This window comes from Citrobacter sp. Cf132 (assembly GCF_030333885.1).
Classification (GTDB): Bacteria; Pseudomonadota; Gammaproteobacteria; order Enterobacterales; family Enterobacteriaceae; genus Citrobacter; species Citrobacter freundii.
Genome location: NZ_JAOWFA010000071.1, coordinates 345106 through 460448, shown reverse-complemented (window position 1 = coordinate 460448; position 115343 = coordinate 345106). Strand labels below are relative to the sequence as shown.

Genomic DNA, 115343 nt, shown 5'->3' with positions numbered 1-115343 from the left:
AAACTTTGGTATGGCTATCTCGCCGGACGGTAAAACGGTGTATGTCACCAACTCACTGGATGGCGGCCTGAGCGCGCTGAATACCGCTGACGGTAAAGTGAAAAATCGCGTATTGTTCCCGGAACGTAACCCAGAAGGGTTCCCGTACGGTGCACGTCAGGTTCTGTTGCATAACGGCTTGCTCTATATTGGCGCCGTGGCGGATCCGGCGGTGATTTGGGTGGTTGACGCTGAAACCCTGACACTGAAAACCCGCATTAAAAATACGGGTAAATGGATGACCGGACTGCATTATTCCGACGTGACGCAGCGAATTTATGCGGCTAACGGCGGCGGTGAAATTCTTGTCATCAACCCGCGTAATCAGCGTGTTGAGAAACGCTGGCAGCCGCTGGGGGAACAACCTGCGCTGCTGCTGAATATGGCAGAGGACGCGCAAACGGGTCGCTTGTTTGTTACCGACAACTCGAAAGCGAAGACCACCCTGGTGCTGGATATCCATACCGGTAAGCTGCTGAAAAAATTGGATGTGGGTGATTCGCTGGCGGTGAAATTCAACGCAAAACGCAACGAAATCTATATTACCCAGCGTGATTCAGGGAAATTACTCAGCCTGAATGCGACCGACTACAGTGTGAAGAAAAGCTGGGACTTACCGCCTAACCCCAACAGCCTGCTGCTCTCGGCAGATGGGCAAACCCTGTTTGTCACCGTGAAACAGAAATTTAATAAAGACCACTCCACCTCTGCGCCAGATAACGTGGTACGTATTGACCTGAATAAACAATAACAACTCGCCTTCTTTCTATTGTTTTTCTGCAGAGCCTCGGTGCGTTGGGCAAGGAAGCCCGGCGTATCCAATCGATTGCGCCTTGCGACAACCAGGTTGAAATGTTAAAAGAAGCCCCTTCAATAAAAACGACACAGGGGAAGGGCGTGAAAAACGCGTCAACTGCATCTGACACCAGCGTGTCTGATGCCGCGTCAACAAATGAGCCGACGCTTCAACGAGGGTTGCAAAACCGCCATATTCAGTTAATTGCACTGGGCGGTGCAATTGGTACGGGCCTGTTTTTAGGCATTGGCCCGGCTATTCAGATGGCGGGACCTGCGGTGTTACTGGGTTACGGTGTGGCCGGGATCATCGCTTTTTTGATTATGCGTCAACTGGGCGAAATGGTAGTGGAAGAACCCGTTTCCGGATCCTTTGCCCACTTTGCCTATAAATACTGGGGACCGTTCGCGGGTTTTCTGTCCGGTTGGAACTACTGGGTGATGTTTGTGCTGGTCGGTATGGCGGAACTGACAGCGGCCGGGATCTACATGCAGTACTGGCTGCCCGATGTCCCGACCTGGATTTGGGCCGCGGCATTCTTCGTGATCATCAACGCCGTCAATCTGGTCAACGTACGTCTGTATGGCGAAACGGAATTCTGGTTCGCACTGATTAAAGTGCTGGCCATTATCGGCATGATAGGTTTTGGCGTGTGGATGCTGTTTTCCGGTAACGGCGGGGAACATGCAAGCATCGATAACCTATGGCGTTACAACGGCTTTTTTGCTACCGGCTGGAACGGATTAATTCTGTCGCTGGCAGTGATTATGTTCTCCTTTGGCGGGCTGGAGCTTATCGGGATTACCGCCGCGGAAGCGCAGGATCCGCAGAAAAGCATTCCAAAGGCGGTAAACCAGGTGGTGTACCGTATTCTGCTGTTTTACATCGGTTCTCTGGTGGTGCTGTTGGCGCTATACCCGTGGGTGGAAGTGAAATCCAACAGCAGCCCGTTTGTGATGATTTTCCATAATCTTGATAGCAACGTGGTGGCTTCTGCGCTGAACTTTGTCATCCTGGTGGCTTCGCTGTCGGTGTATAACAGTGGCGTCTACTCTAACAGTCGTATGCTATTTGGTCTCTCGGTTCAGGGGAACGCACCGAAGTTCTTAACCCGCGTCAGCCGTCGCGGCGTACCGGTGAATTCACTGATCCTTTCCGGTGCTATTACGTCGCTGGTGGTACTGATCAACTATGTGCTGCCGCAAAAGGCCTTTAGCCTGCTGATGGCGCTGGTGGTGGCGACGCTGCTGCTGAACTGGATTATGATCTGCCTGGCACATCTGCGATTCCGGGCGGCGATGCGTCGCAAAGGACGTGACACACAGTTTAAAGCGCTGCTGTATCCAGCAGGGAACTACCTGTGTATTGCTTTCCTTGGCATGATCCTGGTGCTGATGTGTACGATGGATGAGATGCGCCTGTCAGCTATCCTGCTGCCAGTGTGGATCATTTTCTTGTTTGTGGCCTTTAAACTGCTGCGTCGTAAGTCCCGCTAAGTTTCTACCGATCTCATCCTGGTGATGAGATCGGTGATTTATCTATTCTGCAGATTAACGCTGAAACGCGCCAGACAGTGCGCGAATATCGTTTCCGGTAGGCGACTGATGAATGCGCAGGCCAAACTCTTCGACCACGGCAAAGATATGGTCGAAGATATCAGCCTGAATACTTTCATATTCCAGCCAGACCACCGTATTGGTAAAAGCATAAATTTCGATTGGTAATCCGTGATCGTCTGGCGCAAGCTGGCGCACCATTAACGTCATATCTTTGCGAATACGCGGGTGATGACGCAAATATTCGTTCAGATAAGCGCGGAAGGTACCAATATTGGTCATTTGGCGGTGATTCAATACCGATTCAGGCGCATCTAATTGCTGATTCCACTCGTTGATTTCCTGGTGACGCGTGGTCAAATACGGTTTCAGCAGGTGTGCTTTATGCAGTCGCTGACGCTCATCCTCATCAAGAAAATGGATACTGGTGGCATCAATGCTGATGCTGCGTTTAATTCTCCGACCACCTGAAGCCGACATTCCGCTCCAGTTTTTAAAAGAGTCTGATACCAGTGACCAGGTGGGGATCGTGGTGATGGTGTTATCCCAGTTGCGCACTTTGACGGTGGTTAAACCAATATCGATAACAGCACCGTCTGCACCGTATTTCGGCATTTCCAGCCAGTCGCCAAGCTTAAGCATGTCGTTGGCCGAGAGCTGTATTCCGGCCACCAGACCGAGAATCGGGTCTTTAAATACCAGCATTAGCACGGCTGCCATGGCACCCAGACCGCTTATCAGTATTGCCGGCGATTGACCTATCAGCAGGGAAATCATCAGGATCCCGACCAGGATGGCGGCGATCAGTTTGATACCCTGAAATATACCTTTTAAGGGTAATTGGGATGCGGCTGGGAGCTTTTGTGACAGGTTGAGAATAACGTCCAGCAGAGAAAACAGGGACAGCAGGGCGTACATCATGATCCACAGCTGTGCGCAAGTCACTAATATATCTGCCGCTTCACTGCCTTTTTGTAGCCAGAGTGTGGCCTGTATATTGACGATGATACCTTGCAGCGTAAACGCCAGGCGGTGGAATAATTTGTTCTGCGTGATAATTTGCAACCACAGACGGGAACTGGTGCTGGCGCGTTTTTCAAATGCGCGTAATACCACCCAGTGCAAAATAACGTGAACAATAATGGCGGTGATAAAAATAATGCCAAAAATCATCACCAGCGAAGTGGTGTGATTTATTTCAATGCCGAGTTCTTCTACCTGAGATATCAATTCCTGCATAACGTCTCCTTAATAAACAGCGGTCTATGATGACCGCTGTGTGGAGCTTATGCAAATGTGGGGACTAGACTTCTGTCAGCGTTGTTTCCAGCGGCAGACGGGATTTCGGCAGCGCGGCGTTGAAATCTTCTACGCTGTGATGACCCACCGGGACCACCACTACGCTGGTGAAACCTTTTTCTTTCAGACCAAACTCTGCATCCATCACCGCCGCATCAAAGCCTTCGATCGGCACTGCATCCAGACCCATTGCTGCAACGCCCAGCAGGAAGTTACCAACGTTCAGATACACCTGTTTTGCCATCCAGTGGTTGTCATCTTTCAGTTCTCTGCGATGCATATCAGCAAAGAAGGTACGACCTTTGTGGTTTGCAGCTTTAGCTTCAGGGGTGGCGAAGCGGCCATCGCTCTCTTCCTGATCCACCACGCGCTCCAGCCACGCGTCGTCCATCGCCGTTTTGGCGCAGAACACTACTACGTGGGAAGCATCCAGCATTTTACGTTCGTTGAACACAAAGCCGCCGGCTGCGGATTTGGCCACACGCGCTTTACCTTCATCAGTGCTGGCAACGATAAAATGCCATGGCTGAGAGTTGGTGCTGGATGGGCTAAACTGCAGCAGCGTTTTTAATTTTTCGGCCTGCTCAGCGGTCAGTTTTTTAGTCGGATCGAATGCCTTAGTGGAGTAACGTTTTAAGGCGACAGAAACAATATCCATAACTACTCCTGGTGGTTTTTTATACCCTGCGGGTACGTTTTGTTTCAGCAGGGTACAGGGTTAGCAGGAAAAAGATAAGACAGGAAAATGCAAAAACACTTATCGGGGTTAACGATAAATCAATCTGGACGCAGGCGTTTTTGATCCCGCTTCGGCAAGCCGTCAACGACGCGGTGCCAGGAATCATTCACCAGCTCTGCCAGTAATGACTCGGTAATGTCGTCGCCCGGATAGACCGAGATCCAGTGCTTTTTATTCATGTGATAGCCGGGTTTAATGCTGGGGTAGATCTGCTGGTTTAACAGTGATTTTTGCGGATCGGATTTCAGGTTAATAAGCGGACGTCCGCGAAGCTCCGTGACCAGCATAAAAATTTTACCGCCAACCTTGAAGACATCGTATTCCGGGCCGAATGGCCAGCAGTGTTCGGTAAAAGGCAGTTCGAGCGCAAGGCGTTTCGCACAGGTAGGCAGGGTTTGGCCGTCCATTATTGTTCCTCGCGGGTTAGAGCGCGCCACATCGCTTCAAATCCCATCGATATGTATTCCTTGGCCCGGGCAGAGTCTCGGGCAGCGAACTCCATGGTGGTTTCCGCCAAAGAGAGAAAAAGGCCATCGCCAAAGGCGCGATATTCGTCAGACATAAACTCAGGTCGTACGTAACGATGACAAAGATCGCGCAGTTCGGGGAACATATCGTCAGCCTGCTGTTCTGTTTCTTTGCTGATTTTCTCGCTAACGGCTAACTGGCGAATCGTGCGATGCCCACAGGTGTGGTTCAGGCCCCAGCTAATGTAGCTGTTCCAGATATAGTGAGTCATGGTTTTGGCATCGGTCACTGAGCGATCCAGATTTGCCATCATCGACTGACAGAGATCGTGCTTTAAAAAGAGGTAAAGCTCGTTGATCAAATCATCTTTGGTCGCGAAATAGCGAAACAACGTTCCCTCCGCAACACCTGCATTGCGGGCAATTACGGCGGTAGACGCCGCAATACCTGATTGTGCAAATGCTGTGGTTGCAGCTTCCAGTAATGCCAATTTTTTGTCTTCACTCTTCGGACGAGCCACTACACTTTACCCTTAAGTTGTAAAAAGCATGATTGAATCACGGCCTTTGCAGCACCGCAACGGTGAATGTCAAAGATTGAAAATCATCTTGACGGCGAACTTTCGATTTCTATAATGAGTGCTTACTCACTCATAATCAAGGGTCAGTCACGCAAACCAGCGGAAAGGGGGCGTGTTTAAGGTCAGGATATGAAGCGTCTCACAGTTTGTGTGGTTGTTATTATGCTCATTGGCGCAGCTGCAAGTTTACCGTTTTTACTCAATGCCGGGTTTGGTCAGGCACCGAAAGGGGCACAGCTGAGTCAGGTTGAACAGTCACCGCACTATCGTGATGGACAGTTTCATAACCAGGTGCCAACACCGGGCTATACCGGCAACAAAAGTATGCTGGCTGCCTGGTGGGAGTTTTTGGTCGCTAAGCGCGAAAATGCGCGGCCAGCACATCCGTTGCCATTGGTGGCGACCGATCTCGCCGGGTTATCTCCAGAGCAGGACACGCTTGTCTGGCTGGGTCACTCTTCGTGGTATTTGCAGCTGGCGGGTCAACGTATCCTGATCGATCCCGTGTTTAGCAACTATGCCGCACCGCTTTCATTCCTGAACAAAGCCTTTGCCGGTGATTATCCGTGGTCCGCACAGACGATGCCGGAGATCGATCTGCTTATTATCTCGCACGATCACTATGACCATCTGGATCTCGCCACGATCAAGGCGTTAATGCCGAAAATTAAGCGGGTGATTACGCCGCTTGGCGTAGGGTCACATCTGCGTTATTGGGGAATGCGCGGCGAGATAATCGACGAGATGGACTGGAATCAATCCATCAGAGTAACGGATTCGCTGATCGTTCATGCGTTGCCAGCCCGTCATTTTTCGGGGAGAGGCATCAAGCGCAATCAGACGCTATGGGCGAGTTTCATGTTTGAAACGCCGGAGCAGAACGTTTATTACAGCGGCGATTCCGGCTATGGACCGCATTTTAAAGCCATCGGCGAGCAGTTTGGCTCGGTTGATTTGGCGATTATGGAGAACGGCCAGTATGACCATGACTGGAAGTTTATTCACATGATGCCGGAAGAAACGGCACAGGCTGCGGTCGATCTGCATGCGAAAGCCGTTCTACCAGGGCATGCAGGTCGTTTCGTTCTGGCGAAACATACCTGGGATGATCCTTACAAACGACTGGCGCTTGCCAGCCGTCGTTACAATTACCGATTGCTGACGCCAATGCTGGGTGAACCGGTAATACTGTCCGAACCGGACCAACTGTTTACGGCCTGGTGGCAACAGGTGACTCAATGAATACAGGGGAGAGCATGATGACGATTTCTGCTCAGGTAATTGATACGATTGTTGAATGGATTGATGATAATTTGAATCAACCATTGCGCATTGATGATATTGCACGCCATGCGGGATATTCAAAATGGCACCTGCAGCGTCTTTTTATGCAGTATAAAGGCGAAAGCCTCGGGCGTTACATTCGGGAACGTAAGCTGCTACTGGCCGCGCGCGATCTACGCGATACCGACCAGAAAGTGTACGACATCTGTTTGAAATATGGATTCGATTCGCAGCAGACCTTTACGCGTATTTTCACCCGTACGTTCAGCCAGCCGCCGGGAGCTTATCGCAAAGAAAATCATAGCCGAACGCATTAACAGCAAAGGGTTCTCGCGGGTCTAATCCGCCAGCGAGAACCAGCGCCGCCAGATGAAGCGCAGCACCAAATATTCAATCACACCCAGCAGTAAAAACCACAGACAAAACAGCAAAGTATAAAACTGATTGAGATCCATCAGATGAAAAATGGCGACGAGTTTTTGCGCCAGCACCAGGCCAAGCGAGGGGGCGGGCAGCAGCAGGCAAGACAAAAAAGCCAGCAGCAGGATCCCTGCTACGGTCATCAGTGATTCAAGCGGGTGTTTCATAACATTGTTAAACTTGAGTTAAAAAGCCATTGTCCGGGATCTCTGCGGGCAACGCAAATTCCCACGCTCAAAGCCCGGCCCAAATCTCACAATGTTTTTTCACCAGACCACTCAGTGACCCGCCTTCGGCGACGAAGTCACGCATGTTTTGTGCTTCATCATGATCATTTTTAACCTGCAGGTGTATAGCTTCAATCGCGCTGGCCGCGCCCACTTTATCCGCAGGGACCGCAACATTCTCCAGTAGTCGCAATGTGTCATCTGACAGGCGACAACCGTCGCCGGTATTGACGTCGGTGATGATTCCCGCCATACCAAAGCGACAGGCCTGAAAACGATTGAATTTATACAACAGGTAATCACGCTCCTGGTGCTTGAACGGCCGTTTGGTGAGTAACCAGTGGGCGGTAGCCTGAATAAGCCCTGCCATATTGACCGCATGATCAAGGGTCAGTGGCGTATCCATTACCCGAACCTCTACCGTGCCAAAGTGCGGGCTGGGACGGATATCCCAGTGTAAATCTTTAATACTATCAATCATGCTGGTGTAAGCCAGTCGACGGAATAGCCCCTCGAATTCCTGCCAGTTATTCACCCATGGCATCGGGCCATTATCGGGAAATCCGGAGAATATATTCAGTCGCGCGCAGGCAAACCGCGTGTCGGACGTCTGCATATAAGGTGAAGCGGCAGAGAGCGCAATAAAATGCGGAACAAATCGCGACAGGCCGTGCAGAAGGTATATGGCATCGTCGCCGTTTGCGCAGCCGATATGCACATGCTGGCCAAATACCGTCGCCTGCTGAATAAGATAACCGAAATTTTCCAGGTTACGCCGATAGCGTTCGTCATCGCAGACTTCCTGACGTTGCCATTTTTGAAATGGATGCGTACCACCGCCACAAATGGCGAGGTGCTGCTCTGCAGCAACCCGCGTGATTATCTGCTGCATAGCGGATAATTCAGCACTCGCCTGGTCGATATTGCGACAAACTCCGGTCGCCATCTCCAGCATACTTTCCGTGATATCGTGCTTCACTTCTCCGGCGGTAAGCAGTGGCTTTACGGCGTCAATCAGCCGGGAAGAATCCTGACTCAGGTCGTAGCCCGGAGGATTGACCACCTGCATTTCCAGTTCAATGCCTAACGTGAAAGGGTCAGAAACATGAAAATCGGGAAGTGGCATAAGACTCTCTTCAGCGTTGATTTTTAATCAGTATAGAAGGGCGGCTGATTTTCTGTTCGTTGTCAGATATTCCCTGGTGACGCTTTGAAGGTGAAATAGCTGGTGTTATAACTATTTTTTACTTCGCAACAGGGGTTGAATCGTGCCGGAAATAAATCTTTATGGGCAGACCGTCGGCGATGTTGTGCCGGACTGGAATGGCGCTGCCGTACTGCCACGGGAAACGCTTGTCGGTCAATATTGTCGATTGGTTCCTCTGGATGCCGACAGCCATGCCGCCGATCTGTTTGATGCCTACGCGCAGGCACCGGACGATCGCGACTGGACCTGGCTTGCAAGCTCTCGCCCCACAAGCGTTGAGGCTGCAGCTTGTTGGGTTGAGGGGAAATCCACTGATGCCTCTCTGGTTCCCTATGCCGTCATTGATCAGCGTTTCGGACGAGCCGTCGGACTGGTGTGTTTTATGGCGATCGAACGAGAGCACGGTTCGGTCGAAATTGGTCATGTGACCTGGTCACCGCGCATGAAAAATACGGTACTTGGCACCGAAAGCATCTGGCTGCTGCTGCGCCAGGCGTTTGCGTTGGGTTATCGTCGCGTGGAGTGGAAATGCGATTCTCTGAACACCGCTTCTCGACGAGCGGCGGAGCGCCTTGGGTTTATCTTCGAAGGACGCTTTCGCCAGAAGATTGTGCGTAAGGGCCGCAATCGCGACAGCGACTGGTTATCGATGATTGACGGCGAATGGCCCCAGTGTGACGCCGTGTTACAGCGCTGGCTGGCTGCGGAGAACTTTGATGAACACGGGCGGCAACGCCGGTCAATGGCTGACTTTGTTACAAAGTCGCTTCACACAGAGTAATGATGTTTTCATCATGCTGAAACCAGCGAACATTAACTTCCTGCCCGGCGAGGTTTTGCGAAAATGACGGGGTGATTTGCACCGTTAAGTGTGTCGCTGTGAGTGCAACTATTTTGGCGCTGGCAAATCCCGGCAGCTCCGATGCCTGCGCGGAAAATGTTTTATACACGCTCTCTTTGGCGGAAAACGCCAAGGTTAAGGCGAGCGGAAAGGGAACCAAACTGAACTGTAAAAGCCGTTGTTCACAGTTATCGATAATACCGCCAGTCAGCTCAACTGCGGTTTGTGGCGTAAAAATAGCTTCTATATCCAGTCCGACGGGATGCGTCGATACCACCGCCAGCGCAGTTGACGTACTGTGGCTGATGCTGCCAAACAACTTTTGTGGCCACAGCGGTTGTCGCTGCCCGCCGATGCCAGGCACAGTTTTGATACCGTATTCACGTAATGCATGTACTGCGGCAATACGCCCCGCTAAGTGCTCAGCTTTACGCTTACGCCCACAGGATTGAAGCTGAGTATGGTGGGGGAGCCAGAACAGGTCGTGCTCTTGGAAGGTGTCGGGATCGAACTCGACAATGTGCAGCGTGTGGTCTGCGAAAGTGAGCGTTGTGTGCGTTGTGTGCATCGTCGTTATTGTTTCCCTCTCCCCGTAGCGAGGAGAGGGAGAAACGTTATCAGAAGTGCGTGTTAACGCTCATGAACCACGTCCGGCCCGGTTCGTTATAGGTGTGCGCGCCAGCGCCCGCCATATAGTTCCCGGTTACAATATCGCCCGTGGTCTGGGCATTGCCTTCACGCCACAGACGTTTGTCGAAGACGTTATCCACGCCGCCAGTCAGGCTGACATTTTTCGTCACATCCCAGGTCGCGCTCAGGCCGACGATGCTGTACGGGCTGACTTCACTCGCCGAACTACCGGTTACCGGTTTACCCTGGTAATCGTATTTCTTCGGCTGCTGTTTACCGTACCAGGTGAAGGTTGACTGCAGCGATAAATCTTCACGCGCCTGCCAGCTCAGCGTTGAGTTCAGCGTGTATTCAGGAATAATCGACAAGCGCTCGCCGGTCTCTTTATTCTTACTTTGCAGCATGTAGGTAATGTTGTTGGTCCAGTTAACGGTTTCGCTAACCGGTACGTTCAACGTACCTTCCAGACCCTCAACCACTGCTTTAGGAATGTTTTCCCACTGATAGATATCAGTGTAAGTCGTCTTCCCTTTGCTGGTGATAGACGTTCTGTCAAACGGTACCGTACCCGCTTCAATCTTGTTGCGGTAATCGTTACGGAACCAGGTTACCCCGGCCAGCCAGCCGTCACGTTTGAACTCAAGACCAATCTCTTTGTTGATACTGGTTTCGGCCTTCAGGTCATCGTTGCCCATCATGTAGCAACCAATGCCCGTCGCGGAACCGGTGGCGTAGCAACCCTGGCCTTTGCTGTACAGAATGTAGTTCGGGTTGAGCTGGTACAGGCTTGGTGCTTTATAGGCTCGCGCAATCCCCATCTTCAGCGTGAAGTCATCACCCAGACCCTGGGACAGGTTCAGAGATGGGCTCCAGTTGTCGCCAACGATGCTGTGGTGGTCGAAACGCAGACCCGGCGTCAACATAGTGCTGTCGGTCAGTTCCATGTTGTTTTCAGCAAACAGAGAGAAAATCTCTGCGTCTGAGTATGGGCTACGGTTGGTACTGCTCGAACCTGGAATATCACCGCCCATAAAGGTCTGTGAATTGGACAACATGTCCTTCATGCGTTGCTGGTTCCACTCAGTACCGAGCGTCAGATTTTGGTTGACCAGCAGATCTAACGGAATGCTGACTTCACTGTGCAGCATGACGTCACTCAGGTCGGCGTCGAGGTATTTTTGTGACGCATTCGGGTCGAAGATACCCTCAGTACCGCCCGCCAGACCTTCAGGCGTACGGGAGTTACGTGTATGTTCGTACTGCACCCAGTTGCTGGTGGTGACGCCGTTATCCCAGCCGCCATTCCAGGTCAGAGAGTAGTTCTGGCGGTAAAGACGGTTGGTCTCTTTCCCGTAGTTATCTTTCACCAGTTGGTTGGTGTTAGTGTTTTGAGTGTCGCCCGCATACAGGTTACCCTGACGGCTATAACCGGCTTCCAATTCCAGTGACTGGAGTGGGGCGAAATCCCAGCGAACCACACCGTTAATGTCTTTGTTGATCACCCCTTCACGACCGGCTGGTAAGGTATTTGAATATGTGCCGGTACGTTCTGACTGATGACCCTGGTTGATGTCCCATGCGTCGGCCTGGGTTTTATCGAGATTACCGTACAGGCGGAAGCTGAAATCCCCACCCATTGGACCATTCAGGCTAAAGTTGGTGCGCTTGGTCGATCCTTCGTCTTTGTGTTCCGGGGCGTTGAAATAGGTATCCCAGGAACCGTGCCATTCATTGCTGCCTTTTTTGGTGATGATATTCACCACGCCGCCAGCTGCGCCATTGCCATAGCGTGCCGCGGCAGGACCGCGCAGCACTTCAATACGCTCAATCATTTCCGGTGGAACCCAGGCGGTATCGCCGCGGGTATCACGCTCGCCGCGCCAGCCCTGGCGTACGGAGTTACGGCTGGTAACCGGTTTACCGTCGATCAAAATCAGGGTGTTTTCTGGCCCCATGCCGCGAATATCGATCTGGCGGTTGTTGCCGCGCTGACCGCTGGTTGAGTTACCGGTCAGGTTAACGCCAGGCATGGTACGGATGATTTCCGACACATCGCGAGCGGGAGGGTTCTTACGAATTTCATCAGCGGTAATGGTTGAAACGCCCGGCGCCTGTAGGTTCTGCTGGGCGGCGGTAACGACGATGGTGTCTTCATGAGAGACAGCTACGCTATCGGTTTGATCTTCTGCCATTGCTGGCAGGGCTACCCCGTAAATCCCTAAATTGACCAATAAGGCCAGTGAATGAATCTTGTTGTTCATTGTATGTCCTGCTGTTCTTTTAGCCACGAGTACCAATGTGCCTCGGTGCGGCATTTGGTCTGATGTCGCCCGCATCTGCGTAAACTATCCATTCCAGAAAAAGTACGCAGCGCCAGGTCGGTTTATAAGTGGTGAAAAACTGTGCGCGCTTCCCACAGCGCGACAATACGCTATTGCAAATGCAAATAGTTATCAATAATATTATCAATATATTTCACGCTAGATCATAAAATTTCACAATAAACATGGGGTTATGGCGGTGACGACGTTAAAGATGGGAAGCGAGGCGTGGTGGCAGTCAAAAAAAGGCCCGGAGTGGGAGCGTGAAGACAACGGAAATTATCGGGTAACCTTCTGGTGGCGTGACCCGCAGGGAACGGAGAAAGAGTCAGCTATTCATCGCGTGTGGGTCTATATCACTGGCGTCACCGATCATCATCAAAACGCTACCCCTCAGTCGATGCAACGCATTGATGGAACAAATGTTTGGTGCTGGCGTGTTTCTCTCAGCGCCAACTGGCGCGGCAGCTACTGTTTTATCCCGACAACACGAAACGATATCTTTTCCTCGCTGGCGGTGGGCGCAGCGCCTGACCGAAGCGAACTGCGTGAAGGCTGGCGGCAATTGCTGCCGCAGGCCATTGCCGATCCCCTTAATCCGCAGAGCTGGCAGGGCGGTCGCGGTCATGCGGTGTCTGCGCTGGAAATGCCGGAGGCGCCCGTACAGCCCGGATGGGATCGACCTGAAAACCCCGATTCACCCGCAGTTTGTCTGCAATGGCGTAGCGCCAGGCTTGGTAATACGCGTCGCGTATGGGTATTTACCACCGGTGAGGCCCAAGTGGAATCTCGTCCGCTGGCTATCCTGCTGGATGGGCAGTTTTGGGCACAGAGTATGCCGGTCTGGCCTGCGCTAACTTCACTTACGCATCGTGGACACCTTCCTCCTGCCGTTTATCTCCTGATTGATGCCATTGACACGGCTCACCGTAGCCGCGAACTGCCGTGTAACGCGGATTTTTGGTTGGCGGTACAAGAGGAGCTATTACCACTGGTGAAGACGACGACCGCGTTCAGTGACGATCCACAGCGTACTGTGGTCGCCGGACAAAGTTTTGGCGGGTTGTCATCTCTGTATGCCGGGCTGAACTGGCCCGCGCGCTTTGGCTGTGTTCTTAGCCAGTCGGGCTCTTACTGGTGGCCGCATCGTGGTGGTCATCAGGACGGAGCGATCGTCGAGCAACTGAAGACCGGGACCATCAGCGCTCAGGGGTTGCGTATTGTCCTGGAAGCGGGGATCCGCGAGCCCATTATTTATCGCGCTAATCAGGCGTTATATGCCCAGTTACCTTCTGCACCACAGTCTATTTTCTGGCGTCAGGTTGATGGTGGACACGATGCGCTTTGCTGGCGCGGCGGTCTGATGCAAGGGCTAATGACGCTCTGGCAACCGCTTACCGACACGATTTAACCGGACGACGTTCCACGACAGGAGTTGAGTATGGAATTCAGTAACCCCTTCGATAATCCGCAGGGCCAGTTTTACATTCTGCAAAATCCCCAACGTCAGTTTAGCCTTTGGCCGCAGCAGTGTTCACTTCCTGCTGGTTGGCAAATTGCTTGCGAACCCCAATCCCAGGAAGCCTGCCAGCAATGGCTGGATGCAAACTGGACCACGCTGACGCCCGCGAACTATGTCGATATGCAGGAGGCTCCATGACTCAGCGTTTACCGTTAGTGGCGGCTCAGCCGGGGATCTGGATGGCGGAAAAACTCTCCACATTGCCCTCGGCGTGGAGCGTGGCGCACTACGTAGAATTAACCGGCGAACTGGACGCGTTGTTGCTGGCGAAAGCGGTTGTGGCGGGCCTGGAGCAGGCCGATACCTTGCGAATGCAGTTTAGCGAAGATAACGGCGAGGTCTGGCAATGGGTGGATCCTGCGCTCACTTTTGCGCAACCCGAAATCATCGATCTGCGCGAAAAATCCAACCCACATGAGGCGGCGCGTGCGTTGATGCAGGCAGACCTGCAGCAGGACATACGTGCTGACGGCAATAAGCCGCTGGTTTTTCACCAGCTTATACAGGTGGGAGATAAACGTTGGTATTGGTATCAGCGTTACCATCATTTGCTGGTCGATGGCTTCAGCTTCCCGGCCATTACCCGCCAGATAGCCGCAATCTATCGCGCATGGCTACATGGCGAGTCTACGCCAGACTCGCCTTTTACGCCGTTCGCCGAGGTGGTGGAAGAGTATCAACAGTACCGTCAAAGTGATGCCTGGCAACGGGACGGCGCCTTCTGGCGCGAGCAGCGAAAGCAACTCCCACCTCCTGCTTCGCTGTCGAACAATCCGTTGCCGGGACGCTCGGCCAGCGCGGATATTATTCGCATGAAGTTAACCGCGCCTGAAGGAGCGTTTCGCCGACTTGCGGCACGCATGCCTGACGTTCAGCGTGCGGATCTGGCTCTGGCGCTGGTGGCGTTGTGGCTGGGACGTTTATGCAGCCGAATGGATTATGCCGCCGGGTTTATCTTTATGCGGCGCATGGGCTCGGCGGCGTTGACGTCCACTGGACCGGTTTTAAACGTTCTGCCATTTGGTGTGAGGCTGGATGCGGCAGAAAACTTGCCTGCGCTTGCACAACGACTGGCCGGACAGTTGAAGAAAATGCGTCGGCATCAACGTTATGATGCCGAACAAATCGTTCGCGACAGCGGGCGTGCAGCCGGTGCAGAGCCGCTGTTTGGCCCGGTGCTGAACGTGAAAATATTCGACTATCATCTGAATATTCCCGGTGTTCAGGCGCAAACTCATACGCTGGCGACAGGACCGGTGAACGATCTTGAACTGGCGTTGTTCCCGGATGAAAACGGCGGGCTGAGTATTGAAATCCTGGCCAATAAACAGCGCTACGATGCAGAAACGCTGGCGCAGCATGCCTCGCGTTTAATCGGGCTTATCGAGCAGTTTGCTGACAATCCGTCGCTATGCTGCGGCGACGCCGGGATGCTGTTGCCTACAGAACATGAGCGGCTGGCGAAGATTAACGACACGACCGTGGAGATCCCGTTCACTACGCTTAGCGCACTGGTGACACAGCAGGCCGATAAAACGCCGGATGCCCCGGCGCTGGCCGATGCCCGTTATCAGTTTAGCTATCGCGAAATGCGCCAGCAGGTCGTGGCGCTGGCGAGCCTTCTGCGCGAACGCGGCGTCCGTCCTGGCGACAGCGTAGCTGTGGCATTACCGCGTTCTGTGTTCCTGACGCTGGCGCTGCACGGTATTGTGGAAGCCGGAGCTGCCTGGCTGCCGTTGGATACCGGATACCCGGACGATCGCCTGCGGATGATGCTCGAAGACGCGAAGCCAAAATTGTTGATAGCGACTGAAGAGCAACTGGCGCGTTTTAGCGATATCCCAGGGCTGGAAAGTCTCTGCTATGACTCGCCGCTGCCAGCAGAAGATGCTGCTCCGTTGGTGCTATCTCAACCCAATCATACGGCCTATATCATTTTTACTTCCGGTTCTACCGGTAGACCAAAAGGGGTGATGGTTGGGCAAACCGCCATCGTTAACCGTCTGCTGTGGATGCAAAATCACTATCCGCTGACCGCAGATGATGTGGTGGCGCAAAAAACGCCATGCAGTTTTGACGTCTCGGTATGGGAGTTTTTCTGGCCGTTTATTGCCGGGGCAAAACTGGTCATGGCAGAACCTGAAGCGCACCGCGATCCGCTGGCGATGCAACAGTTCTTTGCCCGTTATGGGGTGACGACCACGCACTTTGTCCCCTCTATGTTGGCCGCTTTTGTCGCTTCACTGACGCCGGAAACCGCGCGGGAGAGTTGTACCTCTCTGAAACGGGTATTTTGCAGCGGCGAAGCCTTGCCAGCCGATTTATGCCGTGAGTGGGAGCAGTTGACTCATGCGCCACTGCACAATTTGTACGGACCAACGGAAGCTGCGGTCGATGTGAGCTGGTATCCGGCCTGGGGAGAAGATCTCGCTGCCGTAACCGGCAACAGCGTACCGATTGGCTATCCGGTATGGAATACCGGTTTACGCATTCTGGATGCCATGATGCGCCCGGTGCCTTTCGGCGTAGCGGGTGACCTGTATCTGACGGGGATCCAACTGGCGCAAGGCTATCTGGGGCGTCCGGATCTGACGGCGAGCCGCTTTATCGCCGATCCGTTTAACGTCGGTGAACGTATGTACCGTACCGGAGATGTGGCGCGCTGGCTGGAAAATGGCGCGGTGGAATACCTCGGGCGCAGCGATGACCAGCTTAAAATTCGTGGACAGCGCATTGAGCTCGGCGAGATTGACCGGGTGATGCAGCAGTTGCCTGATGTCGAGCATGCCGTTGCCCATGCCTGCGTATTCAACCAGGCTGCGGCGACAGGCGGCGATGCGCGTCAACTTGTGGGGTATCTGGTGTCGCAATCGGGTTTGCCGCTGGATACGGCTGTGTTGCGGGAACGTCTGCGCGAAAAACTGCCTGCGCACATGGTACCGACGGTATTGTTACAACTGGCGGAGTTGCCGCTTAGCGCGAACGGTAAACTGGATCGTAAAGCGCTACCGATGCCGCAGTTGACGTCGCGTGTTTCCGGGCGCGCACCGCGAGCAGGGACTGAGACCACCATCGCGCAGTCTTTTGCGGCCTTGCTGGATTGTGAGGTGAATGATGTAGAGGCTGATTTCTTTGCGCTTGGTGGGCATTCGCTGCTGGCGATGAAGCTGGCAGCGCAGTTGAGCCGCATTTTTGAGCGTCAGGTGACGCCCGGGCAGATTATGGTGGCTTCCACCGTGGAACAACTGAGCGCATTGCTGGAGAGCAATGATGATGAACAGTCGCAGCGTCTGGGATTCGAGACGCTATTGCCACTGCGTGAAAGTCACGGCCCAACGTTGTTCTGCTTCCATCCGGCGTCGGGTTTTGCCTGGCAGTTTAGCGTGCTGTCGCGTTATCTCAGCCCTCAGTGGTCGATTATGGGTATTCAGTCGCCACGACCGGATGGCCCGATGCAAACGGCGGAAAATCTCGACTCGGTATGCGAACATCACCTGGCAACGCTGCTCAGTCAACAACCTCACGGACCTTACTATTTATTAGGTTATTCGCTGGGTGGCACGCTGGCACAGGGGATCGCCGCGCGCTTACATGCCAGAGGAGAGTCGGTTGCATTCCTCGGTCTGTTGGATACCTGGCCGCCAGAGACGCAAAACTGGCAAGAAAAAGAGGCCAATGGGCTGGATCCAGCGGTGCTGGCGGAGATCGAGCGTGAACGCGAAGCCTTTCTGGCGGCGCAGCAGGGGAATGCGTCAGAGGCCTTATTTAACGCGATCGAAGGCAACTACGCCGATGCGGTTCGCCTGCTCACCACGGCGCACAGCGTGCCGTTTGCAGGTCACGCCACGCTGTTCGTTGCTGAGCGTACCTTAGTGCCGGGTGTCAGCCCTGAACGTAGCTGGGCCCCGTGGATATCCAGTCTGGATGTTTACCGCCACGACTGCGCGCATGTTGATATTATTTCCCCCACCGCGTTTGAGGCGATAGGACCTGTAATAAATACGCTGATTAATAAATCTGTGTAACAAGACGAATATTGCAATCGCGGTGATCGAACAGCTCTACAATGTAAAGAATATGTTGTGGAGTTGTTGTTTTTGTGCGGTGCAAGGTGATGAAAGGGGTGAATAAATTCCGAATATAATTTTTGGTAGGGCGACAAGCGCAAAGAGTGTTTCGGATAATTCTGACTAGCTGGTAGACTTCTCCCACAGGAATGTTTTTCTTTTAGGAAAGTTTTCAGGTCACGCAACATGTCATCATTAAATATTAAGCAAGATAACGTTTCGGAATTTACTGGCTATCCTCAGCCAGCGGCAAACGCAAATGAAATCGATTTAGTGAACCTAATCGAAATCTTATGGCGAGCAAGAACGAAAATTATAGCGACCGTTTTCGCCTTTGCTTGTGCGGGTATTCTGGTATCTTTCCTGCTTCCGCAAAAATGGACCAGTCAGGCAATCGTGACCCCCGCAGAACCGGTTCAGTGGCAGAGTCTCGAGAATATGTTGACCAAATTGCGCGTGCTGGATATGGATATTAGCGTTAGCCGTGGTGATGTGTTTAACCTGTTTATCAAAAAATTCCAGTCGCCTTCATTGTTAGAAGAGTATCTGCGCTCTTCACCTTACGTGATGGATCAATTGAAAGGCGCTGATATCGACGAAATGGAGTTGCATCAGGCAATTGTCAGGCTTAGTGAGAAAATGAAAGCGGTTGATACTAACCTGGGTAAGAAGAACGAAACTTCGCTGTATACCGCATGGACGCTGAGTTTTACCGCACCTCAGGCCGAAGAAGCTCAGTCTGTGCTGAAGGGATATATCCAGTATATTTCTGATATTGTAGTGAAAGAAACGCTGGAAGATATTCGCAATAAACTGTCCATCAAAACCAGCTTCGAGAAAGAAAGGCTGGAGATGGATCGCGTCAGGCTCAAGAATCAACTGGAAGCAAATATCCAACGACTGAACTACTCGCTGGAGATTGCCAATGCCGCCGGGATTAAAAAGCCGGTCTACAGTAATGGTCAGGCGGTGAAGGATGACCCCGATTTCTCTATTTCACTGGGTGCTGACGGCATCGAACGTAAATTAGAAATAGAAAAATCAGTAACGGATGTTGCTGAAATTAACGGTGAATTACGTAATCGGCAGTATCACGTTGAGCAACTGTTAGCGATGAATGTGAGCGACGTAAAATTCGCACCGTTTAAATATCAACTTACGCCTTCGCTGCCGGTGAAAAAAGATGGCCCGGCTAAGTCAATGATCGTTATTCTGGCCGCATTACTGGGTGGAATGGTGGCGTGTGGTGGCGTTCTGCTGAACTATGCCATGGTGTCGCGTAAGCAAAAAATGACGTTTATTGATCAGCAACTGGTGTGATGAATTATCGTATGGCGGCAAGCCAGCCGCCTTACGATAACGCGTGTTATTTGCTGCGTCCAAGCGGCACTACTAACGGCGTTCCGGCAACTGGATCGTCGATAATCATACAGCGCAGTCCATAGATTTTTTCAATAAGCTGCGCGGTGACGATCTCCTTCGGTGCACCCTCGGCAATAATTTTTCCATCTCGCAGCGCAATCAGATGCGTCGCATAGCGACAGGCCTGATTCAGGTCGTGCAAAACGGCGGCCAGCGTGTAGCCTTTTTCCCGGTTTAACTCACTCAGCAGTTCCAGCAGATCGATCTGATGACTGATATCCAGCCAGGTGGTGGGTTCATCAAGCAGCATAATCGACGTTTCCTGCGCCAGCACCATCGCAATCCATGCGCGTTGACGTTGTCCGCCGGAAAGGGTATCCACACTTTGTGATGCCAGGTGGGTGATACCCGTCGCCTGCATGGCGTTTGAGACCGCAATTTCATCCTCTTGCCGCCAGCGGGTAAACAGTGGCTGGTGCGGATAGCGCCCGCGGGCAACCAGCTCCTGTACCGTAATATCTCCCGGCGTGGTGGCGTTTTGCGCCAGCAAACCTATTCTTCGGGCGACTTCCTTGCTGGCATAGTGTTGAATATGTTCGCCGTCGAGCCAGACCTTGCCGTTCGCGGGCGTCATCAGGCGACTAAGCGTGCGCAGCAATGTCGATTTCCCGCAGCCATTTGGCCCGATAATCGCGGTGAAGTGACCGTCGGGAATCGACACATTGAGGTTTTCCGCCACGGTAAACTTGCCATAACCCAGCGTTAACTGGTCGCCACGCAAACGGGCTACTGATTCGGTCATTTTTTGCGGGACTCCTGAATTAACAAGACGATAAGATAAATACCGCCGAGGCTTACGGTGACAACGCCCACCGGAAGCTGATAAGGCATAAACAGCTGTTGGGCGCATAAATCCGCCATCAGCAGCAGCAACGCGCCGCACAGCGCTGACAGGGTTAATCCCCAGCGCGATGTGCCGCTTATACGTCGTGCGATATGCGGCGCGACAAGGGCAATAAACGAGATAGGACCCGCCAGCGCGGTGGCGGCAGCGGTCAGTACAACCGCAACCAGCATCATCATCAGACGCGAGCGCTCAACGCTGACACCAAGCGCACAGGCGCTGTCATCACCCATTTCCAGTAAGCGCATCCGGCGTACCAGCAATGTGGCGCATACCAGCATGATGATAATCAGCGGGGCAGACGGCCAGGTTTTGGCCCAGGTCAGGCCATTGAGCGATCCAGCGTTCCACAGTCCGGCCGTTAGCGCGGTTTCTAATGATGCTTTCAGCAGTAGCCAGGTGTTGAACGCCACCAGCATGGCGCGTATGCCGATACCAATAATAATTAGCCGGAAGGTGTCGATCCCATTGCGCCAGGCGAGCGCCCAGACCACCAGAGAAGTCAGGATCCCACCGAGCATGGCCGCCAGCGCGATCGCGGTAAGATGCTGTCCGAACAGCACCATTGCCACCAGCACACCGCTCCAGGCACCGGTATTAAAGCCCATCACATCCGGGCTACCCAGCGGGTTACGCATCAGCGACTGGAATATTGCGCCGCTCACGCCGAGCGCTGCGCCAATCAATAGCGCCATGAGCACGCGTGGCAAACGCCATTCGGTCACCACCAGGGTAATACTGCGCGGCGCATCGCCGAGCAGGGCGGCAATAATTTGCTGGGTTTCCAGCGTAACAACGCCGCTACGCAGGCTCCATAAACCAATGACGAGACAACCTGCAACCAGCAGCAGGCTGCTGATTATCAGGCGGCGGGAGAGGTGCATCATGCGCCACCCCCGCGCGATTTACGGCGTACCAGAAAGATAAGCACCGGCGCTCCGATGAAAGCGCTGACCACCGACACGCGCAGCTCGCCGGGAACAATCAGGCGACCGATGATATCGGCAATCAGTAACAGAGAAGGGGTTGCCAGCAGGGTGACGGGCAGTGACCAGCGGTGATCCGCCCCCACCAGCCAGCGCGCCATGTGAGGTATCATCAGGCCGATAAAGGCGATTGGACCGACAATCGCGGTCGCGCTGCCGCACAGTACGGTAATAACCAGCAGGCCAATAAACTGTGTGCGAGCGACTTTACTACCAAGCGCGGTAGCTGTGTCGCTCCCGAGGCTCAGGCTATTCAGGGCGCGACTGAGGAACAGTGCGACAGCCGCGGCAATCAGTACTGGTACCAATACCACCTTCAGCGTTTGCAGGCTGCGGATATCCAGTGAGCCAGCTTGCCAGAAACGCAACTGATCGTAAACGTCCGGGTTGAGCAGTGCGATGCCGGTGGATAATCCTTCCAGCACCGCGCCCAGGGCAACGCCCGCCAGCGTCAGACGTACCGGGCTTAACTGCCCACCGCCCTGACTACCGGTAAAAGCTACGATCAGCGACGCAGCCAGAGCACCGCAAAAGGCCATCAGCAGTTGCTCTTGCGCAGAGGAAAAGCCGAACAGCGCGGCGCCCAGCACAATAGCGAAGCTGGCACCGGAGTTGACACCCAGAATGCCGGGATCGGCGAGAGGGTTACGCGTGAGCGTTTGCATTAATGCGCCAGCCAGGCCCAGCGCACCACCGGCGAGCAGCCCCGCCAGCGTGCGTGGGAGTCGCGCGTCAAGCACGATGGTGCAATCAGCGCTTTGACAACTGCCGGTGAGCGCATCCAGCACCACGGAGGCAGGTAGCGACTTGGCGCCAATAACCAGACTTAATACCGTGGTCAGAACAAGTAATAACAATAGTCCGGGCACGGCGAAGGCGCGTGTCGCGGAAACAGAGCATGACATATCAACTTCCCTGATAATGATAGTAATTATCGTTATCGATCTTATTTGGATATGTTAGCATGTGCAGCCATCGAATGGATATTGAAAAAGTACCTGGTAAGGCTCTGTAATGAATCGACAATCATGGCTGCTCAATCTCAGCCTGTTAAAGACCCACCCTGCATTTCGTGCAGTCTTCCTCGCCCGTTTTATTTCCATTGTCTCTCTGGGGCTACTCGGCGTAGCGGTTCCGGTACAAATCCAGATAATGACCCAGTCGACCTGGCAGGTCGGTTTGTCGGTGACGCTGACCGGCAGTGCAATGTTTATTGGTCTGATGGTGGGCGGTGTGCTGGCCGACCGCTATGAGCGTAAAAAAGTGATCCTGCTGGCGCGTGGTACCTGTGGCATTGGCTTTATTGGCCTGTGTTTGAATGCGTTACTTCCCGAACCGTCGTTACTGGCAATTTATCTGCTTGGCTTATGGGACGGTTTCTTTGCTTCGCTGGGTGTGACTGCTTTGCTGGCAGCGACGCCAGCGCTGGTCGGGCGGGAGAATCTGATGCAGGCCGGGGCGATTACCATGCTGACGGTGCGTCTGGGATCGGTAATTTCGCCGATGCTTGGCGGGGTGTTGCTCGCGACCGGCGGTGTGGCCTGGAACTACGGACTGGCGGCGGCGGGGACCTTCATTACCTTACTACCGTTGCTGAGTCTTCCCGCGTTGCCGCCTCCGCCGCAGCCGCGTGAGCATCCGCTGAAATCGCTGCTGGCAGCATTCCGCTTTCTGCTTGCCAGCCCGCTGATTGGCGGTATTGCACTGCTCGGTGGTCTGTTAACCATGGCGAGCGCCGTCCGCGTGCTGTATCCGGCGTTGGCGATTAACTGGCACATGTCGAGTGCGCAAATTGGCCTGCTGTATGCGGCTATTCCGCTGGGGGCAGCCGTGGGTGCATTGACCAGCGGACAACTGGCGCACAGTCTTCGTCCGGGACTGATCATGCTGGCATCGACCGTGGCTTCATTTCTGGCTATCGGTCTGTTTGGCTTGATGCCCGTTTGGCAGCTTGGGGTTATTTGCCTGGCGCTGTTTGGCTGGCTAAGTGCGGTCAGTTCGTTGTTGCAGTACACCCTGTTACAGACGCAGACGCCGGAAGCGATGCTCGGGCGAATTAATGGTTTGTGGACCGCACAGAACGTCACCGGCGATGCGATTGGCGCGGCGTTGTTAGGTGGTCTGGGCGCGATGATGACGCCAGTTGCTTCGGCAAGCGTGAGTGGGTTTGGGCTGGTGATTGTCGGTCTTTTACTGCTGCTGTTGTTGGGAGAAGTGCGCCGATTCCGGCAAGTCCCCGTGAATGTCTGATCGCGTTGTGCTCTACGGATTGTAGGCCGGATAAGGCGTTAGCCGCATCCGGCGCTGGCAATTAAAACAGAGCCGACAGACGTTGCAGCAGCAGCATTGCGCTGTAGTAGTCGAGACGGAAGGTTTCCGTACCCAGGGCGTAAACACGTTTATTTTGCACGGCTGGCAGATGCGCCAGAAGCGGATTAGCGTAAATAGCATCGGCATCTTTGCTGTCGCCAGCAAACAGGAACAGCGCTTCGCCGTTCAGGCCTGCCGCCAGGTTCTCACCGCCAAGCTGGATGATATCGTGGCGTTTGCCCTGACTCTGGCTGGTATGCAAGTTGGCAGGCAGCGTTGCCAGCGTGAACCCTAACTGCTCCATCAGCTTGCCTTGCGCTGACTCAGGCGTCCACAGGTTGGCGCTGTGCGCCGCGGCGGTATATACCAGCGCGCTGACCGGCTGTGGTGGCAGAGTAATACGTTGCTTAACTGCCTGTAGTTGCTTATCAAACTCGGCAATACGCGCAGCAGCCTGTTGCTCCTGACCGGTAATTTCACCTAACTGGGTCAGCAGTGACTGCCAGCTTTTATCGTCGTAATTAATGATGAGCGTTGGCGCAATGGTGGACAGCTGATCGTACAGCGCGAGGGCAGAATCGCCCCCGGTGGCGCTTATCAGAATCAGATCCGGCATTTGCGCCGCAACGGCCTCCGCGCTCGGTTCGCCGATATACAGGCGGCTCAGTTTGCGTTCTTTTGCCACTTCGCTCCACTGGCGTAAAAAGCCCTGCGCATCGCCGATGCGATTGTTCGGCGTAGTGGCACCGCTGGCGATGACCGGGGCATCAATCGCCAGCAGCGAACCGGTGAGGGTCACGCTGGTGGAGACAATTCGCTGCGGTTTATGTTCCAGCGTATGCGTGCCGCGGCTGTCAGTAACCTGACGCGGCCAGTCGGCGGCGTGACCTGAAGAAATTCCTGAAAGAGATAAACCTGCCAGTAAGAGCACGGTGCGGCAAAAAGAGGGGAGACTCACGAATCGGCTTCCTGTTATCAATATAAGTAATGCTTCTCATTTTCATTGTTAGTGAGCAAGGATGCAAGCCAAAGTCGCACATTGTGCTACCACAAGAGTTGACATACCGCCGCTTTACTTTTAGGTTAGCGACCGAAAATATAAATGATAATCATTATTAGAGCCTTTATCATTTTTGGAGGATGATATGGATACGTCACTGGCCGAGGAAAAAACGCAGACTATGCCGACGCTCGCTCCCGACAGTTTTTTCTTTATGTCGCCGTACCGTAGTTTTACGACGTCAGGATGCTTCGCCCGCTATGCGGAACCGGCAATTGATGGCGATTCGCCAGACAGCCCTTTCCAACAAAAAATGAACGCACTGTTTGCTGATGCCAAATCGCAGGGTATCGCGAACCCTGTCATGGTCGGGGCGATCCCTTTTGACACCCGCCAGCCATCATCGCTGTTTATTCCCCAATCGTGGCAGAGCTTTTCTCGTACGGAGAAGCAGCAATCATCACGTTACTTTACCGCGCATCAGTCGCTGAACGTCGTGGAACGTAAATCGATCCCGGAACAGGACTTTTTTGAAGATATGGTCGCCCGGGCGGCTGCGCTGACGTCTACTCCGGAAGTCGACAAAGTGGTGTTGTCACGCCTGATCGATATCACCACCGATGCCAACATTGACAGTGGTGCGCTGCTGGAGCGTCTGGTGGCGCAAAATCCAGCGAGCTACAACTTCCATGTGCCGATTGAAGACGGCGGCGTATTGATTGGTGCCAGCCCGGAATTGCTTCTGCGCAAAGAAGGCGAGCGTTTCAGTTCTCTGCCGCTGGCGGGCTCTGCACGTCGTCAGCCTGATGATGTGCTGGATCGCGAAGCAGGGATCCGCCTGCTGGCATCTGAGAAGGACCGCCATGAGCACGAACTGGTGACGCAAGCGATGAAAACGGTATTGCGCGATCGCAGCCGTGAACTGCAACTGCCTTCTTCTCCGCAGCTGGTTACTACGCCGACGCTCTGGCACCTCGGCACGCCGTTTGAAGGTAAAGCCAACGCGCAGGAAAACGCCCTGACGCTGGCGTGCCTGTTGCACCCGACGCCTGCGCTGAGTGGCTTCCCACATCAGGTTGCGCGCAAGCTTATCGCCGAGCTGGAGCCGTTCGATCGCGAACTGTTCGGCGGTATTGTCGGCTGGTGTGATGCCGAAGGTAACGGTGAGTGGGTGGTGACGATCCGCTGTGCGAAGCTGTTGCGCAATCAGGTGCGTTTCTTTGCCGGAGCAGGAATTGTTCCAGCCTCTTCCCCGGTTGCGGAATGGCGTGAAACGGGGGCCAAGCTCTCCACGATGTTGAATGTTTTTGGACTGCATTAAGAGCCTTGTGGACTGGTTTTAAGGAGCAATAATGAGTATTCCATTCACCCGCTGGCCGGAAGAGTTTGCCCGCAGGTATCGTGAAAAAGGTTACTGGCAGGATTTGCCGCTGACCGACATTCTGACCCGTCACGCCGACAGCGACCATACGGCGGTTATTGATGGTGAACGCCATCTGAGCTATCGCCAGCTGAATCATGCCGCTGACAATCTAGCCTGCAGTTTGCGTCGCCAAGGGATTAAACCCGGTGAAACCGCGCTGGTACAACTGGGCAATGTGGCTGAGCTATATATCACCTTCTTTGCGTTACTCAAGCTGGGCGTAGCTCCGGTGCTGGCCCTGTTCAGCCATCAGCGTAACGAACTCAACGCCTATGCCAAACAGATTGAACCGGCGCTGCTGATTGCCGATCGCCAGCATACGCTGTTTAGCGGGGACGATTTTCTAAACGCTTTTGTGGCCGAACACAATTCAGTGCGCGTGGTGCAACTGCACAACGACGAAGGTGAACACAATCTGCAAACGGCGATAAGCCAACCTGCGACTGATTTTACTGCTACACCATCGCCCGCTGATGAGGTGGCGTACTTCCAGCTTTCCGGCGGGACGACCGGGACGCCAAAGCTGATTCCTCGCACTCATAACGATTACTACTACAGCGTGCGTCGCAGCAATGAGATTTGCCGCTTCACCGGGGAAACGCGTTATTTATGCGCAATCCCGGCGGCGCATAACTACGCCATGAGTTCGCCAGGCGCGCTGGGCGTGTTCCTTGCGGGTGGAACCGTCGTGCTGGCGGCCGACCCGAGCGCTACCCTGTGTTTCCCGCTGATTGAACAGCATCAGGTTAACGTCACTGCGCTGGTGCCACCTGCGGTGAGCCTGTGGTTGCAGGCGATTGCGGAGTGGGGCAGTAATGCGCAATTGGCTTCGCTGAAACTGCTACAGGTCGGTGGAGCGAGACTTTCCGCCACGCTTGCGGCGCGTATTCCGGCTGAGATTGGCTGCCAGTTGCAGCAGGTCTTCGGCATGGCTGAAGGGCTGGTGAACTACACCCGTCTGGACGACAGTCCTGAGCGCATCATCAATACCCAGGGTCGCCCGATGTGTCCTGATGATGAAGTCTGGGTAGCAGACGCTGACGGCAACCCCTTAGCCCAGGGAGAGACCGGACGCCTGATGACACGTGGTCCGTACACCTTCCGTGGTTATTTCAAAAGCCCTGAGCATAATGCCAGCGCCTTTGACGCCAACGGCTTTTACTGTTCCGGCGATCTGATCGCTATCGACCCGGATGGCTACATCACCGTTCAGGGACGCGAAAAGGATCAGATCAACCGCGGCGGGGAGAAGATCGCTGCTGAAGAGATTGAAAACCTGCTGCTGCGCCATCCAATGGTTATCCATGCAGCGCTGGTCAGTATGGATGACGAACTGATGGGCGAGAAAAGCTGTGCCTGGCTAGTGGTAAAAGAGCCGCTGCGCGCGGTTCAGGTGCGCCGTTTTCTGCGCGAACAGGGTGTGGCGGAATTCAAATTACCCGATCGTGTTGAGTGCGTTGAGTCATTACCGCTGACTCCAGTGGGGAAGGTAGATAAAAAACAATTACGTCAGTGGCTGGCATCACGTTCACTGGCCTGAAGGAGAAATAGAAATGGCAATTCCTAAACTGCAGGCTTATGCGCTACCAACGGCGCTCGATGTTCCGGTGAACAAAGTCGACTGGGCATTTGACCCTGAACGCGCCGCGCTGCTGATCCACGACATGCAGGATTATTTTATCGGCTTTTGGGGCGATAACTGTCCGATGATGGAGCAGGTCGTCGCGAACATCGCCGCTCTGCGCCAGTACTGCAAAGAGCATAATATTCCGGTTTATTACACCGCTCAACCGAAAGAGCAGAGTGATGAAGACCGCGCTCTGCTCAATGATATGTGGGGACCGGGCCTGACGCGTTCGCCGGAACAACAAAAGATCGTTGAGGCGCTGGCGCCGGATGAAGCGGATACCATTCTGGTGAAATGGCGTTATAGCGCATTTCATCGCTCCCCGCTTGAACAGATGCTCAAGGAAACCGGGCGTAATCAACTGATCATCACCGGGGTGTATGCGCATATTGGCTGTATGACCACCGCAACGGACGCTTTCATGCGTGACATCAAGCCGTTTATGGTTGCCGATGCGCTGGCGGACTTTAGCCGTGATGAACACTTGATGTCGCTGAAATACGTGGCGGGACGTTCCGGGCGTGTGGTTATGACCCAGGAATTATTACCGACGCCGGTTCCGGCCAGTAAAGATGCGTTGCGCAGCGTTATTCTGCCGCTGCTGGATGAGTCCGAAGAGCCGATGGATGACGAAAACCTGATCGACTATGGGCTGGATTCCGTGCGCATGATGGCGCTGGCGGCGCGCTGGCGTAAGGTTCATGGTGACATTGATTTCGTGATGCTGGCGAAAAAACCGACCATTGACGCATGGTGGGCTCTGCTCTCCCGCGAGGTGAAGTAATGGCCGGATTTGATTTTGCCGGGAAAACCGTCTGGGTAACCGGGGCGGGAAAAGGGATTGGCTACACCACGGCGCTGGCGTTTGCGAATGCAGGTGCTGAGGTGACTGGATTCGATCGCGAATTTCCTCAGGATAACTACCCGTTTACGACCGAAGTGCTGGATGTGGCGAATGCCGGACAGGTAGCTGAGGTGTGCCAGCGCGTCCTCAAAGCGCGCGAGCGTTTGGATGTGTTGGTCAATGCCGCAGGTATTTTGCGTATGGGTGCCACCGATGCGCTAAGCGCTGAGGAGTGGCAGCAGACGTTTGCGGTTAACGTTGGCGGGGCGTTCAATCTGTTTCAGCAGACGATGGCGCAGTTTCGTCGCCAGCAGGGCGGGGCGATCGTGACCGTCGCGTCGGATGCGGCGCACACGCCGCGTATCGGCATGAGTGCTTACGGTGCCTCAAAGGCCGCGTTGAAAAGCCTGGCGCTGACCGTCGGACTTGAACTGGCAGGCAGCGGTGTGCGTTGTAACGTGGTTTCTCCGGGTTCGACCGATACCGACATGCAGCGTACGCTGTGGGTCAGCGATGACGCGGAGCAACAGCGCATTCGTGGATTTGGCGAGCAGTTTAAGCTTGGGATTCCGCTGGGGAAAATCGCCCGGCCGCAAGAGATCACCAACACTATTTTATTCCTCGCTTCCGATCTGGCCAGCCACATTACATTACAGGATATCGTGGTGGACGGCGGTTCCACGCTGGGGGCATGACGATGATCTGGAAACGTCATTTGACGCTGGATGAACTCAATGCCACCAGTCAGAACACGATGGTGGCGCATCTGGGAATGGTCTATACCCGACTGGGTGATGATGTGCTGGAAGCCGAAATGCCGGTGGATAGCCGAACGCATCAGCCGTTTGGCCTGCTGCATGGCGGCGCGTCGGCGGCCCTGGCGGAAACGTTAGGTTCGATGGCGGGTTATCTGATGACGCGTGACGGGCAGTGTGTGGTGGGGACGGAACTAAACGCCACGCATCATCGGGCGGTATCGCAGGGGAAAGTACGCGGCGTTTGTCAGCCGTTGCATCTTGGGCGTCAAAATCAAAGCTGGGAAATCGTCATCTTTGATGAGCAGGGACGACGCTGTTGCACCTGCCGTTTAGGCACGGCGGTGATGGGGTGAAAGATAAAACGCGTCTGAGCATACCAGACGCGTTTTTGTGTAGATTACCAGCTATAGTGCAGGTTAACGCTGCCACTGAGATCGCTGAAATCGTTGTTTCCTTTCTGCCCTGTTGCCTGCGCGCTAATGTTCCATTGATTGTTGATAGCGGCCTGGATCCCGAGTTTTATTTCAGCGCGATCGGCGGGAAGATCCAGGTTTACCGCTGAGTTATCAAAGGATACCGCCATATCATCGGTCATATGTAGCCAGTTGACTTCGGCGAATGGCTGAAGAACCGCATTGGTTGTCGGTGACGAACCCTCGACGCGAAGACCGAGGCGAGTGGTCCAGTTTTCGCTATTTTGACCGTCAATACGCGTATTGTGTGCTTGCACGCTGTCCGCTTTGTAGCTTTGCCAGACAACCTGTAATTGCGGTATCAGACTTAACGATTGGTTACTGGCGAAGTCCATCGTATATCGATAGCCGCTTTCCAGAGAGAGCGCGTTGGCGGTTGAGTCGTAATGTGTTGTTCCTGCATCACCGTTTTCAACGCTATTATCGTAGAAACCATATTGATACCAACTGTCGACATACCAGCCACGATGACGCATAGCATCAGCATACCAGGTTGCGTAAACGCCCAAATTGTAGCCGTCGATATCTCCGGTGGCTGAAAACTGGCTGCCATCTGCGCCGCGGTTTCCTGTGCTATCTGTACTGCCATTGATATAGCTTCCCATGAGTCCCAGCGTCAGACTTTGCTGACCGTTGTTCCAGGTGGCGATATCCCGGCCAAGTTGGAACTGGACGGAATCGCTGTCCATGTCGACATTTCCATCCGCAGCAGTAGAGTCCGTGTTTCCGCCTTTTACACGTAGCCATAAGTCGCCTTCATGTGAACGATACTGGCTATCTTCACGGTCGAAAAGCGTTTGCATTTGTAGCTCGCGAGCCAGCCACTGATTCCCCAGATAAGCGCCGATATCGGCACGGTATTGTGGATTTGATGGTTTACCGTCGCTGCCGCCGTCGTCGGGGTCGACAGGGGTTACGTCGCTGCCGCCGTCGTCGGGGTCGACAGGGGTTACGTCGCTGCCGCCGTCGTCGGGGTCGACAGGGGTTACGTCGCTGCCGCCGTCGTCGGGGTCGACAGGGGTGACGTCACTGCCATCGTCGTCAGGATCGACAGGAGTAATATCTCCCCCGTCATCGGGTGTCTCCGCCTGTGAGCGTAAATACCAATTTTCATTATCTTCGTATAAGCGATATTCGTACGGCCCAATCAGGACCCGATTGCCCAGCGAGAAAGCATCATCTGTTGATGTACCGCCAACATTCACAATTTCAATACCCTGGTCGGTGAATGCGCCTTCCCCTCCAGCCTGGTTGATGTACAGCGTGGTTTTACCGTCCACGTCACCCGCTACAATCAGTTCATCGGTCGGCGAGCTATCGTCGCCTAAATAAGTATTGAGTGTCAGGTTACCGCCAGTGCCAGTGTAGTTGCCGTTAATAGTCAATGTATTGCCCGGCGTCGTCCCGGAGCTTGCGATACTGCCCTTGTTGGTGACATTACCGTTTATGATAAAACCGCTTTGGGCGGCAGTATTATCGCCAAAGCGTAATGTTCCAGCGTTGTCCACGTTGCTGTTAACGGCGCCATTGCCACCTAAGGTTGAACCTTGCCCGACGGTGACATACTGCTGACTGCCTGCGGCACCAATAACGCCTGTCTCTGTTAGCCATAACGTCCCCTCCTGCACGGCGGTGGTACCGCTATAGGTGTTATTCGACGTCAGAGTGAGTGTGCCTTCTCCTTTTTTGGTCAGGCTCTTACCGTCCCAACCGCTGCGCGTGTCTGATGCGACGTCTTCCAGTTGGCTATTGACAGTAAACTGCTTGCCGCCATCGAGGGTGAATGTGCCGTGAGCAGGGGTGGCGACGGAGCCAGACTGTCCGGCATACCAGCTCAGGCCAACACCCAATTGGTATTGGGTGTTATCTGTGGCGCTGATTTGTCCGAATACTGACAGGTAATCCGGTATTGAGTCAGTATCCGTTGATAAGCTGGCAAAATCTTCGGTGATTGCAGTGTCTGTATCAATCAACGTAATAGTTTCAATGTCTTGTAATTGAGCGTCAGAGGTGAATGTGCCGATATCCAGCGCATTGCCGCTATTACTGATATGTAAATCACCGCCTAACGCAATCTCACCCCCGGTAATCAATGGTGCGCTATTGGCGCTGGCCAGGGCTGCTGCGCTAAGATCAACATTCAGGATGCTACTTTCCAGCAACGTCAGGCTATTAGCATGTAATGTGCTGTCGGCTGCCAGTTCTACGGTACCCGCATTGTCCAGCGATGTCAGGGTTGAACTGTTAGTAACGAGCCATTTTCCTTGATCGGCGAGCGTAAGGCTAAGCTCAGAGTCCAGGCCGCGGGTGTTAAAGTCGTGATTGATGGATGTTGCGCCCTCAAAATAAGATCCCGCATCCATTGTCAGATTGATATATCCCCAGCCGCTGTTAACGATGTCGCCGATAATCGTCTTTTTTCCCGTACCGTTGATGGTGCCACCGGGCAATATATTGCTGCCGGACGACACTTTAGGTACCCAGATAGCGATTCCATCGTCGTTGGTTTTAATCGTTGTGTCACCACTCAGATTGACGATGCCGCCCTGTTGAACCATAACGCCAGAAGCGTTGATGGCTCCTGTCATGTCGATGTTCATGTTGCTGGCATTAATAATGCCTGCGCGGGTAAAACTGTTATCGCCTATAGCCGAAAGCCCGTAGGAATTGGCTCCGTTCATAATGATGTCGGTATTGGAGATATTAATAGTTGAACCACTAAATTGTGCTGATGCGCCATAGCCTCCCGAGGCATAAATTGTGTTTCGATTATCCTGAGAACCGTTGAAATTGATCGTTGATGGGTCAGAAAAAGATGTATTGGCTATCAGCCCGTACGTTTTGGCGGTGTCGCTTCGTCCGTCGATCGTACTGCCTTCACCAATATTAACGACGGTGGCATACATGCTACTTTGGGCTGTTATCGCTGTTCCTTGCGCTGTTTTTACCGTCAGGTTATCCGCGTCAAGTTCCCCGTATCCTCGGCCAGTGAGGTAAATAGTTGATGCCGTTCCGGTGGCGCTGATGGAACTGCAGGAACCGAGATCTACCAGACCTCCCTCTATACGGATACCTTCGGTTTTGCCGCCGGTCACTTCAATTGTCAGGTTTTCGGCATGTGCAGCGGCAGTGACGTCTTCTTTTTTTGTCGCCGAATAATCTCCGACAAACAGACCATATCCTTCGGAAAAGCCTGCCACGGTTATGGTCGAGTCGTGGCCAAAGTCGATGTTGCCTGAGATGTCTGCGCCGCGGCCACTTGTGTGTTCTGTAGAGGTAGTGGATACATCGATCGTCAGGTTATTAGCAGCGATCTGACTTCCCCTTCCTGACGTCAATCCATAGGCCGTTCCACCTGGAGTGGAGAGCGTTATCTTACTGCCTTCACCCAGATTAATATGGTTGTTTGACCCTGTCTGGATTCCATAAATCATCACGGTATTTGCTGAGTCTGCCGTTGTGACATCGATAACCAGGCCGTTCGCATTGAGCGTTGTATCTTTGCCGAAATAGAGACCACTGCCTCTCTCGGTACCACTGTTGATTTCTATGTGGGTGTTGTCTCCCAGATTGAGCGTGGTTTTCTCTGCCCTGGAGGTATCGATACCCGTCGTTTTACCGGCGGAGTGGGAGGTGACATGAATGGAGCCGCCATCCATGGTGAATGTATTACCGCCATCATAGAAAAAGACACCGGTACTATTTCCGTTCTGGGATTCAACGTTGATTTTGCTTCCTTGCCCGAAGTCGAGAGATGAATCCATACCGTGAATATAAACACCATAGGCGGTGTTGTTACTGGCAACGTTAATTAATAGGTTGTTGGCATCGATGCGAGTACCTGGATTTACTTTATTAATGTAAACACCATTTGTTGAGTTTGTAGTGGTTGAACCGGTATCGGTTACGTTAATCTGTGTATCGTTTCCTAAATCATTTATCACACCGTTATCGAGTTTAACGCCGATTGAACCGCTATCCCCCGTAACGTTAATTGATGCCTTACCCTCAATTTGCACTCCTTGACCACCGGTCACGGTGCTATCGATACCCGTCCCTCCTGATAATGATGTTATAGTGTCACCATTGTTCAGGATGATGGTTTCTCCGCTCTGTGGGCCTTTATCTGCGGCAAGGGCGGCGCTGGTCATGATGCCGACGGTTGATAAAAGCACCCCGGCAACGGTGGTTCGTACCCGGTTATCGCCACGAGAGCGTTCTGACACGACGATGAACATGTTTCGCGCGATATTCCAGACAATGCGATAGCATTTATTCATTATTTATATCCTTATAAAATTATGCCGCTATTAATGAATAACATTCTGCGTAAAATGATTTTGGATGTTTCTATGTATGCTTTTTAAATATATGTTAGAAGGTGGTGGTGATATTTTTATGTAATTTCACTTAATCAATATTGCATTGGATTATAGGTAGGGGGTATCGCTAAAGGTAGCTTTTGATGTCTGATTATTTATCAGGATTAATAAAAGCATTCCATGTATAAAAAATGAGAATATCCTAAGAACATTAATGGTTTTATAATTAAGGATGTTGCTACTTATGGTTTTAAAATAAGGGCACATCGCCAGAGTGATGAAATGCTAAATAATTATAATTTACTGTAAATGTATCTATGTTGATGATGAATTCTGTAATTGGCCTCCTGGGCAAGCAAAACGCTGGCCCAGCCGCATAAGTAACGTAATTGTTTCAGCTATAGTTGTAGCAAAGGTGATCCAGTTAACAATGCAATGTAAATAGTCAGTGATGTCTCAGGTTTATGTGGTTGTCAGGTTGTTAAAATCAGGAAAGATGTTATAGAAACAAAATGTAACATCTTTCTGGATCACGCAAACGGACAACAACTATGAATAAATCAGGGAAATACCTCCTCTGGACATTGCTCTCCGTTATCGGAGCATTTGCCCTGGGATATATTGCGTTAAATCGTGGTGAACAGATCAACGCGTTGTGGATAGTCGTGGCGTCAGTCTGTGTCTACCTTATCGCTTACCGTTTCTACGGCCTGTACATCGCGAAAAATGTACTGGCGCTGGACCCGACGCGTATGACGCCAGCCGTGCGTCATAACGATGGTCTGGATTATGTTCCCACCGATAAAAAAGTACTGTTTGGTCACCATTTTGCGGCGATTGCCGGAGCGGGTCCGTTAGTTGGACCGGTGCTGGCGGCGCAAATGGGCTATCTGCCGGGTATGATCTGGCTGCTCGCCGGGGTGGTACTGGCAGGGGCGGTGCAGGACTTCATGGTGCTGTTTGTTTCTACCCGTCGCGATGGTCGTTCCCTTGGCGAACTGGTGAAAGAAGAGATGGGCCCTACGGCGGGTGTTATTGCGCTGGTGGCCTGTTTTATGATCATGGTGATTATCCTCGCGGTACTGGCGATGATTGTCGTGAAAGCGCTGACCCACAGCCCGTGGGGAACTTACACCGTAGCGTTCACTATCCCGCTGGCGATTTTTATGGGGATTTACCTGCGCTATCTGCGCCCGGGCCGCATTGGTGAAGTGTCGGTCATCGGTCTGGTATTCCTGGTGTTTGCCATTATTTCCGGCGGCTGGGTAGCGGAAAGCCCGACCTGGGCACCGTACTTTGACTTTACCGGCGTACAGCTGACCTGGATGCTGGTGGGCTACGGCTTTGTCGCCGCCGTGCTGCCGGTGTGGCTGCTGCTGGCCCCGCGTGATTATCTCTCTACCTTCCTGAAAATCGGCACCATTGTTGGTCTGGCGGTAGGGATTCTGATCATGCGTCCGACGCTGACCATGCCAGCTCTGACCAAGTTTGTTGACGGTACTGGCCCGGTCTGGACCGGTAACTTATTCCCGTTCCTGTTTATCACCATTGCATGTGGTGCGGTATCTGGCTTCCATGCGCTGATCTCCTCCGGTACCACGCCGAAGATGCTGGCGAATGAAGGGCAGGCTTGCTTTATCGGCTACGGTGGAATGCTGATGGAATCCTTTGTCGCCATTATGGCGCTGGTTTCCGCGTGCATCATCGATCCGGGCGTGTACTTTGCGATGAACAGCCCGATGGCGGTGCTGGCTCCTGCGGGCACGGTTGATGTAGTGGCTTCTGCGGCACAGGTAGTCAGTAGTTGGGGCTTTGCTATTACGCCAGATACTCTGCACCAAATCGCCAATGAAGTGGGTGAGCAATCCATTATCTCCCGCGCAGGTGGTGCGCCGACGCTGGCCGTCGGGATGGCGTACATTCTGCATGGCGCACTGGGTGGCATGATGGATGTGGCGTTCTGGTATCACTTCGCCATTCTGTTTGAAGCTTTGTTTATTTTGACGGCGGTTGATGCCGGTACACGCGCTGCGCGCTTTATGCTGCAGGACTTGCTGGGCGTGGTGTCACCGGGCCTGAAACGTACCGATTCGCTGCCAGCGAACCTGCTGGCGACGGCGCTGTGCGTGCTGGCCTGGGGTTACTTCTTACACCAGGGTGTGGTGGATCCTCTGGGTGGTATTAATACCCTGTGGCCGCTGTTTGGTATTGCTAACCAGATGCTGGCCGGTATGGCGTTGATGCTCTGTGCTGTGGTGCTGTTCAAGATGAAACGCCAGCGCTACGCGTGGGTGGCACTGGTCCCAACCGCCTGGCTGCTGATTTGTACCCTGACCGCTGGCTGGCAGAAAGCGTTTAGCCCGGATGCAAAAATCGGCTTCCTGGCTATCGCCAACAAATTCCAGGCGATGATCGACAGCGGTAACATTCCGGCGCAGTACACCCAGTCGCAGCTGACGCAGCTGGTGTTTAACAACCGCCTGGATGCGGGTCTCACCATCTTCTTCATGGTAGTTGTTGTGGTGCTGGGTCTGTTCTCCATCAAAACTGCGCTGGCAGCATTGAAAGAGGACAAACCAACTTCGAAAGAGACGCCGTACGAGCCGATGCCAGAGAATGTCGAAGAGATCGTGGCGCAGGCGAAAGGCGCGCACTAATATTCTCTTAACCAATGAGCCCTCTCCTGAATGGGGAGGGCGTTTGTACGACAGGGAATCACTATGTTTGAAACACTCGCCAAAGCCGGGAAGTATTTAGGTCAAACCGCCCGATTAATGATAGGTGTGCCGGATTACGACAACTATGTTGAGCATATGCGCGTCACGCATCCGGACCAAACGCCAATGACCTACGAAGAATTTTTCCGCGAGCGCCAGGATGCGCGATATGGGGGGAAAGGCGGCGCGAAGTGCTGTTGATTTTTTGCCGGATGGCGCTGACGCTTATCCGGCCTACAACATCGCATTTGCCGTTATAATTAGTCGTCGTAGGCCTGATAAGGCGAAGCCGCTATCAGGCATCCCATACCCTAATCATACCGTAAACGACTCTACCTTTTCGAATGCTGCGCGCAGTGTCTCCGGCGTTAACGTTACCGGCAGGGCGTGAATGGACTCCACCGGGCGCAGGGTGTGCGTAATCACTTTGTCGATTTCTGCGCGATTATTGATGTCCACGTCCAGTTGAGCTAATCGGGTTGGCAGGTTGAAGCGCTGATAGGCGGTAATTAACTGCGCCAGCACGTCATCTTGTCCCAACAACGCACTCTGCACCAGGATGCCGTACGCCACTTTAGTGCCATGTAAAAACTTCTCTGTTTGTGGGAGGACGGTCAGGCCATTGTGAACAGAATGTGCCGCCGCCACGCGGGTGTAGCGCTCGCCCAGACCACCAACCATGCCGCCTCCGGCAATAATCGCATCCACTACATCGCAAAACGCGCGGCTTAACGAGCCTTGTTGTTTGTCTGTCAGCGCCTGCTCGCTGCTTTCCAGCAGGACGTCGCGGATCGTCTGCGCGGCATCGATACCCAGACGAACAGTTAATGGCAGGTTTTCTGGCTGAGGCGCAAGCACGACGGCCTCGTACCACTTCGCCAGCGTGTCGCCGATCCCCGCCAGTAGATATTCCTCTGGCGCATTGAGAACGATCTCGGGTTCGACCAGAACGAGGAAATTGGCATCAGGGAAAATTTCAAAATGCAGCGCCTGGCCTGCATCGTTATACCAGACGGAGAGCGGCGTCCAGGCAGCGCAGGTCGCCGCAATCGTAGGAATACCGACAAACGGCAGATCCAGACGACGGGCCAACGCTTTAGCGGTGTCGAGCAATGTTCCTCCGCCCACGCCAATCACCACGCTGCGATTCTCTCCCGACTCTTTTGCCAGTTGAGCAACATCGGTTTCGCTGCAATGTCCCGTAAACAGCAGGCGCTTAGCCTCGGCGAGATGAAATGTCTCTGGCAGATAAGGGCGGGCCGCATCGATAGCGCGCTCACCATAAACCCACACGGCGCGTGAAAGTTGGTCGGCAGTGAAAAAGTCGTTGAGTCTCGACAGGCTGCCGGGATGGGAAAAATAGTTGGCCGGGCCGGTGACGACGCGAATCTCGGTATTACTCATGTTGTGTTGTCCTTTGGCTGTCCTGTCCAGGCAGGTTATTTTTATATAGACGTCTGAACGTCTTGATTGCCAAATACTAGCATCGTGTTATAGTGGCTTCAACCACAACATCACACGCTGGGATAACAATAATGAGTAATAACCCGCTGATTCCGCAAAGCAAACTGCCTAACCTGGGCACTACTATCTTCACGCAAATGAGTGCGCTGGCGCAGCAGCATCAGGCCATTAATCTCTCGCAGGGATTTCCTGATTTTGACGGTCCGCTCTTTTTGCAGGAGCGTCTGGCGTATCACGTCGCGCACGGTGCAAACCAGTATGCACCGATGACGGGCGTGCAGGCGCTGCGCGAAGCCATCGCGGATAAAACGGCAGACCTGTACGGCTACAAACCCGACGCGAATAGTGAAGTGACCATCACGGCGGGGGCCACAGAAGCGCTGTATGCCGCGATCACTGCGCTGGTGCGCCCAGGTGATGAGGTGATTTGTTTTGACCCGAGCTACGACAGCTATGCGCCTGCGGTTGAATTATCCGGCGGGGTGGTTAAACGTATCGCACTGCAACCACCGTCTTTTCGCGTCGACTGGCAGGCTTTTAGTGCCTTACTCAGCGACCGTACCCGATTGGTTATCCTGAACACGCCACATAATCCTTCTGCCACCGTGTGGCATCACGCCGATTTTGACGCGCTGTGGCAAGCAATTAAAGAACGCGAGATTTTTGTCATCAGCGACGAAGTTTATGAGCATATCTGTTTCGCCAGGCAAGGGCATGCCAGTGTGCTGGCACATTCAGACCTGCGGGAACGCGCTGTTGCTGTTTCATCGTTTGGTAAGACCTACCATATGACCGGCTGGAAGATTGGCTACTGCGTTGCGCCAGCCGCCATTAGCGCTGAGTTGCGCAAGGTACACCAGTATCTGACGTTTTCCGTCAACACGCCGGCTCAGTTGGCCCTGGCGGATATGCTACGAGAAGATCCTGCACACTATCGCGAGCTGCCTGCGTTTTATCAGAAAAAACGCGACGTGTTGGTGAACGCGCTGCGTGACAGCCGACTGGAAATTCTGCCGTGTGAAGGCACGTATTTTCTGCTGGTCGATTACAGCGCCGTTTCCACGCTTAACGACGTGGAATTTTGCCAGTGGCTGACCACTGAAGTGGGCGTTGCGGCGATACCGCTGTCGGTGTTCTGCGCCGATCCTTTCCCGCATAAACTGATTCGTCTCTGTTTTGCCAAGCAAGAATCGACGCTGTTAACAGCAGCTGAACGTCTGGTGTCGCTGTAGCTATTTCACCGTCCAGGCTTTGGAGAATCGACGGTCGGCGAACAACTCTTGCAGACCGTTGATTTGCTTCAGGCGTAACACCTCGTCGTTGTCCATGCCGAGATCCTTGCCAATTCTTTCTTCACTCCATCCCAGTTGCGATAGCTCGCGGACAATCTCGGACATGGCGTGGATTTGATGACGCCCACGGGCGCGGTTGTGGCGAATGGTCGCCGCCATACGCTCATGGCGTTCTCGTTCTAAACAGGCAACCGGCAGATATCCTTTAAGCCTGGGCCTCAGTGAGGCTTTGGCTTTACCTAACTCGTGGCGGTGGAAACCATCGACAATTTCGTATTCCTCTGCCGTTGAGTGAACCACCACAATGGGCTGTGTAAACCCGTCTGCTTCAAGGGACTTCAGCAGCAGCTTTTTCTCCGGCGGCGCAACGTTATTGGGGTTGTAGTCATTGGGTGAAATGTGATCATTTTTAACCCAAAGTACGCAATCTACGGGTTCCTCGCGAAAGGGACTGACGCTGTGTATCGCCCGTCTGAATTCATTGATGGCTTCAATTCGTTCTTCTTCTGACAGGCCAGAAAGAAAGCCGAGGAGTTCCTGAGTTAGTCGGTGTTGCATAAGATTCCCCATTCCTGGCGTTTTGTTTTCATACGTTCGTTATAGCGTTGGTAGTTTTTGGGTTTCGTTGGACTGAATGAAAGTGCCCGACACCAGTAGTCATTATTCAACAGGACTTTGCAGATACGTCGCCATGAAGGAATATCTTTCGAACCAATATCGCCTTCTTGAGTTTGCGGGATATTATCCATGCCTTTTTTCTTATACCACTGCAAATAGACGGCGATTTTATTGCGGTAATGCTCTGCGGTAGTCTCCGGCATGCTGTTCAATAGCAGCATGGCATATTCCTGCCAGCTTAAATGTTCTGGTTTAAGTATTTTCCGATGACCGTAAAAATGGTTGTCATGACCGGCATAAATACCCCCGCTTTTAACACCGCTGACGCGGGTGCACATAGCCGCCCAGCGCTCGGGTTCAATGACATGATATAGCCATAATCCCTGACGCTGTTCTGGGCCAAAGGGCTCACAAATACGCATGTAGCGCGTGGGAACACCAGCCTGATACATTAGATTGTATAATGGATTACACGGCATTCTGGTTTTTGCAAACCAGGTCCATATATCGGCGGTTTTCCAGTCATAGAGAGGATAAATATACCAGGTGTGTCCGCCGGGGGCGCTTGTAGTCCAGGGTTTATCATCGGCAAAGCGCTGTTTTTGCGAGTTGGCAATGGCAACAAAGCGGTTATATGACTCATCGGCGCGGATGCCCACCATCATCGCGGCTGGACGTTTCTCTGAAAACCAGTCAGCGAACTCACGAACAAATTGTTCAAAAGTCATGCCGGGTTGATAGAAGGAGAAATATTCAGGATCGGTTATGGCATCTGCGGGCGGCTGGCGAACCCATTGTGTAACCGGCTCCCAACACTGCCATTCGGGTTGAAATTGTGACAGTGAATTTTGGGTAGTGAGCGGTAAGGCCACCCAATAAAATTGTTCGATGACATCGGCATAATGTTCACGTAGAGCTCCTACATAGTCGATAGTGCAGGAGAATTGTGCTTCCCAATCGATAAACAGCACATTTATTTTTTTATGCAGTTGGCGTGCAAGCATGGCTGTCAGATGTAGCATTAGCCCTGAATCCTTCCCGCCGGAAAAGGAGACACAAACACGAGGTAGGGTTTCAAGTGTCCAGGTTATGCGCTCCAGAGCGGCTTCCAGCACGTTTTGACCAAGCGGGATTTTATAAATAGACATATTGAACTCATATCAGAATTATTATTCAAAATAATAACAAATGCTGACAATAAGATATGCTAATTTTTATTGGGTGCAACTTTTTTAATGTATTCATAATTATTTTGAATCGCATTTATTCATACAAATTCAAAATGAATTGATAAAGGTCTACTTGTTAGTTTTTAGGCTGTGCTTGCCGTCTATTTTTTTAATGAAATCGTCAAACCCAGTATTATTGAGTGACGCTCTGTTATACATCAAAAATAAATTTATTTTAGGTAGTGGGAACTCGGTGTTAATTTCTTTTAAATTAAATGTGCCGGCATATTGCTCATAAATTGCTGTTGGTAGTAAACCAATGATATCTGTATTTGAAATGATGTTAGCAATCGTTATTAATGAGTCGCTACGGAAACCAATGTCACGATTTTCCAGAAAGAATTTGGTTTGTTGCCTATATTCTTTAATGCCCGGGTCTTCAGAAAGAAGCTGCGTAAACTGTTCTTTTAATATATTTTCAAACGTGGTTTTCTCATTAATTCTGGGGTGGTTTTTGTTACAGACTAATACTGTTTCGATGGTTTTAAATGGCGAGCATATGATCGAGCGATTACTCACTGGAGCGGTAGTAATGACTAAATCTGCCTTTCTGTAAGCCAACAGGTTTTCCGCACTTTCAGCAGTGATGAGTATGTCATGGTGCTCAATTTCGACATGTGAGTCTTCTCTGAGAAAATGAATAACTTCCGCGATATTAATAGTTGTTGTTAGTTGTGGGCAGTAAATAATAAATTTTTTCTTCAGGCTGGAGTTATGCATAATGTTGATTGTCTGCTCCAGGTTGTTGAGATTTTTCTCAAGATGCTGATGTAGGTTAATTCCAGCCGTCGTTGGGGTGATTCCTTTACCTGAGCGAATAAACAGCGGGTCATTAAACTGTGTACGTAGTCTCTGCAATGACTGACTGACAGCAGAGGGCGTAATATACAGTGTTTCCGCCGCTTTACTGATGCTCAAATGTTGATATATGCATTCAAATATAATCAACAGGTTGAGATCGAACTTTTTGAGGTCATAGAGGTTAGCCATGCGTACCTTCCTGTGATGGTAATGTATTGAAAAATTCAATTGTAGAATAGTTTAAAGGGTAGTTATTCTTTAAATTTATGTTTGTGTGCTTAATGAATAATTAACTTTAGCTAAAATAGCACAAGTTGCGTAATTTTCAGCAGTAAAGTTAATTTAAATGAGTGATTGATATGAGAACGATAACAATCACTCATCTTGTTACTTTTATTTATTTCCCATGATAATGTTTAATTTTTCTTTATCCGGTAAGCCTACTTCCTGTTGTAACGTATCGTCTTTACTCATGTAATAGATAGCCGGCGTTACATTGGCCCCCAAATCATCCATCAACTTTTGGTTGATATTCAGTAACTTCATTTTCTCTGCAGGGACCGAAACCGGGATTTCCAGCTTCATTTTCCCGCCGGATGCCTCATAGTCATGCCAGGTTTTGGCCGGATCTTTGGCTGCCAGAATTGCAGCGGCGGTGGCCGGACTTTCAGGTTTAATTACGCCAACCAATAATGTACGCAACTGAACTTTACCGGATTCTACCCACGGACGCGCCTGCTGCCAGAACTGTTTACAATAGGGACAGAAGGGATCGGCAAACACGTACACAATAACCGGTGCCTCTTTTTTCCCGTCCAGAATCCATGACGCTTTTTCCATTCGCTGCCACATCTCACGTCCGGCAGGGGCATAGATCTCTTTTTCTATGAGCGCATTACTGAGGTTTTCGCCTTTTTCATTATACATGTAGCCGGAGATGGCATGTTTACCGTCAGGCGTGACATAGATAGTGACCCCCATGTCCTGGTATTTTCCCAGATAGCCTTTCATTCCACCCGGTGCATCGAAGGGCTTCAGGATGGTAATGCCCTGTTTCTCAATAGCTTTAACGGGAGCAGGCAGTTCTTCGGCATGCACCACGGCAGGGAGCAGGGTTAAAAGTAAGGTACGTTTAAACATTGATTTTCCTTATAAAATCAGCAGGAAAGGGGGCTTAATTGCAAAACCTATCGCAGCCATAGGTAAGATCGACCATCAGTCGATTGCCCTTTCTTGAGTTGGGTGATGTAATCCCCATCGCTGTTACGACCTTTGTTAAGGTAATGTAGAGCGCAACACATAGCCAGCCCTGCTGGCACTGACGTTACCTGCGGGTAGCTCGGGTAATGAGGCTCCCTGCATAGGGGGCCTTTTTTACTTTGTCTTTTAGGTTCGATTGAGTAAGTTGTTAGTTAACGCTTATTGATTTGATAAAGGAAACGCATTAGCCCTGCTAAGAGATTTTCGTTAACTTATCTCTCAACGAAAACACGGAGGAAGTACAGATGTCTTTGATTAATACCAAAATTAAACCTTTCAAAAACCAGGCGTTCAAAAACGGTGAGTTCATCGAAGTAACCGAGAAAGATACCGAAGGTCGCTGGAGCGTCTTCTTCTTCTACCCGGCTGACTTTACTTTCGTATGCCCGACCGAACTGGGTGACGTTGCAGACCATTACGAAGAACTGCAGAAACTGGGCGTAGATGTGTATTCCGTATCTACTGATACCCACTTCACCCACAAAGCATGGCACAGCAGCTCTGAGACCATCGCGAAAATCAAATACGCGATGATCGGCGACCCGACTGGCGCCCTGACCCGTAACTTCGACAACATGCGTGAAGATGAAGGTCTGGCTGACCGCGCAACCTTCGTTGTTGACCCGCAGGGTATCATCCAGGCAATCGAAGTTACTGCTGAAGGTATCGGCCGTGATGCATCTGACCTGCTGCGTAAAATTAAAGCTGCACAGTATGTCGCTTCTCACCCAGGTGAAGTTTGCCCGGCGAAATGGAAAGAAGGTGAAGCAACCTTAGCTCCATCTCTGGACCTGGTTGGTAAGATTTAAGTCGCATAATTTGTAGGCCGGATAAACGTAGTGCATCCGGCATTCCACAGGCGCAAATCTGCGCCTGTTTTATTCCAGCACCATGACGCAAGTTGCATTAATGCAGTCCCGCAAAATCGGCTTGCATGATGATGTTTTCAGAGAGGGAAGAAGAATGCTCGACACAAATATGAAAACCCAGCTCAGGGCTTATCTTGAGAAACTGACCAAACCTGTTGAGCTGATTGCTACGCTGGATGACAGCGCTAAATCGGCAGAAATCAAGGAACTGCTGACTGAAATTGCTGAACTGTCAGAAAAAGTCACCTTTAAAGAAGACAATACTCTGGCGGTGCGTAAGCCATCGTTCCTGATTACCAATCCCGGTTCTCACCAGGGACCGCGTTTTGCCGGTTCTCCGCTGGGTCATGAGTTTACCTCTCTGGTGCTGGCTCTGCTGTGGACCGGCGGTCATCCGTCAAAAGAGGCGCAGGCGTTGCTGGAGCAGATCCGCGATCTCGACGGTGATTTTGAATTTGAAACCTATTATTCGCTTTCCTGCCACAACTGCCCGGACGTGGTGCAGGCGTTGAACCTGATGTCGGTACTGAACCCACGTATCAAACATACGGCGATTGACGGTGGTACATTCCAGAACGAAATCACCGATCGTAACGTGATGGGCGTTCCGGCGGTATTTATGAACGGCCAAGAGTTCGGCCAGGGTCGTATGACGCTGACTGAGATCGTGGCGAAAGTGGATACCGGCGCAGAAAAACGTGCAGCTGAAGAACTGAATAAGCGAGATGCTTATGACGTGTTGATTGTCGGTTCTGGTCCTGCGGGAGCGGCGGCAGCGGTGTACTCTGCACGTAAAGGCATTCGCACCGGTCTGATGGGCGAACGTTTTGGCGGTCAGGTTCTTGATACCGTTGATATTGAAAACTACATCTCAGTACCGAAAACTGAAGGTCAGAAACTGGCAGGTGCGCTGAAAGCACACGTTGATGATTATAATGTCGATGTGATCGACAGCCAGAGCGCAAGCAAACTGATCCCGGCAGCGCAGGAAGGCGGTTTGCATCAGATTGAAACAGCCTCCGGCGCGGTGCTGAAAGCACGTAGCATTATCATCGCCACCGGCGCGAAATGGCGCAACATGAACGTTCCGGGCGAAGATCAGTATCGCACCAAAGGTGTAACCTATTGCCCGCACTGTGATGGTCCGCTGTTTAAAGGTAAGCGTGTTGCGGTAATTGGCGGCGGTAACTCCGGCGTTGAAGCGGCTATCGACCTGGCAGGTATTGTTGAACATGTGACGTTGCTGGAGTTTGCTCCTGAAATGAAGGCAGACCAGGTGCTGCAGAATAAGCTTCGCAGCCTGAAAAATGTCGACATCATTCTGAATGCGCAAACGACAGAAGTGAAAGGCGATGGCAGCAAGGTCACTGGCCTGGAGTATCGTGACCGCGTGAGCGGGGATGTTCACAATGTGGAACTGGCCGGTATCTTTGTGCAGATTGGTCTGCTGCCGAACACCAACTGGCTGGAAGGCGCCGTTGAACGTAATCGCATGGGTGAAATCATCATCGATGCCAAGTGCGAAACCAGCGTGAAAGGTGTTTTCGCTGCCGGTGACTGCACCACCGTACCGTATAAACAGATTATCATCGCGACCGGTGAAGGCGCGAAGGCCTCGTTGAGTTCGTTTGATTATCTGATTCGCACGACAGTAGCATAAAAAAGTAAGACTCACCTGCAATGTCAAAACCGCCAGTCATCCGCTGGCGGTTTTTTATTTCCATATACTCAAATTGTCAATTCTTGAAACAATAAACCGTATAAAACATTCACTTAATTAGCCTGATCATTATTTTTATCAAAGAAAGAGAGGGCGTTATCTTTATTATATTAACCTGCATTATTTTTTCATTTGTTGTGTGAATAAATGGTTGGTTAATTCATGGGTGAAATATATGAAACCCTGACGATCTTTGAATCGACAGGGTTATTGTTACGTGATTTTTTTATCTCTCACGATAGTTGCACGCTGAAAGCGGCTTATTCAGCTTTAGATACAAATGCCTCGGCGCTAACAGAGCAGGAGTGGCTGGAAGCGGAGTACGACTTCAATGCGCTGTTTGTCGGACCGCAGAAGCTAAAGGCCGCGCCGTTTGCTTCGGTTTATCTTGAAGAAGATGCCCTTGTAATGGGTAAATCAACCCTTAGCATTCGGGAATTCATGGCAAATATAGGGTTATCTATAAATGTCGGGAATAATATTCCGGATGATCATATTTCCTGTGTATTGGAATTGGCGGTTTTATTATCAGCTAATTCCAGAGCATCGTCAGAATACCAGGTGACCCTTACTCGATATGCATCTGAGTATGTCGCGGTGTGGGTGCCCGAGTATATAGAAAAAATAAATATAAATGCACAAACCGCCACGTTGAAAAACGTAGCTGGAAGATTGTCTTCTTGGCTTGATGAATTAAAAACGAGAGTATCAGTATGAGTAATGAACCGGGAGTTCTGAACAGACGTTCATTTTTGAAAGGGTTGATTGCCCTTGGCACGGTCGCAGCCCTGCCTGGGGGATTGCTGACTTCACGCTGTGCATTGGCGCAACCGCCCATTCCATTTAACCCCAAAACCTACAAAATCTATCGTAACGCCTGTCCGCGTAACTGCTATGACACTTGTAGCCTGAAAACCTGGGTGAAGGATGACGTCATCACCTTTGTGGAGGGTGCGCCTGAGTCAACGTTTACGCATGGCACGCCGTGTGTGAAGGGACTGAGCTACCCGCGTCGGGTATATAGCCCGGACCGCATTAAATATCCGATGGTTCAGGATGTTCGCGGCAGCGGGAACTGGCGTCGTATATCTTGGGAAGACGCCATGCAGCGTATTGCGACCAAGATGCTGGAAATCAAAAAGAAAGACGGCTCAATGCTGGGTCTGGCGCTGTCAAAATACTCAGGCAACCTCGGCGTGATGGGTTATGCCGTTGAAGGGATGATGTCTTCGCTGGGTTACACCACGCGTTTTGCCGGAACACCTTGCTGGCCAGCCGGTATTGACGCGCAAAACTACGACATGGGCGACATGTGGTGTAACGACCCGGAAGATATGGTGAAAGCCAAATACATCATTATCTGGGGGGCTAACCCTGCCTGGTGTTCAATGCACACCATGAAATATGTTTATCAGGCACGGGAAAAAGGCGCAAAAGTGGTCGTTATCGATCCGCTGTTAACCCAGACTGCCGCGAAAGCCGATCTCTACTTGCGTGTCCGTCCAGGCTCAGATGGCGCTCTGGCGCTGGGTATGGCGCGTCATCTGGTGGATAAAGGTCTGGTTGATCAGGATTTCGTCAATAACTATTCCCACGGATACCCGGAATTCGAAGCCTATCTGCGCAACAGTGTGACCGTTGAGTGGGCCGCTGAGATCTGTGGTCTTTCCGCTGATGTTATTCGTCAATTGGCGGAAGAATTTACCGCCGTTAATCCTGCCACCGTGTGGATTGGCTACGGTATGCAGCGCCATGTCAACGGCGGCGCGAACGTCCGTGCGATCGATGCTTTTGTGGCAATGACCGGCAATATCGGCATTGAAGGCGGTGGCGCTCGCTACGGCCATTTGCAGACATGGGGCTATAACTACCATGGAATGATGCAAAAGCCGCCTGCCGGTTCTGTCGGCATGAAAGGTGCAGGTGGTCCGGTAGGCGAGTTTGTCAGCGATAGCGGAGAGAAGAGCGAATTTTCCGATCGTGCGCTGAATATCAACCAGACGGCGCAAGGGATCCTCGACGCCAGTGAGCCGCCGGTAAGAATGCTGTGGGTAGCCTCTAAAAATCCGTTTGCTCAGGATTTTGACCGCAACAAGATGATTAAAGCGTTTGAGAAACTGGAAATGGTGGTTTGTGTCGACCAGTTCTTCAACGAAACCGTCCAGCATGCGGATATCGTGCTGCCTGTCACGACAACCTTTGAACAATGGGATGTCTCTTCGTCCTATTGGCACTACTGGTTGTCCGTCAATGAGCCGGCTATTAAACCGCTGTATGAGTGCAAGAGCGATCCGGAAATAGCGGCGCTGCTGTCCAAAACCATCAATAAACTGGAAGCTGGTTCATGTACTTTCCCGCAGGAGTTTGATGCCAAACGCTGGTTGGATCAGGAATTCAACGAGGGGATGGGCAAACAGTTTGGCATTGCGGGTTGGGATGACCTGCTGGAAGGACCGCGCAAAGCAAAAATGGTCAGTACCGCAGCCTGGTACGATCGTAAATTCAAAACGCCATCGGGCAAGTACGAATTCAAATCAGAACGCTGTGCAGAAAATGGGCATACGGCATTGCCGGAATACAAAGCGGGTGCGCAGGGGGCGTTACCGTTCCATCTGTTCACACCTCATCTTCAGTACGGCCTGCACTCGCAGTTTGTCAATCTGGACTGGATGCAGGTTTTCTGGCCAGAACCCTTTGTTTACATCCACCCGTCTGCCGCACAGAAAAAGGGGATCACTGAGGGAGCTCATGTCAAAGTCTTCAACGAGGCGGGTCATGTTGAGCTGCGTGCCAAAATCACCACCAATGTGCCGGAAGATTTCCTGGTGATGTATGAATCCTGGTTTAATAAGCTTAGTTACAACGTACAGAATGTGGTGAAAGATACGCCAGCCGATATGGGGAAAATGGCAACCGGCGCGCCAGGCGCGGCTATTCACAGTCAATTTGTAGATATTACTTTGTCAGGAAATGAAGGAGCAGCGGCATGAGACGCGCGTTTTTAGTTAATAGCGATAAATGCATCGGCTGCCGTGGCTGTGCAATGGCGTGTAAGAGTTTTAACCAGTTGGAACCTGAACGTTTCTGGCGCTATGTCTACCCGCTGGATAAAGAAATTTATCCGCATGAAGAGCGGGCGTTCTATTCGCTGGCCTGTAACCACTGCGAAAACCCGGCCTGTCTGGCGGCGTGTCCGGTAGAGGCGTACACCAAACGTGAAGATGGTGTCGTTGTGCATAACCCGGAGCGCTGTATTGGATGCAAAAACTGTATCCGCAACTGTCCATACGGTGCGCCGCGCTTTAATGAAGAGACGAAAAAGGCGGAAAAATGCAGCATGTGCTACGAGCGCCTTGACGTTGGTATGCAACCGGCGTGTGTAAATGCCTGTCCGGTAGGTGCGCTGACGCTTATCGATCTGGATGCCGATCCTATACCTGACAATGCTGTACAGTATCCGCCAGGATTCCCGCGTATGCCGCAGCTTAATCCTGGCACGCGTTTTATCCTTGCGCGTCAGCCGAAGCAGCCGGAGGGTAAGTAATGGAAAAGTATGAACTTCCGCTGGTCATTTTTACCGTATTGAGCCAGATGTCGGTTGGGATCACGCTCATTCTGACGCTACGCACGCTGCAAGGAAAACTGGAAAGCAAGCGCCTGTACTGGCTGGTAAGTGGGCTGGTTCTGGCGGCGGCGTCCGTGGCAGCGATCCTGCACCTTGCGCATCCGGATCGCGCCTACGATGCCCTGATTAACCTGCAGCACGCCTGGCTGAGCCGTGAAATTCTTGGCGCCACCTTATACGGTGCGGCGGTCGGGGTGACGTTTTTGGCAAAAGGGCACAAAGCGCCAGCTGTTCTGGCCTCTGTTCTCGGTATCGCGCTGGTGGTGGTGCAGGGGATGACCTATGCTGCCCCGGCAATGGTGGCGATCGCCAACGGTCTGACAATGCTGTTGTTCTTTATCACGGTGTGGGTGATGGGGTGTGCGGCGATTCCACTGCTTAAACTTGCACCTGCCGTTGCCGCATTGCGCCAGGGGATTGTTGTGTGTATGGCGGTCATGATCGCCGCGCCCATTATCTGGCTAAGCGGCGGCACCATCATGCAGATGACGGCGCATGCCTGGCTGACGTCGCCGCTTTATCTGGCGAGTCTGGTGTGTCTGGCGGTGGCCTTTGTGCTAAGCCGTCAGGGAGAGCGTCGCGCAAAAGCGCTTTTTGTCCTGCTGTTTGTTGGCATATTCCTGAGTCGTCTGACGTTCTTTGGCGATACGATCAGCACCATCGTGAATATCGGTCATTTGTATTGATCGTGAGGTAATAAAAACCCCTGTCAGGCGTTAACCTGGCAGGGGTTTTCTTTAGCGAATCAGTGGCTGTTAACGAACAACCAGCACTGGCAAAGTCGCGTGGCGGACAACGCTGGAAGCGTTTGAGCCGAGCAGATGGGTGCTGATTGATGGGTTACGCGACCCAATGACAACGACATCTGCATTCAACTCTTCACCCAACTCGTTGACCACATCACGGACACTGCCAAAGCGGACGTGTTGCTTAATACGGGAAGGATCGATGCTGAAGTGACCGACCATCGTTTGCAGACGGGTTTCCGCTTCGTGTTGCAGATGCTCTTCAAAACGACGGACATCGGCCGCAAAGCGGTGCAGGCTTAAGCTCGCTGAGCCTGGCAGCACATGCAGCAGATGGATAACCCCTTTATCCTGGGCCAGAAATTCTGCATGGCGAATAGCCTTGTCGCTCAGTTCCATTTCGAATACATCAACAGGCATTATGATTGTGTTGTACATAAACATTCTCCTTGTCATTACATGAACACATAACAGCATAGTATTAAAAATGATTCTGTCAGTCACGACACAGATTTATGTTTTGCGAACAGGAAAGAAAGCGAGGAGCAGGGAGATCTAACCGGAAAGAGGATGCGGATGCATCCTCTGTAAGATAAAGCGAGTGGCTTTGATAAGACAGAGTTAGCGCAGGTAGTCGCCTGCAGCTTCAGGCTGGTATTCAAGCTCAATGACTTCGAGGTGCGTTGAGGTCCCGCCTGGCAGTTCCCAGTGAATGGTATCACCAACGCGCAGCCCCAAAAGTGCAGCGCCGACAGGTGCCATTACCGAAAGCTGTGTGCTGCTGTCAGTCATAGTGGCCGGATACACCAGGGTACGCACACGGACTTCGCCATCACTCAGATTGCGGAATTTCACGCGGCTGTTCATGGTCACGACATCGTGCGGCATGGTTTCTGGAGAACACATTTGGGCACGATCCAGCTCGGCGTTAAGGGCGTCGGCAATCGGTAAACCAGCAAACGCAGGTTGCTCCAACAGGCGGTCAATGCGTTCCGCATCGAGGTCGTTAATGATGATAGTTGGTCTGGACATTTATTACTCCATGTCGTCGATACTGCGGGTGCGCAGGTAAATAATCCCAAAAGAAAACCCTCACCGTCAGGCGGCAAGGGTTTAGCTTTTATGATGATACTGAGACTTACCCCATGTTTGAAGTGATTTAGTTCACATTCAGGCAAATCATCAATATTGTCGCGTATGGTGTAATGTCAGTCAGTTAACGAACCTAAGGTAATAAATCTGTTGCCTCCGTCGCATTGCTACGTTCACCTTATGTTATTCACTTCTCTGAAACCATCCTACCTGTGAACGTGTTAAGGGTACTATCGCCGTACCCTTAACAATCCCGCCGGGAGCCTGGGTTGCAAGGGAGGCGGCGGTGAGCCTCCCTTGCTCGTTCACGGGTATCAGTGCTTCAGAGAAGTGATACCGCTGAGGTGAACGGAACCCTGAGCCGGGATCACATGTTCCCTATAATGCTTAACTGACAAGCATTACGCGTATGGTGTGATTTTAGCCGAAAAACGTGATCGTTCTCCAATTTGCATTATGCTTTTTAAGCGCTCGCTGCGGGCGCGTCAAACAACTCAGTGTTCCGCGACAGGAGATCTCATGAGCCAGTACGACAAACTTACCTTGAAAGACGGCAGCTATTTGCATTTTAAAGATTGGGGAAGTGGACAGCCCATTGTCTTCAGTCATGGTTGGCCGCTGACGGCAGATGCGTTTGAGGATCAGATGTTATTCCTCGGGTCGAAAGGATTTCGTGTGATCGCCCATGACAGGCGTGGGCATGGGCGTTCGGCCCAACCCTGGGATGGTCACAATATGGATCAGTATGCTGACGATCTGGCTGAACTTACCGCGCATCTCAATCTTAAAGATGCCGTCCATGTCGGACACTCTACCGGCGGCGGGGAAGTGGCGCGGTATATTGGCCGCCATGGAACGCAGCGGGTCGCAAAAGCGGTGTTAATTGGCGCGGTGACGCCCATTATGATCAAGACCGACTTTAATCCAAATGGCGTGCCGAAAGAGGTATTCGATGGCATCCGTGAAGGGGTTGTGAACGATCGCGCCGCCTTTTTCTATGAATTAACCGCTGCATTCTATGGCTACAACCGTCCTGGCGCAAAAGAGTCGAAAGCCGTCAGGGAAAGTTTTGTTGAACAGGGTTTACAGGGTTCCATCAAAGCGTTGTACGACTGTATCCACGCGTTTTCGGAAACAGATCTGCGTGAGGACCTCAAAAAGATGACCATCCCGACGCTGGTGATCCACGGTGATGACGATCAGATTGTCCCGTTTGAAACCTGCGGAAAGGTCGCGGCGGAAATACTGCCTGATTCGCAGTTGAAGGTATATGTCGGCGGCTCGCATGGCATTTGCACCACCCATAAACAACAGATCAACGGTGACCTGCTCAACTTTATTCAGTCGTAATCGTTGGCAGATTGTTCTACGCTGATCTTCTTTTTCCAGGGGGATGAGCGAAGCATAATTTGTGCTGCGCTGACGTTAACTTCAACAGGGAACGCTATGTATTTCTATCAACCGTCACAGGGACACGGCTTACCGCATGACCCGCTAAATGCCATCATTGGACCGCGCCCGATTGGCTGGATTGCGTCACGTGACGGCAATGGTCGGCACAATCTGGCACCATACAGTTTCTTTAACTGTTTTAACTATCATCCGCCGATTATCGGTTTCGCCAGCAGCGGCTGGAAAGACAGCGTGCAGAATATTATTGAAACCGGTGAATTTGTCTGGAACCTGACGACTCTTGAGCTGGCCACTGCGATGAACGAAACGTCAGCCAGCTTGCCGCACGGTGAGGACGAGTTTTTTGCCGCCGGGCTTAGCAAGGCAGATAGCCGGATAGTCAACGTGCCGCGCGTGGCGCAAAGCCCGGTCAATTTTGAGTGTCGCTTATCGCAAAGCCTGCAACTGACTACCGCTGATGGCTCACCGGTTGATACCTGGCTGGTATTGGGGGAAGTGGTGGGCATCCACATCGATGAAACGCTCCTGGAGGACGGCATCTATCAGACGGCGAAAGCGAAGCCGGTACTGCGCGCAGGTGGGCCAACGGCATATTATTCGATCAGTGAAACACACCGTTTTGATTTAGTTCGCCCGGACGCCCGAGCAAAACGCTAAGCTTACGGACCGACGCCAGCTTGCAGCGTCGGTCGCAAGTTTCAATATCCCACTTTGTCGATAATAAACTGTTTACCGCAGCTACCTGGATGCGGTTGCGGTAAGAATGACTGTGCAGATAACGTCTGGTTGATGTTGTCGGCTTTCAGGGATAACTGGATCTCAGTGAGATACGCCGGATTGCCGTGGCAGCTTAGCTTCACAGCTTTGACGTTCTCTTTACCCCAGCTTTTGGCAACTACGGCGTCAAATGCGTTACGGCTGACGGTTTTGCCGTAGTTTTCCGCCAGGAATTTGCCCACCTCGCTGTTCTTAACCTCATTATTCAGCCGTACCATCGTGCCAAAGTACGCGTCGGGATCAAAACCGAAACACGCGCCATGTTTGGCATACTCGTAACGTTCCAGACAGGATCTCCCTCCAGCGCCGGGCATTACGGCGCTGAGTTTTGCTGCGCTTTCCAGCGACAGCCCGGTTTCGGGGGCCGCGCATTTACGGCTGGCACGTGCTTCAGGCAGGTTGGGAATAGGGCGAGTCGCGCAGCCAAAACGCATCCAGCGGCGGTTGTCGACTCCACGGGCGGCAATGGATTTAGGCAGGCTGGGCCATAAACCGTGAACGGTCAGGAAATCCGCTTTGTCTGCGCTCTCTTTTTGTAAACGACATTCGTCAGGCTCCTGACGATTACGCTCGTGTTGGCTCTGACAAAATCCGGTTTGCCAGGAGAGGGCCAGCACGTAGCTGTCAAAATCAGTGTATTGTTTTGCCTGAAGTTCATCGGCCTGAGCTGCAGAAACTGGCAGCAGAAGCGCTGCCAGTAATGAAGAATAACGCCATGTTGATGTCATGATGATTTCGGATACTTATATAAATTCTGAATATCATCTATTTAATCATAAAAAATGCCAGTCAGGTTTAGCTGACTGGCATCATTTTCATCAGGTGTGAACCGAAATGATTAGCTCCACATCGCCAGAATCGGCCAGCCGACCAGCAGAAGCATAGAGATGTAGATAACGCCGAAGATAGCACCCAGACGCCAGTAGTCTTTGGACTTCACATAACCACAGCCGTAGATGATAACGCCAGGGCCTGTTGCATATGGAGTCAGACAGCCCATGATACCGATGGACAGTACCAGCAGGATACACAGGTGTTCCATTGGCACGCCCGGGATACCTTTACCGACAGCCAGAATAACCGGCAGCATGGTGGCAGTGTGTGCAGAAAGGCTGGCAAACAGGTAGTGAGCAAAGTAGAACACCAGCACCAGCACGATTACGGTCGCGTTAGGCGAGAAGCCTTCCAGGTGTGTGCTCATGGTGTTGGCGAACCAGTCGATGAAGCCTGAACGGGTTAAACCATTCGCCATAACGACCAGCGTGGCGAGGTTAACCAGGGTGTTCCATGCGCTGTTATAGCGGGTAATGTCTTTCCACGGTACCACGTGCAGCGCCAGCATCAGGGAGACAGCCAGCAAACCCACTGCGGTTGCATCAATCAGTTTACCACCGAAGACCCACAAGCCCAGGCTGAGCAGAACCAGACCGATCAGCGTTATCTCTTTACGGGTCAGTTTACCCATGCCTTTCAGTTCATCACCGGCCCATGCGGCAACTTCAGCACTGTGAGTGACCTCTGGTTTGTACAGAACGTATGACAACCACGGAGCAACGATCAGCAAAATAATACCAACCGGCAGGAAGCTGAGGAACCATTGCAGCCAGCTGATTTGAATACCGGCAATTTTGTTGACGAATTCCAGACCCAGTACGTTTGGCGCAGCACCGGTCACGAACATAGAGGAGCTCAGGCTGGTACTGATTACCATCATCCACATCAGATATCCGCCGATACGGCGCGCGGAAGGATCGTTCGGGAATGATTTAAACAGCGGTGGCAGGTTTTTGATAACCGGGAATACGGTACCGCCGGTACGCGCTGTGTTAGACGGTGTAAACGGCGCCAGCAGAATGTCGATGATAACAATCGCATAGCCCAGCGTCAGGGTGCGTTTACCCATGAATTTCACCAGGAACAGCGCGATACGACGACCCAGACCGGTGACTTCATAACCCAGTGCGAAGATAAACGCACCAAACACCAACCACACGGTGGTGCTGGAGAAGCCCGCCAGACCCCATTTCAGCGCTTGCTTACCCGCTTTAAATGCCGGGTCGGCCAGTTCTGAAGCATCAAACAGCAGATAGTTGCTGCCGATAACGCAGATCGTTACGGCGATAAAGCTGATCGCTGTTGCCGGAATTGGCTCCAGGATCATACCGACGATCATCGCCACAAACACGGCAAAGTAGTGCCAGGCCTGTGGAGGCATTCCATCAGGGACGGGGATAAGAAACATGACGCCCATTACGACCAATGGGGCCAGTAACTTCCATATTTTATCTTTTGCTAAAGACATGTGTGTGATTCTCCGGAAAGGATCTTTAATTGTGATAATGATGAACTTGTGAAATCTGAGCTAAGAACCAGGTGACGATCAGCAGATCGGCGCAGCCTCCGGGACTGAGGTTGCGTTCAATGCACTGTTGGTCGAACTGGTGTAGGTATTCGAGATCGGCAGGGGTACGAATCCCCCCTTGCTGCATCAGGGCGGTGGCCTGCTGCTGTAGCCAACGCAGACCTTCTGCGCCGCCACGTGAAGCCACGTTGGTGTCGCCGTTGATAGACATCAGCAGCAATAAAGTGTCGAGTAACGCCAGTTCAGGGTCGCGGCCCTGAGTCAGCAGTGCGCGGTAGTGCGGCAGGGCATGCCGGATGACTAGCGGGTATCCCGCTTCGGCTTCGCCCCGTGCGCCGGTTAATCCCAGTTGCTGATAAAGACGTTGGCCTGCCGTGAGTTGTTGATTGTTCTGGCGCAGTTCGCGCTCGGTCAGACCACGGCAAAATGTTGCTGCCGTAGAGCAAATGGTTTCAGCGGTAACAGTTAGTTGGAGCTGGTGCAGGCGGCCAATGGCGGCGCACAGCAGGCCCAGAGAAAAGATGCTGCCTTTGTGGGTATTCACCCCTGCGGTGGCGCGAAACATATCAGCTTCGCAGGCCATGCCCAGCGGGCGCAGTCCTTTCAATACATCCTCAGGCGACAGCTGTGCGCTAAACGCCCCATATTCAATAAAACGTGGCAGCCAGGCCTGAATAGCCTCGGCGCTGCGATGAAAATCTTCCAGCGCCATATCTTTATGCGCGCCGTTGTTAATACGATCTACCAGACCGGGTTTGGGTGACAGGTTGACTTCAGTCAGCATGGCGCGCCACGCGAGCGCTGCGTAAGCATCAGGCAGATCCAGAGGAAGGACTGCATTATTGGTTGATGTTGCGGGAATCGGCATCATGCAGCAGTGCCTCCATCTGAGTGAGTAAGTCGGAAAGTGCGTGGGTTTTACCCCGCGCACAGTCGGCAGCACTTTGCTCGCACAGCAGACAGCGGCGGGCAGGGAGTGCGAAATGACGCCGGGACAGAATTTCCCCTTCAGGGGTCAGGACATCGATGTCCCATAGCCGTCCCAGCGGGTGTGAATGCTCAAGTTCAATCGTGGCGAGCTTGAGGTCGTGGGCCGGAGCCTCAATAGACAAAAGACCTTCTGGACCGCTGGCAGAAACCAGCGCTGTTTGCTCCCTGACAATCCAGGCAGATTGTTCCGCCAGCGCGAGCAAGGCGGTTACGCCGTGATTAAAGATGCGACGGGTTAATGCGCTGTCTTTAATCGGACCCGGTGCAACCACGGTGAACGAGACCAGTGGCGCAGAGTGGCGTGTCAGCCAGTCCTGTTGCCTTGCTTGTCTCTTATCGCGGCTGGCGAGCAGCTCGGGAATCGAAACCGCGTGTTGGGTGGCGAGTTCAGGGAGCAGGTGCATGGCTTATTCCTTCACCTGATGCACAACGTCAATCACTGAACCGTCGCGATAACGCACAACGGCAATCACGCGGTCAGTGAATTCGATAGCGCGTGGCTGACCGGTGAGTTGCTGTGCACGTTCGCGCAGCCATTCAATGGACACCACTTTCATACCGGCTTCTTTCAGTCGTTCTGCCAGTTCCGGACGTGCAGGGTTGACGGCGATACCGTGGTCAGTGACCAGAATATCAACGCTGGAGCCAGGGGTTACGCAGGTCAGCACGTTATCAACCAGCGTCGGGATGCGTCCGCGAACCAGCGGTGCGACGATGATGGAAAGCGCTGCGGCCACAGCCGTATCACAGTGTCCGCCGGATGCGCCTCGCAGTACGCCGTCAGAACCGGTCAGTACGTTCACATTGAAGTTGGTGTCTACTTCTAATGCGCTCAGTACCACCACATCCAGACGGTCAACGGATGCGCCTTTTGAACCCCAGTTGGCATACTGGTTTGCACTGATTTCAATGTGGTTTGGGTTGCGGGCCAAGGACTCAGCCGCGTTACGGTCGAAGCTCTGCACGTCCAGCAGTTTGCGAATCAGGCCTTTTTCATGCAGATCCACGATGGTGGCGGTGATGCCGCCCAGCGCGAAGTCAGCACGGATATCGCGGCTGCGCATTTTGTCTTCCAGGAAACGTGTCACGGCCAGAGAAGCGCCGCCGGTGCCTGTCTGCAGTGAGAAGCCTTCATTGAAGTAGCCGGAGTTAGCAATGACCTCTGCCGCGCTACGGGCGATTAACAGTTCACGCGGGTTAGTGGTCATGCGGGTCGCATCAGCACCGATTTTGTCCGCATCGCCGACCTGATCGATCTGCACGATCAGATCTACCTGATCCTGTGTAATGCTGGCCGGGTTATGTGGATAGGTCAGCAGTTGTTCAGTCAGCAGGACAACCTGTTTCGCGTTTTCGGCGTCTACGCGGGCATAGCCCAGTGAACCGCAGCATGCTTTACCGGTATAACCGTTGGCGTTACCAAACTGGTCGCAGGACGGTACGCCGAGAAACGCCACATCAATGCTGAGTTCGCCGCTTTGTACCAAGTGTACACGTCCACCGTGGGAGTGAATCTGTACCGGTTCGGCCAGCAGGCCACGGGAGATCTCTTCCGCCAGCGGGCCACGCAACCCGGAGGTATAAATACGGCTGACCACACCCTGACGGATGTGCTCAACCAGCGGAGCATGGCAATCGCTCAGAGAGCTGGAGGCCAGCGTCAGATTTTTAAAGCCCATACTGGCGATGGCGTCCATCACCAGGTTAATCGTCAGATCGCCACCGCGAAAAGCGTGGTGGAAAGAGATGGTCATGCCATCCTGTAAACCCGAACGACGAATGGCGTCTTCCAGGTTAGCGCACAGCTTTTTGTCGCGCTGTTTTTGCGCCTGTAGTTCTACTTTTGCGGTGCTCTGATAAGCGGAAAGCTCACTTTCTGCATGACGGCTCCAGGTCGCCACGCGATCCTGGCGTTGAGACTGTTCGATTTTCTGCGTCATTTTTTTGCCTTATTCTTCGCGAATGCCGGAAAGTTCTGCACGGGAGATAACCAGAAGGGCGCGCTCGATAACCGGGCTGTCGACCATTTTGCCGTTCAGGGAAACCACTCCACGACCTTCGCGGGCAGCGGCTTCAGCGGCTTCTACGACCAAACGGGCGTGAGCCAGCTCTTTGCGCGTCGGAGCGTACAGGTTATGCAGGAGTTCGATCTGGCGCGGGTTGATGAGCGACTTGCCGTCAAAACCCAACTGCTTGATGTGTGCGGCTTCGTGCAGGAAACCTGCTTCGTTGTTGGCATCGGAATACACGGTGTCGAACGCCTGAATACCGGCAGAACGTGCAGCCTGCAAAATAGAGCAGCGGGCAAACAGCAGTTCAGTACCCTCCGGCGAGCGTTCAGTGCGCAGGTTACGCACATAATCTTCAGCACCCAGAGCAATACCGATCAGGCGCTCGGAAGCGTGGGCAATTTCTACCGCACGGGTAATGCCTAACGGCGACTCAATGGCGGCTAACAGGCCGGTGCTGCCGGGTTCACGGCCACAGGCGTTCTCGATGCGCAGAATTTCACTTTCGATGTCGATGACATCCTGCGCGGTATCGGTCTTCGGTAAACGTACGATGTCAGCACCGCCGCGTACCACGGCTTCAAGGTCGTTGATGCCCCATTCGGAGTCGAGGGCGTTTACACGCACGATGGTTTCAACGTCGTGATACAGCGGATGCTGCAGCGCGTGGTACACCATGCGGCGAGCGGTATCTTTTTCACGCAACGCGACGGAGTCTTCCAGGTCGAACATCAGTGCATCTGCCGGGTAGATGAACGAGTTGCTGACCATGGCGGCATTGGCACCCGGTACGAACAACATGCTGCGGCGAGTACGGGTTTTACGTTGTTGCAAAGATGCGGAAATCACTGGCAATCCTCCCATGGCAGTGCCGGAATACCGCCAGCGCGGGCCAGTAGTGCTTCCAGTCGCGCACGTAAAATGCAGTCCAGTGCGCCTTTATCATCAACATTTAATTGCACGCCGCGTACGTTGTAGCGGGACAGAACGTCCAGGATGGTGGTGCGGATGGCATCACCGAACTGTTTTTCGACGCTACTGTTAACCTGCAGGTCAATATCCTGCGAATCGAGTGGGGCGATGCGAATCATCACATCACCGGACTCGAGTGTGCCTGCGACGGCTGCCTGGTTTATTTTCATTTTTCACCTGTTGCTAATGCGGGGGTATTTTGGCGGACTGCCGCACCCGATGAGGCTCGTTCAACCATGCTTTGCAGATAGTGCAGCGTGGCGTCAGGGACCAGGGATGCGATAGCCGTGAGATCTTTTTTAACCAGCAGCTTGCGCACCCAGGAGGCGGAAATCGGCATCTCCTGGAAGCACAGCCGCTCAATTTCCACCAGTTCAATCGGTGGGGCGGGAAGCGTTGGGGTCTCCAGCCAGTAGCGCATATCGTTGTTGTACTGGGAGGTGACGGAGCAATACGGCTCGGTACCGACGAAACGATGTGTAACGCCGAGAGCCGGTGCCAGGTACTGGCGGAAGATTTTCAGGTCTATTTCGGTGTAGCAGTGGTTAATAACGCTCTGCTCTTTGATGAAGTAGCACGGGAACGTGGCGCGGGAAATGATGTATTCCGAACCGCGATGCACGGTTAAACGTGGAATATCTTTTGTCCCTTTAAGCACCAGATCCAACCGGTCTTCATACGGAAACCGTGAGGTATCCTCTTTGACCAAAAACAGATGCAGCCAGTCACATTGTGCGGCCGCCTGTTGGATCAGAAAACGATGTCCGTTGGTGAAGGGGTTGGCGTTCATGACGATGCAACCAATTTTTTTCCCTTCACGACGCTGTTTTGCCAGAGATTCAGCGTAACGTTTCAGACGCGTGGTGCTGTTTTCCATCAGCACCATAATGCCGGGAACGCTGGTCAGCGTAGAAAAGCCACACTGTTTAAACAGCGATTCGTACTCGGTTTTGGTATAGATGAAGAGGTGCGTACAGTGGCGCTCATAGGCGAGGTTGATTAACTCGGTCGCCAGCGTCAGCGCTAAGCCTTCGCCCCGTACGGATTCGCAGATGGCGACACATTTAATAATATTCCCAGCGATACCGCCGCAGGCAATCAGGCGGTCGTCACGGGTGACGGTGATAAATACTTCGACGGTGGTGTCAACGCTCAAATCATTCTCTTTCAGAAATTGCGTGATAGCCGCCATCTTTTTATTTTCTGAGCGTTTAACTTGCGTGAATATATTATTACCGAACATAGTGAATAGAGCCCCGATGCTATATTTGTTACTGGGTTTCTGTTTTTGTTGCTCTACTTAGCAACCTGATAACGTTTCGTTTGCAATTGAAGGGAATGATTTTTTATTACGGAGTATTTCTTTTTTTCCCTGCTGCATACATCGTAAGGGGTATTTCGGAGGTAATTTTTGATTTATTTCACAATAAGTTAGAAGGTTTTAATGTGTTTTATGGTTTTAAGTTTTTTAATTAATTTAACCTCGAAATAGCGTGTGGTTTTAATTTGTTTAATTGATTTAAAGTGGGGAATCTGCAACGATCTTGTTTTATACCGTAACGTGTAAATAAAACATTTCTATTACAACTACAATGAGAAATAAGTTTCGGGCAACGTGGATGAGGAAGATATATGGCTGAGCAGAAAAATAAAACACGGTTTCCTTTTTTCCGCAGCCTGGCGTTTCCTTTACGCATCTTTCTGCTTATTTTGGTCGTTTCTGTTTTTATCATCGCCGCCCTGGCACAATACTTTACCGCCAGCTTTGAAGATTATCTGGCCACGCATGTCCGCGATATGGCAATGAACCAGGCCAAAATCATCGCCTCTAACGACAGTATCATCACGGCAGTTAAACATCGTGATTACAAGCGTTTGGCGACGATTGCCGACAAACTGCAGAGCGGAACTGACTTCGACTATGTGGTTATCGGGGATACCAACTCCATTCGTCTATATCATCCGAACCCGGAAAAGATTGGCTACCCGATGCAGTTCACCAAACCCGGTGCGCTGGAAAAAGGAGAGAGCTACTTTATTACCGGTAAAGGGTCCATCGGGATGGCAATGCGCGCTAAAACGCCCATCTTTGATGACGATGGCAAAATCATTGGCGTAGTCTCAATTGGTTATCTGATCAGCAAAATCGATAGCTGGAGATCGGATTTCTTACTCCCGATGGCCGGTGTGTTTATCTTGCTGTTGCTGGTACTTATGCTGCTATCCTGGTTTTTCGCTGCCCATATTCGTCGGCAGATGTTGGGTATGGAACCGAAACAAATTGCGCGGGTGGTACGTCAGCAGGAAGCGTTGTTCAGCTCGGTATATGAAGGATTGATTGCCGTGGATCCTGATGGTTATATCACCGCAATAAACCGCAGTGCGAGGAAAATGCTGGGGCTGTCTTCACCTGGGCGAAAGTGGCTTGGAAAACCGGTGAGTGAGGTGGTTCAGCCAGCGGACTTTTTCACCCAACAGATTGCGGAAAAACGACAGGATGCGATGGTAAACTTTAATGGCCTGAGCGTTATCGCCAACCGTGAAGCGATTCGCTCCGGTGACGAACTGCTTGGGGCAATCATCAGTTTTCGTAGTAAAGATGAAATTGCTACCCTTAATGCGCAATTAACGCAGATCAAACAGTATGTAGAGAGCCTGAGAACGCTGCGTCATGAGCACCTGAACTGGATGTCGACCATCAATGGCCTGCTGCAAATGAAAGAGTATGACAAGGTTCTGGCCATGGTGCAGGGAGAATCCCAGGCGCAACAGCAACTGATTGACAGCCTGCGTGGCGCGTTTGCCGATCGTCAGGTCGCCGGTCTGTTGTTTGGCAAGGTGCAGCGCGCGCGGGAACTGGGCCTCACCATGACTATCGTTCCGGGGAGCCAATTGCATCAACTCCCCGAGGGGCTGGATAGCACAGAGTTTGCAGCAATTGTTGGCAATCTGCTTGATAATGCATTTGAAGCGAGCTTACGCACCCAGCAAGGCAACAAGGTCGTAGAGCTCTATTTGAGCGATGAAGGGGATGACGTGATCATCGAAGTTGCCGATCAGGGATGCGGTGTGCCGGAAGCATTGCGTGAGAAAATATTTGAACAGGGTGTGAGCACCCGTACCGATGAACCAGGTGAACATGGCATCGGTTTGTATCTGATTGCAAGTTATGTGAGGCGCTGTGACGGGGTGATTACGCTCGAAGATAACTCCCCTTGCGGTACCTTATTTTCTTTATTTCTTCCGAAAGTGAAAAAAAATAATGACGGAACCATTAACGCTGTTGATCGTTGAGGATGAAACGCTACTGGCGGAAATGCATGCTGAATATATCCGCCATATACCCGGTTTCAGCCAGATATGGCTGGCGGGTAATCTTGAGCAGGCGAGGATGATGATTGAGCGTTTTAAGCCCGGTCTGATACTGCTCGATAACTACTTGCCGGACGGCAAGGGAATTACGTTGCTGCATGAGCTGACCCAGGCGCGCTATCCGGGCGGCGTAGTGTTTACCACGGCGGCTAGCGATATGGAAACGGTCTCCGAGGCCGTGCGCAGCGGTGCGTTTGATTACCTGGTCAAACCCATTGCCTACGAGCGGCTGGGGCAGACCCTGACGCGTTATCAGCAACGTCGACGCATGTTGGCGGGGAATGACAGCGCCAGCCAAAAGCAGATTGATGAAATGTTTAATGCCTACGCGCGGGGCGAACCGAAAGGGGATTTACCGACCGGGATTGATGCGTTAACACTAAATGCAGTGTTGAAATTATTCGCCGACCCGACGGTACACCATACTGCGGAAACGATCGCCCAGGCGCTTACCATCAGCCGAACGACTTCTAGACGCTACCTGGAGTACTGTGCCAGCCGTCATTTGATTATTGCGGAGATTATTCACGGTAAGGTGGGTAGGCCGCAGCGTATTTATCATGGCGGCTAAATGCTGATTTCTGACGTAGGCCGGATAAGATGTTTTAGCATCGACATCCGGCAATGGTGCGGTTTAAATGCCGGATGCGGCGTAGATGCCTAATCCGGCCTACATTTCACTGAGTATCAGCCGCCAACGACGGCTGAAGAAGAACCTGGTACCATCACTTCAGTTGCGATAATCACCACCAGCAGTCCAACCAGAACCGGAACCGAAGTACGTTTCACCACTTCGAACGGAGAAATCTTTGCCATACCTGCGACAGCGACAACCACGCCGGAGACCGGGGAGATGGTGCGCCCAAGGTTTGACGCCTGCAGCATCGGGATAACAAGGTAAGCCGGGTTAATGCCGGAAGAATGCGCCAGCTTAGGGATCATCTCAACGAAGGCGTAGAACGGGGCGTTACCGGAACCCGTAGTCATTGCCGCCAACATAGTCAGGATCACCAGCACCATCATCAAGATAATGCTCGCTGAACCAAACGAGGTGGCGATAGAAATCAGACTCTGAATAAAGCCGATTGTGCTCAGACCCTGGGCAAAAACACCCGCAGCGACTAACAACATCACCACGTTAGCAAAGGCATCCGCCATGCCACGGTAAGCGACTTCCAGACCAGAGAAAACCTTTTGGGTGTTGAACCCACGTACGAACTCCAGAATAGCCGCGATGAGCATGCACAGAACCAGAATCGTAATGATATGCAGCTGCGGGCCCCATTTACCATCAAAAATCAGGACGCCAACGATCGGGGTAAACGGCAGAATGGCGTAAAATGACGGGGCAGTCGTGGTGATTTCAGCCACATCTAACATTTCATGAGAAATGTTCTCTTTTTTATCCAGAAAACGCTGCCAGAAAAAGTGGGCAATCGCCATAGCAATGATGGCGGCAATAGAAATTGGCAGCGTGGTTTTAAAGGCGAAATCGATCAGCGGCATTTCCGCAGCTTTTGCCGCCAGCACCACATCACCGGATGTTGGTGAAAGAATAATTGCAGCAGGGGAGGCACAAATAGCCGCTGCAGCGCCACGGCTGATTCCAACGTTAACCATGACCGGGAACAGTGTTGCCATCAGCAATACGCCCAGACCGGTTGCTGAAGAAACCGCCAGTGACATCAGGCAGGCGACAAAATAGGCGGCAATCATTAGCAGGTAAGGAGAGTTGATGTATTGCAGGGGCTTGGAGGCCAGCTTAACGACCATATCGTTCGCGCCAATATGGGTCATATAGGCGGCAAAACCACACAGCATCATGATCATCATGCCGAGATCGCCACCACGGCTCATCAGCAAAATTTTAATATATTCAACAATGTCTGTTGCCGTATAGCCCGTCGATGCCGCGCTGGATGGCAACACTTTATGCCCCATCAGCGCACTGATAATCAACAAAACCAGACCGCCAACAAACAGTACGCCTGTCGCGGAATAACCTTTAATGATGTAGCGCGCTACACCTACAATAACCACAACCCCAATAAGGAGTTCAATAAATGTCAACATCGTTTCCCCTGTCGCATTGCTGCCCAGAAAGTAAAAAAACTAAAAAAAGTAAAAAGTGGTGACAGAATGTGCCTAATAAACCGATAACTCTTGCTGATTAAAATCAATAAAAATACGGATTCAAGCGATGGCTTAGCCGTTTTTTCAGCATCGTGGTTAAAAAAAGAATCTCACAATAAAAAACTGTGAAGTGCAGCGCCGGTGTGTGTGTTTTGTGGTGATATTGATTCTTAATTGTTAATTTATTGTAATGTTATTTAACTTTTCTCGGAGTAAAGAACAATTTATTGGCAATAAAGAGAAAATAGTTCCTATGAAATGGCTCAATAAATTAAGGGCTAATTATCTTAAAAATTTCATGCTGAGGAATATTCTGATTTTTTAGCTGCGCATTTTTGTTAAGCTAACATTAAGGTTGGGTTTGCTACAATTAATAATAAATCCCAGGATGGTAATTAAGTTGTGATTGTCGCTAAACGATATTTTCTCATTTTTTCATTTCTTTTTATTCAGTTAGCTTTCATTCCCCAGAGCGCTGCTGAAGATAAAGGCTGGTTCGCTACTTTTAAAGACAACGTCAGTGAAACCTGGCTGCAGCCGGAACATTATGATTTGTATATACCGGCTATTACCTGGCATGCACGCTTTGCCTACGATAAAGAAAAAACGGATCGCTACAATGAACGCCCGTGGGGGGCAGGATTTGGTCAATCCCGTTGGGATGATAAAGGTAACTGGCACGGACTTTATATAATGGCCTTTAAGGATTCCTACAATAAATGGGAACCTATTGGTGGTTATGGCTGGGAAAAAACCTGGCGACCGCTGGCCGATGAAAATTTCCATACAGGTCTCGGTTTTACCGCCGGTTTTACCGCGCGTGATAACTGGAACTACATTCCGGTACCCGTGCTGTTACCGCTGGCATCGATAGGGTATGGTCCGGCAACGTTCCAGATGACCTACATTCCGGGAACGTACAACAACGGTAACGTCTACTTTGCGTGGATGCGTTTCCAGTTTTGATAGACTACCTGTATTGTCAGGTGGATTATTAAAAAATCTTTTTAAAACAGTGTGATATCAACGTTAACTGAAAAATAACGCGACATTTATCACTTTTTGATAAAGTTCGACTGGACAAAGTGCACCACAATTGTTGTACTGATACCCGACACAGCATTTGTGTCTATTTTTCATGTAAAGGTAATTTTGATGTCTAAGATTAAAGGTAACGTTAAGTGGTTTAATGAGTCCAAAGGATTCGGTTTCATTACTCCGGAAGATGGCAGCAAAGACGTGTTCGTACACTTCTCTGCAATCCAGACCAATGGTTTTAAAACTCTGGCTGAAGGTCAGCGTGTAGAGTTCGAAATCACTAACGGTGCCAAAGGCCCTTCTGCTGCAAACGTAATCGCTCTGTAAGCATACGACAGCAAGCATTCAAAACCCGCTTAATTGCGGGTTTTTTTTCGCCTCAGTGTGCGGGAGAGGCCGAAACCAGCCAGAATGCCAGGGCGGTCATCGCAAATGATCCCAGCAGATTCGCCAGCACATTCAACATAGCCCAACCAAAGCGTCCTTCCTGTAGCAAAAACACCACCTCAGCCGAGAAAGTGGAAAATGTTGTTAGTCCCCCGCAAAAGCCAGTTGTAATCAGTACCTTCCACATTGGATCAATGTTTGTCATGCGATTAAACCATGCCAGACCCATACCAATGATAAATGCGCCAAGTAAGTTTGCTGCCAGCGTACCGAATGGAATGGCCTGATGTAGCGGGTTAAACCTCATGCTCAACATCCATCTTGCTACACTACCTGTACCACCACCGATAAAAACCGCTAAAAGGAGTTGTAACACTGCGTAATCCTGCTATTTGATTGTATATAGGATGAGTGTAACGCTGAATAATCGTGGTTGGCGAGCCTAACAACGTTTTCTGGAGGGAATATGTTCGTTGCAGCAGGGCAATTTGCCGTGGGACCTTCATGGGAAAAAAATGCAGAAACCTGCGTTTTACTGATGTCTCAGGCTGCGGGAGAGGGGGCATCGTTACTGGTATTACCGGAAGCGCTTCTGGCCCGTGACGATCTTGACCCAGACCTGTCAGTGAAATCAGCTCAATTGCTGGAAGGTGGATTTTTGACGCGCTTGTTGCGAGAAAGCGCGCAAAATGAGATGACGACAATCCTGACGATTCATGTTCCCTCTGTGCCTGGACGGGCGTATAACATGCTGGTGGCGCTACGGGCTGGTCAGGTAGTTGCCCATTACGCTAAATTACATCTCTACGACGCCTTTTCGATTCAGGAGTCACGAAATGTGGATGCAGGGGACGTCATAGCGCCGCTGCTGGACGTAGACGGGTTAAAAGTAGGGTTAATGACCTGTTATGATCTGCGCTTCCCAGAGCTGGCGCTGGCGCACGCATTGCAGGGAGCGGAAATTCTCGTATTACCCGCAGCCTGGGTACGGGGATCGCTTAAAGAGCATCACTGGTCTACGCTTTTAGCTGCAAGAGCGTTAGATGCAACGTGTTACCTGATTGCGGCGGGAGAGTGTGGTAATAAGAATATCGGCCAAAGCCGGGTCATCGACCCTTTTGGTGTGACCATTGCTGCTGCGGCGGAAACGCCTGCGCTAATTATGGCCGAGGTTTCTGCAGAGCGGGTAAGGCAGGTCAGAGCACAACTTCCGGTGTTAAGTAACCGACGTTTTGCGCCACCGCAATTATTATGACGTTTTTTTAAACAAGGCTTGATTCACCTTGTTACAGATTGCTATTGTGTGCGCGCGTCGAAAGGCCGTTAATATTCTCAGGTTAATATGGCGCTTTATGCAGCCTGGTTTAAGTGAAGAAGGTATCTATGGGTGAGATTAGTATTACCAAACTGCTGGTGGTTGCCGCACTGGTTGTTCTGCTGTTTGGTACCAAGAAGTTACGTACACTGGGTGGAGACCTGGGAACGGCAATCAAGGGCTTCAAGAAAGCAATGAACGACGATAATGCCGATGCTAAGAAAGATGCTGATGGTAGCGTTCAGGCTGAGAAGCTTTCTCATAAAGAGTAATGTCAGGAGCATGATGCTCATACTGCATACTCTGCATGAAAAAAAACCGGCAATTTGCCGGTTTTTTTATTGCTGATATGTAAGTGAGTATTACACGATTACTTCACTTCCAGCCCTTTGGCCTGCATGTCAGCATGGTATGAAGAGCGAACGAATGGACCGCAGGCTGCATGGGTAAAGCCCATGGCCATAGCTTCGGCTTTCATCTCATCGAACTCATCCGGGCTTACATAACGTTGAACCGGCAGGTGGTGACGGCTTGGCTGTAAATACTGCCCCAGCGTCAGCATGGTCACGCCATGACTGCGCAGGTCACGCATGACCTCAATGATTTCTGCATTGGTTTCGCCCAGACCAACCATCAGACCTGATTTAGTCGGAATCTCCGGGTGCGCTTCCTTGAAACGTTCCAGAAGCTTCAGCGACCAGTTGTAGTCCGCCCCCGGACGTACATTGCGATAAATACGCGGTACGTTTTCGAGGTTGTGGTTAAACACGTCTGGCGGCGTGGCGGTGAGGATATCCAACGCGCGATCCATACGACCACGGAAGTCAGGCACCAGCGTTTCGATTTTAATCGACGGGCTTTTCTCACGAATAGCGGTGATACAGTCAGCAAAGTGCTGAGCGCCGCCGTCACGCAGATCGTCGCGGTCAACGGAGGTAATGACGACATAGCGCAGCGCCATGTCAGCAATCGTCTGAGCAAGTTTTAACGGCTCGTTAGCATCCGGAGCAACCGGACGACCATGGGCAACGTCACAGAATGGGCAACGGCGGGTACAGATTGCGCCGAGGATCATAAAGGTTGCGGTTCCGTGATTGAAACATTCAGCCAGGTTAGGGCAGGAAGCTTCTTCGCAGACAGAGTGCAGGCCATTTTTGCGCATTGCCGCTTTGATGCCCTGGATGCGAGTGGAGTCCGCTGGCAGTTTTATTTTCATCCATTCCGGTTTACGCAGCAGGGCTTCACGCTCTGTTGCCACATTTTTTACCGGGATAAGAGCCATCTTATCGGCATCGCGGTATTTAACACCGCGTTCCATCACAATGGGTTTACTCATAGCTTGCGTGTTCCAGTTGCGAATTACGAAGGAAAGCGTTTCAATTCAAGGGAATGTTGCATTTATCAACTATTTTTGAATTAGTGATACGCAGTATATCATTGAAACGGGCCAGAAAGCAGCCTGACAGGCTGGCAAAATGTAAAATAGTTGTTGTTTTGTGCCATTTGCCACAACATTTGCCGTGGCAAAGTATGACCGTATTTTCAGTCTGCAACGTACTCGTGCGGTGGGTTACCCAACAGCGCTAATATGTTGGCCAGCAGGCGTGGGCGAACGCTCTCGGTCGTGGCTGCGCTATCCCACTGCGATACTTTCGCCATCTCCATTCCGGCGTAACCACAAGGATTGATACGCAGGAAAGGCGACAAATCCATATCCACGTTGAGCGCTAAGCCGTGAAACGAACATCCTCTACGAATACGTAATCCCAAAGAGCAGATTTTCTTCTCCCCGACGTATACGCCAGGCGCATCGGCTCGCGGGTGGGCATCAATGCCGATTTCCGCAAGTGTATTGACGACGGTTTGTTCCAGCAGCGTAACCAGTTCACGAACGCCAAGTTTGCGACGCTTCAAGTTCAACAGCACATACATGACCTGCTGGCCCGGCCCGTGGTAGGTCACCTGGCCGCCACGATCGCTCTGGATCACCGGAATATCGCCCGGCATCAGTACGTGCTCTGCTTTACCTGCCTGACCCTGGGTAAAAACAGGATAATGCTCTACCAGCCAGATTTCGTCATAACTGTTTTCATCGCGGGTATCGGTGAATTCGTGCATGGCCAGAGAAACTGGCTCGTAAGGTTGAAGACCGAGCTGGCGGACCAGAATTTTATCCTGATACAAAACGGCATCTCCGTAGATACTCACATAGAGTAGAGAATATAAAAGAGGGGAAAAGTATATCACAGGAGGGAGGGGTTACCCGAGCGGGGATGCAGCGGGTAACCAACAGGATTTTACAATACCATGCGTACGATATCGATATTGCCTAATTCTTCGTACAGCGTTTCAACCTGCTCAATGTGTGTAGCAGTAATAGTGATTGAGACCGAGTGGTAGTTGCCTTTGCTGCTCGGTTTTACCGTCGGAGAGTAATCACCTGGCGCATGGCGCTGTACCACTTCAACCACCTGATCAACCAGCTCAGGCAACGCCTGCCCCATTACTTTGTAAGTAAATGGAGTAGGGAATTCAAGCAGTTCGTTAAGTTTGGTTTTCATGTCAGCTCCGGCGTTACATCAATAAATAATAACTCCCACAGCGTGTGGGAGTTATCTGGATACCTAGTATATGGGGACGTAAATCACACTTTCAAGTGTTCGATTTTTAGCCAAACCAGTGATGGAACATTAATTTAATGTAATCAATGATTTTCCCAAAGAAGTTGCCTTCAGGGATTTCCTGCAGGACTACCAGCGGGCGCTGTTCGATGGTTTTGCCATCCAACTGGAAGTTGATGGTGCCGACAACCTGGTTTTTCCGCAGCGGTGCATGCAGTTCTGTGGTGTTCAGCACATAGCTTGCTTTCAGATCTTTCATGCGGCCGCGCGGAATGGTCAGGTAGACATCTTTATCTACGCCTAACGATGCACGATCTGTGTTACCAAACCAGGCCGGTTCTGAAGCAAACTCTTTACCGACTTTCAGTGGATTCACGGTTTCAAAGAAACGGAAGCCCCAGGTCAGCAGTTTTTTACTTTCGGTTTCGCGACCTTTATAGGTGCGGCCACCCATGACGGCAGAGATCAGACGCATCTGACCTTCGGTTGCGGATGCAACGAGGTTATAGCCAGCTTTGTCGGTATGACCGGTTTTGATACCGTCGACATTCAGGCTGTTATCCCACAGCAGGCCGTTACGGTTTAACTGACGAATACCGTTAAAGGTGAACTCTTTTTCTTTATAGATAGAGTATTCGTTAGGCACGTCACGAATCAGGGCCTGGCCAATCATCGCCATGTCGCGAGCCGAGCTGTACTGACCGTCAGCATCGAGACCATGAACGGTCTGGAAGTGGGTGTTTTTCAGGCCCAGCGCGTTCACATAGCTGTTCATCAGACCGACGAAAGCATCCTGGCTACCGGCTGCGAAGTCCGCCATTGCCACACACGCGTCATTCCCGGATTGTAGGTTGATGCCACGGATCAACTGGGAAACAGGAACCTGCATTCCAGGTTTCAGGAACATCAACGATGAACCTTTAAAGACCGGGTTACCTGTAGCCCAGGCGTCATTGCCGACAGTGACCAGATCGGTTTCTTTGAACTTGCCGGCTTTCATCGCCTGGCCGATGACGTAGCTGGTCATCATTTTGGTCAGACTGGCGGGGTCGCGGCGAGTGTCTGCGTTCTGTTCTGCCAGAACTTTGCCTGAATTGTAATCAATCAGGATATATGACTCCGCATCGATCTGCGGAACACCCGGGATCATGGTTTTAATATTCAGGTCATCGGCATGGGCAGCAGAGAGAGAAGCTGCGCAGAGAGCCGCGGTGAGCGCCATACGCTGCACGAAACGAGCGGAAAAAGTGGTCTTCATGGTCTGAACTACGACGTCCGTGATGAAATTAAAAAAAGTGCCCTACTATAGCAAATGCAAAACGGGCAGGCATCTGACTTTCCGCGTGACTTTGTTAATGTCATTTACAGAAACTGACAATTCAGATACCTGATTTACGTTATTACACGCCGGTGATGAAGGACTGTAATTGCGCCTCGGATTGAAGACGCTGCTGCAATGTGGAGGCTTCAGCTTTGCTGGCGAACGGCCCCATCTGGATACGCCAGACTGCGCCATTTTGTACCACCCGACCTGGAACGCCAAACTGCTGGCTTAAACGTTTTTGATACTGCTGCGCACGCGACTGCTCGCTGACTGCGCCAACCTGAACCACGTAACGTCCGTTGGCTACTGCCGCTGGAGCTGGTGCCGCGACGGCGGCTGGTGTTGCTGCTGGTGCGGTTGGTGTTGCCGGTGCGGTGATGGTCGGTTGCGGAGCCGGAGTCGGCTCGCTACCTTCCAGCACGCCTGCGGCGAGGGTGGTTGGCGCACCGAGGAATCCACCGCTGTTCACTGGCGCACCGGTTGGATCATCGCTTTTCAGCGTGGAATTGCTGATCGGACGAATATCGCCTTGCGGCTGACCCGCATCCGATGGCGAAGGCATACTTCCCATATTACCGCCACCGCTTAAATCAGGACGCGCGGGCAGGGCATAGGTTTGCTTTGCGACTGTCGTACACGCCATACCCGGACCGGACAATGAACCATCCTGGGCGACGATGATCGGGTCGATACGCACTTTGGTGTTGTTGGAGGTATTCAGACGGTCTGCTGCTGCACGTGAAAGTGAAATCACGCGATCGTTGCCATAAGGGCCGCGATCGTTTATGCGCACGACAATCATCCTGCCGTTTGCCAGGTTAGTTACTCTGGCATAGCTTGGGACTGGCAGCGTCGGATGCGCTGCGGTCAGTTGCATCGGGTCGAACGCTTCACCAGACGCGGTTAAGTTGCTTCCGGGTTCCGCATCATAGATAGCGGCAAGCCCTGCCTGGCTAAAGCGGGAAGGGTCCTGGACGATTTTGTAGCTCTTACCATCACGCTGATAGTCCTGATTCGCCGTTGGGTTCAGGGGTTCAAAGCGCGGATCGGCCCCGCTGATTTCAACAATCGGACCATTACACACCGCAGGCTGCGGCGCGACAGCACCCTGTTGCTGACCATCATCACTCGAACACGCCGCGAGCATTCCTGCTGCGATGCAGATACCAAGCCACTGCTTACGCATTGCGTACCCCTTACACGCTTTTCGACAACATTTTTCTATGGGTGTGGATCGACATAACAATCCCGAACCCGGCCATCAGCACGATAAGTGCCGAGCCTCCGTAACTGACCAGTGGGAGAGGAACGCCAACCACGGGCAGAATACCGCTCACCATACCAATATTTACGAAGACATAAACGAATAATATCAACATTAAACCACCTGCCATGACGCGACCAAAGGTGGTTTGCGCGTGGGCAGCGATCCATAATCCGCGCATAATCAGCAAAATGTACAGCGCAAGCAGAATTAAGATCCCTACCAGACCCAGCTCTTCTGCTAATACCGCGAAGATAAAGTCCGTGTGACGTTCGGGTAAAAATTCAAGCTGCGACTGCGTACCGTGCAGCCAGCCCTTGCCGCGTAGACCGCCGGAGCCAATAGCAATTTTAGACTGAATAATATGATATCCCGCACCCAGTGGATCGGTTTCTGGATCGAGCAACATCATGACGCGCTGACGCTGGTAATCATGCATCAGGAAGAACCACAGTATCGGGATAAACGCCGCAACCAGAACCACCGCAACACCGATTAAACGCCAGCTTAAACCAGAAAGGAACAGAACAAACAGACCGGAAAGGGCGACCAGTATTGAGGTACCGAGGTCAGGCTGAGCGGCCACCAGCAGGGTGGGCATAAATATCAGCACCAGTGCAATGGCGGTATTTTTTAGCGATGGCGGGCAAACATCACGGTTGATGAAGCGTGCGACCATCAGCGGCACGGCAATCTTGGCGATTTCGGAAGGCTGAAAACGCACAATACCCAAATCCAGCCAGCGCTGCGCCCCTTTGGATATCGCGCCGAAGGCATCTACCGCCACCAACAGGATGATGCAGAATATATAGAGATAGGGTGCCCAGCCTTCATAAACCCGGGGCGGGATTTGCGCCATCACCACCATGATGACCAGGCCCATTGCGATCTGGCCGACCTTGCGCTCCATCATGCCGATATCCTGGCCGCTGGCACTCCAGATGACCAGCGAGCTGTAAACCAGCAGCGCCAGCAAAATAAGCAACATCGTGGGATCGATGTGGATTTTGTCCCAGAATGTTTTTTTGTTCGGATTATCCGTCACGATTATTGGTCCTCCGCTGCTGCAACCGCGGGGTTTTCTGCAGGCAGATTGGTGTTGTTGTCGCCCAACATAATGTGGTCAAGGATCTGGCGCATAATGGTACCCACAGCCGGGCCCGCGCCACCGTTTTCAAGGATTATGGCGACAGCAACCTGGGGCTTATCATAGGGTGCGAAGGCCGTCATCAGCTTGTGGTCACGTAAGCGCTCGGCGATCTTGTGCGCGTTATAGGTTTCATTGGCTTTCAGGCCAAAGACCTGGGCAGTACCGGATTTCGCCGCAATTTTGTAAGGTGCGCCAGCGAAATACTTGTGCGCAGTACCGTTAGGACGGTTTGCTACACCGTACATACCGTCTTTTGCGATTTCCCAGTAACCGGAATGAATGTCACCAACGGGGGGTTCGTGTGGCTGTACCCACGGTACTTGCTTGCCGTTTTCTGCCGTACTCATCAGCAGATGCGGGACTTTTACCAAACCGTCGTTGATAAGGATCATCAGCGCTTTACTCATCTGGATAGGGGTTGCCGTCCAGTAACCCTGACCGATGCCGACCGGAATGGTATCACCCTGGTACCATGGTTTTTTAAACCGTTTTTGCTTCCACTCGCGGGTTGGCATGTTTCCCGCGCGCTCTTCGGCAAGATCGATGCCCGTATATTGGCCGTAGCCAAACTTGCTCATCCACTCTGAAAGTCGGTCTATCCCCATATCATAGGCGATTTGATAGAAAAACGTATCCGCCGACTCTTCCAGAGAACGGGTGATGTTCAGATGGCCGTGCCCCCATTTTTTCCAGTCACGGTAACGTTTTTCAGAGCCCGGTAATTGCCACCAACCTGGATCGAACAGACCAGTATTTCGGGTGATGACACCTGCACTTAATGCAGAAACTGCGACGTAAGGTTTAACTGTCGAAGCCGGTGGGTAAACACCCTGCGTGGCGCGGTTAACCAATGGGGTGTTCGGGTCATTGAGCAACCCAGAGTAATCTTTACTGGAGATACCATCGACAAACAGGTTCGGGTCGTAGCTCGGCATGGACACCAGCGCGAGAACGCCGCCGGTACGCGGGTCGGTAACCACCACGGCGGCGCGACTGCCTGCCAGCAGCGTTTCAATGTACTGCTGGAGTTTCAAATCGAGGGTGAGATAGATATCGTGCCCGGCCTGCGGCGCCACTTCTTTCAGCTGGCGAATGACGCGGCCGCGGTTGTTCACCTCAACCTCTTCATAACCGGTCTGGCCGTGAAGTACATCTTCGTAATAACGTTCAATACCCAGCTTGCCGATGTCGTGCGTCGCCGCGTAGTTAGCCAGTTTGCCGTCTTTGTCCAGGCGGTCTACGTCTTTATCGTTGATTTTTGATACGTAGCCAATGACATGGGTCAGCGCAGAGCCGTAGGGGTAGTAGCGGCGTTTATAACCTTTAACTTCGACGCCAGGAAAGCGATATTGATTAACGGCAAAGCGTGCGACCTGAACTTCACTCAGGTTAGTTTTTACCGGAATGGATGTGAAACGGTGTGAACGGGCGCGCTCTTTTTTAAAAGCGGCAATGTCATCGTCCGTCAGGTCTACGACGTTACGCAGCGCATCGAGGGTATCCTGAACGTTGTCGACCTTTTCTGGCATCATTTCTATCTGATAAATGGTGCGATTAAGGGCGAGCGGAATTCCGTTACGGTCATAAATGATGCCGCGGCTGGGGGCGATAGGCACCAGTTTGATGCGGTTTTCGTTCGAGCGGGTCTGATAATCAGTAAAGCGAACGATTTGCAGATTATAAAGGTTGGCGATCAGCACGCCGGTGAGCAGCAAAATCCCCAAAAAAGCGACCAGCGCCCGGCGCACAAATAGCGCGGACTCAGCCGAATAGTCGCGAAAAGAATTCTGTAGTTTCATCCGCTGCTTAATCTACTCAAGAATCAATGATCACTCACGGTGATAAGGATGGTTGGTGGTAATGCTCCACGCCCTGTACAGACTCTCCGCAACCAGAACCCGAACAAGAGGGTGAGGAAGGGTTAACGCTGAGAGTGACCAGCTTTGTTCTGCTGCTGCTTTACAGGCAGGAGAAAGACCTTCCGGCCCACCAATCAACAAACTGACGTCACGACCGTCCAGTTTCCAGCGTTCCAGTTCGGTCGCCAGCTGCGGCGTGTCCCAGGGTTTGCCAGGGATATCAAGGGTGACGATGCGGTTTTTGCCTGCGGCAGCCAGCATCTGTTCACCCTCTTTGTCGAGAATGCGTTTAATATCCGCGTTCTTGCCGCGTTTTCCTGCCGGGATTTCGATCAGCTCAAAGGGCATATCTTTCGGAAACCGACGGAGATACTCCGTAAAACCGGTTTGCACCCAGTCAGGCATTTTCGTACCCACAGCGACAAGTTGCAGCTTCACGCATTAACTCCAGAGTTTTTCCAGTTCATACAGGCGACGGCTTTCTTCCTGCATCACGTGGACAATCACATCACCGAGGTCAACGACGATCCAGTCTGCGACGTTCTCGCCTTCTACGCCGAGCGGCAGCAGACCAGCAGTGCGGGACTCCTGAACAACGTGGTCTGCGATAGACATTACATGACGGCTGGACGTGCCAGTACAGATAATCATGCAATCAGTGATGCTGGATTTGCCCTGAACGTCTAAGGCGATGATGTCTTGACCTTTCAGGTCATCAATTTTGTCGATTACAAAATCCTGAAGTGCTTTACCCTGCAAGTGTTCCCCCTGGGTGAAAAGAGTTAAAAACGTCTGTTAGTATACCTGAACCAGAGGCGATATCGGGACAAATGTCTCCGAAAGCGCTTGTGAAGTGCGCTATCATCCCACCCCACGCCGCAGAATGCATCGCCATTTTTGTAAAACAATTTCTGCAAAGCTCTGAAGGGCGGGAAAAGTCAGGTTGCGGAGAATAACAGCCTGTCATGGGGTGTCAATGGGAGAGAAGCCCTTCGGCAGAAAAAACAGTGCTTTCACTCTCCGTCGTGCCATACAGCCCGGCTGTTAAGTACTTTCAGAACCGCAAAATCGTCGCAAAAATCAATCGCGCTCCAGCAACCTTGTTCGACGCGAAAATGCCACATTGCTGCTGCCGGCATGGACAACAAACGGGCGATCAACACGCTCAATACACCCTGATGGCTCACCACCAGCAGGTTTTGGCACATTTTGTAATCATCGAGTTGAGCAATGAAGCGTTCCACGCGCAGGGAAAATGCCTGAAAACCTTCGCCATTAGTGGGCGTCGCGTTCTGCCAGTCGTTACACCACACGGCGTAGTTTTCGGCGTCTTCGCGCGCCAGATCGCGATGGTGGCGCATTTCCCAGTCGCCAAAAAACATCTCATTGAGCTCAGGCATGTTACGCACAGGAATCTCGCGATCGCCTAAGATCAACTGCGTTGTATGGCGGGCGCGCTCCAGCTCGCTGCACAGAACGTTGTCGACAGGCACATCGCGTAACAGCGTACTCAGCGTTTGCGCCTGAGCTATTCCCCGTTCTGTTAGTGGTGTGGGAGCGTGGCCGCTATATAAACCCGCGACGTTGGCTTCAGTTTCGCCATGACGTACCAACCAGAGTCTCATTTTTTCCTCTTGGGGTTATTCGCACAAAACATGATGTTTGCCCTGATTGCGCAGAGATTTTTCACTAAAATACCTTTTTTTACGTGGAGCGGCACGATGTCTTTATTGAAGAGCGCGCATGGTGGTAATACCCGAGAAGCCGCCGAACTGTTGGGCGTCTCGCCTGAGCAATTGCTGGATTTTAGCGCGAATATTAATCCGCTGGGTATGCCAGCAGATTTAAAACGCTCAATTATCGACAATATGGACTGCGCGGAGCGTTACCCGGATGTCGATTACGCGCAACTGCATGCAGCGTTGGCGGAGCATCATCAGATTCCGGCCTCGTGGATCCTGGCCGGAAACGGTGAGACCGAGTCTATTTTTACCTTGGTAGATGGCCTGAAGCCACGTCACGCGATGATCGTGACGCCTGGGTTTGCTGAATATCGTCGGGCGCTGCAATGGGGAGGCTGTACGATCCATGAGTTTGCGCTGCGCGAAGACGATGGCTGGCAGCTTACCGATGCGATCCTCGATGCGTTAACCTCAGAGCTGGACTGCCTGTTTCTCTGCACGCCCAACAACCCCACCGGGTTACTACCGGATAACCGCCTGCTACGTGAGATTGCCTCACGTTGTGAGCGGCTTGGGATCAATCTGATCCTTGATGAAGCGTTTATCGATTTTATTGCCGGGGAGCCGGGATTTATTCCGCTACTTCGGGATAACCCGCATATTTGGGTGCTGCGCTCGCTCACTAAGTTCTATGCGATACCGGGGCTGCGTCTGGGGTATCTGGTCAACAGTAACGAGCAGGCCGTTGTACAAATGCGCAGCCGACAAATGCCGTGGTCAATTAATGCGTTTGCTGCTCTGGCTGGCGAGATTATTTTACGCGACAGCGCTTATCAGCAGGCGACGTGGAAATGGCTGGAACAAGAGGGAGCGCGGTTTGAGCAGCAGCTACAAAACCTGCCCGGCCTGACGGTGTATCCCGGCCAGGCAAATTATCGTTTATTACGCTGCGATCGCGCGGATATTGATTTGCAACGGATGTTGCTGGAACAGCATGTCTTGATTCGCAGTTGTGCCAATTACCCTGGGTTGGACGCGCGTTATTACCGAGTTGCTGTTCGCAGTCAGGAAGAAAATGACCGCCTGCTGGTGGCATTAAACAACACGCTTAGCGGTACAACCCCTGCTGATTAATATAGTCAAGCACTGCGCCTGGCATCAGGTCGTCGCACGGCTCGCCTTTTTCCAGTCGCTCGCGAATGAGCGTGGCGGAGATGTTGAACCACGGCGTTTCGGCCAGGTAGATTTTCCCGCAAGGCAGGTTGTGCAGGTCATCCGGCGAATGAGTCAGGTGATCTTCCAGCCATTGCTGGTGCTTTTCCTGCGTCATTTCGAGAGGATAACCTGGACGTCGGCATACGATGAGATGGGTATTATCCAGAATCGTGTGGTAGTCGTGCCAGGAAGGGAAGGTCAGCAGCGAATCCTGACCAATGATAAACGCTAACGGCACATTCGGGCCTTGTTCCTCGCGCCACTCTTTTAGCGTTTGCGCGGTGTAGGAGGCCGTGTCGCGTTTCAGTTCGCGTTCATCCAGGGAAAACAGCGGTTTATCAGCAATGGCCAGTTCAACCATGCGCTTACGTTGCTCACCGGACGCTTCAGGCTGCGCACGATGCGGCGGCACGTTATTGGGCATGATGATGACCCGGGAAAGACCAATCAGATTCGCCAGAATTTCAACCGGTTTAAGATGACCATAATGCACCGGATCAAAGGTGCCGCCGAACAGAGCCTGCAATGATTTCATATCAACCATCAATAAAAACATCGGCCAGTGATTTATGGCAGAGCAAAAGGGACAGTCCCTCAAGTTCCGCCCACACTGACTGACCATAGTCTTGTTTAAGCGTAATTTCCGTACGCGTTAACAGCGTTACCGCCTGACGCAGCTGCGCCGGGTTCAGCCGGTTTAGCGCATCACCCATCATGCCTCGGCGATTTTGCCACACCCGGTGTTTATCAAACAACGTGCGCAAGGGGGTATTCGCCGACTGCCGTTTTAGGTTGACCAGCAACAGCAATTCACGCTGTATCGTACGCAGCAAAATAACCGGCTCACTGCCTTCCAGACGTAGCTGTTGCAGAATGTGCAGCGCGCGTTTGCTTTTGCCCATCAGCAGCGCATCCACCCAGTGGAACGGGGTAAAGTGCGCCGCATCGTTAACGGCTTTTTCTACGCGAGGCAGCGTTAGTTTGCCATCAGGCCAAAGCAATGCTAACCGTTCCAGCGCTTGCGCCAGTGCTAACAGGTTACCTTCATAGCAATAGCACAACAGCTGATTGGCTGCGTCATCCAGTTGCAGGTTATTGAGTTTAGCCCTCGCGGCGACCCAACGTGGGAGCTGTGCTTGCTCCGGCGTCTGGCAGCTGACCTGCACCGCATTATTGGCAAGTCCGGTATACCATGCGGCGTTTTCCTGCGCTTTAGTCAGCTTGTTACCACGAACAATCAGCAGCAGGTCGTTATGTAGCAGTGTGACGAGTGAAGCGAGCTGTTCGTTAATGGCGGCATTGGGGCCATTTTCAGGCAGTTGCAGGAGCAGGGTTTGACGGTTGGCAAACAGGCTCATCGCCTGGCAGAGTGAAAAAATCTCTCCCCAGTCGGTGCTGTTGTCCAGAGTGAAGGCGTGGTGTTCTTCGAACCCTTGTGTGGCAGCAGCCTGACGGATGGCATCCTGGCTTTCCTGCAATAAGAGGGGATCGTTACCTAAGAGCAAATACGCCGCGCGCAGCCCTTCATTGAGCTGTGCGCGGAGTTGTTCAGGGTACAACTTGAGCATCAGTTACCCAGCGTGGTGGAGACACGCGCCGGAGATGACGCAGGCTCTGCGGCTTTTGTCGCAGCTGGCTTAGCATCATCATCAGCATTGGATGACAGAGTATCAGCCAGATGTACGCTTGGCAGCTTACGAATTAACTGTTCAGCCGCTTTGTCATACATCTCTTTTACGATCATCTCCTGCTCGTTATCCTTCGCCAGTGCAGCCTGTGGGTTGTCAAAGAACGAACGATAAACTTTTGCGCTGATAGGGTAAATATCATGTCCTGGAATCAGCACGGTAGCGCTTACGGACATCACCATCTGGTATTCAGCCGTTTGACCGTTCTGGAATACCGACGCCGTATCCTGCGAAATGCTTACCGCGCCAAGACGTAAAGACGTCACATCTTTACGCATTGTACCGTCTTCAAGCAGCGTCACACCGTTCAGACGCAGCTGGTTACGGACCGCACGGCTTAACGGGCCGTTCGGATCGCCAGAGTTCAGGATCATGGTTTTCATTGAGGGTGGAACCTGCGTAGTACTACGCAGATGCCAGCCACACCCGGCGGTGACCAGCACCGCCAGAGATAACAACAATGTTGTCAGAAGTCGCACGCTTCCTCCCGCGCTTAGCCAACGACCAGATTGAGGAGTTTACCCGGTACATAAATCACTTTACGTACGGTAACGCCATCAAGATATTTTGCCACCAGATGCTCCTGGCCAGCACGTTCACGAACCTGTTCTTCTGTCGCATTTACCGGAACGGTAATTTTGCCACGGACTTTACCGTTCACCTGAACAACAACCAACGTCGAGTCTTCAACCATTGCGGCTTCGTCAGCTACCGGCCACGGTGCGTTGTCGATATCGCCTTCACCTTTCAGCGCCTGCCACATCGTGAAGCAAACGTGTGGGGTGAACGGGTTCAGCATGCGAACGACGGCCAGTAACGCTTCCTGCATCAGGGCTCTGTCTTGTTCGTCTTCCTGCGGTGCTTTCGCCAGCTTATTCATCAACTCCATAATCGCCGCAATTGCGGTGTTAAAGGTCTGACGACGGCCGATATCATCGGTCACTTTAGCAATGGTTTTGTGCACGTCGCGACGCAGCGCTTTTTGGTCTTCGCTCAACACATCAACGTTCAGTTCAGCTACATCACCTTTGGAGGTATGTTCGTAAACCAGCTTCCAGACACGTTTCAGGAAGCGGTTCGCCCCTTCAACGCCGGATTCTTGCCATTCCAGCGTCATATCAGCCGGAGAAGCGAACATCATGAACAGACGTACGGTGTCGGCGCCGTAACGTTCAACCATAACCTGCGGGTCGATACCGTTATTTTTCGACTTGGACATTTTGCTCATGCCGGTATACACCAGTTCATGGCCTTCTGCGTCCTGAGCTTTGACGATACGACCTTTCTCGTCGCGCTCAACGATGGCATCAACCGGAGAAACCCAGTTACGCTCACCGTTTGCACCAACGTAATAGAACGCATCGGCCAGCACCATACCCTGGCACAGCAGCTGTTTAGCCGGTTCGTCAGAGTTGACCATACCCGCATCGCGCATCAGCTTGTGGAAGAAGCGGAAGTAGAGCAGGTGCATGATGGCGTGTTCAATACCACCAATGTAGATATCAACCGGAAGCCAGTAGTTTGCAGCTTCTGGATCCAGCATCCCTTCGTTGTACTGCGGGCAGGTGTAGCGCGCGTAGTACCAGGAGGATTCCATAAAAGTATCGAAAGTGTCGGTTTCGCGCAGTGCAGGCATGCCGTTAACGGTGGTTTTTGCCCACTCCGGATCGGCTTTGATTGGGCTGGTAATACCATCCATAACCACGTCTTCCGGCAGAATAACCGGCAACTGGTCTTCTGGCGTCGGCAGTACGGTACCGTCTTCCAATGTCACCATCGGAATCGGCGCGCCCCAGTAACGCTGACGGGAAACACCCCAGTCACGCAGACGGTAGTTTACTTTACGCTCACCCACGCCAAGAGCCACCAGCTTGTCAGCAATGGCATTGAAGGCTGCGTCGAAGTCGAGGCCGTCAAACTCACCGGAGTTAAACAGCACCCCTTTTTCGGTCAGAGCTTGTTCGGACAGATCCGGCTCTGCGCCTTCAGCGGTCAGAATTACAGGCTTGATGGTCAGGCCATATTTAGTCGCAAACTCGTAATCGCGCTGATCGTGCCCCGGAACGGCCATGACTGCGCCCGTACCGTATTCCATCAGGACGAAGTTTGCTGCCCAAACCGGGATCTCTTCGCCAGTCAGCGGGTGAACGGCTTTAAAGCCCGTGTCGACGCCTTTCTTCTCCATGGTTGCCATTTCGGCTTCAGCAACCTTGGTGTTGCGGCATTCGTCAATGAAGGCGGCCAGTTCCGGGTTATTTGCAGCGGCTTTCTGCGCCAGCGGGTGACCTGCGGCAACGGCCAGATAGGTCGCACCCATAAAGGTGTCCGGACGGGTTGTGTAAACGGTCAGCGTGTTGTCGTAATCGTTCACATCGAAGGTGATTTCTACGCCTTCAGAACGGCCAATCCAGTTGCGCTGCATCGTTTTCACGGTGTCAGGCCAGTGATCCAGGTTATCCAGGTCACGCAGCAGTTCGTCAGCGTAAGCGGTGATTTTGATGAACCACTGCGGGATCTCTTTACGCTCGACTTTGGTATCACAACGCCAGCAGCATCCGTCGATAACCTGTTCGTTCGCCAGTACGGTCTGGTCATTCGGGCACCAGTTGACAGCAGACGTTTTCTTGTACACCAGGCCTTTTTTGTACAGCTCGGTGAAGAATTTCTGTTCCCAACGGTAATATTCCGGGGTGCAGGTCGCCAGCTCACGGCTCCAGTCGTAACCGAAACCCAGCATTTTGAGCTGGTTTTTCATGTATGCGATGTTGTCGTACGTCCACGGTGCTGGTGCGGTGTTGTTTTTAACCGCAGCACCTTCTGCTGGCAGACCGAACGCATCCCAGCCAATTGGCTGCAGTACGTTTTTGCCCAGCATGCGCTGGTAGCGGGCGATGACGTCACCGATGGTGTAGTTACGTACGTGGCCCATGTGTAGTCGACCAGAAGGATAGGGAAGCATAGACAGGCAGTAATACTTCTCTTTGCTCTCGTCTTCGGTAACTTCAAATGTGCGCTTCTCATCCCAGTGAAGCTGTACTTTGGATTCTATCTCTTCCGGGCGGTATTGCTCTTGCATGGCAGCCAGTGGTCCTGTTTTCAATACAGCTACAAACGTAGCTCTAGATGTGGTGTTTCAGATCCGCATAGCATAGCCCAAACGCCCGCGCCAAAACAGCCTTTCGCGCATTCAGCGTTGAATTCCCGCAAGGATAATTCTTGCACGAATTTACACACTCTGTGGACAGTCTTGCAAAGCGTAGCGTAAATAACGTCTATTATTATAGACAGTTAACGACCCAGGAGGCGAAGCGATGAACAAGGTTGCTCAATATTACCGTGAACTGGTAGCTTCACTGAGCGAACGTCTGCGTAATGGCGAACGCGATATCGATGCGTTGGTGGAGCAGGCGCGTCAACGAGTTATGCAGACCGGGGAGTTAACGCGAACCGAGGTGGAAGAGCTCACTCGGGCCGTCAGACGTGACCTGGAAGAGTTTGCTCTGAGCTATGAAGAAAGTCTCGATGAGGAGACAGACAGCGTCTTTATGCGGGTTATCAAGGAGAGTATCTGGCAGGAACTGGCCGATATTACCGATAAAACGCAGCTCGAATGGCGCGAAGTGTTCCAGGACCTCAGTCATCACGGTGTTTATCACAGCGGCGAGGTGGTCGGATTAGGTAATCTGGTCTGCGAGAAGTGCCACTTCCATTTAGCGGTTTACACCCCGGATGTGCTGCCGCTGTGTCCGAAATGCGGACACGATCAGTTTCAGCGCCGACCGTTTGAACCGTAATTGCTTATTGCCGGATGGCGACGCAAAGCGTCTTATCCGGCCTGCAAATTGCACGATTTTGTAGGCCGGATAAGCGTTAGCGCCATCCGGCGTGTATTAGGCGTAAAACTTCAGCCGTTCTGCCAGCAAATCGACAAACCCCTGGCGATCAACATCCACCATCACGGTGGCGTTTGGCTTATTGCCGCTCAGGAAGTAGTAGTCCACCACGGTCATTCCCTGGGTATATTTACCCTGAGTTTCCACGCCAACCCAGCGTTCAACGGTGGTAAACAGTTCAGGTTTCAGCAGCCAGGCAATGGTGCATGGGTCGTGCAGCGGTGCGCCGATGAATCCCCATTTTTCGTCTTTGTGATATTCAAAGAAGAAATCGAGTAGTTCAGCAACGATCGTCGAAACAGGATTGCCGATAGCGCGGAACCGCTCGGTATCTTCACGATGTATTTGTGCTTTATGCGTGACGTCCAGCCCGGCCATCACCACCGGAATACCCGACTGGAATACGATCTCCGCGGCTTCGGGATCCACAAAGATGTTGAACTCGGCGGCGGGTGTCCAGTTTCCGAGGCCCATCGCACCACCCATAATCACGATACGGTCGATTTTGGCGTGCAGCTCAGGATGGCTATTCAGTAGCAATGCCACGTTAGTTTGCGGGCCGGTGGAGACAATCGTCATCGGTTCCGGGCTTTCACGCAGGGTTTTCGCCATCAGTTCCACAGCGGTACAGTCTTGTGGCGCAAAAGTGGGTTCCGGCAGCGCCGGACCATCCAGCCCACTCTCGCCATGGACGTTATCGGCGATAATCAGATCGCGCATCAGTGGTTTCATAGCGCCACCGGCGACGGGAATATCCGTACGCTTGAGCAACGTCAGCATGCGCAATACGTTACGCAGCGTTTTGTCGGGAGTCTGATTCCCGGCTGACGAGGTTATCGCTTTCACATCCAGTTCAGGTGAGGCGAGGGCGAGAACAATTGCGATAGCGTCGTCATGACCTGGATCGCAATCAAACAGGATCGGAAGTGCCATTGTTGCTCCTTGTAAGTGGGACTTTGTGACAAGGTTAACGCTGGGCTGTATGTGTTTCGAGAGGCGAAGGGATAAAGCGTGAGGTGGCGCGCACATGGAGATGCGCGCCAGCAAGATTAGTGCAGGATTTTCGCGAGGAAGTCTTTGGCGCGGTCCGATTTCGGATTAGCGAAGAACTCTTCTTTCGGTGAGTCTTCAACAATTTTTCCTTCATCCATGAAGATCACCCGGTTCGCCACTTTACGCGCAAAGCCCATTTCGTGGGTTACCACCATCATGGTCATCCCTTCATTGGCCAGTTCAACCATAACGTCCAGTACTTCGTTGATCATTTCAGGATCAAGCGCCGATGTCGGTTCGTCAAACAGCATGGCGATAGGATCCATACATAGTGCCCGGGCGATAGCGACACGCTGTTGCTGGCCCCCGGAGAGTTGGGCCGGGAACTTCTCGGCATGTGCTGACAGACCAACGCGTTCCAGTAACTTTTGCGCTTTGTCGCGGGCCGGCTTTTTATCGCGCTTAAGCACTTTTACCTGCGCCAAAGTAAGGTTCTCAATGATCGACAGATGCGGGAACAGTTCAAAGTGCTGGAACACCATACCAACACGAGAGCGCAGTTTGGCCAGATCGGTTTTTTTATCATTCACCACGGTACCATCAACGGTGATGACGCCCTGTTGCACTGGCTCCAGCCCGTTCACCGTTTTGATAAGCGTTGATTTACCTGAACCTGACGGGCCGCAAACCACCACCACTTCACCTTTTTTCACTTCCGTGGAGCAGTCGGTCAGCACCTGAAAGTGACCATACCATTTAGAAACATTTTTCAGGGTAATCATTAAACTGTCCTTTTCTTCAAATAGCTGACCAACAACGATGCGCTCAGACTGAATACAAAATAAACGGCGCCAGCAAACAGGATCATTTCAACCTGTGTGCCGTCACGCTCGCCAATGGTGGAGGCGGTACGGAAGAAGTCTGCCAGACTCAATACATAGACCAGCGAGGTATCCTGGAACAGTACGATGCCCTGGGTCAGCAGCAGTGGTACCATCGCGCGGAAGGCCTGTGGCAGAATGATCAGCTTCATCGACTGCCAGTGTGTCATCCCCAGCGCCAGCGCGGCGCTGGATTGCCCACGAGAAATACTCTGGATACCGGCACGGATAATCTCGGAATAGTACGCAGCTTCAAACATCGAAAACGCGACCATCGCTGAGATCAGGCGAATATCGGTTTTAGGCGACAGACCCAGTACGTTTTGCAAAAAGCCGGGCACAATCAGGTAGAACCACAGCAGCACCATGACCAGCGGAATAGAACGAAATACGTTGACGTAGCCTTTCGCAAACCAGGCAATCGGCGCGAAGCTGGACAGACGCATTACTGCAAGGATGGTTCCCCAGACAATACCAATGACGACTGCCGTAACGGTGATTTTCAGGGTGATGATCAGCCCGTCCAGCAGATACGGCAGGGAAGGGACGATAGAACTCCAGTCAAATTCGTACATTATTTGCCTCCCAAATTGCCAGGCAGGCGGATTTTGCGTTCGACGAGATTCATCACCAGCATGATGACGGCGTTAATCAGGACGTAGGCCAGCGTGATGGCGGTGAACGATTCCCATGCGTGGGCGGAGTAATCCAGTAGTTTTCCCGCCTGCGCCGCCATATCCACCAGGCCGATGGTGGAGGCGATCGCGGAGTTCTTCACCAGGTTCATCATCTCTGAGGTCATTGGCGGAACAATCACGCGGTATGCGTTTGGCAGCAGCACATAGCGGTAGGCCTGCGGCAAAGTCAGCCCCATCGCCAGCGCGGCGTTTTTTTGCCCGCGAGGCAGGGACTGAATCGCGGCGCGAACCTGCTCACAGACGCGCGCGGCGGTAAACAGCCCCAGACAAAGCATGGATGAGAGGAAGAACTGAATGTTGGGATCCAGTTCCGACTTGAACCACATGCCAATGTTTTCCGGCAGCAGTTCAGGAATGACCAGATACCAGGTAAAGAACTGAACGATGAGCGGAACGTTACGAAACAGCTCAACGTATAGCGTGCCGATCCCGGAAAGGAAACGATTTGGGACGGTACGTAAGATGCCGAATAAAGAGCCTATGAGGAAAGCGATAATCCAGGCGGTGATAGATAACGCGACCGTGACCTGGAAACCACTCCAGAGCCAGCCGAGATAGGTGGTGTTGCCGAACGGGGCCTGTTGTAAAAAAATACCCCAGTTCCAGTCTATAGACATAAATCTACTCCAGAAAAAAAAGGGTAGCAGCGCTACCCTCGAAGATTGTTATTCGGCGTTTTGCGGTTTTCAGGCCTGATGGGGAACGACCATCAGGCTTATAGTCTGTCCGTGCCGAGTAACAATCGAGAGGGAGGGGAAGCCTCCCATTTATTTTAGTTAGTTAAGCGCTTTATCATTCGGTTCTTTGAACAGGGCTTTCATCTCGTCTGACAGTTCGAAATTCATGTTCAGGTTCTTCGGTGGAATTGGATTTTTAAACCACTTATCAAACCATTTCTCAGCTTCGCCTGAGGTCTGCGCCTTGGCGATAGTGTCGTCCATCAGCTTTTTGAACTCAGGGTCATCTTTACGCAGCATGCAGCCGTAGGCTTCCTGAGATTGTGGCTTGCCAACGATCTCCCAGTTGTCTGGTTTCTTCGCTTTCGCGCGTTCGCCAGCCAGCAGGGCGTCATCCATCATAAAGGCAACAGCACGACCGCTTTCCAGAGTACGGAAAGAGTCACCATGGTCTTTCGCGCTGATGATGCGCATATCCATTTTTTGTTCTTCGTTCAGCTTGTGCAGCAGCACTTCTGAGGTGGTACCTGAAGTCACGACCACGGCTTTGCCTTTCAGGTCAGCGAAATCTTTGACGTCGCCGCCTTTTTTCGCCAGCAGACGGGTACCGACAACGAAAATGGTGTCAGAGAAGGCTGCTTGTTTCTGGCGCTCGACGTTGTTGGTGGTGGATCCACATTCAAAGTCGAAGGTGCCGTTTTGCAGCAGCGGGATACGGTTTTGTGAAGTAATCGGGATCAGTTTTACCTGCAGATCGGGCTTGTTCAGCTTTTTCTTCACCGCTTCAACGATCGCGTTGGAGTAATCCTGTGAATAACCGACCACTTTTTGCTGATTATCGTAGTAAGAAAACGGTACCGATGATTCACGGTGACCGACAACGATCACGCCATTTTTGGCGATCTTATCCAGCGTGCTGCCTGCCGCGGGTGCTGCGTCTTCTGCGTGCGCCAGACCGGCGGACATTCCCATGACCAGCATGGCAGTGGCGAGCTTACGTAATTGCATATCCAACTCCTTTATCGTCTGCGCCAGGGACGCATTGATACCCATTGTGATGTTGTTATTGTTTGCTACTAAAACGTGCAGTCTTGTATGTGTTTGTTAACATTTAGTTTGGATGAATGTAAAGAATTTGCTGTGTTATTGTTTATTTTTGCGAAGTGCGCCGCACCATTTGGGGGCAAAAATATCTTGTTGCACTTTTCAGGTGCTACCGGCGCTCAACTTTGGTGCGACCAGGTTGCACATTCAGCCAAAACAGCGTTTGCCTTGTAGAACAAAGCAATAGACGTGCCAGAATGGTCTTTTGGAGGGGAGTTGGCCTGATAAGCGTAGCGCCATCAGGCAAGATGCTGCACAACGGCCGGATGGCGGCGTACCGCCTTATCCGGCCTGAATTTGATGGGGCACTGTTTTATTTGCGACGTTGGCGCAGGCTCATTACCACTGCGCCAAAGCCAAACAGTGCAGTCAGCAGCCAGAGCGGCCAGTTACCGGTACGGGCATAAGGGGTCAGGCCCGTGGTTGGCGTCACGCTGGTGGTCAGCACCTGACGGGTAAACTGCGGGATCATCGCCTGAATCTCACCCTGAGGACCAATCACCGCCGTAATACCATTGTTGGTGCTACGCAGCAAGGGGCGCGCCAGCTCAAGGGAACGCATCCGCGCCATCTGGAAGTGCTGCCACGGGCCAATAGACTTACCAAACCAGGCATCGTTGGAGATAGTCAGCAGGTAGTCCGTATCCGGACGGAAGTTATCCCGAACCTGTTCGCCAAGAATGATTTCGTAGCAAATGGCAGCGGTCAGCTTAAAGCCGTGTGCATGCAACTGTGGCTGTACGTACGGGCCACGGCTGAACGAAGACATTGGCAGGTCAAAGAACGGCGCTAAAGGTCGCAGGATTGATTCCAGCGGGACAAACTCGCCAAACGGTACCAGATGGTTTTTGTTGTAGCGGTTTCTGGAGTCGTAGCTGTATGGACTGTCTTTACCCAGTGTGATGATGGTGTTGTAGGTGTCGTAACGATTCTGCTTGTTCAGACGCGCGTCCACGATACCGGTAATCAGTGTGCTGTTTTTCGATTTCAGCAGGTCATCCATCATGCTCAGAAAACGCTGCTGGTTAATTTCCAGATCCGGAATAGCAGATTCTGGCCAGATGATTAGCTGTGATTTGCCCATCTCGGGTTGGGTGGCGTCGAGATAAATCTTCAGGGTGTTGAGTAACTGACCTTCATCCCATTTAAGCGACTGCGGAATGTCGCCCTGTACCATCGAGACCTGGGTGGTTTTTTCCGGCTCAAGCGTGTACCACTGGATATAGCGCAATGGAAAAGGCAGAGCAAAGAGCACGAGTGCGGCAACCAGCGGCTTCCAATTTCGTGTCACCAGCGCCAGCGCCAACAGGCCGCTAACCATCATCAGCAGGAAGTTAATCGCCTCAACGCCCATTACCGGCGCCAGCCCCTTTAACGGACCGTCGATCTGGCTATAACCGAACTGCAACCACGGGAAGCCGGTCAGTACCCAACCGCGCAGGAATTCCGTGATTTGCCAGACTACCGGCGCGGCAATTGCCACCCGCAGCCAGGTGGTTTTCGGCCACAAGCGCGCCAACACACCGGCAAACAGACCGGTGTAGAGGGAAAGGTATGCGGCAAGCAGAACCACGAGGAAAATGTTAACCGGGCCGGGCATACCGCCAAACTGCGCGATACTGACGTAAACCCAGTTGATGCCTGAGCCAAACAGTCCCAGCCCCCAGAAGTAACCGATAGCGGCAGACTGGAGCGGACGGCGGTTGAAGGTGAGAGCCTGCAGGCCCATCAGCGAAACAATCGCAGCGGGCCAGATGTCATACGGTGAGAAAGCCAGTGTCCCGCAGGCACCGAATAATAACGCCAGCAGCAGGCGAATGCGCTGGCGTTCAATTAATGGGGCAAATGCCATGTAGTCTTAGATCCAGTTTCGGGTTTATTCGTCCAGTTTTGGCTGGGGTGAGTCGTCCGGAATTCTGACATGAACCTGAATAATACGGCGGCTGTCGGCCATTGCCACTTTAAACTGGTAACCATCAATGTCGATAGTTTCCCCACGCGCGGGCAGATGACCAAAGGCCTGCATGACCAGCCCGCCAATGGTATCGACTTCTTCGTCGCTAAAGTGGGTCCCGAAAGCTTCGTTGAAGTCTTCAATCGGCGCCAGCGCGCGAATAGTCCAGGTGTGGCGACTGAGCTGACGGAAATCAATATCGTCTTCTTCGTCGTACTCATCTTCAATTTCACCGACAATCAGTTCAAGGATGTCCTCAATGGTCACCAGACCTGAGACACCGCCAAACTCGTCGATGACGATAGCCATATGATAACGCTGGGAGCGGAACTCTTTCAGCATGCGGTCAACCCGCTTGCTTTCAGGTACGACAACCGCCTGGCGTAACACTTTCTCCATGCTGAAGGCTTCGGCATCGCTGCGCATAAACGGCAGCAAATCTTTGGCCATCAGAATCCCTTCAATGTGATCCTTGTCTTCGCTAATCACCGGGAAACGCGAGTGAGCAGACTCGATAATGACATCGAGACATTCGTCCAGGGTCTGGTTGCGTTTCAGGGTAATCATCTGAGAGCGAGGGATCATGATGTCGCGCACGCGTTGGTCCGCAATATCCATTACCCCTTCGAGCATATCGCGCGTATCTTCATCGATAAGGTCGTTTTGCCCGGAATCACGGATCAGCTCCAACAGTTCGTCGCGGTTTTTCGGTTCACCGTGGAAAAGTTGGCTCAGTAACAGGGAAAAAAATCCCTTTTTGCTGTTTAAGGTGTCACTACTGTGTGAATTGTCGTCGCTCATGGCGTCGTATGGGTTCTCATGTTAGTTAATACAAAGCGCGTCATGCGTATACTCAGCTGTTGACGGCATGTTTTGCCTGATGGCGCTACGCTTATCAGGCCTACGAAAGGCATGAATGTAGGCCGGATAAGGCGCAAGCGCCGCCATCCGGCAAGCTACTATTCTGCAATCTTCTCGGCAATGTACGGATCCTCATAGCCCAGAGCAAGCATAATCTCTGTTTCGAGGGATTCCATTTCTTCCGCTTCATCGTCTTCGATATGGTCGTAGCCGAGTAAATGCAAGCTTCCGTGCACCACCATGTGCGCCCAGTGGGCCTCAAGCGGCTTACCTTGTTCCTGCGCTTCTTTCTCGACGACCTGACGGCAGATGATCAAATCACCCAGCAGCGGCATCTCAATGCCCGGCGGGGCTTCAAACGGGAAAGAGAGCACGTTGGTTGATTTATCTTTCCCGCGATAGGTCAGGTTCAGCTCGTGGCTTTCCGCGTCATCGACCAGACGAATAGTGACTTCAGACTCCTCCTGAAACTGCGGGATCACCGCATCCAGCCAGCCCTGAAACTGACTTTCTGTGGGTAAACCGGATTCGTCTTCACATGCCAGCTGTAAATCGAGAATAACCTGACTCATTTTTGTTCCTGCTCCTGAGCTTCGCGCTTGCGTTCTGCAGCCTGCTCGGCTTTACGTTTCTGTTCTGCTTCTTCCCAGGCTTCATACGCCGTGACGATACGAGCCACCACCGGATGGCGAACCACGTCTTCGCTATGGAAGAAATTAAAACTAATCTCGTCGACCTCAGCCAGCACTTCAATGGCATGACGCAGACCGGACTTGGTGCTACGTGGCAGGTCAATCTGGGTGATATCGCCGGTGATAACCGCTTTGGAGTTAAAGCCGATACGGGTCAGAAACATTTTCATCTGTTCGATGGTGGTGTTCTGGCTCTCATCAAGAATGATGAACGCATCGTTTAACGTACGGCCACGCATATAGGCCAGCGGCGCAACTTCAATGACGTTACGTTCAATCAGCTTTTCAACCTTCTCAAAACCGAGCATTTCGAACAGCGCGTCATACAGCGGTCGTAAATAGGGATCGACTTTCTGGCTGAGATCACCCGGCAGGAATCCCAGTTTTTCGCCCGCTTCCACTGCCGGACGGGTCAGCAGAATACGACGGATCTCCTGACGCTCAAGCGCATCAACCGCAGCGGCAACGGCGAGATACGTTTTACCCGTACCCGCAGGGCCAACGCCAAAGGTGATGTCGTGGTCGAGGATATTTGCAATGTACTGTGCCTGGTTCGGCGTACGCGGCTTAATTACTCCGCGCTTGGTCTTGATGTTCACCGCTTTGCCAAATTCAGGCACGCTGTCTGCGCTTTGCTCAAGCACACGCGCTTCTTTGATCGCCAGATGAATTTGTTCAGGCTCGATGTCCTGCGTCTGACCGCGCATTGGGGCGGTATCGACGTACAGACTACGTAAAATATCTGCCGCAGCGGTGACGCAAATTGGGCGGCCGGTCAGTTTAAAGTGGTTATCACGGCGGTTAATTTCGATGCCGAGGCGACGTTCCAGCTGTTTGATGTTGTCATCAAATGGGCCGCAAAGGCTCAACAGGCGGGCGTTGTCTGCGGGTTCAAGGGTGATTTCGCGAGTGTCTATGTTCAAACTGTTCCTCTTATGCATGTCTCGCCGGACGCTGAACATTTACCGGCATCTAAGGAAATTATTCACGCCATGGGGAAAAGGCGCAAGCATTGCAGCAAATATGGGGATGCCAGGGCAGATTACAAGGCCCGCCGGGACAGCGAGCCCAGAATTGTAGGCCCGATAAGTGTAGCGGTATCGGGCCTTTTTTACGTCTTTCAGCAGGATTAAGGCTGATAAATACCAACACCCAGATCGTTTTCTTTGCGGGTACGCGCAATGACCGATTCAGGGGATTCTGCGATGCGCAGGCCCATTTCGTCTTCGGTACGCACCACTTTACCGCGCAGGGAGTTCGTCCAGACATCGGTAATTTCTACGTCTACGAACTTACCGACCATATCCGGGTTGCCTTCAAAGTTCACCACGCGGTTATTTTCGGTACGCCCTGACAGTTCCATAATGCTCTTACGCGATGTGCCTTCAACCAGAATGCGCTGGGTCGTGCCAACCATACGACGGCTCCAGGCCATGGCTTGCTGATTGATACGCTCCTGTAGAATGTACAGACGCTGTTTCTTCTCTTCTTCCGGTACGTCATCAACCATATCGGCGGCAGGGGTGCCAGGACGCGCAGAGAAGATAAAGCTGTAGCTCATGTCAAAATTGACGTCAGCGATCAGCTTCATGGTCTGCTCGAAATCCTGCGTGGTTTCACCAGGGAAGCCAACGATGAAGTCGGAGCTAATCTGGATATCCGGACGCGCAGCGCGCAGTTTGCGGATAATCGCTTTGTATTCCAGCGCCGTGTGGGTACGTCCCATCAGGTTCAGTACGCGGTCTGAGCCGCTCTGTACCGGCAGGTGCAGGAAGCTCACCAGCTCTGGCGTATCGCGATAAACTTCAACGATATCATCGGTGAATTCGATCGGATGGCTGGTGGTGAAGCGGATACGATCAATGCCGTCGATCGCTGCTACCAGACGCAGCAGATCGGCAAAGGATCCGATCGTGCCGTCGTAGTTTTCACCACGCCAGGCGTTCACGTTTTGCCCCAGCAGGTTCACTTCACGCACGCCTTGGGCTGCCAGTTGGGCGATTTCAAACAGAATATCATCCGCCGGACGGCTGACTTCCTCACCGCGGGTGTAGGGAACCACGCAGTAAGTACAATATTTATTACAACCTTCCATGATGGACACAAACGCGCTTGGACCTTCAGCACGCGGTTCCGGCAGGCGGTCGAACTTTTCGATCTCCGGGAAACTGATATCAACCACCGGGCTACGGGTCGTGCTTCCACGCACTTTGTTGATCATTTCCGGCAGGCGATGCAGCGTTTGCGGCCCAAAAATAATATCGACGTAATGCGCGCGCTGGCGAATATGATCGCCTTCCTGAGACGCAACACAGCCACCGACCCCAATGATGAGCTTGGGATTTTTCTCTTTTAACAGTTTCCAGCGGCCCAGTTGATGGAACACTTTCTCCTGAGCCTTCTCACGGATTGAGCAGGTATTCAGCAGCAGCACATCCGCTTCTTCCGCCACGTCAGTCAGTTGATACCCATGAGTGGCATCCAGCAGATCGGCCATCTTCGATGAATCGTATTCGTTCATCTGACAGCCCCAGGTTTTAATATGGAGTTTTTTGGTCATCGACTTGCTCTTGCGAAATTGTGGCTGAAATGCAGGGCGCATAGTGTACTGCTTTGGCGCGGTTGTGACCAGTATGACGGATGTCAGCCTCAAGGGGTAAAAAATCCTGTAAACTTACACAATACATGTAACTGGAAAATTGACCATGACAAATCAACCAACGGAAATTGCCATTGTCGGCGGGGGGATGGTCGGCGGCGCGCTGGCGCTGGGACTGGCGCAGCATGGATTTTCGGTAACGGTGATTGAACATGCCGCTCCTGCGCCGTTTGTTGCTGGCGGACAGCCTGATGTCAGAATTTCGGCCATTAGCTCCGCCTCCGTGTCGTTGCTGAAAGGGCTGGGCGTCTGGGATACGGTTCAGGGAATGCGTAGCCATCCTTACCGTCGTCTGGAAACATGGGAATGGGAAAATGCCCATGTGATGTTTGATGCCGCCGAGCTTAAGCTGCCTCTGTTGGGCTATATGGTGGAGAACACGGTCCTGCAACAGGCGCTCTGGCAGGCGCTGGAAGTTCACCCTAAAGTTACGCTGCGCGTGCCGGCGTCGCTTCTCTCTTTGCATCAACATCACGATCGGCATGAACTTGAACTGGCAGACGGTGAAAAAATCAGCGCGAAGCTGGTTATCGGCGCGGATGGTGCCAATTCTCAGGTGCGGAAAATGGCCGGGATTGGCATTCATGCCTGGCAGTATGCGCAGTCCTGTATGTTGATTACCGTGCAATGCGAGCATTCGCCGGGAGACAGCACCTGGCAGCAATTTACCCCTGACGGTCCGCGTGCGTTTTTACCGTTGTTCGATAACTGGGCCTCGCTGGTGTGGTACGACTCACCAGCTCGCATCCGCCAATTGCAAGCGCTAAATATGCCGCAACTGCAGGCGGAGATCGCTAAACATTTCCCTTCACGACTCGGTAACGTTACGCCTGTGGCGGCGGGGGCATTCCCACTTACGCGTCGTCATGCGCTGCAGTATGTGCAACCGGGGCTGGCGCTGGTAGGTGATGCCGCGCATACCATTCACCCACTGGCGGGGCAGGGCGTTAATCTGGGTTTTCGTGATGTCGATGCGTTGATTGATGTGCTGGTGAATGCGCGTAGCTACGGTGAATCCTGGGCCAGTCAGCCGGTGCTCAAGCGTTATCAGAATCGCCGTATGACTGACAATTTCATCATGCAAAGCGGTATGGATCTGTTCTACGCCGGATTCAGCAATAACCTGCAGCCGCTGCGCATCATGCGTAATCTCGGGCTCATGGCCGCAGAGCGCGCTGGCGTCCTGAAACGTCAGGCACTGAAGTATGCGTTAGGGTTGTAGCTCGAGTGGTGCCTGATGGCGCTACGCTTATCAGGCCTACAAGTCATGTAGGCTTGGTAAGTCTTGCCATCACCCGACGTTAGAAAAGCAAAAAGCTCGCCGAAGCGAGCTTTTTTAATATGGCTGGGGTACGAGGATTCGAACCTCGGAATGCTGGTATCAGAAACCAGAGCCTTACCGCTTGGCGATACCCCAACGGGTGCACCCACAAAGTGGACGACTTTTTGAAATTGGCTGGGGTACGAGGATTCGAACCTCGGAATGCTGGTATCAGAAACCAGAGCCTTACCGCTTGGCGATACCCCAACAATTTTTTGGATTTACCGAACGAGTCGATACGTCCTTAATATGGTGGCTACGACGGGATTCGAACCTGTGACCCCATCATTATGAGTGATGTGCTCTAACCAGCTGAGCTACGTAGCCAGATACTATCATATTCTTCGATGGCTGGGGTACCTGGATTCGAACCAGGGAATGCCGGTATCAAAAACCGGTGCCTTACCGCTTGGCGATACCCCAATGACCGTTGCGGTGAACCGCTATATCGAAGAAAAAATGGCTGGGGTACCTGGATTCGAACCAGGGAATGCCGGTATCAAAAACCGGTGCCTTACCGCTTGGCGATACCCCATCCGTGCAACGCTTACGGGTGAATGGTGCGGGAGGCGAGACTTGAACTCGCACACCTTGCGGCGCCAGAACCTAAATCTGGTGCGTCTACCAATTTCGCCACTCCCGCAAAAAAAGATGGTGGCTACGACGGGATTCGAACCTGTGACCCCATCATTATGAGTGATGTGCTCTAACCAGCTGAGCTACGTAGCCATCTTTTTTTTCGCGTAACCTTATCGGCGTTGCGGGGCGCATTATGCGTATTGAGCCTTGAAGCGTCAACCCCTTTTTCATTGAAAATAGCTGGAATGTGACTGTTTGGTTAGGTTGCGAACAGCATGACGCAATATTCGGCAATTATTAGTTATTAATTGTTTTTTTGCACAGAAAACAGACATAAAAAAAGAGCCCCGCAGGGCCCTTTTCTAAGGATTAACTTATTTATAAGCGGACTGGTGTACGCCAACCGCACGACCAGACGGATCGTTCATGGTTTTAAACGCTTCATCCCATTCGATCGCTTTAGCGGAAGAACAGGCTACAGACGGTCCGCCAGGTACGCATTCCGCAGCGCTCGCAACCGGGAACAACTCTTCGAAAATCTCACGGTACAAATACGCTTCTTTAGATGATGGCGTGTTGTATGGGAAACGGAAGCTGGCGGTTTCCAGTTGTTGGTCAGAAACTTGTTCAGCAGCGACTTCTTTCAGTGTATCAATCCAGCTGTAACCGACACCGTCAGAGAACTGCTCTTTCTGACGCCATGCGACGCTTGCTGGCAGGTAGGACTCAAAACATTCGCGCAGAACGTGTTTTTCCATTTTGCCGTTGCCGCACATTTTGTCCTGCGGGTTGATGCGCATCGCCACATCAAGGAATTTCTTATCCAGAAACGGCACGCGTGCCTCCACGCCCCAGGCTGACATCGCTTTGTTGGCACGGGCGCAGTCGAACATATGCAGTGCCTGCAGCTTGCGCACGGTTTCTTCGTGCAGTTCTTTTGCATCTGGCGCTTTGTGGAAATAGAGATAACCGCCAAATACTTCGTCCGAACCTTCGCCCGACAGCACCATTTTAATGCCCATCGCTTTAATTTTACGCGACATTAAGTACATTGGCGTCGAGGCGCGAATCGTCGTGACATCGTAAGTTTCGATGTGATAAATCACGTCGCGGATCGCATCCAGACCCTCCTGCACGGTGAAGTGGATCTCGTGGTGCACGGTACCCAAATGGTTCGCCACCTCTTGTGCAGCTTTCAGATCAGGAGCGCCTTCCAGGCCGACGGCGAAGGAGTGCAGCTGTGGCCACCAGGCTTCGCTACGTTCCTGATCTTCAACACGGCGTGCCGCGTATTTTTTAGTGATCGCGGAAATGACTGATGAATCCAGACCGCCGGACAGCAGTACTCCATAAGGAACATCTGACATCAGGTGGCTTTTCACCGCATCTTCCAGCGCCTGGCGCAGCTCGTTTTTATCGGTAACGTTGTCTTTGACTGCATCGTATTCAAACCAGTCGCGCTGGTAGTACTGACGAATTTCGCCGTCTTTACTCCATAAATAACTACCGGCCGGGAATTCTTTGATTGTGCGGCAGACAGGAACCAGCGCTTTCATTTCAGACGCAACATAGAAGTTACCGTGTTCGTCGTAACCCATATACAGCGGGATGATCCCAATATGATCGCGACCGATCAGATAAGCGTCCTGCTCGCTGTCGTACAGGGCAAAAGCAAACATGCCTTGCAGATCATCCAGAAACTCTGGGCCTTTTTCCTGATACAGCGCGAGGATAACTTCGCAGTCGGAACCTGTCTGGAACTGATAGCGATCGCCGTACTCAGCGCGCAGCGCCTGGTGGTTATAAATTTCACCGTTAACCGCCAGGATATGCGTTTTCTTCACGTTGTACAGCGGCTGAGCACCGGCGTTGACGTCGACGATGGACAGACGTTCGTGTGCCAGAATGGCGTTATCACTGGCGTAAATACCCGACCAGTCCGGGCCGCGATGGCGCATCAGACGAGACAATTCCAGGGCTTTTTTACGCAGTTCAACTGCGTCAGTTTTAATATCGAATACGCCAAAAATAGAACACATAACCTTCTCCGTTAACCTGTTGCGTGATGCTTTTTATGTTTGCTTGATAAAGAAAATGCCGCAAAGCGGGAGAGGGCGCAAGCGAATTGCGGGTCAGAAAATAAAAAATGCAATGGTCATTGTGGATTGGTGAAAAAAGATTACAGAATAGACGTGTTTATTGATGAATCGACAGTTTTATAGCGGTTTTATTGAATGGAGAGACTTCGTGGGGCGGATAAGACGATGACGCCGCCATCCGGCAATAACGCTGCAAAATTGCCGAATAAGACGAACTTATGTCTTATCCGGCCTGCGAATCAAATCACATCAATTTCAGCAACAGACGGGTAAATCCAGCTTGGTCTGAACGGCATGTTGTCAATATCATCGAGCTTGGATACGCCAGACAGTACCAGGATAGTTTCCAGACCCGCCTGAAAACCTGCCAGAATATCGGTGCGCAGGTTGTCGCCAACAATGACGGTTTCTTCTGAGTGCGCCTGCATTTTGTTGAGCGCCGCGCGAATAATCCACGGGCTGGGTTTGCCGACATAAAATGGTTTACGACCTGAGATCTTCTCAATACCGGCACAGAGTGCTCCACAGGCGGGATAAAAGCCGCGACCGTGGGTATCCGGGTTAGTGGCGATAAAACGAGCGCCGTTGGCGACAAAATACGCCGCTTTATGCATCATGTCCCAGTTATAGGAACGCGTCTCGCCAACAATCACAAAATCGGGGTTCACGTCGGTAATGGTAAATCCAGCTTTATACAGTTCGTGAATTAACGCGCCTTCACCAACCACATAGGCCTTTTTTCCTTCCTGGCGACGAAGAAAATCAGCGGTAGCCATCGCGGAAGTATAAAAGACGCTATCAGGGACATTCACACCTGCGGTGGCGAAGCGGTTTGCCAGATCTTGCCCGGTCTGCGAAGGGTAGTTAGTCAGCAGGACTAACGGCAGACCTTTTTCCAGGATCGCAGTCAGAAATTCTGCCGCACCCGGTACAGCAACATTGTCGTGCATCAGCACGCCGTCGATATCACAAATTACATTCTTAATGGCCATGGACAATCCGACATTAAAAAAAGAAGGCATTACTATACACAAAATACACTACATCATTCGAGTCGCATCAAGGCGGCAAGTCTGCGAACCTCCGGAGCTTACTGGAAGTAAGTGACCGGGGTGAGCAGATGCAGCTAACGCAGAGGCAGCTTGAAGGATGACGTGTATTAGCTTTCCAGCAAACGTTGCAGCAAAGTCCCGTTAAGCATTGCGCGTTTCACCAGCGCAAAGGCGCCAATGGCGGAGCGGTGATCCAGCGTGGACCGAACCACCGGTAAATTATGGCGAAACGCCTTCAACGCCTGCGTGTTGATACAGCTTTCTATTGCAGGCAGCAGCACTTTATCAGCCTCGGTAATTTCGCCCGCAATAACGATTTTCTGTGGATTAAACAGGTTGATGGCGATAGCGATGGTTTTACCCAGATGGCGGCCAACGTGCTCGATGACTTCTGCTGCCAGATTATCGCCTTTATTCGCTGCCTTACAGATGGCTTTGATACTGCAATCATCCAGCGTGAGCCGGCTTGGATAGCCTTGCTTCAGTAAGTTCTGCACGCGATGTTCAATAGAAGCATTGGCGGCAATGGTTTCCAGACAGCCGAAATTACCGCAGTGACAGCGTTCACCCAGCGGCTCAACCTGAATATGACCAATCTCACCTACGTTGCCATTGCGACCGATGAAAATGCGGCCATTGGAAATAATTCCCGCGCCGGTTCCGCGGTGCACTCGCACCAAAATGGAGTCTTCGCAATCCTGACTTGCCCCGAAATAGTGCTCAGCCAGCGCCAGGCTGCGAATATCGTGACCAACAAAGCAGGTGACTTTGAAGCGTTTTTCGAGCGCTTCGACCAGTCCCCAGTTTTCGACCTGAATGTGTGGCATATAGCGGATGACGCCGCTTTCAGGATCGACAAGGCCTGGCAGGATGACAGAAATTGCGATCAGCTCGCGGATTTTTCGCTGGCAGCTCTCAATAAAGATAGCAATGGTGTTGAGCAGCGCATATTCCAGCGTTTCCTGGGTGCGCTCCGGGAGAGGGTAATGCTCTTCGGCGACCACTTTACTGCTCATATCATAGAGAGTGAGCGTCGTATCGTGGCGCCCCAGGCGTACGCCAATGGCGTGGAAATTGCGGGTTTCTGTGACGATAGAGATAGCGCGGCGGCCTCCGGTGGAGGCCTGCTGATCGACTTCTTTGATCAGCCCGCGTTCGATCAACTGACGCGTAATTTTGGTTACGCTGGCGGGGGCAAGCTGGCTTTGCTCGGCAATTTGAATTCGCGAGATTGGCCCATGCTGGTCAATCAGGCGATAAACCGCCGCGCTGTTAAGCTGTTTTACGAGATCAACATTACCTATTTGAGCTTGTCCGCCTGGTGTCATTCTTTCTCTTACTCAGTAACGACCTCGTTGCCATTAACGATGGTCTTGATAATTTTAAAGTCGTGCGTGAACGCAGTCAGGTTGGCTACTTTGCCTGGCGCGATGCTGCCGAGTTGTTTGTCGACGCCAATGGCGCGAGCAGGGTAGAGCGTTGCCATGCGCAGGACTTCGTCGAGAGCGATATTCGCATGCTCGACCAGATTGCGTACACCTTCAATCATGGTTAATGATGAACCGCTCAACGTACCGTTCTCATCAACACACAGTCCATTGCGGTAGTATATTGTTTTACCAGCGAAAATGAACTGTTCAATGTTTGCACCTGCTGGCGCGGTCGCGTCGGTGACCAGGCACAGCTTGTCGCCTTTTAGGCGCTTGGCGTTACGAATGTTAACGTAGTCAACGTGCAGGCCATCGGCGATGATACCGCAGTAGATATCGGCTTCATCAAGAATTGCGCCCGCCAGACCCGGTTCACGACCGGTAATGTACGGCATCGCGTTGAACAGATGGGTCGCAAAGCTGATGCCTGCGCGGAAGCCGATTTTGGCTTCTTTGACCGTTGCATTGGAGTGACCCGCAGAAACCACGATACCGGCATTAACCAGTTTGGTGATGACCTCTACCGGGACCATTTCTGGTGCCAGTGTGACTTTGGTGATCACATCCGCATTATCGCACAGGAAATCAACCAACGCAGCGTCCGGCTGACGGACAAATCCCGGATTATGGGTGCCTTTTTTCACAAGGTTCAGCCACGGGCCTTCAAGATGAAGTCCTAATGCCTGATTCGGGTGTTTCGCCAGGTATTCCCGCATCACGCGAACGCCCTGTTTCATCAGGTCATCGCTGGTGGTGATAAGCGTTGGCAAATAGTTGGTGCAGCCAGATTTTTCATTGGCTTTCTGCATGATTTCCAGCGTTTCAACGGTCACGGCTTCTGCCGTATCGTTAAACTGTACACCGCCGCAGCCGTTTAGCTGTACATCAATAAAACCGGGGGAAACAATGGCCCCATTCAGTGAGCGCTGTTCAATTCCTGACGGTAACTCAGCCAGTGGGCAAACGCTGTCAATCAGGCCATTGGCGACAACAATCGCATGGTCATCAAGAATTTCGTGACCGGTAAAGATCCGGCCCTGGGTTAAAGCATACATTCCGACCCCCGATTTCAAAAAATGCCGCCCTGCAACTCATCGACAGGGCGGAGACATCAATTACAGACCTTTAATATTTTCCGCTTCTAACTCGTTGAAGTATTTCAGCGTCTTCACTTTCAGTTCCATGGTGGAAGGCTCATCGCAGACCACAACGGCTTTTGGATGCAACTGCAGGCAACTGATGGTCCACATGTGGTTAACGTTGCCTTCAACGGCGGCTTGCAGCGCCTGTGCTTTCTGGTGGCCCAGAACCAGGATCATCACCTCTTCGGCATCCAGCAGGGTACCCACGCCAACGGTCAGCGCATATTTAGGCACCTGGCTTACGTCGCCGTCAAAGAAGCGTGAGTTAGCAACACGTGTGTCGTGAGTCAACGTTTTGATACGGGTACGGGAAGCCAAAGAGGAAGCCGGTTCGTTGAACGCGATGTGACCATCGTTGCCTACACCGCCCATAAACAGGTGGATTTTACCGTAAGAACGGATTTTTTCTTCATACTGACGGCATTCTGCATCAATATCCGGCGCGTTACCATTGAGGAGGTTGATGTTTTCTGCTGGAATATCAACGTGATCAAAGAAATTGCGGTGCATAAAGCTGTGGTAGCTTTCCGGATGTTCTTTCGGCAGGCCAACATATTCGTCCATATTGAAAGTAACAACATGCTTGAAGCTCACCTGGCCCGCTTTGTGCATTTCAACCAATGCTTTATAAGCTGTCAGCGGAGTACCGCCAGTCGGCAGGCCCAGAACGAACGGACGATCTGCCGTTGGTTTGAACGCGTTAATACGGTTAACGATATGGCGAGCAGCCCATTTGCCGACTTGTTCAGCGGTATTCAGGGGGATCAGTCTCATTCTTCACCTCAAAAGTAAATGTAAGCAATTGGCGGATTGAGTCTCTGTGCAGTATTAAGCGTAACCTGGTTTTGCATCGGTAAGGATCAATCCGTTTCGATTTTTTGAATGATAAAATAAGTTTTCGTAGTTAGCCAGTGGAAGGGAGGGTTAATAACGATATTTGGTGACTGAAATCACAAAAAACACGCGTTTAATTTGCGATACGAATTAATTTTTCACACACTCTGAATGTAGATGAATGGTTAATATCGTTGTTCCAGAATCTTGCTGTCAGGAATGGTCACACAATAAAAATATGGCTTCAAAGAAGCCTAATCGGGGTCTCGTAGGGGGAATAAAATGAATATTTTAGGTTTTTTCCAGCGGCTGGGTAGGGCGTTACAGCTCCCCATCGCTGTGCTGCCAGTCGCGGCACTGCTGCTGCGATTCGGCCAACCAGATTTACTTAACGTACCCTTCATCGCGCAAGCGGGTGGGGCCATCTTTGATAACCTCGCGTTAATATTTGCGATCGGTGTTGCTTCCAGCTGGTCAAAAGACAGCGCAGGTGCAGCAGCGCTGGCAGGTGCGGTCGGTTATTTCATATTGACCAAAGCAATGGTTACCATTAACCCTGCAATCAATATGGGCGTGCTGGCTGGTATCATCACCGGTCTGGTCGGCGGTGCGGTGTATAACCGCTGGTCTGGTATCAAACTGCCTGACTTCCTGAGCTTCTTTGGCGGCAAACGCTTCGTGCCGATCGCCACTGGCTTCTTCTGTCTGGTGTTGGCTGCTATCTTCGGTTACGTATGGCCACCGGTACAGAATGCCATCCATGCGGGTGGTGAGTGGATCGTGGGCGCTGGCGCGCTGGGTTCCGGTATCTTTGGTTTCATCAACCGTCTGCTGATCCCAACCGGTCTGCATCAGGTGCTGAATACTATCGCCTGGTTCCAGATTGGCGAATTTACTAACGCTGCAGGTACCGTATTCCACGGTGACATCAACCGCTTCTACGCGGGTGACGGCACTGCGGGTATGTTCATGTCTGGCTTCTTCCCGATCATGATGTTTGGTCTGCCGGGTGCGGCGCTGGCGATGTACTTCGCGGCTCCGAAAGCACGTCGTCCGATGGTTGGCGGTATGCTGCTGTCCGTTGCGATCACCGCGTTCCTGACCGGTGTTACCGAGCCGCTGGAATTCCTGTTCATGTTCCTGGCTCCGCTGCTGTACCTCCTGCACGCACTGTTAACGGGTATCAGCCTGTTCGTTGCAACACTGCTGGGGATCCACGCAGGCTTCTCCTTCTCCGCAGGTGCGATCGACTACGTGTTGATGTACAACCTGCCGGCAGCAAGCCAGAACGTCTGGATGCTGGTAGTGATGGGGCTGGTGTTCTTCGTTATCTACTTTGTGTTGTTCAGCGCGGTTATTCGTATGTTTAACCTGAAAACGCCGGGCCGCGAAGATAAAGAAGACGATATCGTTACTGAAGAAGCCAACAGCAACACTGAAGAAGGTTTGGCTCAACTGGCAACCAGTTACATTGCAGCGGTTGGCGGCACTGATAACCTGAAAGCGATTGATGCCTGTATCACTCGTCTGCGTCTGACCGTTGTCGACTCCGGTCGCGTAAACGATGCGATGTGTAAACGTTTAGGAGCATCGGGTGTCGTTAAGCTGAATAAGCAAACAATTCAGGTCATCGTGGGTGCGAAAGCTGAATCCATCGGCGACGAAATGAAGAAAGTTGTCGCGCGTGGCCCGGTGGCAGCAGCGTCTGGTGAAAGTGCGCCAGCAGCAGCGGCTCCGGTAGCAAAACCGCAGGCGGTAGCGAATGCAGTCACCGTTGAAGCGCTGGTTTCTCCGATTACCGGTGACGTAGTTGCGCTGGAGCAGGTTCCTGATGAAGCCTTCGCCAGCAAAGCTGTAGGCGACGGCGTGGCAGTGAAACCAACGGATAAAATCGTGGTTGCTCCGGCTGCGGGCACCATCGTGAAAATCTTCAACACTAACCATGCGTTCTGCCTGGAAACTGTTAAAGGCGCGGAAATCGTGGTCCATATGGGCATCGACACCGTCGCGCTGGAAGGTAAAGGCTTTAAGCGTCTGGTTGAAGAAGGTGCGGAAGTTACTGCAGGCCAACCGATTCTGGAAATGGATCTGGAGTTCCTGAACGCTAACGCACGTTCTATGATAAGCCCGGTTGTGTGCAGCAACAGCGATGATTTCGGCGCTCTGGTCATTAAAGCCGAAGGTCACGTGGTTGCCGGTCAAACACCACTGTATGAGATTAAAGGTAAGTAACTGCTCCTGAGTAAAGTGAGTTAAGTGCCTTAAGCGGCGGGGGATAGTCCTCCGCCGCTTTTTTTTGCAGCAAATGCCCTCATATCTCCTGCTGAACAGCTTTTTTGTGCAACTAATAGTTGTCTCCTGACGTCGCTTATAAGATCATACTCCGTTATACGTTGTTTACGCTTTGAGGAATCCACGATGAGTGAGGCTGAAGCCCGCCCGAGTAACTTTATTCGTCAGATCATCGATGAAGATCTGGCCAGTGGTAAGCACACCACTATCCATACCCGTTTTCCGCCGGAGCCAAATGGCTATCTGCACATTGGCCACGCGAAATCCATTTGTCTGAACTTTGGCATTGCGCAAGATTACCAAGGCCAGTGCAACCTGCGTTTTGATGATACGAACCCGGTTAAAGAAGATATCGAGTACGTTGAGTCGATTAAAAACGACGTTGAATGGTTAGGTTTCCACTGGACTGGCGACATTCGCTACTCTTCGGATTACTTCGATCAGCTTCACGCCTATGCGGTAGAGCTTATTAATAAAGGGCTGGCGTACGTTGACGAACTGTCAGCGGACGAAATCCGCGAATACCGTGGCACGCTGACTCAGCCAGGTAAAAACAGCCCGTACCGCGATCGTAGCGTTGAAGAGAACCTGGCGCTGTTCGAAAAAATGCGTACCGGTGGCTTTGAAGAAGGTAAGGCCTGCCTGCGTGCGAAAATCGATATGGCTTCGCCGTTTATCGTGATGCGCGATCCAGTGCTGTACCGCATTAAGTTCGCCGAACACCATCAGACCGGCAACAAGTGGTGCATCTACCCGATGTACGACTTTACCCACTGCATCAGCGATGCGCTGGAAGGCATTACGCATTCACTTTGTACGCTGGAGTTCCAGGATAACCGTCGTCTGTACGACTGGGTGCTGGACAACATCACCATTCCGGTTCATCCGCGCCAGTACGAATTCTCGCGCCTGAATCTGGAATACACCGTGATGTCCAAGCGCAAGCTGAACCTGCTGGTGACCGACAAGCACGTTGAAGGCTGGGACGATCCGCGTATGCCGACGATCTCTGGTCTGCGTCGTCGCGGTTACACCGCTGCCGCGATCCGTGAGTTCTGCAAACGCATTGGCGTGACCAAACAGGACAACACCATTGAGATCGCTTCTCTGGAATCCTGCATCCGCGAAGATCTGAACGAAAATGCTCCGCGCGCGATGGCGGTTATCGATCCGGTGAAACTGGTTATCGAAAACTACCCGCAGGGCGAAAGCGAGCTGGTCACTATGCCTAACCATCCGAATAAACCGGAAATGGGCAGCCGTGAAGTACCGTTTAGCGGTGAAATTTGGATCGATCGCGCAGACTTCCGCGAAGAAGCGAACAAGCAGTACAAGCGTCTGGTGATGGGCAAAGAAGTGCGTCTGCGTAATGCATACGTGATCAAGGCCGAACGTGTTGAGAAAGATGCAGAAGGGAAGATCACCACCATTTTCTGCACCTACGATGCTGACACCCTGAGCAAAGATCCGGCCGATGGTCGTAAAGTTAAAGGCGTTATTCACTGGGTGAGCGCGTCCCATGCGCTACCGATTGAAATCCGTCTGTACGACCGTCTGTTTAGCGTGCCAAACCCAGGTGCGGCGGAAGACTTCCTGTCCGTTATTAACCCGGAATCGCTGGTCATTAAGCAGGGTTACGGTGAGCCGTCGCTGCAGGCTGCGGTTGCAGGTAAAGCGTTCCAGTTTGAGCGTGAAGGTTACTTCTGCCTGGACAGCCGTTATGCAACGGCTGACAAGCTGGTGTTTAACCGTACCGTTGGTCTGCGTGATACGTGGGCTAAAGCGGGCGAATAAGTCGCAACACATCCTCTCTAAACGCCGCTTCATGCGGCGTTTTTTTTCGCAAAAAAACCGTTTGACAGGCTCCGTTTGCGCAGCGAATTAATTACATGTCTGTAATAATAAATCGGCTGAATGTTTTTACGTTTAAATAACTTACCTCAATGTGAAATGGGCTGAAACCGATTTCATCTCTATGGAAAACAAGCGATTTTTTCATTTTATCAATGCTTTTTTATCTCCCAATGAAAATGTAACAGAAAGCAATGAAATATGTGCGGTTGCTCATACTATTACATACTCGTTACAGAAAGAGATTGATAATTCGCGTCGCGAAAAATAGTCTATTCATTGTAGTCACTGAGGTTTTCTTGGCGCTACTTTTTTAATTTTTGTTTTTTCGCTGTCCGCTTATATCGGCAGCATTTTTATGTCAAAGAGGATTAACATATGCGTACGTTTAGTGGCAAACGTAGTACGCTGGCGCTGGCTATCGCCGGTATCACAGCAATGTCGGGTTTTGTTGTCGCTCCGCAGGCACACGCCGAAGGATTTATTGATGACTCAACCTTAACCGGCGGCATCTATTACTGGCAGCGTGAGCGTGACCGTAAAGATGTGACCGATCATGACAAATACAAAACCAACCTTTCTCACTCCACCTGGAACGCTAACCTCGACTTCCAGTCCGGTTATGCGGCCGATATGTTTGGTATTGATATCGCAGCATTTACCGCTATTGAAATGAACGAAAGTAGCGAAAGCGGCCATCCAAACGAAATCGCATTCTCTTCCAAAAATAAAGGCTATGACGAGGATTACTCCGGCGATAAGAGCGGGATTAGCCTTTATAAAGCAGCAGCTAAATTTAAATACGGCCCAACCTGGGCGCGTGCCGGTTACATTCAACCAACCGGGCAGACTCTGCTGGCACCGCACTGGAGCTTTATGCCAGGTACCTATCAGGGGGCTGAAGCCGGTGCCAACTTCGACTATGGTGATGCTGGCGCACTAAGCTTCTCCTATATGTGGGCTAACGAATATAAAGCACCGTGGCACACCGAAGTCGATAAATTCTATCAGGCTGATAAAAAGACCAGCGTTGATTACCTGCATTCAATCGGCGCGAAATATGACTTCAAAAATAACCTGTTGCTGGAAGCGGCATTTGGTCAGTCTGAAGGCTACGTCGATCAGTACTTCGCCAAAGCCAGCTACAAATTTGATTTAGGCGGTAACCCGTTTACTACCAGCTATCAATTCTACGGCGCACGTGACAAAGTTGACGATCGCACCGTGAACGATATTTATGACGGCACGGCCTGGCTGCAGGCACTGACCTTCGGTTATAAAGTAGCGGAAGTGGTTGACCTGCGTCTGGAAGGCACATGGGTTAAAGCAGATGGGCAGCAAGGCTACTTCCTGCAGCGTATGACCCCGACCTACGCCTCATCAAACGGTCGCCTGGACGTGTGGTGGGATAACCGTTCTGACTTCAACGCCAACGGCGAAAAGGCAGTCTTCTTCGGCGCAATGTATGACCTGAAGAACTGGAACCTGCCGGGCTGGGCAGTGGGCGCGTCCTACGTTTACGCATGGGATGCCAAACCCGCTACCTGGCAGCTCAACCCGGATGCGTACTACGACAAAAACCGCACTATCGAAGAATCTTCTTACAGCCTGGATGCGGTTTACACCCTGCAGGATGGTCGTGCGAAGGGCACTATGTTTAAACTGCACTTCACCCAGTACGACAACCATTCAGATATTCCGAGCTGGGGTGGTGGTTACGGCAACATCTTCCAGGATGAGCGCGACGTGAAATTCATCGTTATTGCTCCGTTCACTATCTTCTAATGCCAATAGCGGCAGGCCGTGCGCCTGCCGCCTCGTTGAGGAACGTGCTATGAAAAAACTGATACTCATCGCCGTTATGGCATCAGGGCTGGTGGCTTGTACGCAATCCCCTGCACCGAAAGAAGACAGCCGTCTGAAAGAAGCCTACAGCGCGTGTATTAATACCGCTCAAGGATCGCCGGAAAAAATAGAAGCCTGCCAAAGCGTGCTGAATGTACTGAAGAAAGAAAAACAGCACCAGCAGTTTGCCAATGAAGAAAGCGTACGCGTGCTGGATTATCAGCAGTGTATCCAGGCCACGCGCACGGGTAACGATCAGGCCGTTAATGCTGATTGTGATAAAGTCTGGCAGGAAATCCGCAGCAAGAATGCCGCGCAGTAATTCAAAAAATGAAAAAGACAACGGGCGGAGAATTTTCCGCCCGTTTGCATTTCAGAGCTTATTTTCCACTGGTTGATAACCCCGACTCAGCCGGACAAACAGCATTGCCGTGGCGGCGAGTCCGCAAAGTGCCGCGCACACAATAAAGAAGGGAATGCGCCAACCCCATTCCGAGATCTGATCGTGTCCCAGAGTGGCGTTCAGACCGTAACCAATCAGCGCCGCCACCACAATGGCGACCTGTTGACTGGCCGACTGCCAACTGGTGTAGAAGCCTTTATTGCCAGGCGTGGCGATTTCGGAAAGATAAACCGAGACGCCGCCTAACTCTACGCCTGCAGAAAATCCCTGTAATAATCGTCCAAGTAATACCAGCACGGGAGCCAGCAGGCCAATACTGTGATAACCAGGTACCAGGGCTATCAGCAGGGTACCGCAGCCCATAATCGCCAGCGTCACCATCAGGCCTTTACGACGACCAATTCTGTCGATATAAGCACCCAGCACAATGGCGCCAACGGGTCGCATTAAGAAACCCGAACCAAAAACGGCGAAAGTTAACATTAGCCCGGCAAATTCACTCTCCGCGGGAAAGAAGGTCTTTGCAATATAGGTGGCGTAAAACCCGAACAGAAAAAAGTCGAACTGTTCGAGAAAATTACCGCTGGTTACCCGCAGTATTGCGCCGAAAGTTCCGGCGCGCGATGGTTGTTGTGTCATTGGGTTTGCTCCACTGTCTTATCATAATATTTATAGAGGTAAGAGTGTGCGGGTTAGTTGTCTGTGACCCCCGCCTGTTTGCCGCGCCGTTTCTCAATCGCCCACTTGAGTAAGGCTGCGCAGCGGTAAAATCCATGGGCAAATTTTCCGTAAGGAATGGTCAGAAAGAGCGCCATGACCACGCCGAGGTGGATGGCGAGCAAAATAGCCATCCAGGACGAGTCTCTTCCTGCCAGCAGAGCTAAACCGGTCAGACTGGTCAGCAGCAGCAGTAAAATAAAACCGCGATCCATCGGTTTTTGCCGCGCGTCGCCATGTAGCGGTGAGCGCTTGAGATTGAGCCATAGCAAGCCAGCCGGGCCGACAACCAGGCCAATGCCGCCTAATGTGCCCAACATCACCGGCAAGCTGAAGAACGGATAGGGCGCTTCAATACCTGCGAAATAGTGATAGCCCGTCGCCACCACGGTGGCGGCAAAGCAGAGCAGAAAACCGTAGAAAGTGAAGTGATGAAAACGGCGCCGCATCAGAGTGAAGGCATCATCTGCTTCATTACAACCTTTACCGTGCCCACCATCGAGATACTTTAGCGTCAGCGCATCGTGTGAAGCTTCAGCAATTTCGACGGAACGTGGCATACCGGGAGAGATCTCGCGCCAGAAGCGGATAACGCCCGCCATCAGCAGACCTATCGCCAGAATAAATACCGAACCAAACATCCAGGCCAGCAGGTTATGCGGGAAAATTTGGTAGAAATCTCCGGCCAGCGGTGGATGGAGTAACGAGCCTTTTAACCCCATGGCGAGCAGTAAAAACAGGATCAGACCGAAAACCAGCGCCAGCGTCACGGTGACGCCTGCGCGACGATAAAGCGCGCCAAAGGCCGCGGGTTGCGCGTAGTGCTGATAGGTTTCAAGCCGGACTTCCGCCATCGCCTTCGGCACGTTGATGGCAAACTCATGAGGCGGGCATACTGACAGGCGTGCAGGCAGGCACCGCAGTTATGGCACAAGTTTGCCAGATAATTGATATCCGCTTTACCGAATTCCAGGCGCTGCGTCATGGCCGGGAACACGGCGCAAAATCCTTCACAATAGCGACAGGCGTTGCAGACCTGCATCACGCGTTCAACTTCCGCTTCCGGTTCGGTGATAATTTGCGCTTCGATAATCAGTTTCTCAAGCTGCCTCATGACGAGTCTCCTTACGTGCGGCCAGCGCGGCTTCTTTTCCGGCAATACGGCCGAAGGTTGTGCCGATTGACATGCCCACGCCTGCGGTGTAGCCCTTGCCCAGCACATTGCCCGCCATCATCTCTCCGGCGACGAACAGGTTGCGGCTTGGCTGCCCGGCAAAGTGTACGGCAGCGCGTTCATTCACTTTTAACCCGAGATAGGTGAAGGTGATCCCTGGCCGCAGGGCATAGCCGTAGTAAGGCGGCTGGTCCAGTGGTCGCGCCCAGTGTGTCTTCGCGGGGGTTAACGCTTTTGTCGTGCAGTTATCCAGAATGGTATGGTTGAATTGACCGGGCTGGCAGGCGTTGTTGTACTCCGTCACGGTGTGGGTAAAGTGTTCGCCATTCAGCCCCAACTGATGAGCCAGTTCCGCCAGCGTATTGGCCTGTGCGCCAGGAAAGACCGGAGGCATGAAGTGGCCGATGGCTTTACTGTCGATAATGGAGTAGCCAATCTGCCCGGGCTGTTGGGCGACCAGTCGTCCCCAGATGGCGTAGCGTTTGGGCCAGAAATCTTCGCCTTCATCATAAAAACGCTCAGCGTCACGGTTGACGACTATGCCGAGCGAAACGCAGTCCACGCGGGTACAAATCCCGCCGTCATATAATGGCGCTCTGGCGTCAATGGCTACGCAGTGTGACTGGGAGGGTTCGCCGATGATGTCGGCTCCGGCATCGATCATAAATTTGAGCAGTACGCCCTGGTTAAAGCGCGTGCCGCGAATCAGAAAGTTATCTGCAGGCCATTCGCCGCGCTCGTTCTCTCCCCACGCTTCTCGCAGCCATTCGCGGTTTGACTCAAACCCACCAGCGGCAAGCACGCAGGATTTCGCTGTAATACGCTCTTCGCCTGCCAGCGCCGCCACGAACTCGCCGTTGTGCAGTTCAAGCGCCTGCACCGGGGTGTTATAGCGGATTTGTACGCCTAACTTTTCTGCGCTGCGATAATAGGCATTCACCAGGGCTTTCCCGCCGCCCATAAAAAAGGCGTTGGTTCGCGCCACGTGTAGAGCGCCAGAGAGAGGAGGTTGAAAATTCACGCCGTGTCGGCGCATCCAGTCGCGACACTGTGAAGAGGTGCGGATCACCAGGCGCGCCAGGGCTTCGTTGGTATTTCCTTCCGTGACGCGCTGCAGATCTTGCCAATACTCCTCTTCCGGATAGCTTTCCACCAGCACATCCTGCGGCGCATCATGCATACAGCGCAGGTTACGCGTGTGTTGGGAATTTCCCCCGCGCCATTCCCGGGGAGCCGCTTCGAGTAGTAAAACGGAAGCGCCTTGCTCCCGGGCGGTAAGGGCAGCGCACAAGGCAGCATTGCCACCGCCAATCACCAGAACATCAACCATCGTATACTCCATTACCATTTAACTAGTTGTTAAATTTGTAATTAAAATGTATGCGAACGGCTTGTGCGGGCGCCATGGTGTAGTGCTAAAGAGGGCTTTAGTTATTGTAAAGGATGGCGCCTGGCCAGCTTCCTGCTTCCACCAGTTGATGCATCACTTTCGTCAGCACCACGCGGGCAGCGAGGCCCGCCGGGGTGAGCTCATCGTCAGAGAGGCTCACCAGAAAGTTGGGGCGGCTAAGTATCGGATTATGGACGCCGATCACTCTTAGCGTCTCTTTATCGAGATGGGAAATCGCCGCTCCGGGTTGAAGAGTGGCGCCTATGCCACTGCGCACGGCGCGCATCAGCAGCGCCAGACCATCAATTTCTGTAGCGATCTCAATGTTCAGCGCGTGTTCCTGACAAATTGCTTCCAGCCTGCCGCGCAGACCGTGGCCTGGGCTTGGCATTATCAATGGAATACGTGCCAATTCGGCTGGAGAAATATTGTCATCGGCAATATCAGCCAGTAGGGCATGGGTCCCAATCAAAAACAGCCGTTCTTCGAGAATCGGTCTGGCACTCCAGCGCAGGATCTTTTCTTTTTGAAACACCACAGCCAGATCAATCTGGCGGGTATTAATCATCCGTTCCAGATTACCAGAGAGACTTTCCACCACATGCAGGCGAACATCGCTATAGCTTTCCCGCATGGCGTGAATAAAAAGCATACCGAGAACTGAAGCGGTACTGGGAGCCATGCCGACGCTGACGTGCCCGGAAAGCCGGGATTCACGCGCGGCGAGGATTGCATCGTCTGCGTGACGGAGCGCCAGCTGCGCCTGGGAATAAAAAGCCCGTCCGGCGCTGGTGGGTGTCACGCCTCGCGAAGTGCGCTGCAGCAGGCGAATAGCGAGTTCGTTTTCCAGACGCGACATTTGCTGGCTGAGTGCCGAAACCCCGATATTGAGATCGAGCGCCGCGCTACCCATGCTGCCGGTTTCTACAATGCGCACAAAATAGCGTAGCTGGCGAAGTTCCATTTCGACTCTCCGGAAGGGGCAATTGATTTTTACATTAAAGCAACACAGGAGCGGAGGGAAGGGGAAAAGGGCAGGTAACGCCCATAAAAAAAGCCAACCGGATGGTTGGCTTTTCAGAAAGCATTACATTATTTGCCGTCGTGGGCGTGCTCATCTTCGCGGCAATCGCCTTCGGCGCAGTGACCGTAAAGATAGAGGCTATGGTTAGTTAAGCGAATGCCATGTTTAGCCGCAATCTCACGTTGGCGGGCTTCGATGGAATCATCGCTGAACTCGACCACTTTGCCGCAGTCAAGGCAGATGAGGTGATCGTGATGATGCTGTTGAGTCAATTCGAAGACGGATTTACCACCTTCAAAATTATGGCGGGTCACGATACCGGCATCATCAAACTGGTTCAGCACGCGATACACGGTCGCCAGACCAATTTCTTCACCCATATCGATCAGGCGTTTGTATAAGTCTTCCGCACTGACGTGATGGTTATCCGGTTCCTGAAGAACTTCCAGAATTTTTAAACGAGGAAGCGTTACTTTCAGGCCAGCCTTCTTTAATGCGGTATTGTTGTCAGTCATGCGGAATCTGTCCTGTAGCTAAACGATTCACTTCATTAACAGAAGTGACAGAAATTGCACTTGAGATAATGCGATTCATTATAGAACTGCCATGGCTAAATGAAAACTGCAAGTCTCTGGCATATATTGTTAATCAAAACGTGGTATCGCCGACAAACACACTGTGCAACACCCGATTGGCATCCAGCCATTGTACAGGGTCAGACGAAAAAGTTACAAATTTGTAGCAATTATTTTGATTGGTTTTATCTATT

The 115343-nt window shown here is 52.2% G+C and carries 102 protein-coding genes, 7 tRNA genes and 2 pseudogenes (1 of these 111 running past the window's edge); 39 read left to right on the top strand and 72 right to left on the bottom strand.

Going from position 1 to position 115343, the window contains the following annotated elements; genetic code table 11:
• Both OGV85_RS22800 and pheP read left to right on the top strand, forming a co-directional pair.
• Positions 1–790, top strand: partial view of a YncE family protein gene (locus OGV85_RS22800; RefSeq protein WP_061548171.1) — the 3' portion only. 296 nt of this gene lie to the left of the window's left edge; the window shows 790 of its 1086 coding nt (coding positions 297–1086); its start codon lies off the left edge, out of view; it ends in the stop codon at positions 788–790.
• Positions 791–936: 146 nt separating this feature from the next.
• The gene (gene pheP / locus OGV85_RS22795; protein WP_003021979.1) at positions 937–2331 is read left to right on the top strand and encodes a phenylalanine transporter; all 1395 of its coding nucleotides are present in this window, start codon (positions 937–939) and stop codon (positions 2329–2331) included.
• Positions 2332–2385: 54 nt separating this feature from the next.
• Here the strand turns inward: pheP and OGV85_RS22790 are convergent, their stop codons facing one another.
• From OGV85_RS22790 to OGV85_RS22775, 4 genes are all read right to left on the bottom strand, one after another.
• The gene (locus OGV85_RS22790) at positions 2386–3630 is read right to left on the bottom strand and encodes a mechanosensitive ion channel family protein (protein ID WP_003021981.1); all 1245 of its coding nucleotides are present in this window, start codon (positions 3628–3630) and stop codon (positions 2386–2388) included.
• A gap of 64 nt (positions 3631–3694) precedes the next feature.
• Positions 3695–4348 (bottom strand): oxygen-insensitive NAD(P)H nitroreductase, encoded by a 654-nt coding sequence (gene nfsB / locus OGV85_RS22785; protein ID WP_061548172.1) that lies wholly within the window; start codon positions 4346–4348, stop codon positions 3695–3697.
• 119 nt (positions 4349–4467) lie between these two features.
• A complete protein-coding gene (locus OGV85_RS22780) occupies positions 4468–4836 on the bottom strand; it encodes an MmcQ/YjbR family DNA-binding protein (RefSeq protein ID WP_032948764.1) in 369 nt (122 codons plus the stop codon).
• Entirely contained in the window at positions 4836–5417 is a 582-nt protein-coding gene (locus tag OGV85_RS22775) for a TetR/AcrR family transcriptional regulator (protein WP_003021988.1), read from the bottom strand. The genes OGV85_RS22780 and OGV85_RS22775 overlap by 1 nt, the downstream gene beginning before the upstream one ends.
• 189 nt (positions 5418–5606) lie before the next feature.
• On the opposite strand from OGV85_RS22775, the gene OGV85_RS22770 reads away from it, so the two are divergent.
• A complete protein-coding gene (locus OGV85_RS22770) occupies positions 5607–6719 on the top strand; it encodes an MBL fold metallo-hydrolase (RefSeq protein WP_032948766.1) in 1113 nt (370 codons plus the stop codon).
• Positions 6720–6736: 17 nt separating this feature from the next.
• Positions 6737–7078, top strand: coding sequence for a RamA family antibiotic efflux transcriptional regulator (locus OGV85_RS22765; protein WP_003021996.1), 342 nt, complete (start codon positions 6737–6739; stop codon positions 7076–7078).
• A gap of 21 nt (positions 7079–7099) precedes the next feature.
• On the opposite strand, the gene OGV85_RS22760 is transcribed toward OGV85_RS22765, so the two are convergent.
• Complete coding sequence (locus tag OGV85_RS22760; RefSeq protein WP_008784044.1) at positions 7100–7348, bottom strand: DUF1158 domain-containing protein; 249 nt, start codon at positions 7346–7348, stop codon at positions 7100–7102.
• Positions 7349–7415: 67 nt separating this feature from the next.
• Complete coding sequence (locus OGV85_RS22755) at positions 7416–8534, bottom strand: YbdK family carboxylate-amine ligase (protein WP_061548049.1); 1119 nt, start codon at positions 8532–8534, stop codon at positions 7416–7418.
• Between the two features lie 142 nt (positions 8535–8676).
• On the opposite strand from OGV85_RS22755, the gene OGV85_RS22750 reads away from it, so the two are divergent.
• Positions 8677–9396, top strand: a complete 720-nt coding sequence (locus tag OGV85_RS22750; RefSeq protein ID WP_003022005.1) for a GNAT family N-acetyltransferase — start codon at positions 8677–8679, stop codon at positions 9394–9396.
• On the opposite strand, the gene entD is transcribed toward OGV85_RS22750, so the two are convergent.
• On the bottom strand, positions 9371–10024 hold the full coding sequence (gene entD / locus OGV85_RS22745) for an enterobactin synthase subunit EntD (RefSeq protein WP_061548050.1): 654 nt from the start codon (positions 10022–10024) through the stop codon (positions 9371–9373). The genes OGV85_RS22750 and entD overlap by 26 nt on opposite strands.
• Positions 10025–10073: 49 nt before the next feature.
• Positions 10074–12347 carry a TonB-dependent siderophore receptor gene (locus tag OGV85_RS22740; RefSeq protein WP_003835658.1) on the bottom strand — a complete coding sequence of 758 codons (2274 nt, stop codon included), beginning with the start codon at positions 12345–12347 and terminating at the stop codon, positions 10074–10076.
• A 253-nt stretch (positions 12348–12600) separates the two neighbouring features.
• Here OGV85_RS22740 and fes point away from each other — a divergent pair, with 253 nt between their 5' ends.
• The 4 genes from fes (at position 12601) to wzz(fepE) (ending at position 19316) form a co-directional block, all read left to right on the top strand.
• Entirely contained in the window at positions 12601–13818 is a 1218-nt protein-coding gene (fes, locus tag OGV85_RS22735) for an enterochelin esterase (protein WP_061548051.1), read from the top strand.
• Between the two features lie 30 nt (positions 13819–13848).
• On the top strand, positions 13849–14067 hold the full coding sequence (locus OGV85_RS22730; protein WP_003022015.1) for an MbtH family protein: 219 nt from the start codon (positions 13849–13851) through the stop codon (positions 14065–14067).
• Positions 14064–17954 (top strand): enterobactin non-ribosomal peptide synthetase EntF, encoded by a 3891-nt coding sequence (gene entF / locus OGV85_RS22725; protein WP_061548052.1) that lies wholly within the window; start codon positions 14064–14066, stop codon positions 17952–17954. The genes OGV85_RS22730 and entF overlap by 4 nt, the downstream gene beginning before the upstream one ends.
• A 228-nt stretch (positions 17955–18182) precedes the next feature.
• Entirely contained in the window at positions 18183–19316 is a 1134-nt protein-coding gene (gene wzz(fepE), locus OGV85_RS22720; protein WP_061548053.1) for an LPS O-antigen length regulator Wzz(fepE), read from the top strand.
• Positions 19317–19362: 46 nt separating this feature from the next.
• Here wzz(fepE) and fepC read toward each other — a convergent pair whose 3' ends face one another.
• From fepC to fepD, 3 genes are read right to left on the bottom strand one after another with little or no spacing between them, the layout of a single operon-like run.
• Positions 19363–20160, bottom strand: a complete 798-nt coding sequence (fepC, locus tag OGV85_RS22715) for an iron-enterobactin ABC transporter ATP-binding protein (RefSeq protein ID WP_003022023.1) — start codon at positions 20158–20160, stop codon at positions 19363–19365.
• Positions 20157–21149, bottom strand: a complete 993-nt coding sequence (gene fepG / locus OGV85_RS22710) for an iron-enterobactin ABC transporter permease (protein WP_003022026.1) — start codon at positions 21147–21149, stop codon at positions 20157–20159. The genes fepC and fepG overlap by 4 nt, the downstream gene beginning before the upstream one ends.
• Complete coding sequence (gene fepD, locus OGV85_RS22705) at positions 21146–22153, bottom strand: Fe(3+)-siderophore ABC transporter permease (RefSeq protein ID WP_003835646.1); 1008 nt, start codon at positions 22151–22153, stop codon at positions 21146–21148. Before fepD ends, fepG begins: the two co-directional genes overlap by 4 nt.
• Before the next feature lie 109 nt (positions 22154–22262).
• On the opposite strand from fepD, the gene entS reads away from it, so the two are divergent.
• A complete protein-coding gene (gene entS / locus OGV85_RS22700) occupies positions 22263–23498 on the top strand; it encodes an enterobactin transporter EntS (protein WP_181522612.1) in 1236 nt (411 codons plus the stop codon).
• A gap of 61 nt (positions 23499–23559) precedes the next feature.
• Here entS and fepB read toward each other — a convergent pair whose 3' ends face one another.
• On the bottom strand, positions 23560–24516 hold the full coding sequence (gene fepB, locus OGV85_RS22695; RefSeq protein ID WP_061548055.1) for a Fe2+-enterobactin ABC transporter substrate-binding protein: 957 nt from the start codon (positions 24514–24516) through the stop codon (positions 23560–23562).
• A 187-nt stretch (positions 24517–24703) separates the two neighbouring features.
• Between fepB and entC the strand changes: the two genes are divergently transcribed.
• The 5 genes from entC to entH are packed head-to-tail and all read left to right on the top strand — an operon-like array spanning position 24704 to position 29563.
• A complete protein-coding gene (entC, locus tag OGV85_RS22690) occupies positions 24704–25879 on the top strand; it encodes an isochorismate synthase EntC (RefSeq protein WP_003022040.1) in 1176 nt (391 codons plus the stop codon).
• Positions 25880–25910: 31 nt separating this feature from the next.
• Entirely contained in the window at positions 25911–27521 is a 1611-nt protein-coding gene (gene entE, locus OGV85_RS22685; RefSeq protein ID WP_003022042.1) for a (2,3-dihydroxybenzoyl)adenylate synthase EntE, read from the top strand.
• 13 nt (positions 27522–27534) lie between these two features.
• On the top strand, positions 27535–28392 hold the full coding sequence (locus OGV85_RS22680) for an isochorismatase (protein ID WP_003022045.1): 858 nt from the start codon (positions 27535–27537) through the stop codon (positions 28390–28392).
• Complete coding sequence (gene entA / locus OGV85_RS22675; protein WP_003022049.1) at positions 28392–29147, top strand: 2,3-dihydro-2,3-dihydroxybenzoate dehydrogenase EntA; 756 nt, start codon at positions 28392–28394, stop codon at positions 29145–29147. Before OGV85_RS22680 ends, entA begins: the two co-directional genes overlap by 1 nt.
• A 2-nt stretch (positions 29148–29149) precedes the next feature.
• Positions 29150–29563: a proofreading thioesterase EntH gene (gene entH / locus OGV85_RS22670; RefSeq protein WP_003022055.1), complete on the top strand. Its 414-nt coding sequence runs from the start codon at positions 29150–29152 to the stop codon at positions 29561–29563.
• Positions 29564–29607: 44 nt separating this feature from the next.
• Here the strand turns inward: entH and OGV85_RS22665 are convergent, their stop codons facing one another.
• Complete coding sequence (locus tag OGV85_RS22665) at positions 29608–33963, bottom strand: autotransporter outer membrane beta-barrel domain-containing protein (protein ID WP_061548056.1); 4356 nt, start codon at positions 33961–33963, stop codon at positions 29608–29610.
• A 593-nt stretch (positions 33964–34556) separates the two neighbouring features.
• Here OGV85_RS22665 and cstA point away from each other — a divergent pair.
• Positions 34557–36662: a pyruvate/proton symporter CstA gene (cstA, locus tag OGV85_RS22660; RefSeq protein ID WP_003022061.1), complete on the top strand. Its 2106-nt coding sequence runs from the start codon at positions 34557–34559 to the stop codon at positions 36660–36662.
• Positions 36663–36725: 63 nt separating this feature from the next.
• Complete coding sequence (locus OGV85_RS22655) at positions 36726–36923, top strand: YbdD/YjiX family protein (RefSeq protein ID WP_003022064.1); 198 nt, start codon at positions 36726–36728, stop codon at positions 36921–36923.
• Between the two features lie 114 nt (positions 36924–37037).
• Here OGV85_RS22655 and OGV85_RS22650 read toward each other — a convergent pair whose 3' ends face one another.
• A complete protein-coding gene (locus OGV85_RS22650; protein ID WP_061548057.1) occupies positions 37038–38126 on the bottom strand; it encodes an oxidoreductase in 1089 nt (362 codons plus the stop codon).
• Positions 38127–38257: 131 nt separating this feature from the next.
• Between OGV85_RS22650 and OGV85_RS22645 the strand changes: the two genes are divergently transcribed.
• A complete protein-coding gene (locus OGV85_RS22645) occupies positions 38258–39418 on the top strand; it encodes a pyridoxal phosphate-dependent aminotransferase (protein ID WP_061548058.1) in 1161 nt (386 codons plus the stop codon).
• Here the strand turns inward: OGV85_RS22645 and OGV85_RS22640 are convergent, their stop codons facing one another.
• The 4 genes from OGV85_RS22640 to dsbG all read right to left on the bottom strand — a co-directional run bounded on the left by OGV85_RS22640 (position 39419) and on the right by dsbG (position 43266).
• Complete coding sequence (locus tag OGV85_RS22640; protein ID WP_003022071.1) at positions 39419–40036, bottom strand: IbrB-like domain-containing protein; 618 nt, start codon at positions 40034–40036, stop codon at positions 39419–39421.
• Positions 40021–41244: a phosphoadenosine phosphosulfate reductase gene (locus OGV85_RS22635; protein ID WP_061548060.1), complete on the bottom strand. Its 1224-nt coding sequence runs from the start codon at positions 41242–41244 to the stop codon at positions 40021–40023. The genes OGV85_RS22640 and OGV85_RS22635 overlap by 16 nt, the downstream gene beginning before the upstream one ends.
• Positions 41245–41394: 150 nt before the next feature.
• Positions 41395–42315 (bottom strand): DNA-binding transcriptional repressor CitR, encoded by a 921-nt coding sequence (gene citR / locus OGV85_RS22630; RefSeq protein WP_181522611.1) that lies wholly within the window; start codon positions 42313–42315, stop codon positions 41395–41397.
• Between the two features lie 204 nt (positions 42316–42519).
• Positions 42520–43266, bottom strand: coding sequence for a thiol:disulfide interchange protein DsbG (gene dsbG / locus OGV85_RS22625; RefSeq protein WP_061548062.1), 747 nt, complete (start codon positions 43264–43266; stop codon positions 42520–42522).
• Positions 43267–43631: 365 nt separating this feature from the next.
• Here dsbG and ahpC point away from each other — a divergent pair, with 365 nt between their 5' ends.
• The 6 genes from ahpC to OGV85_RS22595 all read left to right on the top strand — a co-directional run bounded on the left by ahpC (position 43632) and on the right by OGV85_RS22595 (position 50286).
• Positions 43632–44195 carry an alkyl hydroperoxide reductase subunit C gene (ahpC, locus tag OGV85_RS22620; RefSeq protein ID WP_002894394.1) on the top strand — a complete coding sequence of 188 codons (564 nt, stop codon included), beginning with the start codon at positions 43632–43634 and terminating at the stop codon, positions 44193–44195.
• A 154-nt stretch (positions 44196–44349) separates the two neighbouring features.
• The gene (gene ahpF / locus OGV85_RS22615) at positions 44350–45915 is read left to right on the top strand and encodes an alkyl hydroperoxide reductase subunit F (protein WP_003022085.1); all 1566 of its coding nucleotides are present in this window, start codon (positions 44350–44352) and stop codon (positions 45913–45915) included.
• A gap of 222 nt (positions 45916–46137) precedes the next feature.
• A complete protein-coding gene (locus OGV85_RS22610) occupies positions 46138–46692 on the top strand; it encodes a TorD/DmsD family molecular chaperone (protein WP_003022087.1) in 555 nt (184 codons plus the stop codon).
• Positions 46689–48965: a molybdopterin-dependent oxidoreductase gene (locus OGV85_RS22605; protein ID WP_032948787.1), complete on the top strand. Its 2277-nt coding sequence runs from the start codon at positions 46689–46691 to the stop codon at positions 48963–48965. Before OGV85_RS22610 ends, OGV85_RS22605 begins: the two co-directional genes overlap by 4 nt.
• The gene (locus OGV85_RS22600; RefSeq protein ID WP_003022094.1) at positions 48962–49519 is read left to right on the top strand and encodes a 4Fe-4S dicluster domain-containing protein; all 558 of its coding nucleotides are present in this window, start codon (positions 48962–48964) and stop codon (positions 49517–49519) included. The genes OGV85_RS22605 and OGV85_RS22600 overlap by 4 nt, the downstream gene beginning before the upstream one ends.
• Positions 49519–50286 carry a dimethyl sulfoxide reductase anchor subunit family protein gene (locus tag OGV85_RS22595; RefSeq protein WP_003022097.1) on the top strand — a complete coding sequence of 256 codons (768 nt, stop codon included), beginning with the start codon at positions 49519–49521 and terminating at the stop codon, positions 50284–50286. Before OGV85_RS22600 ends, OGV85_RS22595 begins: the two co-directional genes overlap by 1 nt.
• 69 nt (positions 50287–50355) lie before the next feature.
• Here the strand turns inward: OGV85_RS22595 and uspG are convergent, their stop codons facing one another.
• Both uspG and rnk read right to left on the bottom strand, forming a co-directional pair.
• Positions 50356–50784, bottom strand: a complete 429-nt coding sequence (uspG, locus tag OGV85_RS22590) for a universal stress protein UspG (protein ID WP_003022101.1) — start codon at positions 50782–50784, stop codon at positions 50356–50358.
• A gap of 183 nt (positions 50785–50967) precedes the next feature.
• Positions 50968–51378, bottom strand: a complete 411-nt coding sequence (gene rnk / locus OGV85_RS22585; protein WP_003022104.1) for a nucleoside diphosphate kinase regulator — start codon at positions 51376–51378, stop codon at positions 50968–50970.
• Positions 51379–51957: 579 nt separating this feature from the next.
• Here rnk and OGV85_RS22580 point away from each other — a divergent pair.
• Together OGV85_RS22580 and OGV85_RS22575 are read left to right on the top strand one after the other, a co-directional pair.
• On the top strand, positions 51958–52788 hold the full coding sequence (locus OGV85_RS22580) for an alpha/beta fold hydrolase (protein WP_003022107.1): 831 nt from the start codon (positions 51958–51960) through the stop codon (positions 52786–52788).
• Positions 52789–52884: 96 nt separating this feature from the next.
• Positions 52885–53508: a flavin reductase family protein gene (locus tag OGV85_RS22575; protein WP_003022109.1), complete on the top strand. Its 624-nt coding sequence runs from the start codon at positions 52885–52887 to the stop codon at positions 53506–53508.
• Between the two features lie 41 nt (positions 53509–53549).
• On the opposite strand, the gene rna is transcribed toward OGV85_RS22575, so the two are convergent.
• From rna to citC, 8 genes are all read right to left on the bottom strand, one after another.
• Positions 53550–54356: a ribonuclease I gene (gene rna / locus OGV85_RS22570; RefSeq protein ID WP_003022111.1), complete on the bottom strand. Its 807-nt coding sequence runs from the start codon at positions 54354–54356 to the stop codon at positions 53550–53552.
• Between the two features lie 110 nt (positions 54357–54466).
• Entirely contained in the window at positions 54467–55930 is a 1464-nt protein-coding gene (gene citT / locus OGV85_RS22565) for a citrate/succinate antiporter CitT (protein WP_003022114.1), read from the bottom strand.
• Positions 55931–55955: 25 nt separating this feature from the next.
• On the bottom strand, positions 55956–56861 hold the full coding sequence (gene citG, locus OGV85_RS22560; RefSeq protein WP_061548063.1) for a triphosphoribosyl-dephospho-CoA synthase CitG: 906 nt from the start codon (positions 56859–56861) through the stop codon (positions 55956–55958).
• Positions 56830–57384, bottom strand: coding sequence for a citrate lyase holo-[acyl-carrier protein] synthase (gene citX, locus OGV85_RS22555; RefSeq protein ID WP_003022118.1), 555 nt, complete (start codon positions 57382–57384; stop codon positions 56830–56832). The genes citG and citX overlap by 32 nt, the downstream gene beginning before the upstream one ends.
• A 3-nt stretch (positions 57385–57387) precedes the next feature.
• A complete protein-coding gene (gene citF, locus OGV85_RS22550; protein ID WP_061548064.1) occupies positions 57388–58920 on the bottom strand; it encodes a citrate lyase subunit alpha in 1533 nt (510 codons plus the stop codon).
• A gap of 9 nt (positions 58921–58929) precedes the next feature.
• Entirely contained in the window at positions 58930–59838 is a 909-nt protein-coding gene (locus tag OGV85_RS22545) for an aldolase/citrate lyase family protein (RefSeq protein ID WP_003022123.1), read from the bottom strand.
• Positions 59835–60131, bottom strand: a complete 297-nt coding sequence (gene citD, locus OGV85_RS22540) for a citrate lyase acyl carrier protein (RefSeq protein ID WP_003022125.1) — start codon at positions 60129–60131, stop codon at positions 59835–59837. The genes OGV85_RS22545 and citD overlap by 4 nt, the downstream gene beginning before the upstream one ends.
• Positions 60128–61204, bottom strand: a complete 1077-nt coding sequence (citC, locus tag OGV85_RS22535) for a [citrate (pro-3S)-lyase] ligase (RefSeq protein ID WP_032948797.1) — start codon at positions 61202–61204, stop codon at positions 60128–60130. Before citC ends, citD begins: the two co-directional genes overlap by 4 nt.
• A gap of 389 nt (positions 61205–61593) precedes the next feature.
• Here citC and dpiB point away from each other — a divergent pair, with 389 nt between their 5' ends.
• The gene (gene dpiB / locus OGV85_RS22530) at positions 61594–63255 is read left to right on the top strand and encodes a sensor histidine kinase DpiB (RefSeq protein ID WP_003022131.1); all 1662 of its coding nucleotides are present in this window, start codon (positions 61594–61596) and stop codon (positions 63253–63255) included.
• The gene (gene dpiA, locus OGV85_RS22525) at positions 63224–63904 is read left to right on the top strand and encodes a two-component response regulator DpiA (RefSeq protein ID WP_003022133.1); all 681 of its coding nucleotides are present in this window, start codon (positions 63224–63226) and stop codon (positions 63902–63904) included. The genes dpiB and dpiA overlap by 32 nt, the downstream gene beginning before the upstream one ends.
• 116 nt (positions 63905–64020) lie before the next feature.
• Here the strand turns inward: dpiA and dcuC are convergent, their stop codons facing one another.
• On the bottom strand, positions 64021–65406 hold the full coding sequence (dcuC, locus tag OGV85_RS22520; RefSeq protein ID WP_003022136.1) for an anaerobic C4-dicarboxylate transporter DcuC: 1386 nt from the start codon (positions 65404–65406) through the stop codon (positions 64021–64023).
• A 462-nt stretch (positions 65407–65868) separates the two neighbouring features.
• On the opposite strand from dcuC, the gene pagP reads away from it, so the two are divergent.
• Both pagP and cspE read left to right on the top strand, forming a co-directional pair.
• On the top strand, positions 65869–66432 hold the full coding sequence (gene pagP / locus OGV85_RS22515) for a lipid IV(A) palmitoyltransferase PagP (protein ID WP_061548065.1): 564 nt from the start codon (positions 65869–65871) through the stop codon (positions 66430–66432).
• A gap of 189 nt (positions 66433–66621) precedes the next feature.
• A complete protein-coding gene (gene cspE, locus OGV85_RS22510; protein ID WP_000034825.1) occupies positions 66622–66831 on the top strand; it encodes a transcription antiterminator/RNA stability regulator CspE in 210 nt (69 codons plus the stop codon).
• A 52-nt stretch (positions 66832–66883) separates the two neighbouring features.
• On the opposite strand, the gene crcB is transcribed toward cspE, so the two are convergent.
• Entirely contained in the window at positions 66884–67267 is a 384-nt protein-coding gene (gene crcB / locus OGV85_RS22505) for a fluoride efflux transporter CrcB (RefSeq protein WP_003022693.1), read from the bottom strand.
• Between the two features lie 90 nt (positions 67268–67357).
• Between crcB and OGV85_RS22500 the strand changes: the two genes are divergently transcribed.
• Both OGV85_RS22500 and tatE read left to right on the top strand, forming a co-directional pair.
• A complete protein-coding gene (locus tag OGV85_RS22500; protein WP_061548066.1) occupies positions 67358–68146 on the top strand; it encodes a deaminated glutathione amidase in 789 nt (262 codons plus the stop codon).
• Positions 68147–68274: 128 nt separating this feature from the next.
• A complete protein-coding gene (gene tatE, locus OGV85_RS22495) occupies positions 68275–68478 on the top strand; it encodes a twin-arginine translocase subunit TatE (RefSeq protein WP_003022699.1) in 204 nt (67 codons plus the stop codon).
• 98 nt (positions 68479–68576) lie between these two features.
• On the opposite strand, the gene lipA is transcribed toward tatE, so the two are convergent.
• From lipA to OGV85_RS22445, 10 genes are all read right to left on the bottom strand, one after another.
• A complete protein-coding gene (gene lipA / locus OGV85_RS22490) occupies positions 68577–69542 on the bottom strand; it encodes a lipoyl synthase (RefSeq protein WP_003022702.1) in 966 nt (321 codons plus the stop codon).
• A gap of 206 nt (positions 69543–69748) precedes the next feature.
• Complete coding sequence (lipB, locus tag OGV85_RS22485; RefSeq protein ID WP_003022703.1) at positions 69749–70390, bottom strand: lipoyl(octanoyl) transferase LipB; 642 nt, start codon at positions 70388–70390, stop codon at positions 69749–69751.
• Between the two features lie 113 nt (positions 70391–70503).
• Positions 70504–70767: a DUF493 family protein YbeD gene (gene ybeD / locus OGV85_RS22480; RefSeq protein ID WP_003022706.1), complete on the bottom strand. Its 264-nt coding sequence runs from the start codon at positions 70765–70767 to the stop codon at positions 70504–70506.
• A 106-nt stretch (positions 70768–70873) separates the two neighbouring features.
• Positions 70874–72085, bottom strand: coding sequence for a D-alanyl-D-alanine carboxypeptidase DacA (gene dacA, locus OGV85_RS22475; protein WP_061548067.1), 1212 nt, complete (start codon positions 72083–72085; stop codon positions 70874–70876).
• Between the two features lie 142 nt (positions 72086–72227).
• Complete coding sequence (rlpA, locus tag OGV85_RS22470; protein ID WP_003022715.1) at positions 72228–73337, bottom strand: endolytic peptidoglycan transglycosylase RlpA; 1110 nt, start codon at positions 73335–73337, stop codon at positions 72228–72230.
• A gap of 10 nt (positions 73338–73347) precedes the next feature.
• On the bottom strand, positions 73348–74460 hold the full coding sequence (mrdB, locus tag OGV85_RS22465) for a peptidoglycan glycosyltransferase MrdB (protein ID WP_003022718.1): 1113 nt from the start codon (positions 74458–74460) through the stop codon (positions 73348–73350).
• Between the two features lie 2 nt (positions 74461–74462).
• Complete coding sequence (gene mrdA / locus OGV85_RS22460; RefSeq protein WP_057063295.1) at positions 74463–76364, bottom strand: peptidoglycan DD-transpeptidase MrdA; 1902 nt, start codon at positions 76362–76364, stop codon at positions 74463–74465.
• Between the two features lie 30 nt (positions 76365–76394).
• Positions 76395–76862, bottom strand: a complete 468-nt coding sequence (gene rlmH / locus OGV85_RS22455) for a 23S rRNA (pseudouridine(1915)-N(3))-methyltransferase RlmH (protein ID WP_003022725.1) — start codon at positions 76860–76862, stop codon at positions 76395–76397.
• Positions 76863–76865: 3 nt separating this feature from the next.
• Positions 76866–77183, bottom strand: a complete 318-nt coding sequence (rsfS, locus tag OGV85_RS22450; protein ID WP_003022728.1) for a ribosome silencing factor — start codon at positions 77181–77183, stop codon at positions 76866–76868.
• A 254-nt stretch (positions 77184–77437) separates the two neighbouring features.
• A complete protein-coding gene (locus OGV85_RS22445; RefSeq protein ID WP_016149777.1) occupies positions 77438–78049 on the bottom strand; it encodes an adenosylcobalamin/alpha-ribazole phosphatase in 612 nt (203 codons plus the stop codon).
• Between the two features lie 96 nt (positions 78050–78145).
• On the opposite strand from OGV85_RS22445, the gene cobD reads away from it, so the two are divergent.
• Positions 78146–79240 (top strand): threonine-phosphate decarboxylase CobD, encoded by a 1095-nt coding sequence (gene cobD, locus OGV85_RS22440; RefSeq protein WP_061548068.1) that lies wholly within the window; start codon positions 78146–78148, stop codon positions 79238–79240.
• Here the strand turns inward: cobD and nadD are convergent.
• Genes nadD through leuS form a run of 4 tightly spaced genes read right to left on the bottom strand, consistent with a single transcriptional unit; the run spans position 79215 to position 84085 of the window.
• Positions 79215–79856: a nicotinate-nucleotide adenylyltransferase gene (gene nadD / locus OGV85_RS22435; RefSeq protein ID WP_003022738.1), complete on the bottom strand. Its 642-nt coding sequence runs from the start codon at positions 79854–79856 to the stop codon at positions 79215–79217. The genes cobD and nadD overlap by 26 nt on opposite strands.
• A 1-nt stretch (position 79857) precedes the next feature.
• On the bottom strand, positions 79858–80889 hold the full coding sequence (holA, locus tag OGV85_RS22430; RefSeq protein ID WP_003022740.1) for a DNA polymerase III subunit delta: 1032 nt from the start codon (positions 80887–80889) through the stop codon (positions 79858–79860).
• Positions 80889–81488, bottom strand: a complete 600-nt coding sequence (lptE, locus tag OGV85_RS22425; protein ID WP_003022742.1) for an LPS assembly lipoprotein LptE — start codon at positions 81486–81488, stop codon at positions 80889–80891. The genes holA and lptE overlap by 1 nt, the downstream gene beginning before the upstream one ends.
• Positions 81489–81502: 14 nt before the next feature.
• Positions 81503–84085: a leucine--tRNA ligase gene (gene leuS, locus OGV85_RS22420; protein ID WP_156485352.1), complete on the bottom strand. Its 2583-nt coding sequence runs from the start codon at positions 84083–84085 to the stop codon at positions 81503–81505.
• A 235-nt stretch (positions 84086–84320) separates the two neighbouring features.
• Here leuS and OGV85_RS22415 point away from each other — a divergent pair, with 235 nt between their 5' ends.
• Complete coding sequence (locus OGV85_RS22415) at positions 84321–84803, top strand: zinc ribbon-containing protein (protein ID WP_003022748.1); 483 nt, start codon at positions 84321–84323, stop codon at positions 84801–84803.
• A 96-nt stretch (positions 84804–84899) separates the two neighbouring features.
• Here OGV85_RS22415 and rihA read toward each other — a convergent pair whose 3' ends face one another.
• From rihA to miaB, 10 genes are all read right to left on the bottom strand, one after another.
• Positions 84900–85835 (bottom strand): pyrimidine-specific ribonucleoside hydrolase RihA, encoded by a 936-nt coding sequence (gene rihA / locus OGV85_RS22410; protein ID WP_003022751.1) that lies wholly within the window; start codon positions 85833–85835, stop codon positions 84900–84902.
• 116 nt (positions 85836–85951) lie between these two features.
• Positions 85952–86677 (bottom strand): glutamate/aspartate ABC transporter ATP-binding protein GltL, encoded by a 726-nt coding sequence (gene gltL, locus OGV85_RS22405; RefSeq protein ID WP_003022754.1) that lies wholly within the window; start codon positions 86675–86677, stop codon positions 85952–85954.
• A complete protein-coding gene (gene gltK / locus OGV85_RS22400; protein ID WP_003022757.1) occupies positions 86677–87351 on the bottom strand; it encodes a glutamate/aspartate ABC transporter permease GltK in 675 nt (224 codons plus the stop codon). Before gltK ends, gltL begins: the two co-directional genes overlap by 1 nt.
• Positions 87351–88091, bottom strand: a complete 741-nt coding sequence (gene gltJ / locus OGV85_RS22395) for a glutamate/aspartate ABC transporter permease GltJ (RefSeq protein WP_003022759.1) — start codon at positions 88089–88091, stop codon at positions 87351–87353. The genes gltK and gltJ overlap by 1 nt, the downstream gene beginning before the upstream one ends.
• 159 nt (positions 88092–88250) lie before the next feature.
• Positions 88251–89159: a glutamate/aspartate ABC transporter substrate-binding protein GltI gene (gltI, locus tag OGV85_RS22390; protein WP_003022762.1), complete on the bottom strand. Its 909-nt coding sequence runs from the start codon at positions 89157–89159 to the stop codon at positions 88251–88253.
• Between the two features lie 409 nt (positions 89160–89568).
• Entirely contained in the window at positions 89569–91107 is a 1539-nt protein-coding gene (gene lnt / locus OGV85_RS22385) for an apolipoprotein N-acyltransferase (protein WP_016149783.1), read from the bottom strand.
• Positions 91108–91131: 24 nt separating this feature from the next.
• Positions 91132–92010 carry a CNNM family magnesium/cobalt transport protein CorC gene (gene corC / locus OGV85_RS22380; protein ID WP_003022770.1) on the bottom strand — a complete coding sequence of 293 codons (879 nt, stop codon included), beginning with the start codon at positions 92008–92010 and terminating at the stop codon, positions 91132–91134.
• A gap of 158 nt (positions 92011–92168) precedes the next feature.
• Positions 92169–92642, bottom strand: a complete 474-nt coding sequence (ybeY, locus tag OGV85_RS22375) for an rRNA maturation RNase YbeY (RefSeq protein ID WP_003022773.1) — start codon at positions 92640–92642, stop codon at positions 92169–92171.
• Positions 92639–93685 (bottom strand): PhoH family protein, encoded by a 1047-nt coding sequence (locus OGV85_RS22370; RefSeq protein ID WP_003022776.1) that lies wholly within the window; start codon positions 93683–93685, stop codon positions 92639–92641. The genes ybeY and OGV85_RS22370 overlap by 4 nt, the downstream gene beginning before the upstream one ends.
• 206 nt (positions 93686–93891) lie before the next feature.
• Positions 93892–95322 (bottom strand): tRNA (N6-isopentenyl adenosine(37)-C2)-methylthiotransferase MiaB, encoded by a 1431-nt coding sequence (gene miaB / locus OGV85_RS22365; RefSeq protein WP_003831327.1) that lies wholly within the window; start codon positions 95320–95322, stop codon positions 93892–93894.
• 145 nt (positions 95323–95467) lie between these two features.
• Between miaB and ubiF the strand changes: the two genes are divergently transcribed.
• Positions 95468–96643 carry a 3-demethoxyubiquinol 3-hydroxylase gene (ubiF, locus tag OGV85_RS22360; RefSeq protein ID WP_003022782.1) on the top strand — a complete coding sequence of 392 codons (1176 nt, stop codon included), beginning with the start codon at positions 95468–95470 and terminating at the stop codon, positions 96641–96643.
• A gap of 120 nt (positions 96644–96763) precedes the next feature.
• Here the strand turns inward: ubiF and OGV85_RS22355 are convergent.
• From OGV85_RS22355 to nagB, 12 genes are all read right to left on the bottom strand, one after another.
• Positions 96764–96838, bottom strand: a tRNA-Gln gene (locus OGV85_RS22355).
• A 36-nt stretch (positions 96839–96874) separates the two neighbouring features.
• Positions 96875–96949, bottom strand: a tRNA-Gln gene (locus OGV85_RS22350).
• A gap of 43 nt (positions 96950–96992) precedes the next feature.
• Positions 96993–97069, bottom strand: a tRNA-Met gene (locus tag OGV85_RS22345).
• A 21-nt stretch (positions 97070–97090) separates the two neighbouring features.
• Positions 97091–97165: transfer RNA gene (locus tag OGV85_RS22340), tRNA-Gln, on the bottom strand.
• A gap of 37 nt (positions 97166–97202) precedes the next feature.
• Positions 97203–97277, bottom strand: a tRNA-Gln gene (locus tag OGV85_RS22335).
• Positions 97278–97300: 23 nt separating this feature from the next.
• Positions 97301–97385 (bottom strand) — tRNA-Leu (locus OGV85_RS22330).
• Positions 97386–97394: 9 nt separating this feature from the next.
• Positions 97395–97471: transfer RNA gene (locus OGV85_RS22325), tRNA-Met, on the bottom strand.
• A gap of 224 nt (positions 97472–97695) precedes the next feature.
• The gene (asnB, locus tag OGV85_RS22320; RefSeq protein ID WP_003835552.1) at positions 97696–99360 is read right to left on the bottom strand and encodes an asparagine synthase B; all 1665 of its coding nucleotides are present in this window, start codon (positions 99358–99360) and stop codon (positions 97696–97698) included.
• 299 nt (positions 99361–99659) lie between these two features.
• On the bottom strand, positions 99660–100412 hold the full coding sequence (nagD, locus tag OGV85_RS22315) for a ribonucleotide monophosphatase NagD (protein ID WP_061548070.1): 753 nt from the start codon (positions 100410–100412) through the stop codon (positions 99660–99662).
• Positions 100413–100579: 167 nt separating this feature from the next.
• Complete coding sequence (gene nagC, locus OGV85_RS22310; RefSeq protein WP_003022796.1) at positions 100580–101800, bottom strand: DNA-binding transcriptional regulator NagC; 1221 nt, start codon at positions 101798–101800, stop codon at positions 100580–100582.
• An 8-nt stretch (positions 101801–101808) separates the two neighbouring features.
• Positions 101809–102957, bottom strand: coding sequence for an N-acetylglucosamine-6-phosphate deacetylase (gene nagA, locus OGV85_RS22305; protein ID WP_003022800.1), 1149 nt, complete (start codon positions 102955–102957; stop codon positions 101809–101811).
• A 60-nt stretch (positions 102958–103017) separates the two neighbouring features.
• The gene (gene nagB, locus OGV85_RS22300; protein WP_003022803.1) at positions 103018–103818 is read right to left on the bottom strand and encodes a glucosamine-6-phosphate deaminase; all 801 of its coding nucleotides are present in this window, start codon (positions 103816–103818) and stop codon (positions 103018–103020) included.
• 342 nt (positions 103819–104160) lie between these two features.
• Here nagB and nagE point away from each other — a divergent pair, with 342 nt between their 5' ends.
• The 4 genes from nagE (at position 104161) to OGV85_RS22280 (ending at position 110188) form a co-directional block, all read left to right on the top strand.
• Positions 104161–106110 (top strand): PTS N-acetyl glucosamine transporter subunit IIABC, encoded by a 1950-nt coding sequence (nagE, locus tag OGV85_RS22295; RefSeq protein ID WP_061548071.1) that lies wholly within the window; start codon positions 104161–104163, stop codon positions 106108–106110.
• Positions 106111–106296: 186 nt separating this feature from the next.
• On the top strand, positions 106297–107964 hold the full coding sequence (gene glnS, locus OGV85_RS22290; RefSeq protein ID WP_003022809.1) for a glutamine--tRNA ligase: 1668 nt from the start codon (positions 106297–106299) through the stop codon (positions 107962–107964).
• Between the two features lie 435 nt (positions 107965–108399).
• Positions 108400–109806, top strand: a complete 1407-nt coding sequence (gene chiP, locus OGV85_RS22285) for a chitoporin ChiP (protein ID WP_003022813.1) — start codon at positions 108400–108402, stop codon at positions 109804–109806.
• Positions 109807–109855: 49 nt separating this feature from the next.
• Complete coding sequence (locus OGV85_RS22280) at positions 109856–110188, top strand: ChiQ/YbfN family lipoprotein (protein ID WP_003022817.1); 333 nt, start codon at positions 109856–109858, stop codon at positions 110186–110188.
• Between the two features lie 54 nt (positions 110189–110242).
• Here OGV85_RS22280 and OGV85_RS22275 read toward each other — a convergent pair.
• The 6 genes and pseudogenes from OGV85_RS22275 to OGV85_RS22250 form a co-directional block, all read right to left on the bottom strand.
• Positions 110243–110908: pseudogene (locus OGV85_RS22275) on the bottom strand (MFS transporter); the annotation flags it as partial.
• Positions 110909–110961: 53 nt separating this feature from the next.
• Positions 110962–112100: pseudogene (tcuB, locus tag OGV85_RS22270) on the bottom strand (tricarballylate utilization 4Fe-4S protein TcuB).
• Positions 112087–113490: an FAD-dependent tricarballylate dehydrogenase TcuA gene (gene tcuA / locus OGV85_RS22265; RefSeq protein ID WP_044701001.1), complete on the bottom strand. Its 1404-nt coding sequence runs from the start codon at positions 113488–113490 to the stop codon at positions 112087–112089. The pseudogene tcuB and the gene tcuA overlap by 14 nt, the downstream one beginning before the upstream one ends.
• 97 nt (positions 113491–113587) lie before the next feature.
• The gene (tcuR, locus tag OGV85_RS22260; RefSeq protein ID WP_061548072.1) at positions 113588–114514 is read right to left on the bottom strand and encodes a tricarballylate utilization LysR family transcriptional regulator TcuR; all 927 of its coding nucleotides are present in this window, start codon (positions 114512–114514) and stop codon (positions 113588–113590) included.
• 128 nt (positions 114515–114642) lie between these two features.
• On the bottom strand, positions 114643–115089 hold the full coding sequence (gene fur, locus OGV85_RS22255; protein WP_003022836.1) for a ferric iron uptake transcriptional regulator: 447 nt from the start codon (positions 115087–115089) through the stop codon (positions 114643–114645).
• A complete protein-coding gene (locus OGV85_RS22250) occupies positions 115082–115168 on the bottom strand; it encodes a ryhB-regulated fur leader peptide (RefSeq protein ID WP_049259739.1) in 87 nt (28 codons plus the stop codon). The genes fur and OGV85_RS22250 overlap by 8 nt, the downstream gene beginning before the upstream one ends.
• Positions 115169–115343: the final 175 nt, after the last annotated feature.

Excerpts from the sequence above, each read along its gene's own strand:
- OGV85_RS22760 (WP_008784044.1), bottom strand. The coding sequence starts at position 7,348 with ATGAAACACCCGCTTGAATCACTGATGACCGTAGCAGGGATCCTGCTG.
- OGV85_RS22755 (WP_061548049.1), bottom strand. The coding sequence starts at position 8,534 with ATGCCACTTCCCGATTTTCATGTTTCTGACCCTTTCACGTTAGGCATT.
- mrdA (WP_057063295.1), bottom strand. The coding sequence starts at position 76,364 with ATGAAACTACAGAATTCTTTTCGCGACTATTCGGCTGAGTCCGCGCTA.
- tcuA (WP_044701001.1), bottom strand. The coding sequence starts at position 113,490 with ATGGTTGATGTTCTGGTGATTGGCGGTGGCAATGCTGCCTTGTGCGCT.
- lipA (WP_003022702.1), bottom strand. The coding sequence starts at position 69,542 with ATGAGTAAACCCATTGTGATGGAACGCGGTGTTAAATACCGCGATGCC.
- entD (WP_061548050.1), bottom strand. The coding sequence starts at position 10,024 with ATGCACACAACGCACACAACGCTCACTTTCGCAGACCACACGCTGCAC.
- rna (WP_003022111.1), bottom strand. The coding sequence starts at position 54,356 with ATGACATCAACATGGCGTTATTCTTCATTACTGGCAGCGCTTCTGCTG.
- chiP (WP_003022813.1), top strand. The coding sequence starts at position 108,400 with ATGCGTACGTTTAGTGGCAAACGTAGTACGCTGGCGCTGGCTATCGCC.
- asnB (WP_003835552.1), bottom strand. The coding sequence starts at position 99,360 with ATGTGTTCTATTTTTGGCGTATTCGATATTAAAACTGACGCAGTTGAA.
- fepG (WP_003022026.1), bottom strand. The coding sequence starts at position 21,149 with ATGATGCACCTCTCCCGCCGCCTGATAATCAGCAGCCTGCTGCTGGTT.
- OGV85_RS22575 (WP_003022109.1), top strand. The coding sequence starts at position 52,885 with ATGTATTTCTATCAACCGTCACAGGGACACGGCTTACCGCATGACCCG.
- entC (WP_003022040.1), top strand. The coding sequence starts at position 24,704 with ATGGATACGTCACTGGCCGAGGAAAAAACGCAGACTATGCCGACGCTC.
- OGV85_RS22650 (WP_061548057.1), bottom strand. The coding sequence starts at position 38,126 with ATGAGTAATACCGAGATTCGCGTCGTCACCGGCCCGGCCAACTATTTT.
- rlpA (WP_003022715.1), bottom strand. The coding sequence starts at position 73,337 with ATGCGTAAGCAGTGGCTTGGTATCTGCATCGCAGCAGGAATGCTCGCG.
- fur (WP_003022836.1), bottom strand. The coding sequence starts at position 115,089 with ATGACTGACAACAATACCGCATTAAAGAAGGCTGGCCTGAAAGTAACG.
- citD (WP_003022125.1), bottom strand. The coding sequence starts at position 60,131 with ATGAAAATAAACCAGGCAGCCGTCGCAGGCACACTCGAGTCCGGTGAT.
- gltL (WP_003022754.1), bottom strand. The coding sequence starts at position 86,677 with ATGATTACCCTGAAAAATGTTTCTAAATGGTATGGTCACTTTCAGGTG.
- entE (WP_003022042.1), top strand. The coding sequence starts at position 25,911 with ATGAGTATTCCATTCACCCGCTGGCCGGAAGAGTTTGCCCGCAGGTAT.
- nagC (WP_003022796.1), bottom strand. The coding sequence starts at position 101,800 with ATGACACCAGGCGGACAAGCTCAAATAGGTAATGTTGATCTCGTAAAA.
- ubiF (WP_003022782.1), top strand. The coding sequence starts at position 95,468 with ATGACAAATCAACCAACGGAAATTGCCATTGTCGGCGGGGGGATGGTC.
- OGV85_RS22445 (WP_016149777.1), bottom strand. The coding sequence starts at position 78,049 with ATGAGACTCTGGTTGGTACGTCATGGCGAAACTGAAGCCAACGTCGCG.
- dpiB (WP_003022131.1), top strand. The coding sequence starts at position 61,594 with ATGGCTGAGCAGAAAAATAAAACACGGTTTCCTTTTTTCCGCAGCCTG.
- dpiA (WP_003022133.1), top strand. The coding sequence starts at position 63,224 with ATGACGGAACCATTAACGCTGTTGATCGTTGAGGATGAAACGCTACTG.
- OGV85_RS22770 (WP_032948766.1), top strand. The coding sequence starts at position 5,607 with ATGAAGCGTCTCACAGTTTGTGTGGTTGTTATTATGCTCATTGGCGCA.
- OGV85_RS22790 (WP_003021981.1), bottom strand. The coding sequence starts at position 3,630 with ATGCAGGAATTGATATCTCAGGTAGAAGAACTCGGCATTGAAATAAAT.
- lnt (WP_016149783.1), bottom strand. The coding sequence starts at position 91,107 with ATGGCATTTGCCCCATTAATTGAACGCCAGCGCATTCGCCTGCTGCTG.
- cobD (WP_061548068.1), top strand. The coding sequence starts at position 78,146 with ATGTCTTTATTGAAGAGCGCGCATGGTGGTAATACCCGAGAAGCCGCC.
- entF (WP_061548052.1), top strand. The coding sequence starts at position 14,064 with ATGACTCAGCGTTTACCGTTAGTGGCGGCTCAGCCGGGGATCTGGATG.
- fes (WP_061548051.1), top strand. The coding sequence starts at position 12,601 with ATGGCGGTGACGACGTTAAAGATGGGAAGCGAGGCGTGGTGGCAGTCA.
- gltJ (WP_003022759.1), bottom strand. The coding sequence starts at position 88,091 with ATGTCTATAGACTGGAACTGGGGTATTTTTTTACAACAGGCCCCGTTC.
- ahpF (WP_003022085.1), top strand. The coding sequence starts at position 44,350 with ATGCTCGACACAAATATGAAAACCCAGCTCAGGGCTTATCTTGAGAAA.
- tcuR (WP_061548072.1), bottom strand. The coding sequence starts at position 114,514 with ATGGAACTTCGCCAGCTACGCTATTTTGTGCGCATTGTAGAAACCGGC.
- citR (WP_181522611.1), bottom strand. The coding sequence starts at position 42,315 with ATGGCTAACCTCTATGACCTCAAAAAGTTCGATCTCAACCTGTTGATT.
- nfsB (WP_061548172.1), bottom strand. The coding sequence starts at position 4,348 with ATGGATATTGTTTCTGTCGCCTTAAAACGTTACTCCACTAAGGCATTC.
- nagD (WP_061548070.1), bottom strand. The coding sequence starts at position 100,412 with ATGGCCATTAAGAATGTAATTTGTGATATCGACGGCGTGCTGATGCAC.
- miaB (WP_003831327.1), bottom strand. The coding sequence starts at position 95,322 with ATGACCAAAAAACTCCATATTAAAACCTGGGGCTGTCAGATGAACGAA.
- nagA (WP_003022800.1), bottom strand. The coding sequence starts at position 102,957 with ATGTATGCTTTAACCCAGGGCCGGATCTTTACCGGTCACGAAATTCTT.
- uspG (WP_003022101.1), bottom strand. The coding sequence starts at position 50,784 with ATGTACAACACAATCATAATGCCTGTTGATGTATTCGAAATGGAACTG.
- rihA (WP_003022751.1), bottom strand. The coding sequence starts at position 85,835 with ATGGCACTTCCGATCCTGTTTGATTGCGATCCAGGTCATGACGACGCT.
- citF (WP_061548064.1), bottom strand. The coding sequence starts at position 58,920 with ATGACGCAGAAAATCGAACAGTCTCAACGCCAGGATCGCGTGGCGACC.
- glnS (WP_003022809.1), top strand. The coding sequence starts at position 106,297 with ATGAGTGAGGCTGAAGCCCGCCCGAGTAACTTTATTCGTCAGATCATC.
- citC (WP_032948797.1), bottom strand. The coding sequence starts at position 61,204 with ATGTTCGGTAATAATATATTCACGCAAGTTAAACGCTCAGAAAATAAA.
- OGV85_RS22605 (WP_032948787.1), top strand. The coding sequence starts at position 46,689 with ATGAGTAATGAACCGGGAGTTCTGAACAGACGTTCATTTTTGAAAGGG.
- corC (WP_003022770.1), bottom strand. The coding sequence starts at position 92,010 with ATGAGCGACGACAATTCACACAGTAGTGACACCTTAAACAGCAAAAAG.
- entH (WP_003022055.1), top strand. The coding sequence starts at position 29,150 with ATGATCTGGAAACGTCATTTGACGCTGGATGAACTCAATGCCACCAGT.
- OGV85_RS22680 (WP_003022045.1), top strand. The coding sequence starts at position 27,535 with ATGGCAATTCCTAAACTGCAGGCTTATGCGCTACCAACGGCGCTCGAT.
- dsbG (WP_061548062.1), bottom strand. The coding sequence starts at position 43,266 with ATGTTTAAACGTACCTTACTTTTAACCCTGCTCCCTGCCGTGGTGCAT.
- rnk (WP_003022104.1), bottom strand. The coding sequence starts at position 51,378 with ATGTCCAGACCAACTATCATCATTAACGACCTCGATGCGGAACGCATT.
- OGV85_RS22740 (WP_003835658.1), bottom strand. The coding sequence starts at position 12,347 with ATGAACAACAAGATTCATTCACTGGCCTTATTGGTCAATTTAGGGATT.
- citX (WP_003022118.1), bottom strand. The coding sequence starts at position 57,384 with ATGCACCTGCTCCCTGAACTCGCCACCCAACACGCGGTTTCGATTCCC.
- ybeD (WP_003022706.1), bottom strand. The coding sequence starts at position 70,767 with ATGAAAACCAAACTTAACGAACTGCTTGAATTCCCTACTCCATTTACT.
- OGV85_RS22280 (WP_003022817.1), top strand. The coding sequence starts at position 109,856 with ATGAAAAAACTGATACTCATCGCCGTTATGGCATCAGGGCTGGTGGCT.
- fepC (WP_003022023.1), bottom strand. The coding sequence starts at position 20,160 with ATGACCGAATCAGTAGCCCGTTTGCGTGGCGACCAGTTAACGCTGGGT.
- entS (WP_181522612.1), top strand. The coding sequence starts at position 22,263 with ATGAATCGACAATCATGGCTGCTCAATCTCAGCCTGTTAAAGACCCAC.
- OGV85_RS22610 (WP_003022087.1), top strand. The coding sequence starts at position 46,138 with ATGGGTGAAATATATGAAACCCTGACGATCTTTGAATCGACAGGGTTA.
- nagB (WP_003022803.1), bottom strand. The coding sequence starts at position 103,818 with ATGAGACTGATCCCCCTGAATACCGCTGAACAAGTCGGCAAATGGGCT.
- nadD (WP_003022738.1), bottom strand. The coding sequence starts at position 79,856 with ATGAAATCATTGCAGGCTCTGTTCGGCGGCACCTTTGATCCGGTGCAT.
- fepD (WP_003835646.1), bottom strand. The coding sequence starts at position 22,153 with ATGTCATGCTCTGTTTCCGCGACACGCGCCTTCGCCGTGCCCGGACTA.
- gltI (WP_003022762.1), bottom strand. The coding sequence starts at position 89,159 with ATGCAATTACGTAAGCTCGCCACTGCCATGCTGGTCATGGGAATGTCC.
- OGV85_RS22500 (WP_061548066.1), top strand. The coding sequence starts at position 67,358 with ATGTTCGTTGCAGCAGGGCAATTTGCCGTGGGACCTTCATGGGAAAAA.
- OGV85_RS22765 (WP_003021996.1), top strand. The coding sequence starts at position 6,737 with ATGACGATTTCTGCTCAGGTAATTGATACGATTGTTGAATGGATTGAT.
- holA (WP_003022740.1), bottom strand. The coding sequence starts at position 80,889 with ATGCTCAAGTTGTACCCTGAACAACTCCGCGCACAGCTCAATGAAGGG.
- gltK (WP_003022757.1), bottom strand. The coding sequence starts at position 87,351 with ATGTACGAATTTGACTGGAGTTCTATCGTCCCTTCCCTGCCGTATCTG.
- OGV85_RS22645 (WP_061548058.1), top strand. The coding sequence starts at position 38,258 with ATGAGTAATAACCCGCTGATTCCGCAAAGCAAACTGCCTAACCTGGGC.
- OGV85_RS22730 (WP_003022015.1), top strand. The coding sequence starts at position 13,849 with ATGGAATTCAGTAACCCCTTCGATAATCCGCAGGGCCAGTTTTACATT.
- ybeY (WP_003022773.1), bottom strand. The coding sequence starts at position 92,642 with ATGAGTCAGGTTATTCTCGATTTACAGCTGGCATGTGAAGACGAATCC.
- cstA (WP_003022061.1), top strand. The coding sequence starts at position 34,557 with ATGAATAAATCAGGGAAATACCTCCTCTGGACATTGCTCTCCGTTATC.
- OGV85_RS22250 (WP_049259739.1), bottom strand. The coding sequence starts at position 115,168 with ATGAATCGCATTATCTCAAGTGCAATTTCTGTCACTTCTGTTAATGAA.
- OGV85_RS22415 (WP_003022748.1), top strand. The coding sequence starts at position 84,321 with ATGAACAAGGTTGCTCAATATTACCGTGAACTGGTAGCTTCACTGAGC.
- OGV85_RS22665 (WP_061548056.1), bottom strand. The coding sequence starts at position 33,963 with ATGAATAAATGCTATCGCATTGTCTGGAATATCGCGCGAAACATGTTC.
- OGV85_RS22580 (WP_003022107.1), top strand. The coding sequence starts at position 51,958 with ATGAGCCAGTACGACAAACTTACCTTGAAAGACGGCAGCTATTTGCAT.
- entA (WP_003022049.1), top strand. The coding sequence starts at position 28,392 with ATGGCCGGATTTGATTTTGCCGGGAAAACCGTCTGGGTAACCGGGGCG.
- OGV85_RS22635 (WP_061548060.1), bottom strand. The coding sequence starts at position 41,244 with ATGTCTATTTATAAAATCCCGCTTGGTCAAAACGTGCTGGAAGCCGCT.
- citG (WP_061548063.1), bottom strand. The coding sequence starts at position 56,861 with ATGATGCCGATTCCCGCAACATCAACCAATAATGCAGTCCTTCCTCTG.
- dcuC (WP_003022136.1), bottom strand. The coding sequence starts at position 65,406 with ATGTTGACATTTATTGAACTCCTTATTGGGGTTGTGGTTATTGTAGGT.
- OGV85_RS22640 (WP_003022071.1), bottom strand. The coding sequence starts at position 40,036 with ATGCAACACCGACTAACTCAGGAACTCCTCGGCTTTCTTTCTGGCCTG.
- nagE (WP_061548071.1), top strand. The coding sequence starts at position 104,161 with ATGAATATTTTAGGTTTTTTCCAGCGGCTGGGTAGGGCGTTACAGCTC.
- tatE (WP_003022699.1), top strand. The coding sequence starts at position 68,275 with ATGGGTGAGATTAGTATTACCAAACTGCTGGTGGTTGCCGCACTGGTT.
- OGV85_RS22600 (WP_003022094.1), top strand. The coding sequence starts at position 48,962 with ATGAGACGCGCGTTTTTAGTTAATAGCGATAAATGCATCGGCTGCCGT.
- citT (WP_003022114.1), bottom strand. The coding sequence starts at position 55,930 with ATGTCTTTAGCAAAAGATAAAATATGGAAGTTACTGGCCCCATTGGTC.
- cspE (WP_000034825.1), top strand. The coding sequence starts at position 66,622 with ATGTCTAAGATTAAAGGTAACGTTAAGTGGTTTAATGAGTCCAAAGGA.
- dacA (WP_061548067.1), bottom strand. The coding sequence starts at position 72,085 with ATGAAGACCACTTTTTCCGCTCGTTTCGTGCAGCGTATGGCGCTCACC.
- OGV85_RS22595 (WP_003022097.1), top strand. The coding sequence starts at position 49,519 with ATGGAAAAGTATGAACTTCCGCTGGTCATTTTTACCGTATTGAGCCAG.
- OGV85_RS22780 (WP_032948764.1), bottom strand. The coding sequence starts at position 4,836 with ATGGACGGCCAAACCCTGCCTACCTGTGCGAAACGCCTTGCGCTCGAA.
- ahpC (WP_002894394.1), top strand. The coding sequence starts at position 43,632 with ATGTCTTTGATTAATACCAAAATTAAACCTTTCAAAAACCAGGCGTTC.
- leuS (WP_156485352.1), bottom strand. The coding sequence starts at position 84,085 with ATGCAAGAGCAATACCGCCCGGAAGAGATAGAATCCAAAGTACAGCTT.
- OGV85_RS22655 (WP_003022064.1), top strand. The coding sequence starts at position 36,726 with ATGTTTGAAACACTCGCCAAAGCCGGGAAGTATTTAGGTCAAACCGCC.